The sequence below is a fragment of the Nocardia sp. BMG51109 genome, assembly GCF_000526215.1.
In the GTDB taxonomy this organism is placed as follows: Bacteria; Actinomycetota; Actinomycetes; order Mycobacteriales; family Mycobacteriaceae; genus Nocardia.
This window is the reverse complement of record NZ_JAFQ01000004.1, coordinates 6,141,558-6,256,900: the sequence shown is the minus strand read 5'-3', so window position 1 is coordinate 6,256,900 and position 115,343 is coordinate 6,141,558. Positions and strand designations below refer to the sequence as shown.

The window sequence follows — 115,343 nt, the reverse complement described above, 5'->3', positions numbered from 1 at the left end:
ATGCTCACCGCCTGCCAGCCGCGGGTGCGCTCGGTCGCCGCCAGCGCCAGCACCCGCACCCACGCCGCGATCCGGTGTTTCGGGGCCAGCCGCGAGAAGGTCGTGCGCACCACGGCGTCGTCGTGCACGTCGGCGACCGTCCCGCTGAGCAATCGGCCGTCACCCAGATCCACCGCGACATCCATGGTCCACGAGGGCACCTCGTGGATCGGGCGGGCCACTCGTACCAGCCGGTCGACGGTGTCCTCCACCTCGGTCAGCACCGCCGCGCCCAGACCGAACGCCGGCAGCGTGCCGCGCCGCCACTCCGCGGCCCGCAGCGCGGCCGGGTCGGCGCCGGTCAACCGTGCCGCCAGCATCCGCTCGCCCATATTCCACTTGGTGAGGCCGTCGAGTTCGATCGGCAGCCGCTCGTCGATCTCGTCCTCTTCCTCCGGCACCCGGATGCCCAGGCGCTGCCACAGGAACGCGCGCACCGGATGTTCGGCGAACGACACCAGTTCCGCCAGTGCGACATCCGTTCGCGCCGCGGCGGGCAGCGGTCCGGGCAGGAAGGCGGCCTGTTCGCGCGCCGGGCGTGCCGACGCCCGCGCGCCCGCCAGCGCCACCGCGTCGAAGCTGAACGGCCGCGCGGGTTCGAAGTTTCGACTGTCGAAGGCCTGCAACGGATGCCGGGTCACCACCGCGTCCAGCCCGCCCGCGTGCGCGCGCAGCACGTCCAGCAGTTCGGCGACCGGAATCGCCGGCGGCCGGTACGCGCCCGTCACCGGGTCGGCGCCGGTGTGCAGCACCACCAGCTTCTCCCCGGCCGCCATGATGGCGTCGAGCAGCAGCTGCCGGTCCTCGCTGCGCGCGTCCCGCTCGCCCACCCGGGGCTCGCGCGCCAGGACGTCGTCGCCGTCGACACCGCCCGGGCGCGGGAAGACGTCGTCGTCGAGGCCGAGCAGCACCACCACCCGATGCGGCACCGACCGCAGCGGCGACAGCGCGCAGACGGTCAGCTCGCCGGTGCGGAAGTTCACGCGCGTCGACCGGCCCGCGATCCGCGACTGCAACAGCGCGGCAATATCGCTGAGCCGCAACGAAATATCGCCGGCGTACTCGAGCGCCGAGGTCAGCTCGCGGCGCGCCTGCACCGCCTGCCAGGTCTGCGCGTAGGTGACGTCGGTGAGCAGATCCAGCGCACGGACCAGCACCTGGACCCACTCGTGCGCCGGGCGGCCCGAGCCCGCCGGCTCGGCCGGGGTCGGGCCGCGCAGGTCGCGCACGCACACCGCGAGCCGGTCGGTGAACTCCGCGAACCGCCCGGCCAGATCCACGTCGCCGGAGTCGACATCCTCCAGCGGCAGCACCAGATCCAGCCAGTCCTCGGAGGATTCGCCCGCGGCGACACCGAGCAGGATGCGATCGACCGCGGCGTTCAGCGTGTTCTGCGCGAAGTCGCCGAGCCCGAACGCCTGCCGCTGCCGCTGCCCGATCCCCCACCGCGCCCCGGTCTCGGCCGCCCATTCGCGTAGCCGCTCGATATCGTCGTCATCGAATCCGCACCGCAGCCGGACCGGTTCGGCCGCAGCGAGATCCAGCACCTCGGTGACGCTCACCCGGCCGTCGGCCAGCCCGAACAGATCCGCCAGCACCGCCAGCACCGGATTGGCCGTGCCGGACGTCCGGTCGGCCAGCCGCACCCGCAGACCGTGCGCCGGATGCGCCGCGCGCGTGCCGCTCTCGGCCTGCGGCTGCCCGAACGCCGCGCGCACCAGCGGCGCATAGCTCTCCACGTCGGGGCACAACACCACGACGTCGCGCGGTTCCAGCGTCGGATCGGCGGCGAATACGCCGAGCAGCACATCGCGCAGCACCTCGACCTGCCGCGCCGGTCCGTGGCAGGCGTGCACCCCCACGGTGCCGTCGGCGGGCCGCTCGCGCGGCGGCCAGAGATCGCCGCTGATTCCGGCTTGCAGATCGGAAAGCAGTGTGCCCGAGGAGAATTCATCGTCGGCGGGATGATGGGTATCGATCACCGGCCCCAGCGCCCGCAGCCGCTGCCGCAATTCACGGACATCCCGCCCGAGCGCCGCGAGCAGCGGATGCGCCACGGCCAGCGCGCTGTCGTCGAACACCCGCGGCGCCCCGGCCGCGACACCGGATTCCCCTGTCGCGCCGATAGATCCGCCCGCCCCCGCTCGCCCGGAGTTCCCGTCCGGGTCCGCACCGCGCCCGGAACTCCCGGGCAGATCCACACCGCGCCCAGAACTCCCGGGCAGATCCACACCGCGCCCGACACCCGGGCCGGACTCCTCCGGCACAGCCGCCCACATGCCCGGGCTCGGGTGCACCACCCACAGGTGCACGTCGCGCCCCGCGCCGAGCGCCGACAGCACCGCCAGCTGATCGGCGGTGAGCCTGGTCACCCCGAACAGCGAAAGCCGCTCCGGAAGATCGACCACCGACGGCTCCGAACGGATTCGCGCGCAAGCGGTCTCGAGCCGCTCCGCCGGACTCGGCGTGCCGAGTTCGGCGCGCAGCCGCCGCCACAACTCGGGCTGCCAGCGCAGATCCTCGGGCAGCGCGGCCCCGCACCCGTCGGTATCCGCGCCTGCGGCCCAGTCGAGGATCAGGCCGGGCCGCTGGGTCGCGTAACCCTCGAACAGTGCCGCGATCCGCGCCGCCGTGGCGAAACGGCGGCCCGACCGATGTGTCGGCCCGGCGCCGTCGGCGCCCAGATGGCGGGCCGGCACCGCGCACCACGGCTCGGCGACCGCCGCGTCCAGCACCCGCAACAGCGCCCACACCAGCCGGTCGGCCGCCCACGGATCGTCGTCGGCGGGCACCCCGGTCGCCTCCGCGAGCGCGGCCGCCACCAGGGCCGACGGCGTCGGATACGCGATGTTCGCCGAGATTCCGTCGCCCGACACCGCACCCAGCACACCGGCCAGTCGCTGATTCAGCCAGCGCTCGGCCCCCTTGGCCGACACCGCGACGATATCCGGCCGGAACGGGTCGTCCGGCGGCCCGGCCAGCACCGATGCCAGCGCGCCGGCGAGCGTCTCCGCCCGCTCGGCTCGGTGGATGTGCAGCGCCATCGGCCGCCTCTCTCCGCTCGCTGGTGCCGTCCCTAGCCCTGCCCGCCCGGATGCCCCGTGGTTGCCTGTCGTCGGCCGATCCTACAAACCCGCCGACCCGATCCCGGGCCGCGACTCGGACTTCTGGCGACATACCGATCGGTTCCGTACTCGCTACACAGTACGAAAGCCTCTGACCACCACGTTGCCCGTAATGCCGGATAGACACCAAATTTCCAGCAACACAATCGAATCCGGTCGTCCCGACAACCACGGCGCGACCGCCGCGATTCCCGTCCGCGTGTCACACCGGAAGCCGCGGCCCGATGTGCCACAGTGCTCGGCGGGGAGGTAACGGAAGAGCAGTATCGAAAGGCTGGTTCATGTCCGCGACGGTGATTCCCCTGTTGCCCAGATCCGGCTTCACGGTCCGCCGGGTCGGCGACCGCTGGGAGCTGGTCAACTCGCGTCACTACGGCCGCACCGTCGTCCTCCACTCCTGGCCCCGCGATCAGCATGCCGAGGCATTCTCGCACTGCTACCGGCTCAACGGCCGCAGCGTCGAGGAACTGCTGGCCGCCTTCCGCTGAAAAACCCTGTGCCGCAAAGTCCATCCGCTACGGCGCGCGCCCGGGGGTTCTAGCACAACCGATGGCCGAACCTCAAGACGTGCGAGACGTGCACCACGATGGTTATCCTCGTTCACCGTGCGTTATCCCCGGGCCGCCTCGAGCGCCACACGACCCACCCGCATGGCCGCCGGCGCCTGCGCCGTCGCCGCCGTCCTGATCGCGGGTGCCCCCGCCCTGCAATCCGCCCCCGCCGCGGCACTACCGGCCCAGCAGAGCTGCGCCGGTGACTGCAACCTGGCCGGCCGGATCGCCACCGTCGACTCCTACCTGGCCGGCCGCCCCGGCAGCACGGGTTACGTTGTGCGCGACCGGGTCACCGGCAAGGTCTACAGCAACGACCAGTCCGAGACCCCGTTCTGGACCGCGTCGACGATCAAGCTGGCGATCGCCGAGGACGTGCTCAACCGCGCCCGCGCCGGCGCGCTCCTGCTGACCCCGATCGATCGCGGCCAGCTGGAGTCCATGCTGGCCACCTCCAACGACGCCGGCGCCGACTTCCTGTGGAACAAGTACGCGGGCCCGGACCGGATGGCGTTCGTCAACGCCTTCCGCGCCAACGGCATGTCCGGCCTGGCCCCGCAGCCGACCGGCGGCCACCCGTTCCCCGACTGGGGCTTCCTGCAGTGCACCCCGGCCGATCTGGACCGGCTGATGAGCAACGTGCTCGACACCATGCACCCCGACGACCGCTCCTACCTGCTCGACCGCATGCGCAATGTGGACACCAACCAGCACTGGGGCATGTGGGGCGCGGGCGCCGACATGCAGCCGGGCCTGAAGAACGGCTGGTCCGACGAGCAGGACGGCTGGGTGGTCAACTCGGTCGGTTTCGCCGGTCCGGACGAGCGCTACACGCTGGCGATCATGAACCACATCGGCAAGGACCAGGGCGGCTACACCGACGGCGAGCAGACCACCACCCACGTGGCGGAGCTGCTGTTCGGCTAGATCCGCCGGCGCAGCAGCATCGGCGCGCCGTCGCGCGGGAACGGAATGGTGGTGAATCCCCACGGCATCAGGTAGTCGTCGGGGATCCGCCATTCGTAGTCGCGCACCATCGCGGCGATGATCACCTTCACCTCGAACACCCCGAAGTGCATGCCGACGCACTTGTGCGCGCCCGCGCCGAACGGCATCCAGGCCAGCCGGTGCGATTTGTCCTCGCGCCGTTGCGCGCCGAATCGCTCCGGATCGAAACGCGCCGGACGCGACCACAACTCGGGCGACAGGTGGTTGACCACGTAGGCGACGTCGATGTGCGTACCGGCCGGGATGTAACGCCCGGCCACCTCGGTGTCGCGCACCGCGCGCCGCACCAGGCCCGGCACCGGCGGCACCAGCCGCAGGCTCTCCCGGATCACCAGGTCCAGATCGTGCAGGGTGTCCAGATCCGCGATGGTCGGCGGGGCGCCGCCGGTCCGCTCCCGCAGCGCCAGCGCCTCGGCCCGCACCCGCTGCTGCCATTCCGGATGCCGGCCCAGGTAGTAGGCGACCGCGGTGGCGGTGGTGGTCGTGGTGTCGTGCGCGGCCATGATCAGGAAGATCATGTGGTTCACCACGTCCGCGTCGGAGAACGTCTCGCCGTCCTCGGTGCGGGCGTGGCACAGCGCGCTGAAGAAATCGCCGCCCGAGAAATCGCCGCCCGAGAAATCGCCGCCCGAGACATCACCACCCGCCGCCCGCCGCTTGTCCGGCAGCATCCGGGTGAAGTACTCCTCCAACACCTTTCGGCCGCGCAGCCCGGCCCGCCACGCGCCGCCCGGCACCCGGTGCCGCACGATCGACAGCGGCGCGTGTGTGCAGTCCAGGAACGCCTGTCCCAGCCGCGCGCGCTCCGGTCCGGTGCGCACCCCCATGAACGTCTCGGCCGCGACGTCGAGGGTCATATCCTTCACCGTCGGATACAACCGCAGCCGCCGCGAACCCGCGTGCGCCCACCGGCCGATGGCGGCGTCCACCGCCGGCGCCACCCCGGCCAGATGCGCCTCCAGCCGCTCCCGGGTGAACGCCTGCTGCATGATCCGCCGGTGGAACATGTGCTCGGAGAACTCCAGCAGCAGCAGGCCGCGCCGGAAGAACGAGCCGATCAGATAGTCCCAGCCCTGTCCGAAGTCGTTGCGCCGCTTGCCCATCACCTCGTCGACCGCATCCGGTCCGGCCACCATGACCCGGTCCAAGCCCAGGGACGGGGCGTAGCTGACCGGACCGTAGCGCTGGTAGCGCTCCACCATCTCGGCCGGCCCCCAGCGCAGATAATGCAGCGAGCGACCGAAGTACGGCACCCCGATATCGCCCGTCACCGCGCGGTGCCCGCTCCCGGTGGGCGGATTGGCCAACGTCCGCTCGCGCGCCGGGATCCGGCGCAGCATCCGATCGATCGGGTGACTGTCCGGTGCCTCGAAGAAGCCGAGATTCTCCCGATCGGCATGCGTTGATTCGGCACGCTGTGCGCGTGCGTCGACGCTGACCATGACAAGCCTTCCCGTTAAAAGTACAACCTGTACATTACCGGTAGAATGCGCACTGTGACAAGGGACACATCGCGGCGACCGGGGCGTCCGCCCGGTCCGCCGCCCGATCCGGCCCGGCGCCGCGCGGAGATCCTCGACGCCGCCGAACGAGTGGTCGCGCGCGCGGGCACGCACATCACGATCGCCCAGGTGGCGGCTGAGGCCGGATATGCGCGCACCGCCGTGTACGCGGTGTTCCCGGACCTCCCCGCGCTGATCGACGCCCTCGCGCAGCGGCACATGGAGGGCGTCATCACCGCCGCCGACGCCGTGCTCGCCCAGCCCCTGCCCGCCCGCGAGCTGCTGCGCGCTATCGTGCGGCTGATGTCGGATGTCGTCGAGGCCGACCCGAACCTGCACCACGTGATGATGCAGCGGCTGGAGAGCGGCGACACCGAGCACCGCCCGTTCTTCACGCGTGTCTCCGATTGGGCCACCGCGGTTTTCGACATCATCCTGCGCCGCGTGGGCGCCGATCCGGAGCTTGCGCGGATCTGGGCGACGGCGACCGTCGGCGCCATCCTGATGTCGGCGGAGGCCTGGTCACAGGATCCGGCCCGGTCCCGCGAGGACTTCGTCGACCAGCTCACGGCCTTCCTGTGGCCCACCGTCGAGAGCGTCGGGGGCGACCGGCTGGTCGGGCCGATCTCGGTCGACGAGCTGGCCGCCCTTCGAGGACGCGCCGACGGCACGAGTTCATCGTGACTGCTACCGGGTAGCCGACTACGGTAAGGCTGTCGAAAACCGTACGTCCGGCGAGGAGCGAGATGACAACCGAGACTGTCGAGAACCGGCGCCACCGCGTGGTGGTGATCGGATCCGGCTTCGGCGGCTTGTTCGCGTGCAAGCATCTCAGGCATGCCGATGTCGACGTCGTGCTGATTTCGAAGACCTCCACCCACCTGTTCCAGCCGCTGCTCTACCAGGTGGCCACCGGCATCCTGTCCACCGGCGAGATCGCGCCCGCCACCCGGCTGGTGTTGCGCAAGTACAACAACGTCCAGGTGATCCTCGGCGAGGTGCACGACATCGACCTGGTGAACCGCACCGTCACCTCCGAACTGCTGAACGAGGACACCGTCACCTCGTTCGACAGCCTGATCGTGGCGACCGGCGCCCAGCAGTCCTATTTCGGCAACGACCAGTTCGCCACCTACGCCCCCGGCATGAAGACCATCGACGACGCCCTCGAGCTCCGCGCCCGCATCCTGGGCTCGTTCGAGGAGGCCGAGCTCGCCAAGACGCAGGAGGCGCGCGACCGGTTCCTCACCTTCGTGGTGGTCGGCGCCGGGCCCACCGGCGTCGAGCTGGCCGGGCAGATCGCCGAACTCTCCGATCGCACGCTCGAGGGCACCTTCCGCAACATCGATCCGCGCGACGCCCGGGTGGTCCTGCTCGAGGGCGCCGGGGCCGTACTCGCGCCGATGGGCCCGAAGCTGGGCGGCAAGGCACATCGCCGGCTGGAGAAGATGGGCGTGGAGGTCCAGCTGAACGCCATGGTGACGGGCGTCGACGCCCGCGGCGTGACGGTCAAGGACAAGGACGGCAGCGAGCGGCGGATCGAGGCCGCGTGCAAGGTGTGGTCGGCCGGCGTCCAGGCCAGCGGGCTGGGCAAGATCCTCGCCGAGCAGTCCGAGGGCACCGAGACCGACCGCGCCGGGCGCGTCGTGGTCGAACCGGATCTGACCATCAAGGGGTACCCGAACGTCTTCGTGGTCGGCGACCTGATGTCGGTGCCGAACGTGCCCGGGCAGGCGCAGGGCGCGATCCAGGGCGCCACCTACGCCGCCAAGCAGATCAAGGCCGAGCTGGCCGGCAAGCAGACGCCGCAGCAGCGCAAGGCGTTCCACTACCTGAACAAGGGCAGCATGGCGACCGTGTCGCGGTACAACGCGGTCTGCCAGATCGGCAAGCTCGAGTTCGGCGGGTTCTTCGCCTGGCTGGCCTGGCTGGTGCTGCACCTGTACTACCTGATCGGCTACCGCAGCCGGTTCATCACCGTGTTCCAGTGGTTCTTCGCCTTCCTCGGGCGCAACCGCGGTCAGATGGCCGCCACCGAGCAGTGGGTGTTCGCGCGGCTGGCGCTGGAGGCGATGAACGGCAACGAGGAGAACGGGCGCGAGACGCGTGCCGAACTCCGCGGTAAGGACCCCGTCACCGACCGCCCCGGCGGTGGAACCCGTTCGGGCGGCGACACATCGGCGGCCGGCAAGTCCGCCGCCACCCCTACCGAGCACAAGGCCGGATAGGTTCGCCGGTCCGGTCGAATCCTCCGCCGTAGCGATTTTTGTCGGCGTGTCGCGGATATTTCTCCCATCCGCGCACGCCCCGGGTCCGAATGTCGAACGTCGGTATTCCCCGGAAGAAAGGTCGCTATGGCCGCAGGCAAACACAGAGCGCCCAATCCGCATCGCCATCGAGTGGGTAACGCCGTTGCGGCGGGCGCCATCCCACTAGTCTTGGCGGTCGTCGGAACCGGGACCGCCAACGCCGCACCGTCCGAGCCGAGCCAGGCCACCACGCAGGACCACGGGGCGCAGGAGGAGCATGCGGCGCCCCAGTGGCCGGCCGGTGACGCGCCCAACGCCCGTCCCTACGAGGGCCTGCACATCCCCGGCGACACGCTCAGCTCGCTGCAAACCGCACGGACCCTGCCGGACAAGAGCTACCTGGCCCCGGTCGGCACGCTGCACCCGCCGGTGCCGGTCGCGCCGGTGCCGCCGATCGCGCCGCCACCCGGCAAGTTCCGGTTCGGCGACGTTCAGGTCGACGCGCCGCCCTGGCTGGACCGCGAGCAGGCCATCCAGATCAACGACAACGCCGCCCAGACCGAGGCCAACCTGGCGACCTTCCTGGACTCGGTCGGCATGGAACGCAGCCGATCCGACCGCATCGCCGGGCAGACCGTCGGTTCCGCCGCGGTGGGCGCGGTCGCGGGAGCCGCCTCCGCGGCCCCGTTCGCGCTCACCTCCGGTGTGGTCGGCGGTGTGGTCGGCCTGGTCGTGGGCCTGCCGTTCGTGCCGGTCGGCGTCGTCGCGGGCCCGGCGATGGGCGCGGCGTTCGGCGCCGGCGTCATCACCGTCCCCGCCGCCGCCATCGGCGCCGCCGCCGGCGCCGCCGTAGGCGCGGTCAACTCGTTCAACGCCCCACCCCGCGTCGTCGGCGACTGACCGGCGGCCCCCGGGCGGGGAGCGGCCGACGCCGCCCGCTCCCCGCCCGTCCGCGTAGTGGCGCGCGCCGCCTCGTCCGCGGGTCGCTGCCGTATGTTCGGTGGGGTCATGCTGATCTTCCTCTCGGCGCTCGCGGGCTTCGCTCTCCTCGACTCGCTCGATCTCCTGATCGTCGGGGTGACGACGGCGGTGATCTACGACAGCCGCCTCAGCCGCCGATCTCCCGTGCCCGGTGCGATGAGTTTCATCGCCGGAGTCTTCGCCGTCACAACGACTTTCGGGCTCTGCACCGTGCTCGGGCTGCGCTTCCTCACCGATCTGATCGACGTCGAGATCACCCCCACGGTCCGAGGCTGGGGTGAACTCCTTGTCGGTTTCACACTGCTGCTCCTCGGCAGCGTCCGCCTGCGCGGCCGGGCGGTCGCGCCACCCGTCTGGGCGACGGAGGCGCGGCGGCAGCCCTGGCTGCTGGGACTCGTCGGCCTCGGCATCGGGCTCGGGCAGGCGCCGACCGCGGTGCCCTATCTTGCGGCGCTGGCGATGATCTCGGCGCGAGACCCGCGGCCGCCGTTCTGGCCGCTGATCGTGGTGGTCTACTGTGCCATCGCCCTCCTGCCGCCGGCACTCGTCCTGTTCACGTCGACGCGGCGGTCGGTCCGGGCACGCCGGTTCAACCGTTGGCTGGTGCATGTGCTCAAACGGTTTGGGCCGCCGTCGGTTCGGATCTTGTTTCTCGTCTTCGGGCTCGCGCTGATCATCGATGCGGTGCGGGCGTACGAATCGTTGTGGTAGCTCGGATGCTGGACGAGGCGATTGCCTATTCCTCGTGGTCGGTGTGCGGACGGGTTGTTTCGGCCAACGAGATCCGGCCGGTCCGGGTGAACAGGACCTTGGGCGGCTGAAACGCTATGCCATGTAGCCGGCGTCCGGGCGGGGCGATTCGGCGGACAGGGTCCCACCGGTCCAGGTGTGCAGGGAGCCACCGGACGCCAGGGATAGGTGGGCAGAATCCAGCCCTACTGTCCGCGGCGGGCTTTCGTCGGGGTAACGCAGCAGGCTGGACAGTGCGCGGGGGGCCGAGAGGTGGTCGTCGGTGGGTACCCCCGCGCCAAGTTCCAGGCGGTGGCGCAGCAGCGGGACGTCGGCGAGGTCGGCCGACAGGTCCCCGCGCCAGTGGCCGATGTTCTCGCCCGTGCGGCCGATCTGGACTCGTTCGCGCAGGTGCAGCGTCGAATCGGTGGCCAGGGCGATCGTCGTGCGGGTCTCGTGGTCGGCGCCGCCGGCGATCACGGTCGGTTCCGGGTCGAAGTCCAGTTCGCCGCGCTCGGCCACCTCGAAGTGCCAGCGGGCCAGCGACTTTCGGGTCGAGCGGCCGGGCAGGGCGATGGTGGCCGCCACCGAGCGGACCGTCAGGCGGGCGTGCGGTTCCACGACGACCGTGATGTCGAGTTCGTCGCCACCCAGCGGCGTGGCCGCCGTGCCGATCAGGTGCACGGTGTCCGGGCCCGTCTGCCGGGCGGCCAGCCCGCCGGTGGCGCGGATCCGGGGCAGTTCCCCGGCCCGCGCCCGGATCAGCAGTTGGGTGCGCAATCGCGGTACCCGCGTCCGTACTCGATCGCCGCACCCGCGTCAGCACTGGATCGCCGCACCCGCGTCGTACTCGATCGCCGCACCCGCGTCGTACTGAATCGCCGCATCCGCGTCAGTGCGCGGTCGCGGGGCTCGCGCCGTGGCCCCGGGCGATCACACCGGACCCACCGACGCCGTCGGCGGCTCCGGCGTCCTGTTCGGCGGTCGCCCGCAGCTGCGCGCGCACCCAGTTCAGCACCGCCGTGGCCGCCGGATCGTCGGTCAGCGAGGTGAACACGAACGGGCGCCCGTCGCGCACCGCGGCCGAATCCCGTTCCATCACACCGAGATCCGCGCCGACCATCGGGGCCAGATCGGTCTTGTTGATCACCAGCAGATCCGAGAACGTCACGCCCGGACCGCCCTTGCGCGGCACCTTGTCGCCGCCCGCCACGTCGACCACGAAGATCTGCGCATCGATCAGCCCGGAGGAGAAGGTCGCGGTCAGGTTGTCACCGCCGGACTCGACCAGGATCAGGTCCAGCGCCGGGTTCGCCTCGACGAGATCGTCGATGGCGTCCAGGTTGGCGGTGATGTCGTCGCGGATGGCGGTGTGCGGGCAGCCGCCCGTCTGCACGGCCGTGATCCGCTCGTCGGGCAGCACGGCGTGCCGGCGCAGGAAGTCGGCGTCCTCGGTGGTGTAGATGTCGTTGGTCAGGACCGCCAGCGACAGCTCCTCGCGCAGTTCCCGGCACAGCGCCGCCACCAGCGCGGTCTTACCCGATCCGACCGGACCGCCGATCCCGATCCGCAGCGGCTCGCCCGGGGTGCGCTCCCGTTTCGGGCGATCGTGGGCGTGGTCGTGCGGTTCACCGTCGATCAGATGTGGGGGCATGCTCACTCCTTTCCGCCTCATCCTCGCCGACCTGTGTAAACCGAGTGTTACCGGGTGCCGCCGGGGTCAGGACGCGAACAGCGGCATCGCCCGCTCGACATGCCGTTCGGCGAGCACGTCCTGGAGCGGATCCGACAGCGCGGCAAGCCCTTTCACCGCCTCGGCGGCGGTCCGGTCGCAGTCCGCGGCGAGCCGCACCGTGCACGCGGCCACCGCGGCGGGATCCAGTGCCAATAACCGCTGCGCGGCCGTCGCCGACCCGGTCATCGTGGTGTAGACGACGACACCCGCGATCTCCTCCGGCGTGGCCCCGGCCACCGACCCCACCACACCGAACGCCGTCGACAGATGCGGTCGCGCACCCAGCCCGGACCAGTCCTGCCCCGGCCAGACCTGCTTGGCGAGCCGGAGCAGCCCGCGTCCCTGCGCTCGCGACGCGGCCCGGGCCGCGGGCGCCGGCATCCGCGCGTCCGCCTCCGCCTCGGCCCGTCCCGCGGCCAGCCCACCGCCACAGACCGCCGCCGCCAGCGACGCCGCCACCAGCCCCGAGGTCCGAATCCGCCGCCGCAGATACAGCTCGACCGACGCCACGTCCCGCACCACCCCGGAGGCCACCGCCTCCTCCACTCCCCCGGAATGCACGTGCCCCCCGATCGGCAGCCGCGAGTCCCCCAGCGACAACAACATCGCCAAACTCATACCCACTCCCGTCACCGGCACGCCCCGATCCTAGGCACCCGGCCCGAGAGAAACGCCACGGACCAGCCGGCCGGCCGGATGGGAGACGCACTGCGGGCCGGGCGCCGGAATGCCGCCGCCGGCCGCTCTCGCGCCGAATGCCCTCCACAGTCCGGGAACTCGACGAGAACCGATGCGGCCCACCGGTCTCCGCCTCGCCCGACCGCTCGGTGCGGCGTACTCGCCGACTGCCGAGTCGACGATCCGCTCAGCACCGGAATCCGCCGCGCGGCCGATGCCGCCCACTCGGTCGGCCGGCACCGAAGCGCCCCGGTCTCCGCTCCACGTATGCCGGAAAGGCCACCAACTGCCTGCCCCATGCGCGGCGCTGGACGTTGCCCTCCGCACGACGCTCCGGCCTGGGAACGACACTTGACCTGAAGCTATGTAGAGGTTCCAGGATGGTCCCATGCATGCGATTCGCCTTCACACCTTCGGGCCCGCCGAGAACCTGCGCTACGAGACCGTCGACGATCCGGTGCCGGGGCCCGGACAGGTGCGGATCGCTGTGGCGGCCGCCGGGGTCCACGTCGTCGACACCTCGATGCGCCGTGGCCTGCCCGGACCGTTTCCACTGCCGGAGCTGCCCTTCGTGCCGGGGCGGGAGGTCGCCGGAACGGTGCACCGCCTCGGACCCGGTGTCGACGAGAAATGGCTCGGCACAACGGTTGTCACGCACCTCGGACAGACCGAGGGCGGATATGCCGAACTGGCCGTCGCCGCGGCCGACCGGCTGCACGAGGTTCCGGGCGGGCTCGATCCGGCCGCGGCGGTCGCGATGATCGGGACCGGCCGCACCACGCTCGGTATCCTCCAGTTCGCCGCGCTCGAACCGGGCGGCATCGCCGTCGTCACGGCCGCCGCGGGCGGCATCGGCACCCTGCTCGTGCAGTATCTGAAGAATGCCGGACTCACGGTGATCGGCCTGGCGGGCGGGCCGGAGAAGGCCGATCTGGTCGCCGCCGACGGCGCCGACCTCGCCCTCGACTACCGGCGCCCCGGCTGGGCCGACCGGATCCGCGACCGGTTCGGCGACCGGCCCGCCACGTGGCTGTTCGACGGCGTCGGCGGCGAGACGGCCCGCACGGCGGTCGAACTGCTCGGCAAGGGCGGCACCCGGCTGGTGTACGGATGGAGCGGCGGCGCTCCGCTGGAACTCGGCGAGGACTATCTCACCGACCGCGGCATCGCCTCCGAATACGTGCTCGGCCCGAAGATGCTCGACCGCGCGGGCGGCATCCGCAACCTGGAGACGACCGCGCTCGCCGAGGCCGCCGCCGGGCGCCTGCGACCGGCCGTCCAGCGCTTCCCGCTCGCCGAGGCCGCCGCGGCACATCGAGCGCTGGAGACCCGGGCGACCGTCGGCAAGGTGGTTCTCATGCCGTGAGCCACGGCGGGTCACCGCGGCAGCAGAGCGGTCACCACCCGCAGCAGCAGAGCCCGAGCGGCACAGCGCTCACCGCCGGTAGCTGCGGGTCATCAGCCGATGCGCCGGGCCGCGGGTGAGATCGGACCACGCCTGTAGCGGGCCGGTCCACCACGGGGTGATCTCCACCGGCCTGGCGACGACGGCGTGGCACACGACATCGGCGGCCTCGTCGCACGTCAGGCCCGGGGTGGGACCGAAATCGGACGGGGCGCTCATGCGGGTGTGCACCAACGGCATGTATACCGACGTGACGGTGACGCCGTCGACGGCGATCTCGGTCGCCACCGTGCGCAGCCAGGTATCGAAGGCCGCCTTCGACGCACCGTAGGCCGCCCACTGCGGCCCCGGCGGCATGCGCAGGGTCCAGGTGGACAGGTTCACGATGTGCCCCTGCCTGCGTTCGCGCATGCTCGGCAGCAATGTCAGCAGCAGCCGCACCGGCCCGAGATAGTTCACGTCGATGGTGCGGGTGAAGTCGTGGAACCGGTCGTAGGATTCGTCGATCGGCCGCCGGATCGACCTGCCCGCGTTGCTGATCACGACGTCGACGTGGCCGTGCTCGGCGAGGATGTCGCGGGCCAGCCGCTCGGTGGCCGCCATATCGGAAAGATCCGCCTGAAACACCCGCGCGGTGCCGCCCTCCGCACGGATCTCGTCCGCCACCTGCTCCAGGTCCTCGCGGGACCGGGCCACCAGCAGCACCACCGCACCGGCGGCCGCCAGCTTGCGCACGGTGGCCTTCCCGATGCCGTGCGAGGCGCCGGTCACCAGCACCACTCTTGCCGAAACCGCCGCGCGGAGCGCCTTGCCCCGCGGCCGCGAGGTCGGGTACAGCAGCCGCGTCGCCACCCGCTCGGCCAGCGGACGACCGTTGGACGTGCCTTCGCTCACATCTCGACTCTAGGCCCACCCGGTGCGCATCGCCCCGAATCCGGCCGGAAGGCACGGAGTCCGCCTCCGTCCCGGAGCGGTCCCTCGCCGACCGAGGCCGCTCGGCGCGCAGCGGCACGGTCCGGCTCACCGACTCCCCGGCACGCCCCGTGGAGCACGGCGAGGAGCGCCGGGCCGATCCGCGGACAAACGCCGTGCCGATCACGCGCACCCACGGCACTGCCGGCCGGACCGCGCACGACGCCGCTCGAGGCCCACCGAGACGACCGATCACGCACACGCGACGCAGCGCGCCCGCTCACCCACGACAACGCCGTGCTCGGCCCGCCCGGCACCGGCCGCCCGCGCGCACCGGGCCCGAGCGCGCCCGACCGCCTACGACAACACCGCTCACGACCCGCCCACGCCGCACTTCGCCGCCGAGGTCTCCGAGTCGCCGCCGGGCGCGGCCTGCCGGAACCGTGCGGCCAGCACCGCCACCACCGCCATGACCAGCAACAGCACGGCGCCCACCGCGATCCCGGCATGCATGCCGGAGACGAACGACTCGCGGGCCGCATGCACCAGCGTCTCGTCCTCCCCCGCTTCCGCGATCGTCTCGCCGAGCGTCGCCGCGAAGTCGCCACCCGACCGGAACACCAGCGCGGCAAGCGATCCCAGTAGTGACAGCCCCAGTGCGTTGCCCAGTTCGAAACTCGTCTCCGAGATACCCACGGCGGAACCGGCCCGTTCGGGCGGCGCCGACGCCACCGCCACCTCCGACACCAGCGTGAACACGATGCCGTAGCCGATGCCCGCGATCGTGGATCCGGCGACGTACCAACCGATTCCGCCGTCGACGCCGATGCCGAGCAGCATCAGGTTGCCGCCCGCGGCGGCGGTCAGGGCCAGGACGAACGCCGGCCGGGTGCCCAGCCACCGCGCCACCCGGGCACCACTCATCGACATCACGAACACCACCGCCGCGGCCGGAATACCCAGCAGCGCCGCCCCCAGCGCGTCGCGGCCGGCGACCGATTGCAGATAGACGCTGGTCAGATAGCTCATCCCCGCCAGCGACATCATCCCGACCGTGCTGGAGCCGACGGCGACGGCGAACGATCCGCGGCCGAACAGCCGCAGATCCAGCAGCGGCTCGGCCAGCTGCCGCTGCCGCCGCACGAACACCACCAGCACGACCACACCCAGCACGCCCGGAATCAGCACCTCGGCATCGATCCCCTCGGCGGCGGCCTGCTTCACCGCGTACACGACGGGCAGAATGCCGCCGATGGACAGCGCGACGCTCAGCAGATCCAGCGGCCCGCGCCCGGCCACGCGCTGCTCCGGCAGCACGAACGGCCCGGCGATCAGCAGCACCAGCAGCACCGGCGTGTTGATCAGGAACACCGCGCCCCACCAGAAGGTGTGCAGCAGCACGCCGCCGATGACCGGCCCGACCGCCGAACCACCGGCGAAGAACGCGGTCCACACGCCGATCGCGGTGCCGCGGCTGCGCGGATCCGGGAACAGCCCGGAGATCAGCGCCAGGCTGGAGGGCAGCAGCGTGGCGCCGCCGATGCCCATCAGCGCCCGCGCCGCGATCAGCACACCCGCACTGGGCGCGAACGCCGCGAGCACGGAGGCGATACCGAATACGGCCGCCCCGGCGAGCAGGATCCTGCGCCGCCCGATCCGGTCGCCCAGGTTGCCCATCGTGATCAGCAATCCGGCGATCAGGAAGCCGTAGATGTCGAGGATCCAGAGCTGCTGGGAGGCGGAGGGATCCAGCTGCGCGGTGAGCGTCGGCATCGCCAGATACAGGACCGACATGTCCATCGACACGAGCAGCACCGGCAGGATCAGCACGGCCAATCCCAGCCAGGCGCGCCGAGACGGGGCGGTCGTACGGGTGTCTGTGCCGGTCATCACCTATCCTTCGAATCGTGCGTACGACGTACGCCCATGGTCGGGTACAGCGTACGCACCCGGCGGGTAAAAACGAAAGCGAGTTTCTCTGTGACCGAGCGCAGCGAGGGCACCCTCGACACACCCCAACCGGGCAGGTCGGAGCCGGTCGTGAGCGAGGTGGCGCCGTGGCGGACCCCAAGCTGACCCGTACCGCGATCGTCGACACGGCGCTCGGCCTGGCCGACGAGTCCGGCCTGGACGCGCTGTCCATGCGGCGCATCGCCGACCGCCTGGGTGTCGGCGCGATGTCGCTGTACCGGCACGTCCCGAACAAGGACGCACTGCTGGCGGAGCTGACCGACGAGGTGGCCCGCCGCAACCCCTATCCGCCCGCGGATCCGGGCTGGACGTGGCGCGATCGCGTGCGCATCGCGGCCGAGATCGATTGGCGGCTGTACCAGGAACATCCGTGGGTTCTGTTCACCTTCGCGGTGCCCCGCTACAACTTCGGGCCGCACAGCCTGGTGTGCCTGGACTGGCTGGTGGAGGGTTTCGCCGAGCTGACCGACGACCGGCGCGAGGCGACCCGGATGGCGCTGTCGGTGTGGAGTTATATCGCCGGCATCGCGCTGCAGCAGGTCAGTGCGGCGATGCTGGCCAAGCGCGACGCCGGGCAGGAGGAGGTGTCCGGGCTGACGGCGCTGCTCGAGGGAACGCCGCGCTGGCCCACACCGCCCGCGCTGGCACCGCTCGAGGGCACCGGCAGCGGTGACCTCCTGGATCCGGAGCGGCTGCTGCGGTCCGGGCTCGCGGCCCTCTGCGACGGTTTCGCCGCGGGCCGCTGAATCGGACGTCTGAATCCGGCCCGTTACGGCCGACGACGGTTTCGCCGGGCGGAGCGATGAATTCGCCCCGCCCGTCTCGTCGGTACAGGCGTCACCCGTGGTCTTCGCGTCCAGGCGGAGACCTACTGACCACCTCGAGGAGCCGATCGATGACCTCCGGATTCGCCCCGGGCGCACCCTGCTGGTTCGATGTCACCCAGCCCGATATCGCGGCCGCCGCCGATTTCTACACCGGCCTGTTCGGCTGGACCGCGCAGGACACCGGCGCGGAGATGGGCCATTACACGCTGCTGCACCAGGACGGCGCCCAGGTGGCCGGCATCGCGTCGGCCCGCACACCGGACGACGAGGTCAAGCCCGCGCTGTGGCTGCCGTACTTCGCGGCGGCCGATGTGCGCGGCGCGGTGCGGGCCGCGACCGCCACCGGTGGCACCGCCTTCGGCGAGTTCACCGAGGTCCCCGGGCAGTTGGAGTTCGCGACCCTCACCGACCCCGACGGCGCGGCGTACGGCGTCGCCCACCTGACCGGCAATCCCGGCACCGAACGCTGGGCGCAGCCGAACAACCCGTGCTGGGTGCAGTACACCGCCACCGGCGCTCCGGCCGACGCGATGGCCCACTACGCGTCGGTGCTCGGCTGGACCTACCGCAACGCCGCCTGGGAGACCGCCACCGACAAGCCGTATCAGGCGCTGACCACCGGCGCGGGCGGGGGCGAGTTCGGCGGCGCGGCGACGGCCGCACCCGGCGAGCCCGCACCGTTCTGGGGGATGACGATCCACGTCCCGGACTGCGACGCCACCGCCGCCCGCGCCACCGCACTCGGCGGCAAGGTCGTGAGCGAACCGGTGGATCTGCCCGGCCCGTCCCGCGTCGCCGTCATCGCCGACCCGGCCGGAGCGACCTTGGCTCTCATGGCATTCGGGGGCCGCTGACCGCCGCGCCTCAGCGACCCGGGTAGAAGCTTCTGGCGGTGCCGCACGCGCAGCTGTATCGCGTCCCGGTGCGGTTCACCGAGCAGGGCCTGCTGCGTGAGGCGGCCGAGGACCTGTACCGCACACTCCAGGACGAGATCGACCCGGACGACAGCATCCGGGCCGAATCCCGTTCGCGCATCCTGGAACTCGCCGCCGAGCACGAGCAGGCGTACGTGGATTTCTGGGCGGAGCCGGCGCGCGACCCGCACCGCACGCCGAAGAAGTAACGTCAGCCGGTGACGAGCGCGTAGGCGAAACCGTCCCAGCCCTTCTCGCCGACGGTCTGCACCGCCGACGCATCCAGCCGGGGTTCCGCGGCGAGGAGTTCGAGCACGTCGCGGCTGGCCCGCGCCGACGCCTCGGAGGGGTCCGGATCGACGATGGCGCCGTGCCGGACCACGTTGTCGATGATGAGCACCGAGCCCGGGCGGGTCAGCCGCAGCGCCCACTGCACATAGTTCGAGTTGTTCACCTTGTCGGCGTCGATGAAGACCAGGTCGAACGGTTCGGGTTGCTCCTCGGCCAGCGCCGGCAGGTTGTCCAGCGCCGCACCGACCCGGATGTCGACCCGCTCGCCGACTCCCTTGCGGTCGAGGTTCTTCCGGGCCACCTCGGCGTGCCGCGGCTCGTACTCGAACGTCACGACGCGCCCCTCGGGCCCGACCGCGCGGGCCAGCCACAGCGTGCTGTACCCGCCGAGCGTCCCGAACTCCAGCGCCCGCCGCGCCCCGATCGACCGCGCGATCAGATGCAGGAACTTGCCCTGCGCCGGCGAGACGTCGATGGCAGGCAGCCCGGCGGCCGAATTCTCCTGAAATACCTCCGAATCCGCATCCCCGACCAGCGTGTCGACGAGATAGCGATCGACCTCACCCCATTCGGCATTCGTCATACCGAGCAGTCTGCCACCGCGATCGCGGCCGCGGCCCGCCCCGCCGGTGTGATCATGTCCCCTCGACCGCGAGCTTGACACCCAGCCCGATCAGCACGGTGGCGGTCACCCGGTCCAGCCACCGCCGCACCGCGTCGCGGGTCAGCAGCCGACGCGCCCGGGCCGCCACCCACACCAGGCCGCCGAGCCACACCAGGCCGCAGGCAACGTGAATCGCCACCAGCAACGCACCCCGGACCGGCGCGCCGGCCGGCAGGAACTGCGGCAGCAGACTCATATAGAACACGCCGACCTTGAGGTTGAGCAGATTGGTCAGCATGCCCGCGCGGAACGCCGTCCAGCGGCTCGGCGACGCCGCCACCTCCGCGTCCTCCCGCGTCCCGGACCGGTTGCGCCGCAGGCTCTTCCACAGCGCCGAACCGCCGAGCCAGAGCAGATACGCGGCACCCAGGATCCGCACCACCTGATAGGCCAGATGCGACGCGGTCAGCATGGCCGTCAGACCCGCCACGCTCGCCGTGCCCCAGACCAGGCAGCCGCACGTGACCCCCAGCAGGGCCGCGATGCCTCGGCCCCGGCCGCCGAGCACCGCATTGCGCAGCACCAGCATGGTGTCCAGGCCCGGCGTCATCACGCCGAGCAGAGCGATCACCGCGAATCCGACGACGGCGCCGAGTGTCATGCGCGCCATGACAACACAGTCACCACCGCGGCGCCACGGGATTTATGACCTCTCCATCGCCGACGGTCGCACCGGGCAGGGGCTCAGAACAGGAAATACCGTTGTGCCATGGGCAGTTCGGTGGCCGGGTCCTCGGCCCACACCTCGCCGTCGACGCGCACGGTGAAGGTGTCCGGATCGACCTCGATGCGCGGCATCGCGTCGTTGTGCGGCAGATCGGATTTACCGCGCTTGCGCACATCGGCCACCGGCACCAGCTTCCGGTTCACCCGCAACCGCTCGGCCAGGCCCGCCTCCACCGCCTGCTCCGAGACGAAGTGCAGCGAGGTGCCCGCGGTCACCGCCGGCGCGGCACCGAACATCGGCCGCGGCAGCACCGGCTGCGGGGTCGGGATCGAGGCGTTGGCGTCGCCCATCGCCGCCCACGCGATCGTGCCGCCCTTGAGCACCGCATGCGGCCGCACCCCGAAGAAGGCGGGTTCCCACAGCACCAGATCGGCCAGCTTGCCGACCTCCACCGAGCCGATCTCGTGGTCGAGACCGTGCGTCACGGCCGGGCAGATGGTGTACTTCGCGACGTAGCGGCGCACCCGCAGATTGTCGGCGGCACCGTCGCCCGGCAGCGCGCCGCGGCGGCGCTTCATCATGTGCGCGGTCTGCCAGGTGCGCATCACCACCTCCCCGATCCGCCCCATCGCCTGTGAATCGCTGCCGATCATCGAGATCGCGCCCAGGTCGTGCAGCAGATCCTCGGCGGCGATGGTGGACGGCCGGATCCGGCTCTCGGCGAACGCCAGATCCTCCGGAATCGCCGGGTTCAGGTGATGGCACACCATGAGCATGTCCAGATGCTCGTCGAGGGTGTTCACGGTGTGCGGCCGGGTCGGGTTGGTGGAGCTCGGCATCACGTTGGGGTGGGCCGCGACCGTGATGATGTCCGGCGCGTGGCCGCCACCGGCCCCCTCGGTGTGATACGAGTGGATGGCCCGGCCGGCGATCGCGGCGAGGGTGTCCTCCACGAAGCCGGCCTCGTTCAGCGTGTCCGAGTGCAGCGCCACCTGCACCCCCGCCGCGTCGGCGACGGTGAGCGCGGCATCGATGGCCGCCGGGGTGGTGCCCCAGTCCTCGTGCAGCTTGAAACCGCCCGCGCCGCCGCGCAACTGCTCCCACAGCGATTCGTGCCGCACGGTATTGCCCTTGCCCAGCAGCAGGATGTTCACCGGCCAGCCGTCGGTGGCCTCCAGCATCCGGCCCAGATGCCAGGAGCCCGGCGAGACGGTGGTGGCCTTGCTGCCCTCGGCGGGTCCGGTGCCGCCGCCGACCATGGTGGTGATGCCGGCGCCGAGCGCCTCCTCGAGCAGCTGCGGGCAGATGAAGTGCACGTGGCAGTCGATGGCGCCGGCGGTGACGATGCGCCCGTTGCCCGCGATGATCTCCGTCGACGCGCCCACCACCAGGTCCGGGTGCACGCCGTCCATGATGTCCGGATTACCGGCCTTGCCGATGCCGCAGATGCGGCCGTCCCGGATACCGATGTCGGCCTTGATGATTCCCCAGTGGTCGACGATCACCACGCCGGTGATGACGGTGTCGGGAGTGCCCTCCGCGCGGGTGGCCCGCGACTGGCCCATGGACTCGCGCAGCACCTTGCCGCCGCCGAAGACGGCCTCGTCGCCCGCCGAACCCGGTCCGCCGCTGCGGTCCTCGGTGATCTCGATCAGCAGGCCGGTGTCCGCCAGGCGGATCCGGTCGCCGGTGGTCGGCCCGAACAGTTCCGCGTACCGGGCACGGGTCAGCTCGCTCATAGATTTCCGTCCAGGATTGCGCGTTCGGTCGATTCGGAGAACGCGTCCAGCTGCCCCGGAGCGTTCAGGCTGATGCCGTGCACCTCCCGGGCGCCGCCCAGCGGAACCAGCGAGACCCGCTGTCCCAAGCCCGGTTCGAAGCGCACGGCGGTGCCGGCGGGGATGTCGAGGCGATGGCCGTGCGCGGCCTCGCGATCGAATTCCAGCGCCGCGTTGGCCTGCGGAAAGTGCACGTGGCTGCCGACCTGGACCGGACGGTCGCCGGTGTTGACCACGTCGAGTTCGATGCGCTCGGCACCCGCGTTGATCTCGACGGGCACGTCGTGGTGCAGGATCTCGCCCGGCACCACTCCCGCGGTGTCCTGCTCTGTCATGGGTCGCCCCACCTCCGTCATGATCACCTCAGCCGATCGGGTGGTGCACGGTCACGAGCTTGGTGCCGTCCGGGAAGGTGGCCTCCACCTGGACGTCGTGGATCATCTCCGGCACGCCGTCCATGACGTCGTCGCGCGCGAGCACCGCGCGGCCCGATGCCATCAGCTCGGCCACGGTGCGGCCGTCGCGGGCGCCCTCGAGCACGTGGTCGGTGATGATCGCCACCGCCTCGGGGTGGTTGAGCTTCAGCCCGCGGTCCCGGCGGCGGCGGGCCAGCTCGGCCGCGTAGCTGAGCATCAGCCGTTCCTGCTCATGCGGCGACAATCGCATTCGTGCTCCTCGGCGAATCGGCGGGTGGTGCGCCCCGGGCGACCGGTTACTCGGCCCGGACGATCCCGGCGACCTCCTCGTCGTCCGGGTGATCCGTACGCCGCCCGGACAACGATCCGGACCGCGGGTGCGGTGCGCGACATTCTGACACGGGCACGCCGGACGTGCCGCGCGACGTATCCGGATACCCGGTCGACCGGATCCGGCCGACCCGGCGGAGTCAGTCCTGGACAGACTGCAGGTTGTGCAACCGCACCTGCCCGCGCGCGACCATCCGGTCCTGCTCGTCGGTGATCACCACCTGCCACAGCTGCTGCGTCCGGCCGCGGTGGATCGGGGTCGCCACGCCCCGCAGCGTGCCCGCGCGCACCGGCCGCAGGAAGTCGGTGTTGTTGTTGACCCCGACGACCGTGCCGCGTTCGCCGAACCAGACGCTGCCGCCCACGCTGGCCAGCGTCTCGATCACGGTGCAGTGCACGCCGCCGTTGACGATGCCGGCGGGCTGGTGCTGCTGCGGCGACACCACCCACTCCCCGGCCACCCGGTCGGGCCCGAGTTCGGTGTACTTCAGGCCGATCAGGTCGGTGAAGTGCCCTTCGCTGAGCCGAGTCATGAGCTCGGGTGTCATATTCGCCATCGAGAGTGACTGGTCGCGCTGGGTCATAGGAAAACATTTACACAGGGCGGACACCACTCCGTTCGCGGGTATCCCGGCCTGGTTCCCCGGACGACCGGCGGTGACGAAAAGCGGCGGGCCCCACGTGGTTTCGTGGGGCCCGCCGCGGGCACAGGATCGGGGGTCGACCGCAGCCCTCGGGACTCTCGCCGATCCGAACGCCGATTTTCAGTGTAGGGCAGGCTTACCTAACTAAGCAAGCGCGACGGACCGGCATGCCGCGTTCCTCCATCGCGGCCAGCAGCGCCTGCCCGCGCTCGGCGCCGACGGTCGAGGACGCGCGCGCCAGATCCGGCACATAGGTCGCCGCGCCGGTGATCGACTCGGCCACCAGCACCCAGAACCGCCGCGCACTCAGACCCGAACACCGGGACATGCTGCGCTGCACCAGCATCAGCGCCGCCTCGCAACGGTGCGCCAGCCACACCGACATCGCGCGCTCGCACGGCAGCGCCACCACGCCGGGCCGCCCCGCCAGCCGGTCGCCGTCGATCACCCGGATCGTGGTGTCGGACAGGCCCGCCCAGTCCACGCCGCCGTCGTTGTCGCTGTGCACCCACAGGTTCTCCAGACCCGGATCCCAGGCCCGGCCCTCCGCCACGAACAGCGCCACCACCCGGCCGACGACGGCGTGAATCAGCGCCGTGGCCACCACCTCCGCGGCGATCTCGGCGCTACTCATCTCCGCCGCGTGCCGCCGGTACATCACCTCCACCCGCCCCTCGCGCACACCGTCGACCAGTCGCCACCACCGACGCCGGGTCTGGTCCGCCATCGCTGCCACGGCGTACACCCGCGGATGTTCCGGCTGCAGGGCGCGCAACCGGGCACAGGCATATCCGAACGCCTCGTCGGATCGGCGCGCCGCACTGGCGGTCATCGGTTCGGACATCGAACCTCCTAGTCGGTCGGGCAAACTTCCTCGTCGGTCGAGCCATTCCGCATCGACCCGGCAACACGGAGCCTGAATGAAAGATAGGTTAGGCTTACCAGACTTACGGAGCAATGGATCCCGTCACGTCAGGAGTTATTCGTCGCCGTGCCCGCCGCAGTCACCCTCACTCGGCATCGCGTCGCAGGTTTGCTGATCCTGACGATGCTGCTGCTGGTCGCCGTCGCGGCCGGGATCGCCGTGGGCGCCAGGTCACTGTCGCTCGATACCGTCTACCACGCGCTCACCTGTCCGGGCGGATGGCCGCTGAGCTGCCCGGCGGTGACCCCCGAAGACCAGATCGTGCGCGAGCTGCGGCTGCCCCGGACGGGTCTCGCGCTGATCACCGGGCTGGCGCTCGGCATCGCCGGCGCGCTCATCCAGGGTTACACCCGCAACCCGCTCGCCGACGCCGGACTGCTCGGCCTCAATGCCGGGGCGGCGTTCCTGGCCGCGCTGTCCATTCATCTGTTCGCGCTGACCCGGCCCGAGCAGTACATCTGGTTCGCGTTCGCGGGCGCCCTGATCGCCGGGGTGGTGGTGTTCGCCGCGTCCTCGGCCGGCGGCGGCACGGCGAGCCCGCTGGGCCTGGTGCTGGCCGGCGCCGCGGTCACCGCGCTGCTGCAGGCCCTGACGAACGCCGTCGTGCTGCTGGATCCGGCGGCGCTGGACACCTATCGATACTGGGTGGTCGGCACCGTCGCCGGGCACGACGCGAACGTGCTGGTGCAGGTGCTGCCGTTCCTCGCGCTCGGCACGGTGCTCGCGCTGCTGGCCGCGCCCGGGCTCAACGCGCTCGGCCTCGGCGAGGACGTGGCGCGCGGGCTCGGGGTGAACGTGGGCCGCAACCGGGCGCTCGGACTGGCCGCGGTCGTCCTGCTCACCGGCGCGGCCACCGCAGCGGTCGGCCCGATCTCGTTCCTCGGACTGGTCGTCCCGCATCTGGCGCGATTGTTCACCGGCCCGGATCACCGCTGGCTGCTGCCCTATTCGGGCCTGCTGGGCGCGCTGCTGCTCCTGCTGGCCGACATCGTCGGCCGCCTCGTCGCCCGCCCCGGCGAACTGCAGACCGGTATCGTGCTCGCGGCGGTCGGGGCGCCCTGCTTCATCTGGTTCGTCCGGCGCCGGAAGGCGGTGGGGCTGTGAGCATTCCGACACTGTCGCGGGTGCGGCCCGCGGTGCGCCTCGGCCCGTTCTCGTCCGTGCTGCGAATCTCGGTGCTGCTCACCGTGATCGGACTCGCGATCGCCACGTTCGGCCTGTTCGCGCTCGATATCGCCATCGGGGAGTACCGGATTCCGCTCGGGCGGGTGCTGGACGTGCTCACCGGCGGCGGCACGCGGGCGCAGCGGTTCATCGTCCTGGAGTCGCGGTTGCCGCGCGCGGTGACCGCCGTGATCGCCGGCGCGGCACTGGGACTGGCGGGCGCGGTCACCCAGTCGATCCTGCACAATCCGCTGGCCAGTCCGGACCTGCTCGGCATCACCTCCGGCGCGAGCTTCGCCGCCGTCGCCACGGTCACGAGCACCGGGGCGGCCACCGGCGCCGGCGCGGCCCTCGGCCTCGGCGTGCCGCTCGCCGCGCTGTGCGGCGGGCTGCTCACCGCGGTGGCGATCTATCTGCTCGCCTGGAAGCGCACCCGCGACGGGGCGTCGGGCCCGACCGGAATGCGGTTGGTACTCATCGGGATCGGCGTCAACGGATTGTTGCTGTCGGGGGTGAGCTGGCTGCTGACCCGGGCCACCCTGACCGACGCCACCCGCTCGCAGCTGTGGCTGACGGGTTCGCTCGACGGCGCCGACGGCACCCGCGCCGTCACCGCGGGGATCGGCCTCGTCCTGGTACTCGCCGTCACCGTCGGCTCGACGCGCACCCTCGCCGCCCTGCGCTTCGGCAGCGACACCAGCCGGGCGCTGGGCGTGCGCCTGCAGGCGCAGCAGGCCCTGCTGCTCGGCGCCGCCGTCGTCGCCGCCGCGCTGGCCACCGCGGCCGTCGGCCCGGTCGCCTTCGTCGGGCTGCTGGCGCCCCAGATCGCGCGGCGGCTGCTGCGCGCGCCCGGCGAGCCGGTGTTCGGATCGGCGCTGGTCGGCGCGCTCATCGTGGTCGGCGCCGACGTGATCGCGCGTACCGTGGTGCCCGTCGACCTGCCGGTCGGCATCGTCACCGCCGCCCTCGGCGGTCCGTTCCTGCTGTTGTTGCTCGTGCGCACGAACCGGAAGGCGACCCTCTCATGACCGCCACCCCGCACCGCCTCCTCGCCGACGATCTCAGCCTCGGCTACGGCGGGCGCGCCGTCATCGACGGCCTGTCGCTGGACATCGAGACCGGGGTGGTCACCACCGTCATCGGACCCAACGGCTGCGGCAAGTCCACGCTGCTGCGCGCGCTGGGCCGGCTGCTGCGCCCGCGGGCGGGGCGGGTCCTGTTGGACGGCAAGGCGATCGCCACCCTCAAGTCCCGCGACGTGGCACGGATCGTCGGCATGCTGCCGCAGTCCCCCGTCGCGCCGGAGGGCCTGACCGTCGCCGATCTCGTCGCGCGCGGCCGGCACCCGCATCAGTCCTGGCTGCGCCAGTGGTCGGCCGACGACGAGACCGAGGTGGCCGAGGCGCTGGCCCAGACCGGCATCGCCGACCTGGCCGACCGCACCCTCGACGAGCTGTCCGGCGGTCAGCGCCAGCGCGCCTGGATCTCCATGGCGCTCGCACAGGGCACCGACATCCTGCTGCTCGACGAGCCGACCACCTTCCTCGATCTGGCCCATTCGCTCGAGGTGCTGGACCTGGTCGACCGGCTGCATCACGATCTGGGCCGCACCGTCGTCATGGTGCTGCACGACCTGAATCTCGCCATCCGCTACAGCGACCGGCTCGTCGTCATGAGCAACGGGCGGATCGTCGCGCAGGGTGCGCCCGCCGACATCATCGATGCCGAACTGTTGCTCGAGGTGTTCGGGCTGTCGGCAACCGTGCTCGACGACCCGGTGTCCGGGCGCCCGATGATCGTGCCGATCGGCACCCGCCACGTCGTGGGCACCGTCGGCGGTCCCGACCAGGACACTTCGACGCTATGAAAAATCCCACACGGCTACCGGCCGGTTACGACGAGATGTAGTACGCATTTGTGTCGTTGCCTCCGTAAACTTGTGGGATGGCAGGTCTTGGTGAACTCGAGAAAGCGGTCATGGACCAGTTGTGGTCGGCCGATGAACCACAGACGGTCCGGCAGGTCCACGAGGCCCTCGCGGCGCACCGCGAACTCGCGTACACCACGGTGATGACCGTGCTGCAGCGGCTGGCCAAGAAGGACCTGGTCGTGCAGCAGCGCGACGACCGGGCCCATCGGTATGCCCCCGTACACACCCGCGACGAGCTCGTCGCCAGCCTGATGGTCGACGCCCTGCAGCAGGCCGACGAGGTCGGCAGCCGCCGCGCCGCCCTCGTGCACTTCGTCGAACAGGTCGGAAAGGATGAGGCTGCCGCTCTCCGGGATGCACTCGCTAAGCTCGAGGTAACCGAGACCGCGCGCGATGCGTCCGACGACAAGGGAGTCGCCCCGCCGCAGTAGTTCCTGCGGCGCTCCGGTCGCCGGATGTCGGCTGTGCGCCGCGCTCTCGGGCCCTGGCCCCACAACGCAGTGAGCTGAGCATGAACGCAACCGCGCCGGTCTTCGCCGGTCTCGCTCTGCTTCTCGCGGGCCCGGTTCCGGCCCTGCTCAGTCGAGCCACCTGGCCGTTCCGGACGCCGCGGGCGGCGCTCGTCCTGTGGCAGGCCGTCGCCCTCGCCGCCGTTCTCAGCGCCTTCGGATCCGGCCTCGCGATAGCGAGCCTGCTGCTGGTGCCCGGCTCCGACGGACGCCCGACCACCTCCCCCACCCGCGAGATCGATGCGCTGGGCCTGCCGCTCTGGCTGGCCTACGTCGTGGTCTTCGCCCTGACCCTGCTGGTGGGCGCGCGCCTGATCTACGCATCGATCCGGGTCGGCGTGCACACCCGCCGCCGCCGCGCCCGGCACCGGATGCTGGTCGACCTGCTCGACCAGGGCCGGGAGTACCGGCACAGCGCCCGCCGCGCCGCCGACATCCGGGTGCTGGCCGCCGCCGAACCGATCGCCTACTGTCTGCCGGGCCTGCGCCGCCGCGTGGTGCTCAGCCAGGGCACCTTCGCCAATCTGTCGGAGTCGGAGCTGAAGGCGATCGTCAGCCACGAGCGCTCCCACCTGCGGGCCCGGCACGATCTCGTACTGGAGGCGTTCACCGCGGCGCACGAGGCGTTCCCGCGCTGGGTGCGCAGCAAGTCGGCCCTCGATTCGGTGAAGCTGCTGATCGAACTGCTCGCCGACGACACCGCGGTCAAGATCACCGGCCGCACGCCGCTCGCCCGCGCCCTGGTGACCTGCTCGAATTCCGCCGCGCCGCAAGGCGCCATGGCCGCCGGCGGGCCCACCACGCTGATCCGGATCCAGCGGCTGGCCGGGCCGCTGGGCGATCCGCGCATCGCCGCCGCCGCCTACCTGGCCGCCGCGGCGATCCTGGTCGTGCCGACGCTGGCCGTGGCGATTCCCTGGCTGGTCGAGCTGAGCCGGTTGTTCCGTGCCGCCTGACCTCCCCGGCGCGCCGCGATTCGCCGAACTCGGGCTGCCCGTGGCGCTGGTGCAGGCGCTGCGCCGGGCGGGCCTGGAGACCGCGTTCCCGATCCAGGCGGCCGTCACGCCCGACATCCTCGCCGGGCGTGACGTACTCGGCCGGGCCGCAACGGGTTCCGGTAAGACGCTGGCCTTCGGCCTGCCGTTGCTGGTGCGGGTGATGCGCGGGGCCGCCGCGCCGCGCCGCCCGCGCGCGCTCATCCTGTCGCCGACCCGCGAGCTGGCCCTGCAGATCGAGCGGGCCCTCGACGAACCGGCCGTCGCGCTGGGGCTGCGCCTCGGATCCGCGGTGGGCGGCGTGCCGATCAGGCGGCAGGCCGAGCGGCTCGCGCGCGGCGTCGACGTTCTCGTGGCGACGCCCGGCCGGCTCGCCGATCTCCTCGCCCGCGACGCCGTCACCCTGGACGCGGTGCGCGTGGTCGCCGTCGACGAGGCCGACCACATGGCCGGACTCGGATTCCTCGAGCAGATCACCGACGTCCTGGACCGGGTCCCGGACGACGCCCAGCATCTGCTGTTCTCCGCCACCCTCGACGAGGCCGTGGACACGCTCGTGCGGCGGTATCTGCGCGCGCCCCGGACCCATTCCGTGGCCGCCACCGACACGGCCGGGCGACCCGAACCCGGTGCGGCGGTGGCGAATCCGGCCATCTCGCACTATCTCCTGGCCGTGCGCAAGGCCGACAAGTACGAGGTCGTGACCGAGATCGCCGCCCGCGCCGGCCGGACGCTGCTGTTCGTGCGCACCCAGTATGGCGCGGACAAGCTGGCCCGCCGCCTCCGCTCGGCCGGCGTGGCCGCCGTCGATCTGCACGGCGGCCGCTCGCAACACCAGCGCGCCCGCGCCCTGGCGGCCTACTCCGACGGCTCGGCTCCGGTCCTGGTGGCCACCGACGTCGCGGCCCGCGGACTGCACGTCGACGACATCTCCCTGGTCGTACAGGTCGACCCGCCCGCGGACCCCAAGGACTACCTGCACCGATCCGGCCGCACCGCCCGCGCGGGCGCCGCCGGCGCGGTCGTCACCCTGGTCACCGAGGACGACCGCGCCGAATTCGACCGCCTCCTGGACGAACTCGACGCCACCCCCACCACCGTCCGCGTCCGCCCCGGCACCCCCGAACTGACCGCGATCACCGGAGCCCGCCCGCCGTCGGGCCGCCCCCTCCCCGACCCCGCCGCACCCGTCGAACCACCTCGGCCGCGCGACACGCCCGGAAACCGCGGTCCTCGCCGCCCGCCCCGCCCTCGTAACCCCCGCCGTCGCAACCGCTCCGCACACTGACCGCACAGGCGTACGTACCACCCGTAGCGGTTCTGCGGCCGAGAGTCGACTCGCCCGCCGCGGACCCCGCACCGGTACACCGGTCCCGCCGCAGTCCGTCCGCGGGTCCACCCCAACTCGGCTGGCGGGCAACCCGATACAATGGCGGGTGCAGACCGTCGACTATCGAAGGGGATAGCGATGACCGAGCGTAAACCCGCGGGCATGACCCACGAGTCCTGGGTGGACAAGCAGATTCGTGAGGCCACCGAGCGCGGAGAATTCGACGACCTGCCGGGGGCCGGTAAGCCGATCCCGGGAGCCGGGCAGCCGGTGGACGAGAACTCGTGGCTGCGGGACTACCTGCGCCGCGAGGGCGTGACCGGCGACGGCGTGCTCCCGCCGTCGCTGCTGCTGCGGCGCGACCTGGAACACCTGCCGGAGCGGGTACGGCAACTGCGTTTCGAACGCGACGTCCGCGAACTGGCCGAGGAACTCAACGCCCGCATCATCGACTGGCAGCGCATGCCCACCGGCCCGCACGTCCAGGTCGCCCCGGTCGACGTCGATGAGGTCGTCGACCAGTGGCGCAGCGAGCGCAAGCGCCCGGCCACCGATTCCCCCGCAGCCACCGCGACGACAACACGAACTCCCAGGAAGTCTTGGCCGCGTAGACTTTTCGGCCGCAGCTGACCGAACCGGCCGGCTGCTTCGACGCCGCACCGGCACGCCCCCCGACACCACGGCCGTACCAGCCGCCGGTTCATCGGCCACCGGCCATCTCGCCGGAACCCGGACCCGACGCCGCCGACACTCGCGCCGGTCCGGCCGCCGGCACACCGGCGACGGCGACGCATACCACCAGCGACCCGGTTACCGCTCCGTGACCAGGCGCGTATCGCCGCGCCCGTACGCTCCGCACACCGCGGGCACTGCCCTACAATGGCGACAGTGCAGTTTCTCCCCGGGCATACACCGCCGTACGACCTGACCTACGACGACATCTTCCTCGTCCCGAACCGGACCGATGTGGCGTCGCGCTTCGATGTCGATCTGTCGACCACCGACGGTACCGGCACGACGATCCCCATCGTGGTCGCCAACATGACCGCCGTCGCCGGCAGGCGCATGGCCGAGACGGTCGCCCGCCGCGGCGGCATCACGGTCCTCCCGCAGGACCTGCCCGACAGCGCGGCCGCCAAGACCATCGCGTACGTCAAGAGCCGTTCCCTGACCGCCGAGACCCCGGTGACACTGGGCCCCGACCATTCGGTGTCGGAAGCCCTGGCACTGGTGCACAAGCGTTCGCACCACGCCGTGGTCGTCGTCGACGAGGGCAGGCCGGTCGGCGTGGTCACCGAGGAGTCCTGCGCCGACGTCGACCGCTTCGCGCGCCTGCACACCGTCGCCGCCACCGATTTCGTCACCGCACCGGCCGACGCCTCGCCCCGGAAGATCTTCGAGCTGCTGGAGGCCGAGCACGCGCAGCTGGCCGTGCTGGTGCAGGCCGACGGCACCCTCGCCGGCGTGCTCACCCGCACGGGCGCCGTGCGCACCGGGATCTATTCCCCCGCCGTCGATTCCGACAACAAGCTGCGCGTCGCCGCCGCCGTCGGCATCAACGGCGACGTCCCGGCCAAGGCCCGCGCGCTGGTCGAGGCCGGCGCCGACGTCCTGGTCATCGACACCGCGCACGGCCACCAGGTGAAGATGCTGGAGACCTTGCGCGCGATCGCCGACCTGAAACTCGGCGTCCCGCTGGCCGCGGGCAACGTGGTCTCCGCCCGGGGCACCCGCGACCTGGCCGAGGCCGGCGCCGACATCGTCAAGGTGGGCGTCGGGCCGGGCGCCATGTGCACCACCCGGATGATGACCGGCGTGGGCCGCCCGCAGTTCTCCGCGGTCGCCGAATGCGCGACCGCCGCCCGCGACCTGGGCGTGCACATCTGGGCCGACGGCGGCGTGCGGCACCCGCGCGACGTGGCGCTGGCCCTCGCCGCGGGCGCATCGAACGTGATGATCGGATCCTGGTTCGCCGGCACCTACGAATCGCCCGGCGACCTGCGCACCGACCGCGACGGCAATTCCTACAAGGAGAGCTTCGGCATGGCGTCCAAGCGCGCCGTCGCCGCCCGCACCGCCACCGACAGCGGCTTCGACCGGGCCCGCAAGGCGCTGTTCGAGGAGGGCATCTCCTCGTCGCGGATGCGCCTGGACCCCGAACGTCCCGGCGTCGAGGACCTGATCGACCACATCTGCTCGGGTGTGCGCAGCGCCTGCACCTACGCCGGCGCCCGCACGCTGGCCGAACTGCACGATCGGGCCGTGCTCGGAGTGCAGTCGGCCGCCGGTTTCGCCGAGGGCCGCCCGCTGCCGTCCGGCTGGTGAACTCGTCCGCCCGGCACCGTAGCGGGTGGCGAGGCTGCCTGCCCTCGTGAATGCCGGGCCGTGGGTGCTCGAACGCGCTTGCGGCGGCGAGGCATCGGCCGCATAGCGCCTCCGAGCGGCGGCGACTGTAGCTCCGCCGCCGACGCATCATGCCTCCGAGCCACGACCGGGCATCTCTCCGAGCAACAACCAGGCTCCGCCGCCGACGCATCATGCCTCCGGGTCACGACCGGGCATCTTTCCGAGCGGTGCCCGGGCGTCGCCGACGCAGCGGATCGGCCCAGGCTCGGCGACCCACGCTGCGTTGCCCCTCCGCGCAGCGACGCGAAACCGCGGCAGCCTCCCGGTGGGGGCGGCCGCAACTGGGGACGCCGCGCGGGACCGCGTGCCCGTGCCGGGAAACCGGACGAACCCGGTGTGCCACCGTGGGGGGCAGTCGTAGCGACCCGGTAGCATGGGATTCGCCGGGCTGCGGTACGAAGCCGTTTCCGTGGCCGGGGTCACAGCACGTTATGACACTTCCGCTTGCCGAAAGGAACCAGTTGTCACCCGCGTCCGAGGGCGCCACACGGGAGGGCTCCTCTCTCGAGCCGGGTGACGAACCCGGCGCCCCCATCACACCGGTCCCTCTCTTATCCGGGCGGTGCTGACGATGTCGGCCGTGTTCACCGTGCTCAGCCTGGTGGGTTTCGTCGCGCTGACGGTCGGCACCGCGCTGTTCGTCGCCGCCGAGTTCTCCCTCACCGCGCTCGAGCGCAGCACCGTCGAGGCCCATGCCCGAGGCGGCGACCTGCGATCCCGGCAGGTGCGCCACGCGCATCGCACGCTGTCGTTCCAGCTGTCCGGCGCGCAGCTGGGCATCACCATCACCACCCTGGTCACCGGCTATATCGCCGAACCCGTACTGGCCCGGCTGTTTCAGCCGCTGTTCGACGCCATGGGCATGAGTTCCGGTGCCGCGGACGGAGTTTCGCTCGCCGTCGCGCTGGTGCTGGCCACCTCGCTGTCGATGACCTACGGCGAGCTGGTGCCCAAGAACATGGCCATCGCCAACCCGCTGGCCGCCGCGCGCCTCACCGCCGGCCCGATGATCGCCTTCTCCGTGCTCTTCCGATGGCTGATCAACCTGCTCAACGGCACCGCCAACTGGGTGCTGCGGCGGTTCGGCATCGAGCCCGCCGAGGAGCTGCGCTCGGCCCGGTCGCCGGAGGAGCTGGGGTCGCTGGTGCGCACCTCGGCCCAGCGGGGCGCGCTGGACCTGCGCACGGCCCTGGTGGTCGACCGATCGCTGGCCTTCGGCGACCGCAGCGCCGAGGAGCTGATGACGCCGCGGGTGAAGATCGAATCGCTGCACCAGGACGACACCCTGTCCGACCTCATCGCCGCCGCCGGCCGGACCGGATTCTCCCGGTTCCCCGTGACCGACGGCGACCTGGACAACACGCTCGGCGTCGTGCACATCAAACAGGCGTTCCTGCACCCGGTCCGGGAGCGTCACACCATCACGCTGCGCTCGATCGCCCACGCGGTGCCGATCGTCCCGGCCAGCCTGGCCGGCGACGCCGTCCTGGAGCGGGTGCGCGCCGACGGTATGCAGGTCGCGCTCGTGGTCGACGAGTACGGCGGCACCGCGGGCATAGTCACCATGGAGGACATCATCGAGGAGATCCTCGGCGACGTCCGCGACGAGCACGACGTGGAGGAACTCGACGTCCGCCGCGCCGTGGCCGGCTGGAACTGCTCGGGCCTGCTGCGCATCGACGAGGTGGCCCGCGCCACCGGCTACGAGGCGCCCGAGGGCGAGTACGAGACGCTCGGCGGCCTGGTACTCACCGAGCTGGGCCGGATCCCCGAAGCCGGGGACGAGGTGCTGCTGCCGCAACCCGCCAACGGACACCAGCTCGAACCGCAGACCCACGGCGGCTGGCTGGCCCGGGTGGAACGGATGGACGGCCGGCGCATCGACCGGGTGCTGCTGCGTCCGATAGATCCGGACACGCTGGCGGCCTGGGAGCACGACCATGGGTGATCTGTACGGGGTGCTGCTGACGGTGGTGCTGCTCGGTGCCAACGCCTTCTTCGTGGGCGCCGAGTTCGCCGTGATCACCGCCCGGCGCGACCGCCTGGAAACCCTTGCCGCGCAGGGTAAACGCGGCGCCGAGACGGTGATCAGGGCCGGTGAGCACCTGTCGATGATGCTGGCGGCCGCGCAGCTGGGCGTCACCATCTGCTCGCTGCTGCTGGGCCGGGTCGGCGAACCGGCGGTGGCGCATCTGCTGGAGCGCCCGTTCCACGCGGCCGGGGTGCCCGGCGAACTGCTGCATCCGATCTCGTTCGCCCTGGCGCTGGGCCTGGTGGTGGTGCTGCACATGCTGCTCGGCGAGATGATCCCGAAGAACATCGCCCTGGCCGGTCCGGAACGCGTTGCGCTGCTGCTGGTTCCGATGCTGATGTGGTTCCTGCGGCTGGCCCGGCCGCTGATCACGCTGTACAACCTGGCCGCGAACCTGACGCTGCGCGCGCTGCGCATCGAGCCCAAGGACGAACTCGACGCCACCGTCTCCTCGGTGGAGCTGGCCGAGATGATCGGCGAGTCGCGGTCGGAGGGCCTGCTCGAGGAGGGCGAGCACCGCCGGCTCACCCAGGCGCTGGGTACCACCGACCGGATCGTGGCCGACGTCATGGTGCCGCTGGCCAAGACCCGCTGCGTGCCGCTGCGTGGCGACGGAACCACGCTGGGCGATATCGAGTCCGCGGTCGCCGAGACGGGTTTCTCCCGCTACCCGATCCGCACCGACGACGGGTCGCTGGTCGGCTACCTGCACGTGAAGGATGTGCTGGACAAGGTCGCCGACGATACGGCGGGGCCCTCCACGCCGATCCCGCGCACCGACATCCGGCCGCTGCCGGCCCTCAGCATGGGCACCACGCTGTACGAGGCGCTGTCGCGGCTGCGCCGCACCAACAGCCACCTCGGCCGGGTCGTCGACAGCCGCGGCACCACCGTCGGCATCGTCGCCCTCGAGGATCTGATGGAGGAATTCGTCGGCACGGTCCGCGACGCCACCCACCGGATCGCGGAATGAGCGGTGCGGTGACGACCACGGCGGCAAGGGAGATTCGCGTCCTGCCCGAGCGGGAATGGCGGGCTCGGGCGGCGGCGCATCGAGCGCGGGCGGACGACCTGATCCGGCCGTATCTCGAGCACCGCGCCGCCGGCACCCGGCACCCGGTGATCGACTTCCTGTTCACCTACTACGGCCACAAGCCCGCACAGCTCCGGCGCTGGCATCCGGGGTTCGGGATCGCCCTGGAGAATGCGGCGGAGTACGCGAACTTCCGCGGCTACCACGCTGTTTCGGTGCCCGGGAATGCGGCCGTTCGGGTGCACGGGGATGCCGGCCAGACACACGCCGGAACCACGGAAGCGGACGCCCGGACCACCGGGACAACGGAAGTGGGCGCCCGGGCCGCCGGGAGGACGGCGGCCGATACCCGGGCCACCGGGATGACAGGCGCGGGCGCCGGCATGATCGGTGTTCCGGAAACGGATGCTGCGCCCGGAAGCACCGCGGACCGGACGAGGGAATCGCCCGCCGCGACGATGCGAGACGCCGCGACCGCCTCCGTTCCGGCGTGCACCGCCGACCCCGATTTCCTGCTGCGGCGCCTCGACACCGTCGAGTACGTCGCGAAGCTGTTGCGCGCCACGGCTTCCCGGTCCGCGCAACTCTCCTGTTTCGGGCTGCACGAGTGGGCGATGGTGTATCGCAGTGACGAGGTGCGCCATCGGCAGGTGCCGATGCGGCTCGGACGGGCCGGGACCGATGCGGTGGTGGAGTCGATGTCGCTGCGCTGCACCCACTTCGACGCGTTCCGGTTCTTCACCCCGGACGCGGTCCCCCGCAACGCCGAACGTCTGACCCGCGAGGACCAGCCGCTGCGCGAACAGCCCGGCTGCCTGCACGCCAACATGGATCTGTACAAGTGGGGCTACAAGCTGGCACCGCTGATCGATTCCGAACTCCTGCTGGACTGCTTCGAGTTGGCCTGTGACGCACGGGAACTCGATATGCGCGCCAGCCCCTACGATCTGTCCGGCTACGGCTACACTCCGGTGCCCATCGAAACCCCTTCCGGCCGCGCCGAGTACGTCCGGTGCCAGGCACAGCTGGCCGAGCGGGCGGCCCCGCTGCGGAGGCGACTGCTCGAAGCCGCGGAACGCCTCGTGCGCGTGGCGCCCCGCTGACCGGGACGGCGGCCACCGCCGCTGTCGGGTGCGGCGCGAATTCTGCCGGCCCGGCACCGATCCGATCCCTCGGCGCATCCTCGTCTCGGTTCGGCAACCGCCGCACCGAAATCGCCCCGACTGAGACAGTTTCGCGCTACCGTTCCAAATATCGGCGTGACCGTGGGTAACGCTTACCCGGTCTCGCGGCGGATGAGGTACGGAAGGCGGGGACGCGATGCGGCGATTCCTGGGGGTTCGGCGGTCCAGGCCGATGGTGCTGTTCGCGGCGGCACTGTTGTGCGCATCGATGCTGCCGGTCGGCGGCGCGTCGGCGGATCCGCATTCCGATATCGCCGATCAGGTGCGGCAGTTCCTCGATATCGGGCGGACCGCCGTCGCCCGGGCCGACTGTGGTCCGGGTTCTCGACCGGAACCCGGTCTGCAGGGCGATGTTCCGGCCGCCGACCGCGACAGCGGACGCAGCACCCAGGGCTACGACTGCAACATATCCTTCGTCGGCGGCTACACCGGGCACGGCGCCGGCATCACCTCGACCACCTACGACCACTGTTCCTACACGGGCTCGTTCTTCCCCGGCGATCTACTCGGCCCGGCGCAGGGCGTACAGGTCGTCGACGCGGCCGATCCCGCGCACCCGGTCCTGACCGCGACGCTCACCGAACCGGCGATGCTGGCCGGCACGTGGGAGAGCCTGAAGGTCAACACCGAACGGAAACTCCTGGTGGGAACGGGAGTTCCGGTGGGCACCGGCGTCGGCTACCTGTCGGTCTACGACATCTCCGACTGTGCGCACCCGCGCCTGCTCAATCCCGGCCCGGGCTCGAATCTGGCCATGCCGCTGCCGATCACGACCCACGAGGGCGGCTTCTCCCCCGACGGCCGCACCTACTGGGCCTCCGGTATCGCGCCCGGATTCGTCAGCGCCGTGGACCTCACCGACCCGGCGAACCCGCACGTGGTCTGGCAGGGCCTCACCGGAATCGAGGCGCACGGCTTCGGAATCAGCCCCGACGGCAACCGCCTGTACCTCTCGGCGCTCGGCGGATTCACCACCCTCGACGTCGGCGCGGTCCAGCGCCGCGACCCGAATCCGCAGGTGGCGCATCTGGGCCGGGTGTTCTGGACCGACGGCTGGGCCACCCAGCACAGCATCCCGGTCAGCTACGACGGGAAGCCGTACCTGTTCACCGCCGACGAGGGCGGTTCGGGCGGAGTGAAAATCATCGATATCTCCGACGACACCCGCCCCGAGGTGGTCAACAAGATCAAGCTGGAGATCGAGCTGCCCGAACATCAGGACAGCATGACCTCCTCGGCCATGGGCGGTTCGGTGTTCGCCTACGACCCGCACTACTGCGCCGCCGACCGCCCGAACGACCCGACGGCGCTGGCCTGCGGCTGGCAGTCGTCGGGCGTCCGGGTGTTCGATGTCCGCGATCCGTTCCACGTGCGCGAGCTCGCCTACTTCAATCCGCCCGCCCGCACCGGCCAGAACCTGGACCTGTGGAATTCGCCGCACGCGCTGGGCTCGCTGCTCGGACCGCCCGCGATGGAGGGCTTCTCGGTCGCGCGCGCGATCCTGGAGGGGAAGTTCGATCCGGCCCAGGCGCTCTCGCCGCGGTCGGGCATGCTCGCCTTCGGCGACGTCTCCACCGACTGGTGTTTCGCCCCGCCCGAATGGCACGGCAACCAGCTGTGGACCAGCTGCAACGACAACGGCTTCATGGTGCTGCAACTCGACGACGACGTGTATACGCCACCGCCGGACCAGCGTTCGATCGTGGGGTCGTGATGACGCGCGCGTTCCGTATCGCCTCGCTCGCCTGCGGCGCGCTGATCCTGCTCATCGCGGGGGCGGCGCTCCGGCCGCTGGTGCTGCCCGAAACCCACGATCCGCCCCGCGTACTGAACGATACCGAGATCGGATTCGCCCAGGATATGACCGCTCACCACCAGCAGGCCGTCCAGATGGTGCAGCGCCTGGACCCGGGCGCCGATCCGGCGGTGCTGCGGTTGGCGGATCAGATCGAGCGGACCCAGCAGGTCGAAATCGGCACGATGCTCGGCTGGCTGCGGCTGGCCGGCGCGGCCCCGATGCCGCGGCATCCGATGGCGTGGATGAGTCGTACCGCGGATACCGGTGCCGCACACGGTCATTCGTCGGCACCGATGCCGATGCCGGGGATGGCCACCCAGGCGGACCTGAATTCCCTGTCCGCCGCCCGCGGCCGCGACGCCGAAATCCTGTTCCTGCAACTGATGTACCGTCACCATCTGGGCGGGGTCACCATGGCGCAGGCCGCCGACCGGCAACTCCCCTCCGGCCCGGTGAAGGAGACCGCGCGCGGCATGATCGTCGCCCAGGGCCAGGAATGCGGCCTGATGGCGCTCATGCTGAACCAGCGAGGGGCCCAGCCGCTGCCGTGATGCACGGGCTGGGAGCCACATCGCTCCCGCCTGCACGGGATCCCTGCCATGAGCCGGGCCCGACCCCGCCGAGAGCGACTGCCGCGTGGACGCACCACGATCCGCGGACAACCGCCATGCATGCCGGTGACCGCGCTCGACCGGCCGCAGGCGGCGTCACCCGGCCGGATGGTCCCCGTCCTCCGCGGCGAGCGTGATCTCCAGCCCGGCTGCCTTCCCGCCGTGCGGCCGCAGCCGGCCGAGCAGGGTGACGAGCACGAACACCCGGAACTCGTTGCCGTACTTCGCCGTCAACGCCCGCTTGGCGGCGCGCAGCTCCCGTCCTCGCAGCACCCGAGCCGTTCCGGAACGCCACGGCCCGCGCGGATCACCGTCGAAGGTGGACGGCGCCACCGCCACCCGCGGATCGCGCCGAATCCGCCGCACCTTCCAGGACCGCACGGGCGTGTAGCCGTACCAGCGGCCGTTCGCCGGAGCCAGCCAGACCGGCACCGATACCGCCGACCCGTCGGCACGATGGGTGCGCAGCGCGAAGAACCGATCGCCGTCCGGATCGTCTCGAAAAGCCATGCGCCCAGTAAGCCATACGGACACCGCCCGGGGCGGACGGCGTGCCGCGTCCGCCGCCCGGCGACATCGGGGACGTCGTGCGTCTCCTCGTTTCCGGCCACCCGAGTCTCCGACCGCCTGAGCGGCCCGCGAATCGACGCCAACGGCGACGGGCCGCCGACCTGCGGTAGTACCGGAATCCCGGACCCGGCAACAGTTCTCGAGGCCGGACAACAAGCGTCCACTGATGTTGTCCGACCTCGACATCCGTTGCCCGGACCCACCGCAACCACGGCGACTCCGCGGCGTCACCTCACAGCGGCGGGAAACCGGCCGAGCCGGTGGAGGCCCAGTTCCAGAAGGCCGTGGCATGGGCCACGAGCACGTTGACGACATCGATAGCGGTACTACCCATCGAGCTTCCTCACATCGGGTGACTTGCACTTGCGTCGCCCAGGGTAGTGGAATCGGACGCCGCCGAAAGGGGCTGGCGCGTGTGCGCCAACCCCCCTGGCCGACGGGGACCGGACCGACCGGTCCCTGGTATCACCGAATGTCTCAGATATTGCCGACGGTGTGCTCCAGCCGCCGCGCCACCAGTTCGCGGGCCTGTTCGCGCAGCGCCGGGCGATATCCGCTGGGATACACCGGATCCGCGGGCGCGTACTGCTTGAGCACCTCCTTGGCGAGGGTGATCTTGTGCACCTCGGTCGGCCCGTCGGCGATGGCCATCACCTCGGCGTAGTTCATCATGTCGACGAACGGCAGATCCTCGCTCACGCCGAGCGCACCGTGCAGGTGCAGGGCCCGGCGGGCCACGTCGTGCATCACCTTCGGCATCGCCACCTTGATCGCGGCGATGTCCTTGCGCACGGCGCGGTAGTCCTGCGCCCGATCGATCCGCCAGGCCGTGCGCAGCACCAGCAGCCGGAACTGCTCCATCTCGATCCAGCTGTCGGCGATCTGCTCCTGGGCCATCTGCTTGCCGCCGAGCACGCCCTTGCCCATCGGCCGCGACACCGCCCGCTCGCACAGCATGTCGAAGGCCTTGCGCACCATGGCCACCGTGCGCATCGCATGGTGCACGCGGCCGCCGCCGAGCCGGGTCTGGGCGACGACGAAGCCCATGCCCTCCGCGCCCAGCAGGTGATCGGCCGGCACCCGGACATCGGTGAACCGCAGATGCCCCTCGTGGTTGCTGAACCCGTGTACCTCGAAGTTCTTCACGACCTCCAGGCCGGGCGCCCCGCCCGGCACGATGAACATCGACAGCCGCTGATGCGGCGGCGCCTCGGGATCGGTCACTACCATCACGATGTGGAAGGCGGCGAGCTCGGCGGCGGTGTTGAACCACTTCTCGCCGTTGATGACCCAGTCGTCGCCGTCGCGCACGGCACGCGCCCGGAAGGTGGTCGGATCCGAACCACCGGTCGGCTCCGTCATCACATAGCAGGACCCGATCTCACCGTCGAGCAGCGGCTGGAGATACCGCTGCTGCTGTTCCGGCGTGCCGAAGTGGGCGAGGATCTCGGCGTTGCCGGAATCCGGTGCCTGGCAACCGAAGACGAGCGGCGCCCACATCGACGTGCCGAGCACCTCGTTCAGCAGCGCCAGTTTCAGCTGCCCGTAGCCGGGCCCGCCGAGTTCCGGGCCGAGGTGGCAGGCCCACAGCCCGCGCTCCTTCACCTGCTCCTGCAGTGGCCGCAGCAGCGCCCGCACCTGCGGGTCGGCGCGGTTGTAGGGGTTCAGGTCGGGCAGCAGGTCCAGCGGTTCCACCTCGGCCCGGACGAACTCCGCGACCCAGTCGAGCCGTTCCTGATAGTCGGGGTCGGTCTCGAAATCCCAAGCCATGATCAGCCTTTCGTCTATTTCCGGTCGGTGCCGGGGTCGGGTGCGGGATGACATGCGCAGGCCAGGCCGTCGAGGACCGTGGCGGCGAGAATGTCCGAGATCTCCTCCGGCCCGTGCGTGCCGTGTTCGCGATACCAGAAGGTCGCCGAATTCAGCATGCCGAGAATGCCGTTGGTGACCACGTGGTCGGCGGTGCGCAGCGCCCCGGCCTCCTGCCCGGCGTCGATCACCCGCTGCCAGCAGTGCTGCACACGGTCGCGCAGTGCCTGCAGATCGGCGGCGCGCGCACCGGTCAGCGCCGAGACGTCGCGCAGCTGGATCGCCACCTCCCGGCGGTGCGCCACGATGAGCCGGACGTGACTGCGAATCAGCTTGCGCAGCTTGGTCACCGGATCGCCGGGGCCGTCGGCGATCTCGCGGGCCTCCGCGTACATCAGGCCGATGTAGTCGTACAGGATCCGGAACAGCAGTTCCTCCTTGGAACCGATGTGGTAGTAGAGCGCGCCGCGCCGCACGTCGGCCCGCTCGCCGATCTCCGCGACGCCGGTTCCGTGAAATCCCTTCTCGGCGAACAGCTCCACCGCGGCCCGCACGATGCGCTCGCGCGTCCGCGCCGCCGCCGCGGCCGGTGGGCGGCCACGCCTGCGCACCGGCGCCGTCGTCACCGCGGCCACCGATCGCCCGGGACCTCCGCGCGGCCGCAGCGCGCTCGGCCGAGCCCGTCGGCCACGACGGCGGCCCCACCTTCCCGTGCGCGCATCGCGAATACCACCCATCCACCGGGCCCCGAACGTCCGTACCCGGCGGCCCCGGCTCGTCGCCTCGGCAAAATGTTCCACTCAGTACATTAATTGCGCCGGACGTTACGATCAAGGCCGACGCCCGAGGTGGTGGGCTACCACGGCCGATCTACCGGCGAGTAACATGACACCCGTACTTTTTCCATCCGGCTATCTCGAAATGAGGCAGTAGATGACAGAGCGGATTCAGATCGGCGGGCTTCAGATCGCGAGGGTTCTCCACGAGTTCGTCGAGAACGAGGCGCTCCCCGGCACCGGCGTCGATTCCGCCGCGTTCTGGTCCGGTGCGGAGTCGATCGTCGACGACCTCGCCCCGCGTAACCGCACCCTGCTGGCCGAGCGCGACGAGATCCAGGGCAAGCTCGACGCCTGGCACGCCGAGAACCCCGGCGCCGGATACGACCGGGGCACCTACAAGAAGTACCTCACCGAGATCGGCTACCTGCGCCCCGAGCCGGCCGATTTCACCATCGGCACGCAGAACGTCGACGACGAGATCGCCGGTACCGCCGGCCCGCAGCTGGTGGTCCCGGTGACGAACGCGCGTTTCGCGATCAACGCCGCCAACGCCCGCTGGGGCTCGCTGTACGACGCGCTCTACGGCACCGACGCCATCCCCGAGGAGAACGGCGCGGAAAAGGCCGGCCCGGCCGACAACCCCGGTTACAACCGGGTCCGCGGCGACAAGGTCATCGAGTGGGCCCGCAACTTCCTCGACGACGCCGTCCCGCTGATCACCGGCTCGCACGTCGGGTCGCGGGCGTACAAGATCGTCGACGGCGAGCTCGAGGTCACCCTCGAGGACGGCACCGATATCGGCCTGGCCGACGCCTCGGCGCTGGCCGGCTACCTCGGCGAGCCGACGGCGCCGACCTCGGTCCTGTTGCGGCACAACGGTTTGCACATCGATATCCGGATCGACCCGGACTCGCCGATCGGCAGCACCGACTCGGCCGGCGTCGAGGACGTGGTGCTGGAGTCCGCCGTCACCACCATCATGGACTTCGAGGATTCGGTGGCCGCGGTGGACGCCGAGGACAAGGTGCTCGGCTACCACAACTGGCTGGGCCTGATGAAGGGCGACCTGTCCGAAGAGGTCAGCAAGGGCGGCAAGTCCTTCACCCGCACCATGAATCCGGACCGGGTGTACACCGCCCCGGACGGCTCCGAGCTGACGGTGCACGGCCGCTCGCTGTTGTTCGTGCGCAACGTGGGCCACCTCATGACCAGCGATGCCATCCTGGACAAGAACGGCGACGAGGTGCCCGAGGGCATCCTGGACGGCCTGTTCACCTCGCTGATCGCGATGCACAGCCTCAACGGCACGGCCCGGGTGTCGAATTCGCGCACCCGTTCGGTCTATATCGTGAAACCGAAGATGCACGGCCCGGACGAGGTGGCGTTCACCGCCGAGCTGTTCGGCCGCGTCGAGGACGTGCTGGGCCTGCCCCGCGACACCCTCAAGGTCGGCATCATGGACGAGGAGCGCCGCACCACCGTCAACCTGAAGGCCTGCATCGCGGCCGCGCGCGACCGCGTGGTCTTCATCAACACCGGCTTCCTCGACCGCACCGGCGACGAGATCCACACCTCCATGGAGGCCGGGCCGATGGTCCGCAAGGCCGATATGAAGTCCCAGCAGTGGATCCTGTCCTACGAGGATTGGAACGTCGACACGGGCCTCGCGACCGGCCTGCGGCACAAGGCGCAGATCGGCAAGGGCATGTGGGCGATGCCCGACCTGATGCGTGACATGCTGGCGCAGAAGATCGGCCACCCGCGCGCCGGCGCGACCACCGCCTGGGTGCCCTCGCCCACCGCGGCCACCCTGCACGCCACGCACTACCACCTGGTCGACGTGTTCAAGCGGCAGGACGAGATCGCCCGCGGCGGTGCCCGCGCCACCGTCGACCAGATCCTGGAGATCCCGCTGGCCGCCGAACCGGACTGGTCGGCCGAGGAGATCCGCAACGAGCTGGACAACAACTCGCAGTCCATTCTCGGCTACGTGGTGCGCTGGATCGATCAGGGCGTCGGCTGCTCCAAGGTGCCCGACATCAACGATGTCGCGCTGATGGAAGACCGTGCGACCCTGCGCATCTCGAGCCAGCTGATGGCGAACTGGCTGCGGCACGGCATCGTCACCACGGAGCAGATCGTCGAGAGCCTCGAGCGGATGGCCCCGGTGGTGGACCGCCAGAACGCCGGCGATCCGGGATACAAGCCGATGGCTCCCGACTTCCACGGCAGCGTCGCCTTCCAGGCCGCCAAGGACCTCATCCTGGAGGGCACCCGCCAGCCCAACGGGTACACCGAGCCGATCCTGCACCGCCGCCGCCGCGAGGCCAAGGCGCTCGCCGCCAAGAACTGAGTACGGGCTCGCGGAATCCCCGGAAGACTTCGTCTTCCGGGGATTCCGCGTCAACGGCGCCTTCCTCCCGCGCCACACGTTCGTTTGCCGGCCGAATGGCCGGGTAGGTCCGCCGGTGTAGCAATCCTTACCGGTTCGTCCGTGCCGTGGCGTGCCGGCACGGCCACATCCCGAGGAGGTGCCGATGCAGATCGGATACAAGCTGGCGGCGGAGGCGTTCGGCCCCGCCGAACTGATTCGCCAGGCCGTACTCGCCGAGCGGGCCGGTTTCGACTTCGTCGAGATCAGCGACCACTACCATCCCTGGCTGGACAATCAGGGCCATTCGCCGTTCGCGTGGACCGTGCTCGGCGCGATCGCCGCCCGCACGGACACCATCGGGCTGGCGACGGGCGTCACCTGCCCGACCGTCCGCTATCACCCCGCCATCGTCGCGCAGGCCGCCGCCACCCTCGCGCTGACCTCGGACGGCCGGTTCACCCTCGGCATCGGCTCCGGCGAACGGCTGAACGAACACGTGGTCGGCACCGGGTTCCCGGAAACGGTGGACGTGCGGCACCGGATACTGCGCGAGGCGCTCGAGATCATCCGGCTGCTGTGGCGCGGCGGCTATCGGTCCTACCACGGTCACTACCTGCGGCTGGCGGACGCGCGGGTATTCGATCTGCCCGACGAGCCGCCGGTGATCGCCGTGGCCGCGGGTGGCCGGGCGGCCGCGCGCCTCGCCGCCGAACTCGGCGACGGGCTGTTCGCCACCGAACCGAAGTCCGCCCTCGTGGAGCAGTACCACGAATCGGGCGGAGCGGGACCTCGGTATGCGGAGGTGCCGGTCGCCTGGGCCACCGACGAGCACACCGCGGCGCGAGCCGCGCTCGACACCTCGCGCTGGGCGCGGCTTCTATCGCGACGAACTCGATCACCGACTGCGGGAAATGGCCGGTACTCCCGCGATTCGTTGATCTTCCTCACAGCCGGGACGGTCCATGCCGCGGCCGTTCGGAGAGCCGAATCCAACTGCGTCACAATCGAATACGCCGACCACCCCGGCACGTCGCGACCTGCCGCCGATTTCGGCGGCTTGCGCGGGGGCTGCCCCGGCATGCGATGCTCGACGTTCGACATGGACCGGGACGTCAGTGAGGAAGATCCACCATGCCCCAAGAGGGGACGATGCTCTGCGACAACGAGGGCGATTCGGCGAGCCGGTTCGGGCTCGCCTCCGGCGATCTCTGCATTCCCTATCGGCGCCACGACGGCGGGTGGGGTTATGTGTTCGGCGACGTGTTCAGCGGGCGGGGAGCCTCGGGTGACCACATCGGCTCGCCGGTCCTGCTGTACCAGGACAAGTTCGACAGCTCCGGCGAGACCCCGATCGAATTCACCGGCAGCCAGCCGAATCCGAAGTGCGCCCAGCTGTTCGACTATCAGAAGGGCGCCGACAACGGCCTCGGCGTCACCGAGGTCACCCGAATCCCCAACGACGCCATCGCCCTGACGGTGGACGGTCACGAGCGGCTGTTCATCCAGTACACCTCGGTGCACCAGTGGGTCGCGCCGGACAGCCCCACCGACGGCTCGGCCTTCGCCGGCATCGCCTACTCCGACGATCACGGCGCGAGCTGGAAGGACTTCGAGCACCACTGGAACGGTGACGCGCTCGGCGAAAACGGATCGCCGTACATGATGTGGAGTTTCGCCGGCGTGGATCCGGACGGTCGGCTCTACTGCTACTCCAAGGCGTGGAACGGCAGCCACCACTTCGCCGACGGCGGGCAGGTCCTGCTGTTCCGGTTCGATCCGCACGACTTCTTCCACGGCGAGTTCGGCCGCCAGGAGAACTGGGTCTTCAGCGACGACAGCTGGCTGTGGACGCGCGAGGCCGCCCCGACCACGATCTTCGACCCCGGCAACAACATGGGCGAGTTCAGCGTCAAGAACATCGGCGGCATGTACTGCATGTCCTATTTCGACACCAGCGACTACAGCATCCGCACCCGCACCTCGCCGCGCCCCGACGGCATCTGGTCGGAGCCGAAGACCCAGGTGGTCGGCAAGAACGGCTGGCCGATGGGGCACTGGGGCAAACCGAACCTGCCCAATCTCTACGGCGGCTACATCCATCCCGGCAGCCCCTCCCCCGACGCGCTGACCCTGATCCTCAGCGCCTGGGACGGCGAGCCGGGGCATCAGCCGTACACCGTCACCCAGTGGGACGGCATCGCCACGTAATCGCCGCGGGCGCATCACCGTTCGGTCGGCTGCGCCCGGCGAGCGGGTCGATCGACAGCGGCCTACCCGTGTCCCCGGCGAGGAACGTTCGCCGGGGACGCTGCGGCAGCGGCCCGCCGCCACGCGAATCCGGACAATTCGTCACATCGGAATATTTCGATATGTATGCCGGTTGGCAGCGGATATGAACATCCTGATCGTGTATGCGCATCCGAAACCGGACTCCCTGACCGGCGCGCTGAAGGACGTTGCGGTGCAACAGCTCCGGTCCGACGGGCACGAGGTCGTCGTGAGCGACCTGTACGCGATGGACTGGAAGGCGCAGGCCGACACCGACGATGTCGGCGAGGTCGAGGAGGCCAATTTCATGCTCGCCACGGGCGAGGCCTACCGGACCGGGTCGCTCGGCGCCGATATCCGTGCCGAGCAGGAGAAACTGCTGTGGGCCGACGCCGTGCTCCTGCACTTCCCGCTGTGGTGGTTCGCCATGCCCGCGATCATGAAGGGCTGGGTGGACCGCGTGCTCACCAACGGCTTCGCCTACGGCGCCAGCGGCCACGCCCTCCCCCGCTACGGCGACGGCGTGCTGCGCGGCAAGCGGGCCATGGTGGTCGTCTCGATCGGCGGCCGCGAGCCCGCCTACTCCGACCGCGGCATCAACGGCCGCCTCGACGATGTGCTGTATCCCATCAACCACGGCATTCTGTACTACCCCGGCATGGATGTGCTGCCGGCGTTCCCGGTGTACGGCGCGATCCGGGTGAGCGATCGGCGCTTCGCGGAGGTCGCGGACGCACTGCGGCAACGTCTTTCACAGCTCGACGAGATCGAGCCGATCGCCTATCGCCCCCAGTCCGGCGGCGACTACGATCGCAGCCTGCGGCTGGAGCCGGGCCGGGAACGCAACGGCGCCACAGGCTTCGACCTGCACATCGCATCCTGAGCGGCGAGCGCCGGAGTGCCCCCGCCTACCGGCGGGGGCGCACTCCCCCGAAACACGATGCGCCGGAGCCGTTCCCGTCACCCGTGCACGAAGTACAGAACCGTCATGAGCCGCAACTGGCGGCGGGCAATATCCCGGCCCGGCAGTGGGAGTGGACCGACGACACCGAGATGGCCTGCTCCGTGGTCGACGAACCGTGCGGTCACGGGGCGATCGACCAGGATCGGCTCGCGTCCGCCTTCGCGAAACGGTGTCAGCCACACCGTGACTACGGTTTCTCGACACTCGGCGGACTCATCGGATGCGGGACGGCGCGCCTTGGCGGGAGGTGTCCGCGGCCGCGTTCGGCCATCGGGGCTCCTGCGGCAACGGCGCCGCCGTGCGGGTGGCCCCGCTCGGCGCCTTCTACGCCGACGATCCGGAAAGGATTGCCGCCGAGGCGGTCCGATCGGCGCAGGTGACGCATCTGCATCCGGAGGGCGTCGCCGGAGCGGTCGCGGTGGCGCTCACCGCCGGTCCGGCCGCACCTGCCCGCCTGACCCGGATCCCGGCCCGCACCAGCGGAATTCATGACCGCGATCCTCGGCCGCCTCGGCAACGGCGAGACCGGCCGCGGCGGCCCGAGAAGCCCGGCCTCGTCCGACGGTGGTTGTCCGGGTCGGCGTGAGCGCGCCCACCGCGCCGACGGGCCGCTTTCGCCGGACCGACGTGCGGCCGGCGCGCGCCCCGCGCAGGATGCCGGGCCGAGCCGCGGCGCTCCGGCGAATCAGCCGGCGGCGCCGAACCACCGGGGTAGGTGTTCGACGAGATCCTGCTGATCGTCGCCGGTCCAGGCCACGTGGCCGTCCGGCCGCAGCAGCGCGGCGGGTATGTCCAGTTCCGCGCTGACGTCGACGACGTGATCGACCCGATCCGCCCAGCCGGCCACCGAGAGCCGGCCGGTCCGGTCGAGCAGCAGCCCGCGGCCGGTGCGCATCTGCTCGTAGAGGCGGCCGCGCTCCAGTCTCACGTCCCGCATCCGGCGGCCGAGCAGGGGGTTCCCCTCGCCGAAGTCGTAGCGGACGCCGATCGCGGTGATCTTCTCGATCAGGTGGCGATGCACGACCTCGAAGTCCATCAGTTCCGACACCAGCCGTCGCACCGCCTGCGCGCCCGGCTCCGTCGACAGCAGTTCCATCTGCGCGCGGGTGTTGTCCAGGACGTCGCCGGCCACCGGTCGCCGTTCGGACTCGTAGGTGTCCAGCAGTCCCTCCGGGGCCCAGCCCCCGACCGCTGCCGCCAGTTTCCAGCCGAGGTTGAACGCGTCCTGGACGCCGAGGTTCAGGCCCTGACCGCCGACCGGCGGATGGATGTGCACCGCATCGCCGGCCAGCAGCACCCGGCCGATCCGGTAGCGGTCGGCCAGCCGGGTGGCATCACCGAAACGGGACAGCCACCGCGGCGAGTGCGCCCCGAAGTCGGTACCGGCGACCGCCTGCAACCGACGCCGGAATTCGTCGAAAGTCGGTGGCGCCGTTCGGTCTTCGGCGACCCCCTCGGCGGGCACGATGACCCGGTACGCCCCGTCCCCGAGGGGCCCGGCGCCGAAGCGCTTCTCCGTCTCGCGGATTCGGGTCGTGCGGGCGGCCACCTCGTCCGCCGGCATCGCCAGCTCCATCTCGCCCAGCAGCGTCTCGACCCTGCTGGGCTCGCCGGGGAACCCGATGCCGAGCAGCTTGCGCACCGTGCTGCGGCCGCCGTCGCAGCCCACCAGGTAGCGCGAACGCAGCCGCGTGCCGTCCGCCAGTTCGGCGGTCACCCCGTCCTCGTCCCGGCTCAGCCCGACCAGCTCGCCTCCGCGCCGGATCTCGGCCCCGAGCTCGGCGGCATGCTCGGTCAGCAGCCGATCGGTGACGGGCTGCGGTATGCCGAGGACGTATTCGTGCGCCGTGTCCAGATGGCTCCGCCACGGCTTGCTGATGGCGGCGTAGAAACCCCCGACCTCGTGCTGTTTCCCGTGCGCGAGAAAACGTTTCAGCAGCCCGCGCTGGTCCATGATTTCGATGCTGCGCACATGCAGCCCGAGTGACCGGACAACCCTGGTCGGCTCCGGATCCTTCTCCAGCACGAGTACGCGCACACCGTGCAGCCGCAACTCGGCGGCCAGCATCATTCCGGTCGGTCCACCGCCGGCAATGATCACGTCGAACATGAACCGTCCCAATTCATCGAGGTCGTCATCGACGACCAGGTCAGGCGGGATTCGAGTAGATGCGGCGGGGCGTGACGAGAACCGCGGTCCCACGCTTGTCCCGCATCACCTGGTCGTATCTGCTCCAGTCCTGAGTAACACCGGCCGCGGCGAAGATCTCGCGGATCAGGACCCGCTGCCGCTCGTCGTCCACGCCGGGGTGCGGGTCGTCCGGACCGATCAGCTGCGCCGACCCTTCGACGGTGGTCCACCGCCGGCCGTCGCGCACGGTGAGGGCGATGGTCGGGTCCACCCGCAGATTGCCGAGTTTCGCTGTGGCACTCGGAGATACGAAGCCGGCGGTGTCGTCTCCGGTCACCGGATGCGGCAGCACTCCGGCGTTCACCACGGTGGCCTGCGGCGTGCCATCGGCACGCAAGGTCACGGCCACGCACAGGCCGTAGTCGAGCGGCACCAGGTCGGCGAACGACTTCAGGTCGGTCACGGAGAACTCCTCTTCATCGGCCGACGATTCTGCGCCACCACCCCGGTCTTGCCGCAAGCCCCCCGGTGCGCTATATGGTGAAAGGGGACGAGGACAACGGCGGCGGGCCGGAGTTCGTCCGGCCGAACCGGTTCAGGCGCCGGGCTTCTTCAGAATGACGGCTATCTCGATGGCCTGGCCCGAACCGAAGCTCGGGGCGAGGGTGCTCAGCGCTTCCCAGCCGTCGCGGCCGAGGTCGTTGAGGTCCTGCTCCATCCGGGCGTAGTCGAAGCCCTTCATCTTCAGCTTGTAGGTCAGCACCTTGTATTCCCACTGCGCGGCCATAGCGTTCTCCCTTCGGCGGTTCCGCGTATCCGGTCGCTCCGGCACGAGCTCACCGGCGCACACGACAGTCCAAACCATGCCGCTACGGCACAGTCAAGCCGACAGCCGCACTCCGGCACGGACGCCGCGCCGATACCGCCCCGGAGGGCGATCGCGGGGCCGCGCTACCGGCCGCCACCGCTGCCGGTATCCGGATCGCCGAAAGCCCAGGGCCGCATATGTTCCCGAGACCACTCCGCGAAACCGGTGAGCGGGACGCCGAACTCTTGCGCATACTGCGGGCGAGCGGGCTGTCCGGCCACGTTCAGCCACTCGTGCGCGGCGCCCATCGGCGGCATTCCGGCGGCCGTGGCCTGCTGTTCGGTCATATCCGGCGCGGACAGCGGGGTACCCAGGGCGTGCGAAAGGATGTCGGCGATCTCCGTCATCGAGAGGTAGTCGCTCGCGAACTCCAACTCCACCCCGTCGAACCGCTCCGGCGCCGTGAGCGCCGCCGCGGCGGCCCGGCCGATATCGTCCACCGCGGCCACCGACAGCCGGGTCCCGGGGTTCAGCACACTCACCAGCCCGCCCTCGATACCGCGCGGGAACAGGAAGGCCATGGACGGCAGGAAGTTCTCCATGAAGAAACCGGGCTTCAGAATCGTCCACCGCGGAAAACCGGCGGCGCGGACCCGGTCCTGAATCGCGACCTTGGCGCCGAAGGACGTCTCCACCGACCAGCGGCCCGGCACCCAACCGGGTTCCTCGGCGTGCTGACCCGCGCCGCTGACGGAGGTGTGCACGAACTGCGGCACCCCGGCGGCCCTCGCTCCCTCGATGAGCGTGGCACCCTGCACCACCTCGTCGTCGAAGTCGACACCCGCCGCCGTCACGGCCGGCATCTGCACGGAGAAGACGGCGCGGGCACCCTCGGCGGCGCGGACCACCGAATCGCGATCGCGGAGATCACCGGTGACCAGTTCGACGCCGAGCGCCTCGACGGCCTTCGCCCGGTCGGTGCCCGGATCGCGCACCAGGGCGCGCACGGGAACGCCGGCCGCGCGCAGCGCTCGGGCGGTGGCCCCGCCCTGCCTACCGGTGGCGCCGGTGACCAGAACGGGCGCGGAATCTCCGGACATTGCTACTCCTCAGACACTCGAAGCTAAATGGCGGGGTCCGCCATTTACCTTCGGGTACGATACGGCGGGGCCCGCCACTTAGCAACCTCGGAGATGACATGCCCGACCACCAGCGCGCCGACGCCCGGCGCAACTACTCGCGCATCCTCGCCGTGGCCGAGGAGGAGGTCGCGGCGCACGGCGCCGACGCCTCGCTGGAACAGATCGCGCGGACCGCGGGCGTGGGTTCGGCGACGGTGCGCCGGCACTTCCCCACCCGCTACGCGCTGCTGGAGGCGGTGTCCCGGAAACGGATCGAGGCGCTGTGCGCCCGCGCCCGCGACCTGACCGGCGAGGGCGACAGCCGCGACGCACTCCTGACATGGCTGAGCGAGGTCGTCACCTACTGCGTCACCGCCCGCGGACTCGCGGCCGCGCTGACCTATGCCGCCGAATCCGATCCGGCGCACGACAACGCCTGCTCGGCGGCGCTGGAACAGGCCGGGGAACCGCTGCTGCACCGCGCCGCACAGGACGGGGCGATCGCCGCGAATATCACTGTCGCGGAACTGATCACGCTCATCGTCGGTATCACCCTGGCCACCGAGCACCACGCCGACTCCGCGTCCGCGGCGGACCGGCTGTTCCGGCTGACCGTGGCGGGACTGAGCCGTTCACCGGACGCGTAGCTCTGTTCCGTGACCTGCTGAATTACTTCAGCAGGGTTGACCTGTGACCGAGGCCGTTGGTCTGCGCGTGGCAGTGCTCACAACCCCACGCGCTGACCGCGGCCACCTGGTCCCTTGCGGGCGCGCGGATCCGGTCGACGCTGCGCCGACGTCACGTCGGTGACTCGTGGCTACGGCCGGGCGGAGATCGGCGGTGTCTACCAGTAGCGACAGGGTGCGTAACGCCGCGGGTGCGGGCCGCGAAGTCCGAATGTCTCCGGATGCAACCGCATCACACCACGACCGCACCCGCCAGCAGACGGCGTTCACCGCATCGGCGCGGCCGGACGCATCGATCCGATTCCGTCCGCAAGCTCACACGTGGGGAAGCTCCGATGAATCATCGGGAACGACATCTGCACCCGGTTTCACCCGATCCGGCGTCCGCCCGCATCCGGGAACTCACCGCCCGCGCGGCCCGGGCGGGCTATCGCCTGGTGCGCAGTCCCGTCGCGCCGTACGAGTGGCGGCTCGTCGACGCCGCCGACGGGGACGGCATTTACTCCGCCACCCAGCTCGACGACATCGAACACTGGCTCGCCACCTGAGGGTTTCCGAGTAGCCGAAACACCGCCGGCACCTGGGGCATCCGCATCTTCACCCACGCGCCGAACGCCCGTTCGCGCGCGGAAATCGTGGCGCGGAACACGTCGGCGCATTCTTCGCCTCCCGGAACAAACCCGCGCACTCCCACGTTGAAATCCCCGACAGCAAGTCCCCACTCGTCGCGCACCGGCCGTCGTTGCCGAAAATTGACCCGACAGCGGCGGTAACGCTGTGTCACCATGAAGACGATGATCAATCGGCTCCCTCTGGGGCCGAGGCCTTTCGACGAATCACGACACCAGGAAGGAGGAGGTGGCCCGATGTACCCCGAGACGATCGGCGCGGCGGCGAACAGCATTGCCGGGCAGCGGCTTTCGAAGCTCATGCGGCGAATGCCGAGCGCCCTGACGGACGACGGCCGTACAACCGGCCACCTCCCGGGCGAGCTCTGATCCTGCTCCCGCTCCCCCGATCCGCCCTCTCCCTCCCGAAACCTGGTGACACCCATGCAGTTCCGCCGCGCTGCCGACGCAGCCCCCACACCCGACAACTGGATACACACCGGCGTGCTGGTGCTCAACGCCTCCTACGAGGCGCTCACCGACATCGGCGCCGACCGCGCGGTGGTGCTGCTCATCACCGGCACCGCCGAGACGGTCGCCGCGCGGGAGCCGCACTTCCCGATTCGCTCCAAGCATCTGGAAATCGCTCTGCCGCAGACGATTCGGCTGCTGCGCTACGTCTACCTCGAGCATCGGGTGCTGGTGCACGACGACAGCCGCGCCACGCTCGCCGGCGTGCTGCGGCGTGACAACCACCGGTGCGGGTACTGCGCGCGGTGGGCGAACACCGTCGACCACATCCGGCCGCGCAGCCGGGGCGGGCCGAACACGTGGAGCAACCTGATCGCCGCGTGCGGCCCGTGCAACACGCGCAAGGCGGATCGCACACCGGCCGAGGCCGGGCTGCGGCTGCTGTGGGAGCCCAAGGCCCCCAACGACATCGAGAAGACACAACGGCGGATCTGGAAGGACCTGGCCGCCACCTGAGACCCCGAGGAAGGAGGGATCCGATATGACGATCGCAGTGCAGGAGGAGCTGACCCTGGTGGATCTGCTCCCGCTCTCGGACTCGCAGAGCTGGGAGGGGGCCGCCTGCAAGGGTGACCCGAACCACGACGCGTGGTTCCCGTACCCGTCGCAGGACTTCGCGTACGCGCGCGGTGTCTGCGCGGGCTGCCCGATCCGCCGCCAGTGCGGCGAGTTCGCCGGCACCACCGGTCAGTCCGGCGTGTGGGGCGGCCACGAGTACGACCGCGGCCGCATGATCCGCGAGTGATCTCCGCTGATCCACTGGTGATCTCGGCCACCCCGGCACCGCCCCGGCGTCACCCGACGCCGGGGCGGTGATGTTTCGGCGGGTCATCGCCACGCACCGTCGCCGACCACATTTCCCGCCGCCCGCCTCGGTGACTTCTCCTGATCGGGTGCCCAGGGGGCAAACTCCGCGTCACCATAGACTGTTGCCTCGTGGGTACACATCGCAGCGCCAGCAGTTCGCGGGGCGTCAGTAAGGGCCTCGTCGCCTCCGTGGTGGCGGGGCTGCTCCTGGTCGCCGCGGTGGGCGGCTGGTTCTGGTTGAGCGGGCACTCCGCCTCGTCGGATCGCAGCGCGGCCGGCGAATGCGTCGAGGGTGAGACGACGCTGGCGGTGACCGTCGACCCCGAGATCGCCACACCGGTGCGGACCGCCGCCGAGCGCTACAACGCCACCGAGCCGAACGTGCGCGACCACTGTGTATCGGTGGCCGTCGCCGTGCAGCCGTCCGCGGCCGTGATGGGCGCGTTCGCCTCCGGCAAGTGGGATCCGAGGCTGGGACCGCAGCCGGCGCTGTGGATCGCCGACTCGTCGCGTTCGGTCGAGCAGATGCGGGTGCCGGGACTGGTCGAGGGGGCTCCCGCGTCCATCGCCTCCAGTCCGATCGTGCTCGCGGTGCCGGAGCAGCTGCGCAAGTCGCTGGAGCAGGCCAAGATCGGCTGGTCGGATCTGCCCAGGCTGCAGCAGGGTTCGCTGGACGAGATCGGGCTCGACGGCTGGGGCGGGCTGCGCATGGCGGTGCCCGCCGGCGACAACACCCTCGCCGCCCTGCTGGCGGTCGGCTCGAACGTCTCGGGCGCCGATCCGCTCGACGACGAGGGCGCCCACTCCGGTCAGGTGGTCTCGGCGATCTCCCGGCTGACCGCCGGCGCACCCCGCTCCGACGACAATTCGGGCGCGCCGGCGAGCCTCGTCGGCGCACCGGGCGGCGCCTCCGACGCGATCCACGCCACGCCGGTTACCGAGCAGCAACTGAAGGCGTCGGGCGGTGCGACCGCGTTCCGGCCGGACGGCGCGAAGCTACCGGTGGCCGACTATCCCGCCGCCGTGCTGACCGGTTCCTGGGTCGACCGGACGCAGAACCTGATCGCCGGAATCTTCGCCGAGTACCTGCGCGCACCCGAACAGCAGAAGCTGTTCACCGACAACGGCTTCGAGGGCGCGCTGCCCACCCCCGCCCCCGTCCCGCCCAGGTCGGCGCTGGACCAGGTGAAATCGGTGCTGGCCAATCCCGTACTGGGCGTGCAGTCGACGGTCCTCCTGGACACGTCGGCCGCCATGGGCGCCACCGACGGTTCGCTCAGCCGCCTGAACAACGCCCTCGGCGCGCTGCAGTCGACGATGGACACCATGCCCCCGAACTTCGGGCTCGGCGTGTGGACCTACGCCGGCGGCCAGGGCGGCGGCAACCCGTACCAGGTCCTCTCCGAGACCGCGCCGCTGGATCAGCAGCACCGCACCGAGCTGCTCGAGTCGCTGGGCAATGTCACCGCCACGTCCAGCAGCACCGACCGCACGTACCCGGCGCTGGAGGCGGCCTACCGCAGCGCGGTCACCGGCCACGCCCAGGACCGGAGCAACAAGCTGCTGCTGATCACGGGCGGGCCGAACGACGATTCGTCCATCTCCGGCGACAAGCTGATCTCCGACATCACCGCCGCCACCGACCCCGCCCATCCGGTCCGCATCGATGTGATCGTCGTCGGCGGCCAGGGCACCCCGACCCTGCAGACCCTGGCCCAGCAGACCGGCGGCAGCTACACCCGCCTGGCCACCTCCAACGACCTCACCTTCGGCACCGCCATCAACCAGGCCCTCACCACCCCGTGACCCTGGCCACACCCTGACCCTCACCACCGCACAACCGGTCGCAGCCCGCCGCAGAACGGCCCCGCCCTGTCGTGCCCCACTGCCGACCTCCGGCAGTAGCCCGGCCTACCCGAGCCCCGCCGCCGGAATCCGCAGGGGCAGAGCCGCATACCGCAATGGTGCGCACCACCGCGCCGACGATCATCCGCGGCGGGTGCAGGCGAACGTGCTGCCGCAGTCGGCCGGGACACGGTGAATTTCCGTATCCTGCGCGGTGATTCGAGAGCAGCACGGCACAGCGCGCACCGGGCGTACCAGTGTCCTTGCGAACATGCCCCAGGCAGGCGTGCCGGTGGCCGCCGTCGATCCGCAAACCTCGTGGCATACCAGCGGTCCCGGTGCACCGCATGCCCGGAGCCGTACCGGTGGTCCCGTCGTGCCGCCGCGCCGTTTTCGGTTATACGGCAACAACATTCCCCGGCCGAAGGCACTCGGAACGACGACGTCGAGTCACGCCCGGTGACAGCGCCGACCCGCGGACAGCGCCGGCTCACTCCGTCACCGGGGCCGCGAATGCACGCCGCGATGACGGAGGAGCCCGCCTTCGGTCACTCCGCGTATGCCTCCAGGGGTGGGCAGGAGCAGACCAGGTTGCGGTCGCCGAAGGCGCCGTCGATGCGGCGGACGGCGGGCCATACCTTGGGGCGCGGGTGGGTGAGACCCTGTGGGTAGACGGCGGTTTCGCGGGAGTAGGCGTGCGGCCAGTCGCCGACGAGGGAGGCCGGGGTGTGCGGGGCGCCGCGCAGCGGGCTGTCCTCGACGGTCCAGGTGCCCGCGGCGACCTGATCGATTTCACCCTTGATCGCGATCATCGCATCGATGAAGGCGTCGAGCTCCTCCAGGTTCTCGCTCTCGGTCGGCTCGACCATGAGCGTGCCGGCGACCGGGAAACTCATGGTGGGCGCGTGGAACCCGTAGTCCGCCAGGCGCTTCGCCACATCGTCGACGGTGACGCCGGTACGCTTGGTGATCTCGCGCAGGTCCAGGATGCACTCGTGCGCGACCATCGTGTTCTCGCCCGTGTACAGCACCGGATAATGCGAATCCAGCCGCCGCGCAATGTAATTGGCCGAGGCGATGGCGGTGAGCGTGGCCCGGCGCAGCCCGTCGGCGCCCATCGCCCGCACGTAGGCCCAGGTGATCGGCAGGATCGAGGCCGAACCGTACATCGCCGCCGACACCGCGTGCGAATCGGTGCGCAGCGGATCGCCCGGCAGGTACGGCGCCAGATGGTCGCGCACCGCCAGCGGGCCGACGCCCGGACCGCCGCCGCCGTGCGGGATGCAGAATGTCTTGTGCAGGTTCAGATGTGACACGTCGCCGCCGAACCGGCCGGGGCGGGCGAGGCCCACCAGCGCGTTCAGGTTCGCGCCGTCGACGTACACCTGGCCGCCGGCGTCGTGCACCAGCGCGCACAGCTCGGCGATCTCGTGCTCGTACACGCCGTGCGTGGACGGGTAGGTGATCATGATGCAGGCCAGCCGGTCGGCCCGATCGGCGATCCTGGCGCGCAGGTCGTCGAGGTCGACGTCGCCGTTGGCGCGGCAGCGGACCACCTCCACCCGCAGCCCGGCCATGGCCGCCGACGCGGCGTTGGTGCCGTGCGCGCTGGACGGGATCAGGCACGTATCCCGGTGTGTGTCACCGCGATCCACGTGGTAGCGGCGGATCGCCAGCAGGCCCGCGTACTCACCCTGGCTGCCGGCATTGGGCTGCAGGCTCACCCGGTCGTATCCGGTGACGGCCGCCAGCCAGGACTCCAGGTCCTCGATCACGCGCAGCAGGCCGGGGGCGTCCTCGACCGGCGCGTAGGGATGGACACGGGAGAATCCGGGCCAGGTGATCGGCTCCATCTCCACGGTGGCGTTCAGCTTCATCGTGCACGATCCGAGCGGAATCATGCTGCGGTCCAACGCGATGTCCTTGTCCGACAGCTGCCGCAGATACCGCAGCATGGCGGTCTCGGTGTGGTACCGGGTGAACGCCGGATGGGTCAGGTACTCCGAGGTGCGGTTCTCGATCGGCGGCAGCGCCGGCTCCCCGCTCGCCGCGCCGGCCGGCCGCTCCCCCGGCACCGTCTCGCCCGCGACACCGTCGGCCCCGAAGGAATCCAGCACGATCGCCACGTGGGCCTCGGTGGTCGCCTCGTCGCATGCGACCGCCACGTGGTCGGCGTCCACCAGCCGCAGGTTCACCCCGCGGCCCTTCGCCTTGGCCACCACGGGTCCCGCGCCGCCGGGAACGTGCACCAGCACGGTGTCGAAGAACCGGTCGTGCACCACGGCCTCGCCGAGCCCGGCCGCCAGCCGCTCGGCGTGCCGGTGCACCCGGCGGGCGATCGCGCGCAGCCCGTCGGCGCCGTGGTAGCTCGCATACATCGCCGCCACCACGGCCAGCAGCACCTGGGCCGTGCAGATGTTGGAGGTCGCCTTCTCCCGCCGGATGTGCTGCTCGCGGGTCTGCAACGCGAGGCGGTAGGCGACGTGCCCGTCGGCGTCCTTCGACACGCCGACCAGTCGCCCCGGCAGCTGGCGCGCGTGCGCGGAACGCACCGCGAGATATCCGGCATGCGGGCCACCGAATCCCAACGGCACCCCGAAACGCTGTGTGGTACCGAAACATACGTCCACGCCCTGCTCGCCCGGCGGCGTGATCAAGGTCATCGCCAGCAGGTCGGCGCCCGCGCCCACCAGCGCGCCGCGCTCGTGCGCCGCCGCGGTCAGCTCGGTCCAGTCGACGATGCGGCCGCTCGCGCCCGGCACCTGCACCAGCACGCCGAAGAAGTCGCCGTCGGGCAGCACACCCGCGCTCAGGTCGGCCTCGACGATCTCGATGCCCAGCGGTTCGGCGCGGGTGAACAGCACCGTCCGCGTCTGCGGGAACAGGTCGGCGTCGATCACCAGCCGGTTCGACTTCGCGCCGCGGTTGGCGCGATGCAGCAGGGTCATCGCCTCGGCGGCGGCGGTGGCCTCGTCGAGCATCGAGGCATTGGCCACCTCCATGCCGGTCAGATCCGACACCATCGTCTGGAAATTCAGCAGCGCCTCCAGCCTGCCCTGGCTGATCTCCGGCTGATACGGCGTGTAGGACGTGTACCAGGCCGGATTCTCGAGCAGATTGCGCACCAGCACCGGCGGAGTGAGGGTGTCGTAGTAGCCGAGCCCGATCATGGACGTGGCGACGGTATTGGACTTCGCCAGGGCCGCTAGTTCGTCGAGCACCTCGTGCTCGGACGCCGCCGGCGGCAGTACGCACAGCCCGTTGCCCGCGGCGGCATCCAGAATGCTCGCGGGCACCGCGCGCTCGGCCAGCTCGTCCAGCGAGCCGACGCCGACGGTGTCGAGAATCCGATCGATGGCACCGGGGTCGGGTCCGATATGGCGATCGGCGAAGGAATGGGTCACGAGAGCTCCCAGGGGGGTTCGGGCGGGGTCGGCGACGAGCGAACCCCGCACGGCGTCGACGGCTTCGGGCCCTCCCCCTCTGTCGTGGCGCCTGAGAGATTCAGGTCCCGCCGCAGCCGCGACAGAGCGCGGCTCCGGCCGATCCCTTTCCCCATGGGCGGGCGGCCTGCCTGGCGGCAGCCACCACTTTCCAGAGGCGCCGATAGTCCGTGCGGTCCTTGCTGCCTGAGAGATTGACGGGGAGGTGCTGCTCCTTCGGCGTCCGGAAACCCGGAACTCTCCCGCACGGCGGCGACGCACCGCCTAGTTTATGCCGAATCCGGTGTCCGCCGTGTTACCGGGCCGGGATCGCACTGTCACATCCGGCCGGCGTGGCGATTCGTACGCGCCGCTAGCCCGTCTTGCGGTTCATCCGGGCCTTGCGGCGGAAGGCCAGCTCGTCCTCGGGGCGGTCGCTCGCGGTGGACATCTCCGCGCGCTCGGCCGGGAAATTGGCGATGGCGCCCGTCAGCTCGCGCATGGCGCCGCTGACGGCGATGCCGAAGACGCCCTGCCCGCCCTGCAGTAAATCGACGACCTCTTCTGGGGAGGTGCACTCGTAGACGGTGGTGCCGTCGGAGAACAGCGTGATGCCGGCCAGATCCTCGACGCCGCGGCTGCGCAGATGGTCGACCGCGATGCGGATGTTCTGCAGCGATATCCCCGCGTCCAGCAGCCGCTTGACGATCTTGAGGACCAGGATGTCCTTGAAGGAATAGAGCCGCTGACTGCCCGATCCGGTGGCGCTGCGGATGGACGGGACGACGAGGCCCGTGCGGGCCCAGTAATCGAGCTGGCGGTAGGTGATGCCGGCCACCTGGCATGCGCTGGGAACCCGGTAGCCTACCAAGTCGTCGGGCACCGTATCGTCGGGGAACAGTCCAGGCTGTACCACCGCGGCGGGCCGCGCATCGGATCCAACGGCGGGCCGCGCATCGGATCCCGCGACGGGCCGCGCATCAGATCCGGTCTGGTGCGGTTTGTCTCCCACTGACTACTCCCTCACTGCTCACCGATGCCGGGCAACGGCCTAACTGTCGAGGCTACTCCCCTCGATTGTCCCGGCAGTGACGACACCGGACCAAGCTTCGCGGGCGGCGTGTTTCTAGACCTCTACGTAAGGTTTACACCCGGTCGGGGCGTCTTTTTCGGCCCGGACCCCGATCGGCGGACCCAGGCCGGCGACACGCCGGAACGACGCGCGGGACTCAGCTGTCGGTGGCCTTGAAATCATCGGGAGACACCGATTCCAGGAATTCCTTGAACTTCTCCACCTCGTCCTCGCGCTCGTCGGGCATCACCAGCCCGGCCTCCTCGAGCACCGGCTCCTCGGCGTAGATCGGGCAACCGACGCGCAGCGCGATCGCCACCGAATCCGACGGCCGCGCCGAGATGTGCAGATCGTTCTCGAACACCAGGTCCGCGTAGAACGTGCCCTCCTGCAGATCCACGATCCGGACCTCCTTCAGGGTGTGCCCGAGTTCGCTGATCAGGATCTTGATCAGGTCGTGTGTCAGCGGGCGGACGGGCGTGACGCCCTCCTGCTCCAGGACTATTGCCGTCGCCTCCGCCTGCCCGATCCAGATCGGTAGATACCGGTCGCCGTCCACCTCGCGGAGCAACAGCACGGGCTGGTTCTGGGGCTGCTCGACACGGATGCCGATCACACGCATTTCACTCATCGCACTGCCTCCCATGCTCGCCGACCTACCCACGGGCACGATGGGGTCGGCCGTATCACCGAGTCTAGGCGAAGATTTCAGCTACCGAGTACGCCGCGCACCGCTGTCTTGACGAGGCTGGTGTGCAAGGTCAATGACAGCGCCGCGAGCTCACGCACCGTCTCCTCGGCGCGGGCGCGCGCGTCGGCGTCGCGGCTCTTCGCGATCGGGGCCGCGATCTGCGCGACCATCGCCGCCTCCCGGTCGGCGGCCAGCTTGAACGCGCGCAGATGACGCGCCTCCAAACCGAATTCGCTCAGCGCCTGGGCGGTACGGGCCAGCCGCACCGCCTCGGCGTCGAAGAATCCGGCCGCGCCGGGGGTGATCAGGTTGGCGCGGATCAGTTCGGAGAGGAACTTCTCATCGATGCCGGCCTGCTCCAGCAGATCGGCTCGGGTGATGCGGATTTCGTGGTCGAACCGCAGCTCTTCGGGCGACACCTCACCGGGAACCACACCTAGCCTCCGGGGCGGAGTCGGACCGTCGGATGGGGGCGGCGCGTCGGGCGCACGCCCCGACCCCTCCGCACCGATGCCGTCGGCCGCCCGGGCGCGCGCCTCGCGCACCCCGAGCGTCGCGACGCCGCTGTCGATCGCCTCCAACTGCTCCTTGATCACCTTCAGCGGCAGGTACTGATCGCGCTGGGCGGTCAGGACGAACCGCAGCCGCTCGACGTCGGCGACCGAGAACCTCCGATACCCCGAGGGCGTGCGCTCCGGGCTGATCAGCCCCTCGGATTCGAGGAAGCGGATCTTCGAGATGGTGATGTCGGGGAAATCCGGGCGCAGCAGGTCCAACACGGAGCCGATCGACATTCCTCCGCGGGTCCACTGCTGCGCTGCGCCTGTCATCGCTTCGTACCGACCCGCTTTACAGAGCGCCCGCGGAATCGTTCTGGGCGGGACGCGGACCGGTCAGGAACACCAGGCGGAACTTGCCGATCTGGACCTCGTCGCCGTTCTGCAGCTCGGAGGAGTCCACCGGCTCCCGGTTGACGTAGGTGCCGTTCAGGCTGCCGACATCGACCACCTGGAAGGTGTCGTCGTCCTGGCGGAACTCCGCGTGGCGACGGGAGACGGTGACATCGTCGAGAAAAATGTCGCTGTCGGGGTGGCGGCCCGCCGAGGTGGTGGGCTGGTCCAGCAGGAATCGCGAGCCCGCGTTCGGGCCACGCTTGACCACCAGCAGGGCAGCGCCCGGAGGCAGGCCCTCGACCCCTTGGACCGGCTGTTCGCCGGTCGGCTCCCCGGTGCGCGACGCGTCGACCTCGTTGAGGAAGTCAGCGCGGAACACCGAAGTGGTTTCGGCCGCGCTCTCCCCGTAACCCGGGTCTTTGTTCTCGCTCACCCTTGCTCTCCTCCTCGAACCGATTATCCGTACAGGCATCCCGGACGCCGTGACCACCATTACCCAACGCGACCGGCTGTCGCGTCTGGAAGAAACCTGGCAGATTCCCGGCACCGGCCGCCGGCACATCTGTTGGCATTGACCGTACCCTGCCGGGCCGACCCCGTGCAGGTAGAACCGTGAAGGCCGCTTCAGCCCCCGATAACTCCTTGATAACCTGCGACATCGAGTAATTCGGCGAGGATCGAGTCGAGCTTCGCGGCATCGTCGACCTCGAGCTCGAACAGCCACCCCGCCCCGTACGGATCGCTGTTCAGCGTCTCCGGCGCGGAGTCGAGATCCTCGTTCACCGCAACGACTTTCGCGCTCAGCGGCGAGTAGATGTCGGACACGCTCTTGGTCGATTCCACCTCCGCGACGCCTTCGCCCGCCGGAGCCTCGCTGTCGACCGCGGGCAGCTGCACGAACACGACGTCACCGAGCTGTGACTGGGCGTAATCGGTGATCCCCACCCGCACCCGGGTGGGACCGACCCGGCGCACCCACTCGTGCTCCTCGGTGTAGCGCAGATCCTCGGGAAGGTCACTCACAGATACGGTCCTTTCACGGGTGGCGTCTTCTCAGGCGTCGTGATCACTGTATCGGCTCCCGGGTTTCGTGCGGCACCGCCGGTATCGAGCGGGCCACCGCCACGGCCTTGCCGAGGTAGAGGACGCCGGTCCAGAGGTAGACCGCCGTGCCCCAGATCAGCAGCGCCCAGCCGAAGGCCCGGCCGAAACCCGCGAGCGGCCAGTCCATCCAGCCGGCCAGCAGCCACGGAAACGCGGACATCAGCGCGAACGTGGCGGCCTTGCCCAGATAGATCACCTCCGGCGGGGGCAGCCCGCGCCGGCGATAGACGGGCAGGACCGCGGCCAGCACCAGATCGCGGGCGACCAGCACGAGCACGATCGGCCACGGCAGGATGCCCCGCACCAGGAAGCCGACCACCGTCGCCACCAGGTACAGCCGGTCCACGAACGGATCCAGCAGCGCACCCAGCCGCGACGACTGGTCCAGCAGCCGGGCCAGCTTGCCGTCCAGGAAATCGGTCACGCCGCTGGCGATCAGCAGTGCGAACGCCCAGCCGTCGGCGCGCACGACCAGCAGCAGCCACAGGAACACCGGAACACCGATCAACCGCAGCACGCTCAGCGCGTTCGGCACGGTGAGGATGCGGTCCGCCCCGCCGTCCGCCGGTCCGGTGGGTTCGCTCATCACAGCTGTTGCTTACCCCAATCGGCACGACAGCGCCATACGGGCACGCCGGAACTGTCGTGGGGGCACGATATGTTCGGGCGGCTTCGGGGAGCGCGGTCCAGGTGAAAGAATGAGTTGGCAATCATTTCATTGCAGTACGGCCGGAACGAGAGGAAGACCATGCCCGACTTCGACTACGACGTGGTGGTGATCGGCTCCGGGTTCGGCGGGAGCGTGAGCGCCCTGCGGCTGACCGAGAAGGGCTATCGCGTGGCCGTACTCGAATCCGGCCGCCGCTGGCCCGCCGAGTCCATTCCGAAGACCAACTGGAATGTGCGCAAGTCGATCTGGGCGCCGCGGCTGGGCCTGACCGGGCCGCAGCGGATCAGCCTGCTCGGCAAGTGCGCCGTGTTCTCCGCCTCCGGCGTCGGCGGCGGCTCGCTGATCTACGGCAATACCCTCTACGAGCCGCTGCCCGCCTTCTACCGCGACCCGCAATGGGCGCACATCACCGATTGGCGCTCCGAACTGGCGCCCTACTACGACCAGGCCACCCGCATGCTCGGCGTGGCGCCGAACCCCAGGGTGACGCCCGCCGACGAGGTGATCCGCTCGATCGCCGACGACATGGGCGTCGGCGACACCTACCACCCGACCAACGTCGGCGTGTTCTTCAACGAGGACGATCCGGGAACCGAGGTCGACGATCCGTACTTCGGCGGCGTCGGCCCGCGCCGCAGCGGCTGCATCCACTGCGCGCGCTGCTTCACCGGCTGCCCGCACAACGCCAAGAACACCACCCCGACCAACTATCTGTATCTGGCCGAGCAGGGCGGGGCGAAGGTGTTCGAGCTGACCACCGTGACCCGGGTCCGCCCGATGACCGGCGGCGGCTACGCCGTCGAGACGCGGCGGTCGGACCGCTGGGTCCGCAAGGGCCGCAAGACCTTCACCGCCGAGCAGGTGGTGTTCGCCGCGGCCGCGCTGGGCACCCAGAAGCTGCTGCACAAGATGCGCGACGACCAGGTGCTGCCGAATCTGTCGCCGCGGCTGGGCGAGCTGACCCGCAGTAACTCCGAGGCCATCCTCAACGTGGTGAGCCGGGAGCGCAGCGATTTCGCCGAGGGCATCGCCATCACCTCCTCGATCCACCCCGAACCCGACACCCACGTCGAGGTGTGCCACTACGGCGCCGGGCAGAACGCGCTGTTCCCGATGTCGGTGCCGATCGTGGACGGCGGCGCGTTCCGGTTCCTGCGGTTCCTGCTGGCGATCGTGCTGCATCCGATGGTGTTCCTGCGCAGCCTCAATGCCCTGCACGCGTCGGAGCGGTCGGTGATCCTGCTGGTCATGCAGTCGCTGGACAACTCGCTGACCTCGTTCCGGCGCTGGGGGCAGCTGAAGACGAAACAGGGGACGGGACAACCGAATCCGACCTGGATCCCGCTGGCGCACGACGTCGGACGGCGATTCGGCGAGAAGGTGAACGGCGATGTGCACGGGCTGGTCATGGACGTGTTCGACATCCCGGCGACCGCGCACTACATCGGCGGCTGCGTGATCGGCGAGGGGCCCGAGAGCGGCGTGGTGGACCCGTACCAGCGGGTGTTCGGCCATCCGGGCCTGCACATCGCCGACGGTTCGGCGGTGACGGCCAACCTGGGCGTGAACCCGTCGCTGACCATCACCGCGCAGGCCGAGCGCGCGATGGCGTTCTGGCCCAACAAGGGTCAGGCCGATCCGCGTCCCGGGCTGGGCCGTCCGTACCGGCGGCTCGCACCCGTCGCGCCCGGCCGGCCCGCGGTTCCGGCCGCGGCACCCGGTGCGCTGCGGCTGCCCATCGCGCCGGCGGATCCGGCGGTGCCGACCAGCTGATCCGGTACGCCCGGCGGGGTTTCGCCGGCGTGCTTGCGGCCGGGCCGTCCGGTGGGATCAAGGTCGAGAACACGGCGAAACGACGAGGGCAGGCATGCCCGGACGAGGGTTGCGGGCGCGGCCGATTCGCCGGCGCCGGGCGCCGGAACGCCTACACGCGGGCCCGCGTCCCCACCCGATCCGGCGCGGGCACTTATGCTTTCGGTACCGAGTCGCTACAGCAGGAGGGCTGGTCGCCAATGCTCGTTCGAGTGCAGAATGCCGCCGGCACCCTGGCCGAGCGGGCGCTGATCGATTGGCTGCGCACCTGGAAGAACCCGGGTGATCCGCACGGCGTGGCCACCGTGAACTGCAGCCTGTTCCACAACGATCGGCTGCATCAGTTCGATGCGGTGATCTGGACACCGACCAGTTGCGTGGTGGTCGAGGCCGAGGCGCTGGCGGCGAAGGCCTCCGGCGAACTGGAGGTGCCGCTGAGCGGCCCCTGGCGGGTCGGCAACCAGGCTGTGGCGCTGGAGGGCGGCGACCGCCGCACGCCGGTGGACAAGTCGCACGAGCACACCTACGCGCTGCAGAGCTGGCTGTCCGAGCGCGGACTGGGCCAGCGGGTGGTGCACGGGGCGGTGCTGGTGGTGCCGCCGCACGGTTCGGATCTGCGGATCCGGCAGCTGTGGAACGATCCCAGCTTCGAGGTGGTGCTCGGCGACGATCCGCGCCGCTTCGCCGACTACCTGAAGACGCTGGCCTCGCAGGGCCGCGCGCAGTGGACGACGACCGATATCGCGATGACCTTCCGCGGCCTGGGCATCCTGCCGTATCTGCCGGCGCCGCAGGACCTCGAGCGCGAGGGCTTCGGCGGGCCGGTGGACATCACGCTGTGGTACGGCGGCCCGCAGCAGGCCCAGGCCGAGACCTATCTGGAGGAGAAGGCGCAGGCCGAGCAGGAGTACGCCGGGCCGCTGCCGATAACGATGCCCTGGTACAGCCCGTGGAAGCTGTATCCCAAGGAGGCCGAGCGGGTCGACATGGGCCGGGCGCTGCTGCGCATCGCCCTCGCGATGGGCATGGTGATCGCGGTCGCGTGGGTGATTTGGTTCGTGTTCCAGCTTCTCACTTACTCGCCCGGCTGAGTAGCACCCGGCCGAACCGGCCCGGCACGGGATACATCGCCGTCACCAGGGCGATCGCCGCCGCCGTCCCGCCGACGACGTCGGTCGCATGGTGGTAGCCCAGCCCCACCATGCCGATCGCCACCCCGGTCAACAGCACCGCGGCGACCGCACCCGCCGCGACCCGCACCCGCCGGTCCGGACAGACCAGCACGAAAGCCGTTGCGAGGGCGACGAAGTGCACGGCGTGCCCGCTCGGGTAGGCCAGATAGTCGTCCAGGTGCCTGCCCCACAACGGTTTCAGCACCCAGGTGTTGACCGCGACCGCCAGCTCCGGCGCCACGACGAGAAAACCGGTGCTCCACCACTCCCGCCGCACGGCGTACCGGACCGCCCCGATCGCGAGCAGCGGCAGCAGCACGGCGGCGTTGCTGGGAATCACCAGCACCTCGAAGACACCGGGATGCGCACCCAGCACCTCACCCACCCACTCCCCCACAACACGATCGAACCCCGTCGGCCCACCCCCACCCGGAAATGTCAGCGGCAGCAGCACGGTCACCAGCACACCGAGCGCCACGGCCGCCGGAAGCGCGGCCTGCCGCGGTGAGACAACGAGCGATCGATCCACCGCACGACGATAACCAGCCGCTCCCGCCACCTCAGCCGTGCGGTAACAAGCCGTCATGGTGTGCACCACGATGCGCCGCACAAGACAGTGCGTCCCACGAGTTCCGAGATCTCCGCGACTGCGGTGAGCCACCAGTCGGTAGCGCCCGGCTCACGCAACCAGGCAGCCGCGCCCGTACCTGCGAGTCGGTCCCGCGGCGCGAACGCGGTGTCGCCGCCGACCAGTTGTGTCGCGTGGCGTACAGGCCGGCCGGGCAGCGATCCCCGCCACGTCACCGGCGCAGCCGCCGACGAGGAAGGCATCGTCCTGAGCGGGCGTGCACCCGCTGTTCGGCAGTCGATGCACAGTTGCGGTGGTGGACGAGTTCGGTTGGGCGCGTGCGGGTCTACTCGCCCTGGTGGACGCTCGCGTCGTCGAGCATGGCCGCGTGCAGCATGTCCCGCGGGACGCCGAGGGCGTCGACCAGGGTGGTGGCGTGCGGGCGGAGGCGGTCGACCAGTTCGTTGACGCCGCGGCGGACGGCCTTGGCGCGCTCGACGGACATGAAGCGGTGCATGATGTACCACGCCTGGTGCTGCTCGATCGAGGAGAAGACGAACAGGTCGCAGACGGTGTCGGCGAGTTCGCGCGCGTCCGGGTCGTCGATCTCGGCGATGCCCTCGATGAACGCCTCGAGGACCAGGCGGTCGATATGCGCCTCGCCGGCCGTCAGGATGTGGTCCTGGGCGTTGTTGAACGCCTCGAACGGACCGGTCTCGCCGGCGCGGGCGCGCAGCCGGTGCGCGGCGGTCCGCACGAGATAGTCCTCGCGGTCGGCGAACAGTTGCAGCTGCACCGAGCGGCGGGCCAGGTCGCCGTCGTCCACGCCCTCGTCGGAGCGGTCGCGCAGGCGCTGGATGAGCTGGCGCACGCCGGTGCCCTGGCGCACCACGTCGCGGCCCATCGTCGCGGCGAAGCGCACCCAGCCCAGCGCGTCCAGATCGCGCACCTCGTCGGAGTAGGCGGTGAGCAACTCCTTGGCGACCAGCTGGGTGAGCACCACGTTGTCGCCCTCGAAGGTGGTGAACACGTCGGTGTCGGCCTTCAGGGTCACCAGCCGGTTCTCGGTGAGATAGCCCGCGCCGCCGCAACATTCGCGGCACTCCTGGATGGCCCGGGTGGCGTGCCGGGTCTGCGCGGCCTTGAGTCCGGCCGCCCGCTTCTCCAGCGCCCGCTGCGCGCCCGGATCGAGGTCCTGTCCGGTCTGCACCGTGTGCATCCGCCGCACCAGGTCGTTCTGCGCGAACGACAGCGCGAACGCCCGGGCGACGTGCGGCAGCAGCCGGCGCTGATGGCTGCGGTAGTCCAGCAGCAGGGTCTCCTCGCCGCTGTCCGGGTCGGCGAACTGGCGGCGCCGCTCGGCGTAGCGCAGCGCGATGCTCAGTGCCACCCGCGCGCCGGCGGCGGCCGCCCCGCCGACGCTGATCCGCCCGCGCACCAGCGTGCCGAGCGTGGTGAAGAAGCGGCGGCCCGGCGTATCGATGCTGGAGGAGTACGTCCCGTCCGGCTCCACGTCGGCGTAGCGGTTGAGCAGGTTCTCCCGCGGGATCCGCACCCGGTCGAACAGGATCCGCCCGTTGTCGACGCCGGGCAGACCGCCCTTGAGACCGCAGTCGGAGGTGGTCACGCCGGGCAGATCGCGGCCCTGCTCGTCGCGGATCGGCACCAGGAAGCAGTGCACGCCCTGGTTCTCGCCCTGCGTGATCAGCTGCGCGAATACCGCGGCCATCCGGGCGTGTTCGGCGGCGCCGCCGATGTAGTCCTTGCGCGCGGAGGCGGTGGGGCTGTGCACGACGAATTCGCGCGTCGCCGGATCGTAGGTGGCGGTGGTCTCCAGGTTCGCCACATCGCTGCCGTGCCCGGACTCGGTCATCGCGAAGCAGCCCAGCAGGTCCAGCGGCAGCAGGCGCTTGACGACGTCGCTGTGGCGTTCGGTGCCGAGGTTCTCCACCGCGCCGCCGAACAGGCCCCACTGCACGCCGGACTTCACCCACAGCGACAGATCGGCGTAGGCGAGCATCTCCAGGCCGGTCACCGCGCCGCCGGGATCGCCGGTGCCGCCGTTCTCCAGCCGGAAACCCTTTTCGGCATAACCCAATTCGGCGACCAGGCGCATCTGCTCGAGGGTCCGCGCGCGGGCGGCCCGGTAGTCCAAGTGCGGGTCGCCGAACAGCCGGTCGTCGCAGAGTTGCCGGCGCGCCTGCTCGCGGACGTCTCGCCAGGGGCCGTCCAGGGCCGCTCGCAGGTGGTCCGCGGTCGAGTTCTCGGTGGCCATGCCACGACGATAGCGCCCGAAGCCGCCGAGTTGCCGATCCGTAACCGAGGACACCGGGCGGTGTCGCCGGGCCGTTGCATAGCCCGTCACATCGATATCGGCAAGGGTATGTAATACCGAATCCACCATGACCGATGGCCCGGTGTGCGATCCGAACCCCTTCTCAACCGGCCCCACCTGGGCTCTACACATCCCCGAGACCAATCCGACACTGTGACCATGACCACCGCCCGCACCTCACGGCTGACGGAATCGCAACCAGCATCTACCTTGCAAGATGTGAGCGATGACGTGGAGACGGTGGTGATCCGTTACGCACCGGCTCCTGCGAAGGAGTCGCGCGTGCGGCGCGTCGTGACCAAGATCGTCGACCTGATCGTCGCCGACCGGCGCGCCACCGTCGACACGGTGGTCGAGGCGCCGACGCCGCTGCAGCCGATCGATCTGACCGACGACGCCCGGGTCACCGAGGTGCTGGAACTCGCCGAACGCGTGGGCGAGGTGGTGCTGGCCTCCGGCACCGCGGTCACCGACACCAAGACGCAGGTCGAATTCATCGCCGCCACATACGGTTTGTCGCAGTGCGATATCGACGTCACCTACAACGCGATCCGTATCTCGGCCGACCGCGGGCCGACGCTGCCGCCGGCGACCACCATGCGGGTGGTCAACTACCGCTCGCTGGACTTCACCCGGCTGGCCGCCGTCGACCGGCTCACCCGCCGCATCCGCCGCGAGCTGGTCCCGCCGGACGAGGCGCATGCCGCGCTCGATGCCATCACCAAGGCGCCGCACCCCTACAACCGCTGGGTGGCCACGTTCGGGTGGTCGCTGATGGCCGCCGCCATCTCGCTGTTACTCGGCGGTGGCGCACTGGTCGCCGCGGTGAGTTTCCTCACCACGGCCTCGATCGACCGGGTCAACCGCTCGCTCAACCGCCGCGGGCTGCTGTTCTTCTTCCAGCATCTGGTCGGCGGCGCGATCGCCACCGCGCCCGCGATCCTGCTCGCCACCTTCGGCAGCCACATCGAGGCCAATGCGTCGCTGATCGTCGCGGCCGGAATCACCGTGCTGCTCAGTGGTCTCAGCCTGGTGGGCGCGGTCGAGGACGCGATCACCGGCGCGCCGATCACCGGGGCCGCGCGACTGCTCGAACTGATGGTCATGACCGGCGGCATCATCGCCGGCGTGGTGCTCGCGTTGCGTGCGGCCACGATGCTGAACGCCGAGTCGCCGTACATCGACATCTATTCGGCCGCACTCGACATCGACAGTCTCGCGCTCAAGATCGCCGCCGGTGCGATCGCCTCGCTGGCCTTCGCGCTGGCCTGCTACGCGGAGAAGCGGGCCCTGGCCGCCGCGGCGATCAGCGGTGCCGCGGCCACGGTCTGCTACCTGTTCGCGCAGTACGCCGGCTTCGGGCCGGTGCTGTCCTCGGCGGTGGCCGCGACCGTCGTCGGCCTGGCGGGTGGTCTGATGGCACGCCGCGCGCTCACCCCGCCGCTGGTCGTCGCGGTCGCCGGCATCACGCCCCTGCTCCCCGGTCTGGGTGTGTACCGAGGACTGTCGGCGTTGCTCAACAACCAGCAGCTGCTCGGCCTGAACCAGCTGCTGTCGGCCGTCGGCATCAGCTGCGCCCTGGCCGCCGGCGTCACGCTCGGCGAATGGTGCGCCCGGTTCCTACGCCAGCCGCGAATCCTGCGGCGGTTCCAGGGAATTCGGCGGCCGTCGATCGGCCCCGGACAGTAGGGATTCGATCCCGGCCCGCGCCATCGGCTCGGTGAGCACCGGTACCGCGGGCCGGCTCAGTCTCCGTCCGAGGCCGCAGGCCGATTCGGTCCCTCCGAGACCACAGACCGACCCAGCCCCTCCGAAACCACAGACCGACTCGGTCTCCTTGGAAGCCGCAGGCCGGCTCAGTCTCCTTCGAGGCCGATCGTGCGAGCCAGGTCGGCCAGTGTCGCGTCGAACAGCGCATCCGAATCCCGCACGGGGATGGGGTAATTGCCGAACACCTCGAGCGTCACGTGACCGTACAGCCGGGCCCAGAAGGTGATCATGAGATACGTCACGCCGAGATCCAGCTTCTCGGCGGGGAACTTCTGCCCGGATTCGGCGAGCACCGCGAGCAACTCGCTCTGGAAGCCGACCAGATCATCGCGCAGCGCACCGGGAATCGCCTCGGCCGACGGGGTCGCGATGTCGTAGGTGGTGAGCAACCGCCCGGCCGCCTGCAGAAAGATCCGGCCGAACGGCTCGTCGAATTGCCGCATGGCACTGCCGGTTTCGCCGGTCGGCGAGGCGAACACCAGCGTGAACTCGCGCGCGTGCGCCAGCGCCCAGTGCCGGAATCCCTTGCAGATGGCGAACAACTGGACCACGCCGTCGTCGGGCAGCTCCGCCACCTGGGTGGCCAGTTCGGCGGCGAGATCGGCGCAGATATCCCGCCGCAGCGCCGCCACCAGCTCCTCGTGCGAACCGTAGTAGCGGTACAGCGCCGGGGCGGTGATGCCCAGCTCGCGGGCGATGGCCCGGAGCGTCACCGCCTCCGGGCCCTGATCCACCAGCAGCGCCCTCGCCACCCGCCGGATGTCCGCGTCGGTCACCGCGGGCATCCGGCCCCGGCGTGCGGGCTGACTCATGTTGTGCCCCTTATTCGCACGAGCGGAACCCGGCACGGCGTCGCGGGCCATCGCCTCCCTGCCTCCGCTCATACCGTATCCGTCGTGGCACGAGCGGGGGCCTCCGCGGTGACGCTCCGCCACCGCCTGCGGCCCCGACCGCTCATGCCCTGTTCGTCGTGGCATGAGCGAGAGCCTCCGCGGTGACGCTCCACTCCCGCCCCTCGGCCCCGACCGCTCATGCCCTGCCCATCTTGGCATGAGCGGGGGCCTCCGTGGTGACGCTCCGCTGCCGTCTCCGGCCCTGACCGCTCATGCCGTGCCCATCTTGGCATGAGCGGGGGCCTCCGTGGTGACGCTCCGCTGCCGTCTCCGGCCCTGACCGCTCATGCCGTGCCTCATTCGTATGCGACCTGCCAGCTCTTGATTCCGTTCAACCAGCCCGAGCGTAGCCGCACCGGCGCGGAAATCTCACGCAAGTTCGGCATCACGTCGGCGATGGCGTTGAAGATCAGGTCCAGCTGTAGCCGCGCCAGGTTGGCGCCGACACAGTAGTGGATGCCGGTACCGCCGAATCCGACGTGCGGGTTGGGGTTTCGCTGCACGTTGAACTCGAAGGGGTTGTCGAACCGGTCCTCGTCGTAGTTCGCCGAGGCGTAGAACAGGCCGACCCGCTGACCCTTCTTGATCGGCTGGCCGCCGATCTCGGTGTCCTGCAGGGCCGTTCGCTGGAAGGCGATGACCGGCGTCGCCCAGCGGACGATCTCGTCCGGTGCGGTGCCCGGCCGTTCGGCCTTGTACAGCTCCCACTGCTCGGGGAAGTCGACGAACGCCTTCATGCCGTGCGTGGTGGCGTTGCGGGTGGTCTCGTTGCCGGCCACGGCCAGCAGGATGACGAGCCAGGCGAATTCCTCGGAACCGAGGGCCTCGCCGTCGATGTCGGCGCTGAGCAGCTGGGTGACGATGTCGTCGGCGGGCGACTTGCGGCGCTCCTCGGCCAGATTCCAGGCGTAGCCCATGACCTCGGCGTTGGCCATCCGGTAGCTGTCCTTGTACTGCGGGTCGTCGTAGCCCATCATCTGGTTGGACCACTCGAACAGCTTGCCGCGGTCGGCCTGGGGCACGCCGATGAGTTCGGCGATGGCCTGCAGCGGCAGCTCACAGGCCACCTGCTCGACGAAGTCGCCGCCGCCGGTCTTCTTGGCCTCGTGCACGATTCGCTCGGCGCGCTCGCGCAGCGCGTCGCGCAGGCTGTTCACCGCGCGCGGGGTGAAGCCGCGGGAAATGATGCGGCGCAGCTTGTCGTGCGCCGGCGGATCGGTGTTCACCAGCATCGCGCGCTGGATGTCGATCTCGTCGCGGGTGATCTCGCCGTTGAACCGGATGACCGCGGTGTTGGCGTTGGTGGAGTAGATCTCGCCGCTCTTCGAGATCTCCTTGATGTGGTCGAGCTTGCTGACGACCCAGTACCCCCCGTCGTCGAAGCCACTGACTCCGTCGGGCTGGTCGACCCACCAGACCGGCGCGGTGCGGCGCAGCTCCGCCCACTCCTCGATGGGCAGGCGGGTGGAGAGCAGGTCGGGGTCGGTGAAGTCGAAGTCGTGCGAGATGGTCGGGGCTGACACGGCGGACACGGTACCTCCTTTGGAACACGTTTCACTGGGAGTGAACCACACCACACCTCGCCTTGTGAACACCTTTTACTAAATGATGTTCACTTTTTTGTCTCGCCCCCTCGACGAGCCCGGATCCGCTCAGGCGGCGGGGACGGCCGAGCGCACGGCCGCGGCCAGCCGCTCCAGCAGCGGCGCCATGCCCGCATAGGAATACCGGAAGACCGGGCTCCACTCGGTGATCGACCCGGTGCGCACCGCGGGCAGCGTACGCCACAGCGGCTTTCCGGTCAGCGCGTCCGGCTGCAGGGTGCTGGTCCGGTTGTCGAGCAGGATCAGGTCGGCCGGGTACTTGTCGGCATTCTCCCAGCTCAGGGACTGGAAGTAGTTGCCGCTGTCCACCCGCTCCGGGATGATCAGCGGCACGCCCAGTTCGTCGCGGAAGTAGCGCAGGTCCGCCGAGACCCGCGGATCGGAGACGTAGAAGGTGTCCGGGGCCGCCGACGCGGCCAGCACGCGCAAGCCGGGTTTCGCCGCCGCGGCCTCCCGCACGGCCCGCGCCGCGGCGTCGAATCTCGCTCGCGCCTGCGTCACCGCCGCGGCGGCCGGGTCGGCGCCGAGCGCCACCGCCAACTGTTCGTAGCGGCCGATGCTCTCCAGCAGCGAGTGCTCGGTCACCTCGATCACCGCGACGTTCGGGTTGATCGACTCGATCTTCGAGCGGCTCTCGTCGGGGACATACCAGAGCCGGTCGGGCACGTACATATCGGTCAGCAGCAGGTCGGGTTCCAGGGCGGCGTACTTCTCCATATCGAACTCGCCCCAGGTGTCGCCCACGACGGTGACGCCGCCGATGTCGAGATCGCCGGCCAGTTCGGACTTGGCGCCGTTCGACCTCGTCACGTCGCCGAAGATGCCGGCCAGGCGATCCTGCAGACCGTAGTCGGCCAGGGTCGCCGCCGATCCGGTGAAGGCGACCACGCGGGACGGCGTTCCGTCGGCGCGCACCACGGTCCCGCGGTCGTCGGTGAACGACCAGGAGCCCGCGCCGGCCGGATCGTCGTCCGGGGTGCGGCCGCAGGCCGCCAGGATCGCCACACCCGCCGCGCCGGCCGCCGCCAGCAGTCCGCGCCGAGTCAGGCGGTTGTCGTCGATCGCCAGGGCACCATTCATATTAGGTAAGCCTACGCACAACTTCTGGTGGCGTTTCCCGGCCGGTGCCGCCCGGCACAACCCTCAGTAGGCGCCGTCGCCCCGCGAGACGGCGCCGATCGTCCGGGCGATCAGCAGCAGGTCCAGCACCATCGACCAGTTCTCCACGTAGGACAGGTCCAACCGCATGGCGTCCTCGACCGACAGGTCGGATCGGCCGCTGACCTGCCACAGCCCGGTCAGCCCGGGCTTCACCAGCAGCCGGCGGCGCATCATGCCGTCGTAGCTGTCGACCTCGCGCCGCACCTGCGGGCGCGGGCCGACCACGCTCATCTCGCCGCGCAGCACGTTGAAGAACTGCGGCAGCTCGTCCAGCGAGTAGCGGCGGATGATCCGGCCCACCGGCGTGACCCGCGGATCCTTGCGCATCTTGAAGAACAGCGGGTTGCCGCCGCTCGCCTCGATCAGCGCGGTGGCGTGCGCCTCCGCGTCCACGTACATGCTCCGGAACTTGATCATCCGGAACGGCCGGCCGTCGCGCCCGATCCGCTCGGATCGGTAGAACACCGGGCCCGCGCTGGTGAGCTTCACCGCGACCGCGATAGCGAGCAGCACCGGCGCGACGGCCAGCATCGCACTCGCGGCGAAGCAGAAATCGAATAGCGTCTTGCCGATCGAGCCGGCGCGGTCGTACTGCGGCTTCTCCACGTGCACCATCGGCATGCCGGCCACCAGCTTGTGGGTGACCCGGGTGCCGGCGATGTCGACCAGGCCCGGCGCGACGATCAGTTCGACGCCCGGCCGGTCCAGCTCCCACGCCAGGTGCCGGAAGTCCGCCGGGCCGAGATTGTCGGTGGCCGTCACCGCCACCGTGTCGGCGCCGGTGGCCAGCACGGCCTCGAGCACCGAACGATCGTCTCCCACAACGGGTATCGTGCGGCCGTCGATCTCCAGACCGGGGGTGTTCCCGTCGGGCGTGCAGACGCCGACGACGCGATGGCCCGACTCCGGGTTGCGGGAGAACGCCGTGACCACCGCCGCCGCGGCGCCGCGCCCGCCGACCACCAGCACCCTGGTCTCGCACCGCCCGGCCAGGCGGTGCACGGTCACCCAGCGCCGCCACAGCCGCCGCTGCACGATCAGCCCCACCAGCCCGAGCGGCAGGGCTATCGCCAGGTAGCCGCGGGCGACGGCGAAACCGAAGATCAGCGACAGGATGGCGATCAGGCCGAACAGCAGCAGCGTGGCGTCCACCAGCCGGCGGTATTCCTCTGTGCCACTGCCGATCACGCGCGGCGACCGGGTGCCCGCGCCGGCCAGGAAGGCCGCCCACATCAGGCCCAGCAACACCGACACCGCGGTGTAGCGCACCTCCAGCGGCAGCGTGGTGGCCAGCGGCGGATCACCGGGGCCGCCGAAGCGGATCACCTGGGCCACCGCGATCGCCGCGGCAACCACCAGCAGATCGCCGGCCCACAGCCGCCGGGTGTACTGTGCCTGCCACCGTTCGCGATCCGACCGCGGCATACCCGTCACACGCACGACCGCGTCGGCGCTAGGTCCGAAACTCATGGATGAATACCTCCCCCACAGGAGAAACTCGGTTCCGATCTCCGATGACCGATTTCCCCTCGGGCGTCAACATCATCACCACCGTTGGGTGCCATGATGTTTCGCCGACCCGGATGCGAATGTTACTGGGTCACCCCGTTTCGCGCATCTACCAAATTTGCACAGCGCACCGTTCCAAATTCTTTTTGTACCGATATCTCGGCAGTAACAGAAAACAAACCATCCGGATTTCTTTGGGACCTAAGTCCTCTCGATGAATGACGAAATCCATTGTTGCACTGGGTGAACAGGCCGAGTTTCTCGGAGCGAGCATTTTCTGTGCACGATTCACCCGATAGCTGCCAGGAACGTCCGGGAAGCGCGGGGGCGAAACCAACCGAATGCCGCTTCCGCGCCCGGAGAAACCCGGCGAAGAACCCGTGAATCATGTTGTAACGTAAGAATCGTCGACGCCGACCTCATGGTCGTCACGGCATCTTCGCCGGTGGCCCGGCGAAAGGGAGAATTCTCGTGCGTTGCCGCCTCTGTGGTTCCGGCCGATTGGTCAGCGTGCTCGATCTCGGTGCGACGCCGCCTTGTGAAAAGTTCCTCACGGTCGCGGAATTGGATCTGCCCGAACCGGCCTATCCCCTGCACCTGCGCCTGTGCGAGGACTGCCTGCTGCTGCAGATTCCCGCGCTGATCACACCGGCCGAGACGTTCACCGAGTACGCCTACTTCTCGTCCTACTCCGACAGCTGGGTGCACCATGCGAAACGCTTTGTCACCCAGGCGATCTCCGACCTCGGACTGGGCCCGGACGCGCTGATCGTGGAGGTCGCCAGCAACGACGGCTACCTGCTGCGGCACGCGGTCGAGGCGGGCGTGGGCTGCCTGGGCATCGAGCCGTCCGTCAACGTCGGCGCCGCCGCCCGGCAGCGGGGCGTGCCCACCGTGACGGCCTTCCTGGACGAGGAGCTGGCGGCGAAGATCCGCGCCGAATACGGCCCGGCGAATCTGGTGGTGGCCAACAACGTCTACGCCCACGTGCCGGATCTGCTCGGCTTCACCCGCTCGCTGCGGGAACTGCTCGCCGACGACGGCTGGCTGTCGATCGAGGTGCACCACGCGCTGAATCTGGTGCGGCTCGGTCAGTTCGACACCGTGTACCACGAGCACTTCCAGTACTACACGCTGCTGTCGGCGCAGCGCGCGCTGGCCACCGCCGGACTCGCGGTGGCCGACGTGGAACTGCTGCCCACGCACGGCGGTTCGCTGCGGCTGTGGGCCCGGCCCGCGGCCGTCACGTCCCCCAGCGGCCGGGTGGCCGACCTGTTGAAGGTCGAGAAGGACGCCGGATTACACGGTGCCGCAGGCTATTCCGGTCTCCAGTCCCGCGCCGAGCGGGTCCGGCACGACCTGCTGCGGTTCCTGCTGGACCGTCGCGCGGCCGGCCGCCGGGTCGCCGGGTACGGCGCCCCGGGCAAGGGCAATACGCTGCTGAACTACTGCGGCATCCGCCCGGACCTGGTGGCCTACACCGTCGATCGCAACCCGTACAAGCACGGCCGCTACACCCCGGGCACCCGGATCCCGATCCATCCGCCCGAACACCTCGACGCCGACCGGCCCGATGTGGTGGTGGCGCTGCCGTGGAATCTGGAGGCCGAGATCACCGCGCAGCTGCGGACTCTCGGCGACCGGGGCGCGGAGCTCGTGTATCCGCTGCCCGTCCTGCATCACGCCGATTTTTCCGGGGGCCGGAGATGAAAGTCGTTCTGTTCTGTGGCGGTTACGGTATGCGCATGCGCGGCGGCTCCGGCGATCCGGTGCCCAAGCCCATGCAGATGGTCGGGCCGCGGCCGCTGATCTGGCACGTCATGCGCTACTACGCGCACTTCGGGCACCGGGACTTCATCCTGTGCCTGGGATACGGTGCGTCCCATATCAAGAACTACTTCCTCACCTACGAGGAGGCGGCCTCCAACGACTTCGTCATCCGGTCCGGGCAGGTCGAACTGCTCGCCTCCGATATCAGCGACTGGACCATCACCTTCGTGGACACGGGCCTCGAGTCCGCGATCGGCGAGCGGCTGCGCCGGGTCCGCGGACATCTGGCCGGCGAGCAGTACTTCCTGGCCAACTACGCCGATGTGCTCACCGACGCACCGCTGAACGAGATGATCGACAAGTGCGTCGCCGCCGGCGCCGCCGCCTCGATGATGATCGTCCCGCCGCAATCGTCGTTCCACTGCGTCGATGTGACCGAGAGCGGCGAGGTCGAGAACATCACGCCGGTATCGCACCTGCCGATCTGGGAGAACGGCGGCTATTTCGTACTCACCCAGGAGGTCCTCGACCTGCTGCCCCCGGGCGGCGACCTGGTGGCGGACGCCTGCGGTGCGCTCGCCGCCCGCGGCCGCCTGCTCGGCTACCAGCATCGCGGATTCTGGAAACCGGCCGACACCTTCAAGGAGCGGGCCGAGCTGGACGCCGCCTACCACGGCGGCGATCGGCCGTGGATGGTGTGGGAGCAGCAGGTCACACCATGTTGAGGATGACCGCGCGGGTGCGCGAGATCGCGCTGTTGGCCGCGCACTGCGACGATCTGGCCATCGGTCTCGGCGGGACGCTGCTCACCCTCGCCGAAAGCATTGCCGGGCTGCGGGTCCGGGCGCTCGTCCTGTGTGGCGGCGGCGGGCCGCGGGCAGCCGAGGAGCAGGCCGCGCTCGGCGCCTTCTGTCCCGGCGCCGATCTGGAGGTCACCGTGCTGGACCTGCCCGACGGAGGCACGCCGGCGCACTGGGGCGCCGCGAAGGAGGCCGTCGCGCGGCTGCGCCGGCACAGCAGCCCCGACCTGGTGTTCGCGCCGCAACCCGGCGATGCCCACCAGGACCATCGCCTGGTTGCCGAGCTGACGCCCACCGAGTTCCGCGATCACCTGACGCTGGGGTACGAGATCCCGAAGTGGGAGACCGATACGCCGCGGCCGACGCTGTTCGTGCCGCTGTCGGCCGAGACCGCCCGGCGCAAGGCCGAGCTGCTCGCCAAGTACTACCCCTCGCAACGGGATCGGGACTGGTTCGACGAGCAGGCGTTTCTCGGGTTGTCCCGGCTGCGCGGGGTGCAGTGCCGCGCCGCGCACGCCGAGGGGTTCGTCGTCGACAAGGCCGCGGTCGTATTCGGAGGTGTGTGAGATGCGTGTGCTCGTCACCGGGCATCAGGGATATCTGGGCACGGTCATGGTGCCGGTGCTGCGGGAGGCCGGGCACGAGGTCGCCGGCCTGGACATCGGCTATTACGCCGACTGCGTGCTCGGCCCGCCCCCGGACGATCCGCCCGGTATCGAGACCGACCTGCGCGAGGTGACCGCCGACCGGCTGGCCGGCTTCGACGCGGTGATCCATCTCGCCGCGCTGTCCAACGATCCGCTGGGCGCGCTGGCGCCGCACATCACCTATGACATCAACCTGCACGCGTCCGTGCGGCTGGCGCGGCTCGCCAAGGCCGCCGGGGTGCGCCGGTTCCTCTACGCGTCCACGTGCTCGGTGTACGGCGCCGCGGGCGAGGACCTGGTCGGTGAGCAGGCGCCGCTGCGCCCGCTCACCCCGTATGCCGAGAGCAAGGTGCGGGTGGAGGCCGCCGTCGCCGCGCTGGCCGATGCCGGGTTCTGCCCGGTATTCCTCCGCAACGCAACGGCTTTCGGATTCTCGCCGCGACTGCGGGCCGATATCGTGCTGAACAACCTGGTCGGCTACGCGGTGCTCACCGGCGAGGTGCGGGTGCTCTCCGACGGCACGCCGTGGCGGCCGCTGGTGCACGCCGCCGATATCGCGCGGGCGTTCGAGTCCTGCCTGACCGCTCCCGCCGAGCGAATCTCCGCCCGCGCCTACAACATCGGCGACGAGGCCGACAACCTCACCGTCGCCGAGATCGCCGGGGCGGTGGTCGACGCGGTGCCCGGATCGAAGCTGGTGATCACCGGGGAGACCGGCGCCGATCCGCGCTCCTATCGGGTCGACTTCACCAGGGCGCGCACGGAGCTGGGCTTCGCCGCGCAGTGGCGGGTGGCCGACGGCGCGGTCGAGCTGGCCCGCGAATACCTCGATCGCGGCCTCACCGCCGAGGATTTCACCACCCGGTTCACCCGGCTGGCCCGCCTGCGGGCACTGCGCGACGCCGGCCTGCTGGACGAGAGCCTGCGCCGCGTCCGGATCGGTGCGTGAGACGTGCGCATCGAGCAGGCCGAGCTGGCCGACGTGCTGGTCCTGGTCCCGGACCCGGTCCGCGACCACCGCGGCCTGTTCACCCGCACCTTCGACGCCGGTGAATTCGACGCCCGGCTCGGGATGCCCGGCGCGGCAGCGGCATTCGTGCAGGACTCGCAGTCCCGCTCGGCCCGCGGCGTCGTCCGGGGACTGCACGGGCGGTCCGGGCGCGGCGAGGCCAAGCTGGTGCGCTGCGCGCACGGTGCGGTGCACGACGTGCTCGTCGATATCCGGCCCGCCTCGCCCACCTTCGGGCGGCGGCAGGAATTCCTGCTCGACGACGCCGATTTCCGTCATCTCTACGTTCCGCCCGGATTCCTGCACGGCTTCCAGGCGCTCACCGGTTCCGCCGATGTCTGCTATCGCATCGACCGCCCGCACGACCCGGCCGAGGACCTCGCCGTCGCCTACGACGATCCCGACCTGGCCATCGCGTGGCCGACGACGGTGACGGCCGTCTCCGCCCGTGACCGCGGCGCGGGCAGCTGGGCGGCCCTGCGGGCCGCCCTCGGGAGCGCCGGATCATGACCGGGCGCAGCTGCCGCTCGTGCCGCGGCGCCGAACTCACCCGGGTGCTGGATCTCGGGAAAACGCCGGCGGCCGACCACTTTCCGTCGATCTCCGTGCCGGTATCGGCCGATCCCCGGCACGCACTGGCGATGGACCTGTGCCGGCGCTGCGGGCTCGCCCAGCTCGCCGAGGACGACACCCGGGTCGCCGAGCCGAGCGGCATCGAGCCGCAGGCGCTGCGCGATCAGGCCGCCGCCGCCGTCGACCTGGTCGGCGGCGCCGGGTGGTTGCGCGGCCGCACGGCCCGCGAATTCGGCAGCCCGCACGGCGGCACCTGGCTGCCGCTGCTCGCGGCGCGCGGTTTCACCGAAATCCATTCCCGGCCCGCTCATGTGGTGCTGGACACCTTCGGCCTGATGCACGAACCCGACCAGCGCGCCGCCGTCGCCGACCGGGCGGCCGCCACCCGCCGCGACGGCGTACTGCTGCTGCAGTTCCATTCGCTGGCCACGATCGTGGCGCAACGCCAGTGGAATGCCCTGCGGCACGGGCATTTCGCCTACTACTCGCTGACCGCGCTGCGGCGGCTGCTCGGCGGCACCGGGCTGTGGCCCGCGACCGCCTGGGAGTTCGATCTCTACGGCGGTTCGGTCATGATCGCGGCCGTGCCCCGCCGGGTCGAACCCGATGCCTCGGTGCGGCGCATCCTCACCATCGAGAGCCGGCTCACCGATCCGGCCGCGCTCGGGCCGCTGCAGGAGGCCGCCGACCGGCAGGCGCACGATCTGGTGGCGTGGCTGGAACAGGAAGCGGCGCAGGGGAACCGGATCTACGCGTACGGTGCCGCGTCGCGCGCCGTCGCGCTGTTCGCGCGCGCCGGGCTCACGCGGGCGCTGCTGGCGGGCGTCGCCGACGCGGCGCCCGCCAAACAGGGCCGCCGCATGCCCGGCACCGACATTCCGATCATCACACCGGACGAACTGCTCGCCGCCCGGCCGGACCGCGTCCTGCTCACCGTCCCGGACCTGCTGCCGGAGGTGCGCCGGCAGCTGCCCGCGCTGGACGACGCGTGGATCCCGCGGATCCCCGTGACGCCGGGCAGCGGCCAGGTGCCGAGCCGAGCGGGAAAACACTTGCGCCCGTAACGGTTACGGGGCAGTTCCCGATGAGGGAGGCAGGGGAATATGAATACGAACGCCATCCGCCGCGCCGCCGGTCGCGGTAGCGTCGTCGCCGCCGCGCTCGCCGTCGGCGTGGCCGTCGCGCTCGGTCCCGCGACCGCCGGTGTCGACAGCGCGAGCAGCATCGTCGACCGCGGCAACCGCACCGTGGAGGCCGTGCAGTCCGATACCCGGATCGACTTCGTCCCGCCGCTGGACGGCAATCCGCTCACCCGGGAATGGTTCCACCAGGGGCGGGCCGGCTTCCGGATCTCCGGGCCCGGCGCCGAGGACTGGCGCGGGCACGTCACGATCGGCTACATGGTCGGCTATCCCGCCACGCTCAACGGCAAGATCACGTTCCGATACCAGACCCCGGGGCTCGGCGCGGAACTCGGCACGGAGCCGAAACTGCAAGTGTTCGACCTCATTCCGCAGATCGGAGTGGAGATCGAGGCGGGATTCGGGCCGGGCATCGAGAGCATCGACTGTGCCGGCGGGGACGTCTCCGGCAGCGACGGCTACCTGCGGATGTCGGGGTTCCACGGCACCGTGACCGGGGTCCTCGGGCAGACCACGATCCGCCCGTTCGTGCGGCTGGTCGGCGCCGACGGCGATACGGTGGTCACCTACGGCCCGCTCTGGACGATCTGACTCGGCGCGATCCGATTCAGCGCAGCAGGTCGGGGCGGCGGCGCACGGTCGCCACCGCCCGGACCCGCACCCGCTCCAGCGCCTGCCCGGCCACCCGCAGATCACCGGCCAGCACATCGGCACCGTGGATCGCGTCCGGATACTCCCGGCCGAGCCGATGCTGGAACCGCACCAGTTCGGCGAGCTTGGACACCGTGGACGTGCGGCTGCACAGGTTGAACGACGAATTGCGCCAGGCCGCAAGGACTTCCGGCATGCCGTAGAACGCCCCGAACTCGCAGACCCGGGCGAACAGGTCGACATCCATCGGGAACACCAGATCGCCGCGGAATCCGCCGGCCCGTTCGAAATCGGCGCGCCGGAACATCGCCGCCGCGGTGGGGCCGAAGTCGGCCGGGCCGCGGCGCACGATCGTGCGCATCAGCGTCGTCATCGACTGCCGGCCGCGCAGGCCGGGCAGGCCCAGATCGGTCTCCTCGACCGCGCCCGCCTCGTCGATCACCTCGAACTTCGCCGAGCAGAGGGCGATCCCGCCGGCGCCCATCAGCTCCAGCTGCGACTTCAGCGCGCCCGGCAGCAGGATGTCGTCGGCGCACACCACCTTCACCAGGTCACCGGACGAGACCGAGACCGCCTTGTTCCAGTTGTCGCCGATCGGCAGCACGGTGTCGTTGCGGTGCAACCGGATCCGGGGGTCGTCGACGGAGCGTGCGATCGCGGCGGTGTCGTCGGTGCTGGCGTTGTCGAGCACCGACAGCTCGAAATCGGCGTCCTGGTCGAGAATCGAGCGCAGGGTGGTGGCGAGCGTGCGCGCGGCGTTGTAGGCCGGCACACAGACCGACAGGGTGCTCATCGTTCCTCCCGCGCCGGAATCGGCTTGCGCTCACCATCGACCAGCCCGAACGCCCGCCGCATTCCGGCGCGGGAGGCGTCGATCTGCTCGACGGCGCGGTGCTGCAACGGATCACGCAGTTCGGGCGCGGACTCCCACAGCTCCCGCACGGCGGTGCTCAGCGTCGGCCCGAGGTGCGGATCGCGGACGTCGACCACCCGCAGCCCGTTTCCGAACATGGCGGCCAGCCCGTGGAACTTGTCGTCGTAGTAGCGGGAGGCCGTGATGCCGACGGCCGGAATCCCCTGCGACAGTGCGAAAACGGCCAGATGGTAGGCGCTGGTGACGACGACCCGGCAGCGCGACACCTGACGCGCCACGTCCTCCGCCGTACCGGCCCGGCCGACCGGGCGGCGCGTGCGCACGGCACCCGCCAGCAACCGCCGCGTGCAGTCGCGGTCCTCGGCCTCGTATTCGGAGATGATCAGCGGTCGCAGCGCGGCATCGAACTCGGCTGCCCGGGAACGGATCACCTCACCGAGGATGTCCTGGGCGGCGGCACCGACCCGGGCGTAGTAGGTGATGCGCAGGCACACCCCCAGGTCACCGCCGATCTCGGCGCGCCGCAGGCCGTAGGCCAGTTCGACCGCGTCGTCGCCGGTCACCACGATCCGCTCCGGGGCCACGCCGAGATCGGCCAGCAGCTTCGGCCCGCATCTGCCCTCGCGCAGCGCGATGAGACCGACGCCGGGCAGGACCCGCGCGGCGCGTTCCAGCAGTCGCGGATCGTCGAGGGGGCCGAGGCCCTGACCGATCATGGCGGTCGGAATGCCCAGCGACTGCGCGTGTTCCAGCAGATCGAGGGCGCGGCCCGCCTGGTAGCGGTCGACGTCGGTCAGATAGCCGCCGCCCTGGGCCAGCACCAGGTCGGCCCGCGACACGGCCTCCGGCAGCGGCGGTGCGGGCGGATCGGACGGTTCGGCGTTGCCGCGCAACGCCTTCCGGAATGCGCGCACCCGGGACTTCGGCCCGTCGGTGGCGGCGCGCCAGCGCAGCGCGGCCTCGTCGCCCAGTCGATGCGGGCGCGGCGCATGCTCCCACCGCCCGCGCGGCGCGTGCTCCCACTGCCCGCGCGGATCCTGCTCCCACCGCCCACCCGCCGCCACGTCGATCGGCTCGGCGTCGGGCAGCAGTGCGCGCAGGACCCGGGGCTGCTCGGTGAGCATGCCGATCCGCGCGGACGGCCACTGCGCCCGCAGCCGCCGCACGGTGACGGCCATCATGGCGATGTCGCCGCGATTACGCAGCCAGTATTCACCGTTCTCGATGAGCACCCGGACGTCACCGGCATCCGCCCCCGCGCCGAACTTCCCCACTGTCGTAGTCCTTCCGCAAGCCGGGCACGCCCCGGAACATGGGTTCGGAGAAGCAGGCAGCACTGCCGCTGGCGAATCTATCGCACGGCGTGGGCATTTCGCTACGGCGTAGGCATTTCGCTACGGCGTGCGCACCGGAATCGGCGACGGTCAGCCGTGAAACGGATCGGTGCCGGTGCCCGGGCACCACGACCTGCCGGGCCGCGTCCAGTCCCGCTGCTTGATCATCTTGCGCGCCGCGCGGGAGTTTCGGCCGATCAGACGGGACAGGTACAACCTCCCGGCCAGGTGGTCGGTCTCGTGCTGCAGGCAGCGCGCGAGATAGCCGTTGCCCGCCACCGCAACCGGCCGGCCCTCGGCGTCGACTCCGGTCACCTCGGCCCGGTCCGCGCGGCCGGTCGGGAACCATTCGCCCGGCACCGACAGGCAGCCCTCACCGTCCAGGTCGGGATCCGGCATCGTCTCCGGCAGTTCCGACGTCACCAGGACGGGATTCACGACGTAGCCCCGGTGCCGGACGCCCGCGTCGATCAGGTCGTAGACGAAAACGGCACGGGGATCGCCGATCTGGTTGGCCGCCAGGCCCGCACCATTGGCCGCGGTGTTGGTCTCGAACAGCGTCTCCACCAGGGCCGCCAGCTCGGCGCCGAACTCCGTGACGGGAACGGCCGGGGTGGTCAGCAGGGGGTCTCCGGCGATGAGGATCGGTCGCACAGCCATACCGCCCAGAGTACTCAAATACGAGTACTCATGTCAGACTGGATGGGTGAACGAAACCCGCCTGTTCGTCCTCGCCGCGCTCGCCCGGCGCGGGCCCACGCACGGCCATCAGCTGCGCCGCGATGCCCGCCTGGACCGCGCCGACCTGTGGTCGAGGGTGAAGCCGGGTTCGCTGTACGGCGCGCTGCACCGGATGAGTGGCGAGGGCCTGATCCGGCCGCTGCGCACCGAACAGCCGGGCGCACAGCCGGCCCGGACGGTCTACGAGATCACCGACGAGGGCCTGCGCGAACTGCGGGCGCTGCGTGACGAGGCACTGTCCGAGGTCGCGATCCGCCCGGACCCGGTCGATCTCGCGCTCGCGGTCAGCACCGACCTGGATCCCGAGCTGCTGCGCGGCTATCTCACCGACCGGATCGCCGCGCTGCGGGCGCACGCCGCGCGGATCGACCATCAGCCGGATCGCCGCCGACCGGATCGGCGCACCGCCGACGATCTCGTCGTCGAGCACGCCCGGATGCGCATTCGGGCCGAGATCGAGTGGCACGACAAGGTCCTCGCCGATATCGACACGCTGAACGCCGACGAGTGATGCTGTAACGCCCGAGCCCCCGCGGCCGACGTCACTCGCGACGACAGCTGTGCGCTCGACCGGGCGAAACGCCCGGAACGGTGCAAACTTTCGTTTCGGGGATGCTGCGATCGCGCCCGCGATCGTCGACGACACTGAATCGTTGGGGCCGCGCCGTGCGTCCGTTACGGATACATATGACCGGTTCCGAGTGGTTTTCGGCGGCACCGGGCGGGTTGAACCGATACTTCACCGATCTGTATTCGGCCCTCGCCGGGCATGCGGAAACAGCGGTCACCGCAACGGCTTTCGGCACTCCGCCCGACGGCGCCCGATCCTGGGGTCCCGCCGGGGGCGGCACCCTTCGCCGCGCCCGCAGGGCATTTCTGGACAGGCCGGAACGGAATCCGGCCGCCGTGCTCGACAGGCATTTCTGCCTCTACGGTCCCGCCACCGCGGGGCCGCTGGTCGTGCATTTCCACGGCCCCTGGGCCCGGGAGAGCCGCGCGGCCGGGGAGAACGGCCGCGCGGTACTCGCCAAATATCTGCTCGAACGCGTGCGTTATGCCCGGGCCGACCGATTCGTCGTGCTGTCGAATCATTTCCGGGACGTCCTGGTGACCGACTACCGGGTGCCGGCCGACCGGATCGCCGTCATTGCGCCCGGCGTGGCTCTCGACCGGTTCGCGGCGACCGAACCGCCCGAGGGCGATCCGATGGTGCTGTGCGTGCGGCGGCTGGAGCGCCGCATGGGCATCGACACGCTCATCGAGTGCTGGCCGGCGGTCCTGGACCGGCATCCGGCCGCCCGGCTGCTGATCGTCGGAACCGGCACGGCCGCGGCCGATCTGCGCTCCGCCGCGGCCGCACACCCCGGCATCGAATTCACCGGCGGCGTCACCGACGAGCGCCTGGCCGGGCTCTACACGCGGGCGCGGTGCACGGTGGTGCCGTCGCACGCGCTGGAGGGCTTCGGGTTGATCGCACTGGAATCCCTGGCGGCGGGCCGGCCCCCGGTCGTCTCCGACTGCGGTGGGCTGCCCGATTCGGTGCGAGGGCTGGATCCCTCGCTGGTCGTGCCGCCCGGCGACCCGGAGGCGCTCGCACACCGCCTCGCGACGGCGCTCGACGGCGCGGCCCCCACCGCGAAACAGTGTCGCGCGCACGCCGAATCGTTCTCCTGGGAGCTGGCCGCCCGCAGGCATATCGCCCTGTACCGCGAGCTGGCGCCCGCGTGAAGGCCGTCTTCGTCGCGCACACCGCGATACCGTCCGGCGCCGAACTGGCCACCATGCGGCTGGTCTCGGCGCTGCGCGACCATCTCGGCACGTCGGTGGTCTACACCGCCGACGGCCCGATGGTCGAGCGGATGCGCGACCGCGATATCGAGACCCACGTGCTGCGCACCGATTTCGACAGCCGCGCCATGACCATCCGCACCGCGACCACGCGCCGCCTGCTCACCGGCGCCGCCGCCCTCGTGCGGGCGGGCTGGGCGCTGGGCGGCACCGCGCGGCGCCTCGAGGCGTCGGTGCTGGTCGCGGGGAGCACGAAGGCACTGCTGATGGGTGCCGTCGCCGCCCGGCGCGCCCGAATCCCGCTGATCTGGCAGGTACACGACCGGATCACACCGGACTACTTCGGCCGCCGCCTGGCCCCGCTCATCCGCCTGCTCGGCCGCCTCGTCGCCGACGGCTACCTCGCCAACAGCCGCGCCACCCTGGATTCCCTGAGCACCGGGCGGAAACCGGCCGCCGTTGCCTATCCGGGGCTCGAATCCCGGCCGCCCGCCGTCCGCGAGATGCCCCGGCCGCCCACGGAGACCGTGATCGCCGTCGTCGGCCGGCTCGCCCCGTGGAAGGGCCAGGACGTATTCCTGCGCGCCGTGGCGCGGACCCGCGTCCGCCCGGCCCGCATCCTGCTGATCGGCGGCGCGTTCTTCGGCGAGGAGCCCTACCGCGACGACCTCGAACGTCTCGCGTCCGAGCTGGCGCTGCCGGTCACCTTCACCGGACACGTCGATGATCCGGAAAGCCTACTGGCACAGGCGGATATCCTCGTACACTGTTCCGTGCTGCCGGAGCCGTTCGGCCAGGTCGTCGTCGAGGGGATGCGGGCCGGCTGCGCCGTGATCGCCACCCGGCCCGGCGGTCCCGCCGAAATCGTCCAGCCCGGGCGGAACGGGCTGCTCGTCACCGCCGGCGACCAGCGCGAACTGACCGCCGCGCTGGACCGGCTCATCGACGACCCGCAACTGCGCCGCGCCCTCGGCGACGCCGCCCGAATCCGCGCGCAGCAGTTCGACATCACCGGCACCGCCCGCACCGTCGCGGCACTGCTGGAATCCGTGCGACGACCAGCGAGGCGACGTGACTGATCCCGAGATCTCCCCCGCGCCCGAACGATCCGGCGGCTCGGGTCCGCGCCGGAAACCGGTGAAACACGGTCCGGCCGCCGTCCTGCGCGATATCGGCCTGGTCAGTTTCGGCAAATACGGGCAATACGTCATCACGGTGGTCACGCTGCCGCTCATCTCGCGGCTGCTCGGCCCGCACGGCGTCGGCCTGCTCGCCATCGGCATGTCGGCGTACTTCATCGGCTCGCTCGCCGTCGACCTCGGCATCACCTCGTTCCTGGCCGCCAAGGTGCACGACATACCCGCCGAGGCGATGTACATCAACCAGCTGCGGGGCGCCTACCTCGCCATCCGCACCGGCACGCTCGGCGCGCTGGGGCTGGCCTTGCTGGCCGGTCTGGTCGCGGATGTGCCGCCGCAGCTGCACATGATCCTGCTCGGACTGTTCACGGGCGGTCTCTGGTCGATCTCCGAGGACTGGCTGCTGATCGGGCAGGGGCGGTTCGGCTCGTCGACGCTGTATCAGGGCGCCGGCCGGGTGGCCTATCTGGTGCTGCTGATCGTGCTGCTCCCCCGCCTGCCCAACGCCTCCGTCGCCATGCTGTGCCTGCTGGTGTCCTCGCTCCTCACGATCGCGCTGACCTGGGGGGATTCGTTGCGCACCTTCGGAGTTCCGGCGCGGCCCCGGCACGTCCGGCAGATCCTGCGGATGGGCGCGCCGGTGCTGACCTCGCGGGCGCTGGTGACGAGCTACGGTCAGGGCTCGGCGGCGGTGTACGCGGCGGTGCTCGATGCGGTCTCGCTCGGCCTGTACTCCGCCGGTGACCGGCTGGTCCGCGCCATCCAGTCGCTGCTGGATCCGATCGGTTTCGCCCTGCTGCCGCGGATGGCACGGCGCAGCGGCGAGAAGGTGTTCTGGCACAACGCGGTCCGATCGCTGGTGGCCTGCCTGACGGCGGCCGTGCTGGCGGTGCTCTGCGTCTGGGCGCTCGCGCCGGTGCTGATCCATGTCATGTTCGGCAGCGCCTTCGCCGCCGCGGTGCCCCTGCTGCGGATCGAGGTGCTGATCCTGCCCGCCACCACGATCACCTCGTTCGTCACCACCGCCGTGCTGCCCGTGCGGGAGGACACCGCCGGGGTGCTGATCGGCGCCGTCGCCGGTACCTGCATCGCCGCCGGTGCGCTGGCGATCGCCGTGCACACCCGGTCGGTGTGGACGCTCGTGTACGGCACCGTGCTCGCCGAGGTCACGGTCGCGCTCTGGTACGTGATCCGGATGCGATGGCTGGTCCTGCGCGAGCGCGCCGCGGCCCGGCTCGCGCCGCCCGCCGCGGAACAGTCGGCGGGAGAACGGCTGTGAGGATCCTCTACGTGGGCGACGACTGGGTGGGCAGCAATGCCCGCTCGCTGGCCGACGGTTTCCGCGCGGCCGGACACGACGTGCTGGTGGCCGACACCACCGCGATCACCCTGCCGCGCAGGCTGTCACCGCCGTGGGTCTACGCCAAGTTCGCCGGCCGGCGCGCGCCGCGGACCGTCGCCGCGATGCACGACGAGATCGACTCCCTCGCGGCCGATTTCGCCCCCGACATGCTGTTCGGGTTCAAATCCGTCCATCTGGACCAGCGGCGGCTGCTGTCGGTCCCGGCCGCCCTGCGCGTGCACTACAGCCCCGACGACGTCGCCAATCCGGAGAACGTCACCGCCGATTATCTCGCACACGAGGCGGAGTGGGATCTGGTCGTCACCACCAAGCGGCACAACGTGCCCGAGCTGAGTGCGCGCGGAGCCCGGGCGGTCACCTTCGTGTCCAGCGCCTACGACCCGGCCTGGCATCGGCCGTGCGCGCGGCGCGGCGGCGACCGGTTCACGGCCGGGTTCATCGGCGCCCGCCGGCCCGACCGGACCGGCCTGCTGACCGCGCTGGGCCGCGATTACGGTGCCGCCCTGGCGGTCTACGGGCCCGGGTGGTGGCGCGAGCCCGCGCTGCGGCGCACCGGAACGGCCGTGCGCGGGCCGGTCTACGGCGAGGACTTCTCCGTCGCCGTGGCCGGGATGCTCGCCAACCTGGTTCTGCTCAACTCCGCCAACCGCGACACCCACACCTGCCGCAGTTTCGAAATTCCGGCCGCCGGTGGGCTTTTCGTCGGCGAGCGCACCGACGAGCACGCGCGGCTGCTGGACGACGAGGAGGAATGTTTCCTGTTCTCCTCGGCGGAGGAGTTGCGCGCGATCCTGGATCGCTGTGCCCACCGCCCGGATCGGGCGGCCGAGGTCGCCGAGGCCGGGCATCGCCGAATTACGGCGGGCGCCAACAGTTACGCCGATCGTGCCCGCGAAATCATCGCCGCGATCGGGTAACGGCGAGTGTGCGCAGGCGACATACGGGTGACGGAACGACGCCGGACGAGGGAGGCCGCAGGGTGACGGATGTCGCGCAACCCGAGGTCTTCCTCGTCGCGGGAGCCTTGGCGAGCATCATGGTCGCCGCGATGTGGCTGTCCGGGCCGATCCGGGTCTTCCTGATCGCGCAGGCGGCGCATTGGGCGCTGTCCTACGTGGCGCGGCCGGTGGTGCTGCTGTGGGTGCGGCCCGAGCCGCACTACGGCGACAACATTCCCGATCCCCGGCTCGCCGTGCTGGGCTACGACCGCGGCATCGCGGAGGTGCTGCATCCGGTGATCTTCGGGCTGTGGCTGTACGCGGGTCTGGTTGTGGCCTATGCGATCTGGGCCCGAGGACGCGAGAGCGGCCGGTTCGGCGCCGCACCCGGCCGTACCCACCGGGAGCATGCCCGCCCGGTCGCGCGGTTCGCCGGTGACCCCGTCCTGCTCCGCACCCTGGCGGTGCTCTACGCGGCCGGCACGCTCGGCCGCCTGGCCGCCGTGGCGACCGGGAACAACGGTCGCGCAGGCGAATTGGAGAGCCCCAGCCCGATCATCAATCTGGTCACCATCCTCGCCACCCTCGGCGCCGTCGGGCTCATCGTCTATGCCCGCCCCGGCAGCCCGCGCACAACGATACTGCTGATCGGCGCGCTGACCTTCGGCGAACTGCTGTGGACGGCCGCGGTGCAGTCCAAGACGCCCGTTCTCGGTGCGGCACTGGCCATCGCCGTGCGCTGCGCCATGACCGGCTGGACCCGGCTGAAGGTGGCGACGGTACTGGTCATCACCGTGCTGGGGATCGGCGCGTTCGGCTGGTTGCAGTCGCTGAAAGCCGACGAGCTGTCGAAAGCCGAAGCGGCAGTGACCGATTCCGAATATCCGGCGCCGCTGCGGCCGCTGCTGAGCGTGCTGCGCCGCTTCGACGGGCTGGAGGCCGCCACCGACGCCTACTATGCCGGGCCGCATTCCTGGCTGTCGCCGGGCGAGGCGGTCCGGCACGCGCTGGAGAGCCTCGTTCCCGCGCAGCTGCTGGGCACCGAGAAGTTCCGGTCCGGCGCCGCCTGGGCCGACCAGGTGCGGGGCCAGTCGGTGGATATGACCCGGGTCGGGGTGTCGCTCGCCGAGGGCAATATCAACGAGGGGTATGTCCTCGGCGGCTACCCCGGTGTGGCCCTGGGGGTCTCGATCACGTTCGTCCTGCTGCTGGTCTGGGCGCGCTCGCTCTACAGCCGCCACGTCCCGCTGCCGGTCTTCGGGCTGGCGCTGATCGAGGTGCCCGTACTGTTCGAACGCGGCATGCTCGGCACCGCCGAGACGCTCGGCAAGTACCTGCAGGCGACGGTGCTGGTCTGGGTCACCTACGTACTGATCACCGAATATCGGCTGCGCACGGCGGGGCCGCCGACTACGACCGGGCCACCCGCGGCCGGGAAAACGAGGGCAGCGCAATGGGTTTGACCGATATCCGCCGGATCATCCGGCGCCGCTGGCCGATCCTGCTGGCCGCACTGCTGCTCGGTGTGGTGGGGTCCTACGGTTATCTGCGAACGCTGCCGGTCGACTATGTGGCCTCCAGCACCTGCTATGTGTCGATGGCGACCGGGACCTCGGTCAACGACTCGTACCAGGGCGGGCTCGCCGCCCAGCAGCGCGTCCGCTCCTACCTCGAACTGGTCGGCAGCGAGACCGTGGCGCAGCGGGTGAAGGACCAGCTGGGGCTGACCGTGTCGACGGGCGAGCTGCGCGGCCGGATCAGTGCCGCGTCCCCGCCGGCGACCATGCTCATCGTGGTCTCGGCGCGCGACGGCACCGCCGAGGGCGCCCGCGTGCTCACCGACGAGGTGGTGTCGCAGTTCCGGCGCATGGTCGCGCAATTGGAGTCCATCGAGCGCGACGCCGCACCCGCCGCCCGCGTCGCCGTGGTCGATCAGGCGAAACTGCCGTCCGCGCCGATCGGGCCGCAGGGCAGCCGGATCCTGACGCTGGGTGTCCTCGCGGGCCTGATCGCCGGCTTCGCGGGTGCCTACCTCCGGGAACGCACCGATCGCCGGCTGCGCGGGTCCACCGACGTCGAGGCGATCGTGCCGGTGCCCGTCCTGGGCATCATCGACGACGGGCGCCCGGGCGCCGCAGGCGAGTTCCGCCGGTTGCGGACTCGGCTCGGCGACGGCGTCGCCAGCGTCCTGCTCACCTCGCTGGCGGGCGGCTCGCGGCCGGCGGTGGCGGACGGGCTGGCCCGCGCCTTCGCCGCCACCGGCGACCGCGTGGTGCTGATCGACGCCGACACCACCGGACAGGGCAGCTCCGGCCGGATGCCGGAGCCGTCCGGGACGGGGCTGGCCGAGCTGCTGCGCCACGCCTCGCCACTCGACGACGCGGTGACCTCGTGGCCGGAGGCGGGCATCTGGGTGCTGCCGCTCGGCGAGACCGATTCCCGCACACCGGATCTGCTCGCCTCGGAGGCGTTCGCCGAGATCCTGGCCAAGCTGCGCGGCGAGTTCGACCGGATCGTGGTGGAGGGCGCACCGGTCGCCGCGGCCGCCGACGCGGTCGCGCTGGCCCAGCGGTGCGACGTCACGCTCGGCGTGGTACCGCTCGGATCCGCCACGGCGCCCGAGGTCCGCGGCGCACTGGCCACCCTGGGCACCGACGACAGCCGGCTCGCCGGTGTGGTCGCCTACACCGCCCCCGCGCGTCCCTCGTCGAATATCCTGAGCCGCTGGGGAATACGATCATGACCCCGGACGCCGTCGAGCGTGGCGGGATAGACGAGGCGCGCGGCGGATTCGTCGGGCGCCGCCGGATGCTCGCCGTCACCCTCGGCGCCGCGGCCGCCGGATCCCTGGCCGCCTGCGCCTCCGACACCGCTCCCACGGCCGAATTCCGTTCGCCGCACGTGACCGACACCCCGGCGGCCCGCAACGTCCGCGACTTCGGCGCCGTCGGGGACGGCCGCGCCGACGATACGGCCGCCCTCGCCGCGGCCGCCGCGGTCGGCGACCAGCCGCTGGTGATGTACCTGCCCGCCGGGCACTACCGGGTGACCGCGTGGCCCGAACTTCCCGACTACGCCACGATTCTCGGCGACGGCGCCGATCTCACCACGATCGTCCACGAGGACGACGGGACGCTGATCACGCTGCGCGGCCGGCAGCGAGTGCGTTTCGTGCGGCTGGGTTTCTACCTCTCCGGCGCAACGGGCACGGCGGCGCAGCTGACCGGATGCTTTCGCTGCACCTTCGAATCGGTGGTGCTGCGCGGCAATCACCTCGCCGAGAACTTCCCGCGCTACGCCCGCCAGCGCGGCGTGGTGCTGGACGGCAATACCGGCGGCACCGCGTTCATCGATTGCGATATCAACAACTTCGGCTACGGCCTGGTCACCTCCTGCATCCAGAACTACGTCACCTCCTCCAAGTTCACCAGCAACCGGATCTCGGTGCTGGGCACCGGAAACGACAACAATGCCGGACTGGCGCTGGCCAACGTCGAATTCGTCTCCGACAAGGATCCCCGCACCACCGACCGGCACGTCGTGGTGGACGGCGCCGCCAACGACTGGTGGTTCACCAACGTGTGGTTCGAGGGCGCCGAGACCGCGCTGTCGATCGGCACCGACCGGGGCGGGCCCGCCCAGTTCGGCATGGTGAACTGCAAGGTGGCCGCCCGCTCCACCTGCCTGGCCCTCACCCGCTGCCGGCAGCCGTATCTGGCCAATGTGCTGTTCGACCCGGACCTCGACACGCCGCCGACCGAACTGCGCATCGACCCCGACGGCTGCCCGGAGGGCACGGCGATCAACCTGGTCTCCGGATCGCACGACGACATCGGCCCGCACACCTTTCCCGACGGCTGGCACGTCCTCGGCCGCGGCGGCAGATACGGCGCGCACTTCGCCGGAACCGTTGTCGCGCAGGCGGTCCGGTCCGACGCCGATGTCTTGCAGGTGCGCGATCACGACGGCATGGTCACGGCGGCGGCGCTGCCCGGCGGCACCTGGCTGTCCGACCGGGCCGACGGCGGCGTGGTGCTGCGGGATTCCACCGGTGCGTACTGGCGGCTGACGGTCGGCACCGACGGCGCCGTGCGCACCTCGTCGCTGGGTGGCCAGCGGCCGCGCTCATGATCCGCGGGCCGACACCGGACCGGCTGGGACCGGTGTCGCTGCACGGCAGCAGCGTCGTGATCCGCCCGCCGCGGCCCGGCGACCACCCGCACTGGCGGCGGCTCCGGATGCGCGACCGCGCCCTGATCGAACCGTTCTGGTACAGCTCGCCGCTGGAGTGGGCCGCCCGGCACACCGAGCGGCAGTGGATCCGCGAATATCTCGTCGGCCGGGCCGAGGCGCGCGCCGGGCGGCGGCTGCCGGGCGTGATCGAGATCGACGGCCGATTCGCCGGGCAGTGCGAGCTGTGCTCGTTCGACTCCCGGCGCGGGACAGCCGAAATGAGTATCTGGATCGATTCCCGGGTCGCGCGGCACGGCTTCGCGGGCCTGGCGGCGGGGCTCGTGCTCGATCACGGATTCGGCATGCTGGGGCTGAACCGGGTGATCGCGCCCATCTCGCCCGGCAATGTCGCCGCCGCGCACGGTGCCGCGGAGCTCGGGTTCGTGCGGGAGGCGTTGCTGACGCGGTACTTCGACGCGGGCGGAGCGCGGCGCGACCACGAGCTGTGGGCGCTGACCCGCGAGGACGTCCCGCCCGGGGGATTCGCCGCCGCGTGGCTCCGGCGCGTCGAGGGTGCCCGCACAGAAGGGACTTCGGGCCCTAGCGCCGGCCCGCCGCGGTACCCGACGATGGTGCGGGGTTCGGCCGAGACGGTCGACGTCTCGGCCGAACGGCAGGGGGTTGCGGGTGGGCGACTGGCCACCGCGACGTTGCTCGCCGGCATCTCGGCGCGGCTGGCCGCCGGGTGGCTGCGGCGACGCCGGCGAGTACTGCGCGGCGGCCGTCCGGTCCGGCTGGAACTGGCCGACTACCCCGGCGCGGTGCTGCGCACCCGGCGTCCGTCGGATCGGCCGGGCTGGGTCGCGGCGCGGCGGCGCAACCCGGAGTACTTCGCCGGCGCCCGGACGACCTGGCGGCGGGAACTCGCCCGCGGCCGCGGCGGCCTGCACGCACCGGCCGGGCTGGTGCTGGTGCTCGACGTCGACGGCAGCTACGCCGGCGAGGCGCGGCTGTTCGACGTGGACATGTTCGACCGCAACGCCAGGATGCTGGTCTGGGCCGATACGGCGCACGCCGACGGCGGCCTGCGCGCCGCGGCCACCCGGACGCTGCTGGCGCACGCCTTCGGCACGCTCGGATTGTTCCGGGTGGCCACCGAATTCGAGTGCGCCGACACCGAATCCGCCGCCGTCGCCGCCCGGGCGGGACTGCTGAAGGAGGGAATCATGCGCAACTACCCCGGCCGCACCGGCCGGCGCGCCGATCACGCACTGTGGGCGCTGACCGTCGCCCCGCCGAACGAGGAGCGACCATGAGGCGACACTTCGCCCGCAGCACCGAGATACAGGGCCGCCTGCACGAGCTGGTGCCCGGCGGCGCGCACACCTACTCCCGCGGGGCCGACCAGTACCCGGAGGGTATGGCGCCGATCCTGGTGCGCGGCAACGGCTGCCACGTCTGGGACTGCGACGGCAACGACTACGTCGAATACGGGATGGGCCTGCGGTCGGTGACGCTCGGCCACGGGTACCGGCCGGTGGTGGAGGCGGCGGCGCGGGCCGTCGCCGACGGACTGAGCTTCTCCCGGCCGACCGAGCTGGAACTGCGTGCCGCCGAGGACTTCCTGGACCTGGTGCCGGGCGCCGACATGGTGAAGTTCGCCAAGAACGGCTCCGATGCCACCACGGCCGCCGTGCGCCTGGCCCGCGCCGTCACGGGCCGGGAATCGGTGGCGATCTGCGATCAGCCCTTCTTCTCCGTGGACGACTGGTTCATCGGCACCACCGAGATGAACGCCGGTATCCCGCCGGCACTCTCGACCACGCGGTTCCGGTACAACGATCTCGATTCCCTGGCGGCCGTGCTCGGCTCGGGCGATATCGCCTGCGTCGTGATGGAGGCCGCGACCGCGCTGGCCGAGCCCGAACCCGGCTACCTCGAGGGCGTGCGGGCGCTCTGCGACCGGTACGGCAGCCTGCTGGTGTTCGACGAGATGATCACCGGATTCCGGTGGTCTTCCGGTGGCGCGCAACGGGTTTACGGCGTGACGCCGGACCTGTCGTGCTGGGGTAAGGCGATGGGGAACGGGTTCCCCCTCTCGGCGCTGGCCGGTAGGCGCGAGTACATGGAGCTGGGCGGCCTGCGCACCGAGCGCGACCGGGTCTTCCTGCTGTCCACCACGCACGGGCCGGAGACCGGCTCGCTGGCCGCGTTCCGCGCCGTGGTGCGCGCGTACGCCGACACCGATCCGATCGCCCGGATGGAGCGGGCCGGGCGGCGGCTGGCCGACGGGGTGAACAAGATCGCCGCGGATCTCGGGATCGCCGAACACCTGCAGGTCGCCGGCCGCCCGTCGTGCCTGATCTTCACCACCCGCGATGCCGGCGGGCGCCCGTCACAGGCGTTCCGCACGCTGTTCCTGCAGGAGCTGCTCGACCGGGGCGTCCTGGGCCAGTCGTTCGTCACCTCGGCCGCGCACACCGACGCCGATATCGATCACACCGTCGACGCCTGCGCCGAGGCCGCCGACGTCTACCGGAGCGCGGTGGACCGGGGCGGCGTCGCGGGGCTGCTGCGGGGCAGGCCGGTAGCCCCCGCGCTCCGTCGCACGGCCGCGCCCCGCTCCCTCGATCCCGCTCGGCAGGGGTGAGCGGCGGATGAACGACCCACGCATCGCGGTCGTGCACGAGCGCTTCACCGAGTACGGCGGGTCCGAGGCCGTCGTCGCCGAGTTCATGAAGATCTGGCCCGGCGCACCGGTGTTCGCCCCGATCCTCACCCCCGGCTGTCGTGCGGCCGTGCGGGCGGCCGCACGGGACGAGTCGCCGGATCCCATTGCGCCGCAGGATGACCCGTTCCACACCACCTGGCTGACCCGTGCCCACGCGCTGACCGGCGGACGGTCGCACGCACCGCTGCTGCCGTTCGTTCCCCGCGCACTGCGCCGGCTGCCGTTGGACGGACGGTACGACGCGGTGGTCGTCAGCCACCACGCGTTCGCCACCCAGGCCGCCTTGGCGACGAACGCACCGGTCGTGGCCTACGTGCACAGCCCGGCCCGCTGGGCCTGGGATCCGGCGTTCCGCGCCCGCGAAGCCGGCGGGCGCGCAGGGCAATTCGCACTCGGCGCGCTCGGCCGCGCGGCCCGCCGCGGCGAACTGCGCGCCGCACCGCGCCTGGCGCACGTGATCGCCAACTCCCGGGCGGTGTCCGAGCGCGTGCGCGACTGGTGGGGTCTCGACTCGACCGTGGTGCATCCACCGGTCCGCGTCGGCCGCTTCACCCCCGGCCCGGTTCCGGATCGCGACGACTTCTTTCTGTTCGCGGGCCGCCTCGTCCCCTACAAGCGGCCCGATCTGGCGATCCGCGCCGCCCGGCAGGCCGGCGCCCGACTGGTGGTGCTCGGTGACGGCCGGTTCCGCACCCATCTGGAATCCCTTGCGGGCCCGGAGACCACCTTCCTCGGCGCCGCACCCGACCCGGTGCTGATCGATATGTACCGCCGCTGCCGCGCGCTGCTCATGCCGGGCGTCGAGGATTTCGGCATCGTCCCCGTGGAGGCGATGGCCTGCGGCGCGCCGGTGCTGGCGGTCGGCGCCGGCGGCGCGCTGGACACCGTGCGCCCCGGCCTCTCCGGCGAACACCTCGAGTCCGGCGACGACTCCGCGGTCGTCTCCCGCTTCGCCACGGCCATGCGCGCATTCGATCCCCTCGCCTACGACCCCGCGGCCGTCCGGGGGCACGCACTGACCTTCTCCCCCGCCGCCTTCCGGACACGCATCGCCGCGGTGGTCGCGACCGTGCTCACCTGAGGCGGCCGCCCACCCGATCCGTCCGGCGGCCGACCACGCGACGACGGCGCCCGGCAGAACTGTTCCGACGCCGACCGCCTACCCGTCGACGGAGTTCGCGCCGGCCATCGGCGCGGCGCCGGACACGATCTCCAGGTTCCGTCCGAGGAAGGCCAGCAGCCGGCGATGTCCCGGTGCGCCCGCCGGAGCCGGACGTTCGGGGTCGAACATTCCCCGTAGCCGGAACGCCTCGAAGTCCGTGCCGCGCAGTGTGTTCAGCAGCTGCTCGCACTGCGCGTCGTCGATGCGGTGATCCTGCCCGGTGGCGACGGCGAGGTCGGCGGCGTGCACCACGACCTCGGTCAGATGGATCTGCGCCGCCCTCGGGCCCGGCACCGCGCCGAAGGACAGCCGCACGGTGGTGTCCAGCGCGTCGAGCCGATGCCAGGCCGCGCGATCGAGTTCGGCCGCGACGGCGAAGGCGCCCTGATGATCGGTGCCCAGCCAATCCGAATCGTGTTCGCCGCCCGCCTCGATCCCGGCCAGTTCGGCGGCGAAGATCCGCATCCCGCCCACCAGATGGTTCAGCTCCGCGCCGATATCCCAGCCGGAGCACAGCGAGGGGGCGGCCAGCCGGTCGGCTGCGGTGTTGTCGACGATGGCCGTCGCCATGTCGAGGGCTGCATCGATACGGTCGATCACGGTGGTCATAGCGTTCCCGGGGTACATCAGGCGACAGGGCTGGAGCCGGCGCGTCCCCACCGAACCGGCCGACTGCCCACCCCACCTTAAGGCCACCGCCGCCGCCGCGCGCGAGATCGCCATCGCCACAGGAAGATCGGACGGGTTCGATACCGCCGCCGGCCGCCGCGGGCCGTGCGGGAACAGCGCCACCCGGCCCACCCCGGGTGCCCGAGCACTCGTTTTCGTCCGAAAGTTCGATTCCGGGGGTTTCGCGACCCGGTATCGTCCAGGGAGAAGTTAGGTAACCCATAGTTACGGAAGCAGGGCCATGCCGGACACCCCCACCTCGCCGGAGACCGTGCCGTTCTCCACGCAGATCCGCACCGCGACCGAGCGGCAGCACGCGGACGCCGAGAACTCCGTATTCATGGGCGACATGCTCGGCGGTGCGCTCGGCGTGGCTGCCTTCTACCGCTACACCGGCCAGCTGTGGCACGTGTATCGCGCGCTCGAGGTGCCCGGCGCCGCCCTCGCCGACGATCCGGTCGCCGGCCCGTTCGTCCGGCCCGAACTGGCCCGGCTCGCCCACCTGGAGGCCGACCTGGCCCATCTCGGCGGCGACGGCTGGCGCGACGACCTCGCCCCGCTGCCCGCCACGGCCGGCTACGCCGCCCGGATCGAGGAGTGCGCGCGGACCTGGCCGGCCGGCTACATCGCCCACCACTACACCCGCTACCTCGGCGACCTGTCCGGCGGGCAGGTCATCCGCGGCACCGCCGAGAAGCTGTGGCAGCTGCCCAAGCGCGGCGACGGGGTGCGCTTCTACGTCTTCGACCAAATCCCGAATCCGGCGGCCTTCAAGCGCGAATACCGCACGCTGCTGGACGGTCTGGCGGTCGACGATCTCGAGAAGCAGCGCGTCCTCGGCGAATGCCAGCGCGCCTTCGCGTTCAACACCGCCCTGTTCCGCGAGCTGGCCGACGAGTTCCCGGTGCGGCGGCAGGGCTGACTTCCCGCCGCCCGGTATTTGCCGACCGGTTACCAGTCACATCCGACGGTTACACCAAAACCGTTGACACACATACCGTGCAGTGCCTCCCCCGGCGCGGCAGCGGAGTGCGGTCCGGTTGCGAGGCCGCGGGAGCGCCGCTAGAGTGACCTACCGGTAGCGCCGCTGCAGTGGCCTGCCAGTCAGGCACGAAGGTGTTCCTGCTTCGGCCCGACTTCTGTTCCGTGGCCGAATCTTCCACGTCCGCATCCGCCGACGCATGTCGGACGAACAGTGTTGCGTCCGACTGCCAGGAGGAGCGATGGCCACCTATCTCATGACGGGCGGTACCGGATTTCTGGGACGCCGAGTGCTGCGGGGCCTGCTCGACCTCGATCGCGACGCGGTGATCCACGTGCTGGTGCGGCAGACCGCCGCCGCCCGGCTCGCCGAACTGGCCGCGAGCTGGGGCGCGAGCGACCGGATCCGTCCGCTGATCGGCGACCCGGCCGCGAAGGATCTTGGGCTGCAAGACGATCCGCCCCGCGCCGACCACATCGTGCACCTGGGCACGGTCTCCGATGTGACCACCGACGAGGAGACCGCCTACGCCGTCGACGTCGCGGGGACGCGCGCGGTGATCGCGCTGGCGGCCGGGTGCGGCGCGATGCTGCACCACCTGTCGTCGGTCGCCGTGGCCGGCGATCATCGCGGCGAATTCTTCGAGGACGATTTCGACCTCGGCCAGAATCTGCCGTCGCCGTACCAGCGCACCAAGTTCGCGGCCGAGAAACTGGTGCGGGAGACGCCGGGCCTGCGCTGGCGGATCTACCGGCCGGCGATCATCGCCGGCGATTCGAGCACCGGCGAGATGAACCCGGCCGACGCCCCGCACCATGTCTTCCCGGCCGTCGCCCGGCTGGCCGGGCTGCCCGTACCGTTCCCGGACCTGGGCGCCACCAATATCGTCCCGGTCGACTATGTGGCCGCGGCGATGGTGCGGCTGATCGGCCGGCGGGGACTGAACAAACGCACCTTTCACCTGGTCGCCCCGGACCCGCAGCCGATCGGCGACGTCTGGTCCGCACTGGCCCGCGCCGCCGGGGCGGCGTCCGGTCCGGGCGCGATTCCCGGCAGCCACGCGGCGCTGCGGACGCTCGCCCGGCTCCCCGGCGCCGCCACCGTGCGCGATCTGCTGGTGCGGCAGCTCGGAATTCCCGCCGAGGCGGCCCGGAACCTGTCGTTCGAGGCCGTCTTCGTCGCCGACTCCACGCGCGCGCGGCTGCGGGGCCTGCGGGTGCCGCCGTTCGAGTCCTACGCCGGAAAGCTGTGGACGTACTGGCGCACCCACCTGGATCCCGACCGGGCCCGGCGCGGCGCGGACGACGACCGGTTGCGGGACCGCACCGTGCTGATCACGGGCGCCTCCTCGGGCATCGGCCTGGCCACCGCGCACGCGGTAGCCCGCCGCGGCGCCACGGTCCTGATGGTCGCCCGCGACCCCGACGAACTGGAGGCCGCGGCGGCCGCGGTGCGCGCCGGAGGCGGTGCGGCACAGGCGTATCCATGCGACATCACCGACGAGAAGGCGGTCGAACTGCTGGTCAAGCAGGCGCTGGCCGATCACGGGCAGGTCGACTACGCGGTCAACAACGCCGCGCGTTCGGTGCACCGCTCGGTGCTCGACTCCACCGACCGGATGTACGAGTTCGAGCAGACCATGGCGCTCAACTACTTCGGCGCCGTCCGGCTGGTGCTCGCGCTGCTGCCCGCGATGCGCGAACGCCGGTTCGGGCATATCGTGAACATCTCCTCGATCGCCGTGCAGGCCAAGGTGCCCCAGCTCGCCGCGTATGTGGCGAGCAAATCGGCGCTCGACGCGTTCGGCGAGATCGCGGCCGCCGAGAACGCCGGCGCCGGAATCACCTTCACCTCGGTCCGGATGCCGCTGGTGCGCACGCCGTCGCTCGCGGCCGTCGCTCGGTACCGCTCGCTTCCGGCGCACACCCCCGACCAGGCGGCCGACCTCGTGGTCCGCGCGCTGACCGAGCGCCCGGCCCGCATCGATACCGCACTCGGCACGATCGCGCAGGTCGTCGACGCCGTCGTGCCGTCGCTGGGCAAAGCGGTGCTGCGCCAGGGTCTTCGGCTGCTGGGCAGGACCCAGAATTAACCTGCCGGTCGCGAACCGGCCAGCGGACTCTGCGAAAGTCGTTCTCCATGAAGGCTCGTCATCGCACAGGTGGGGTGTTGGCGGCCGCGCTGCTGGCCGTGACGGCCGGTTGCGGCGGATCCGGCAACGAGGCGAGGCCACCGGGGGGCGGACCCGGCGCGGTACCGCTGATCTCGACGAACGACCTGCCCGCGGCGCGGCCCGGTGAGGTCCACCTGTTCGGCATCAACGACCTGCACGGCAACCTGCAGCCGCCCGACGGCGGCAGCGGGCGGGTCGGCGCGTATCAGGCCGGCGGGGCGGCCTATCTCGCGGCGCATCTGGCGCGCCTGAAGGCCGCCTATCCCGGCAGCGCCGTCCTCGCCGCCGGCGACAATGTCGGCGCCAGCCCGCTGGTGTCGGCGCTGTTCCACGACGAGCCGACCGTCGGCGTCCTCAATGCGATGGGCACCGCGGCCTCCGCGGTCGGCAACCACGAGCTGGACGACGGCATACCGGAACTGCTGCGCCTGCAGCACGGCGGCTGCGCCTGGGAAGGCTGCGCGCCGGGGCAGCCGTTCACCGGAGCGGAGTTCCCGTATCTGGCCGCCAACGTCACCGACGACTTCGGGCAGCTCCCACCGGGCCTGCGGCCGTGGACGATGGTCGAGGCCGGTGGGCACCGGATCGGCGTCATCGGCACCGTCACCCCCGAGACCCCGACGATCGTGATGCCGGAGGGCATTCGCGGCTACACCTTCGGCGACGAGGTCGACGCGATCAACAAGTATGTGCCGCAGATGCGGGCCGCCGGGGCGGAGACCGTCGTGGCGCTCGTGCACGACGGCGGCGCGCAGCGGACCCACGGCGCGCCCGCCGACTACAACGGGTGCGCCGACATCACCCCCGACGTCGCCGAGCTTGCCGAGCGCACCGATCCGGCGGTGCGCGTCCTGCTCACCGCGCACAGCCATCAGGCCTACAACTGCACCATCGCCGGCAAGGTCGTCACCCAGGCCGCCTCCTACGGGCGCCTGATCACCGATATCACCCTGCGATTCCACGACGGCACCGTCGACGCCGGCGCCGTCAACCGCGTCGTCACCCGGGATGTCGCGCCCGATCCGGCCGTCGCCGGCCTCGTCGATTTCTTTGCCGCCCAGGCCCGGCCGCGCGCCGACCGCGTCATCGGCAATGCCACCGCGCCGCTGCCCAACGAACCGGATGCGGCCGGCGACTCGCCGCTCGGGAACCTCATCGCCGACGCCATGCTCGCCGCCATGGGGCCCGACCAGGCCGTCGCCGCGTTCATGAATCCCGGTGGGGTCCGGGCCGACCTGTCCGGCGGCGCCATCACCTACGAGCAGGCCTATACCGTGCAGCCGTTCGGCAATCAGGTCGTCACGGTGCTGCTCACCGGCCGGCAGATCCTGACCCTGCTGGAACAGCAGTGGGACAATCCGAACAAGCCCGGGGTGTTGTCGGTCGCCGGCATCACCTACGCCTACTCCGAATCCGCACCCGCCGGGCACAAGGTCGTCTCCGACAGCGTCCGCATCGGTGGCGCCCCGCTGAATCCGGTGGCCGCCTACCCGGTCTCGACCAACAACTTCCTCGCCTCGGGCGGCGACGGATTCAGCGTTTTCACCCAGGGCGGCCGGGCAGCGGTCGGCCCGACGGATCTCGACGCACTCGAGTCCTATCTGCGGACTCGCGGTGCGGTCGAGCCTCCGACGGGCCGAATCGAGCGCCGCTGAGGCGGTTTCACCGGCTCACATGCGCTCCACCGCGAAATCGGCTGCCGCGCCGACGAAGGTGTCGTACGTGGTGTGCGCGCCGAAATCGATACCCGCGCCGCAGATGGGATCGCCCGCGGCACAGTAGTTCGCGGTTCGTCCCAGGTACGGGTCGGGAACGTTCCAGCCGATCAGCCGCATCGGATCTCCGAACAGCAGCACCGACGACACGCGCCCACCGAGATCGCCGTCCATCCGGACCGCGCCCGGGATGCCCTGGGTGATTCCGGTGCCCAGCGCCGTGTGCACCACCGCCGCGCCCTGCGAGTACCCCGCCAGGACGAACCGCTGATCCGGACACGCCGCGGCCTGATTCGCCAGGTGCGCAACGAGATCCGCACTTCCCTTACCCACCGAGAACACATCGGTGAGGTCGGCCGGATAGTTCACCGGATAGCCACTCAGGCCGACCGGCGAACGGTCCAGCAGCGCGCCGAAGAGGGGATCGCCCACTTCGGTGCCCAGGTATCCCGGTTCTCCCGTTCCCCGAGCGACCACCACGTCCACCTCGGCGCACCATTGCGCCTGTGCCGGTGCGGCCGGGTACAGCACGCCGATCACCATCAGCAGGGCTGCGAATACCCAAGCGGTCCGCCATTTCCCGGACAGCAACACATTCCTGTTGCCCATTGTTCTCACCTACTCACGCCGTTGTGAGAGGCCAAATGACTATTGTCATAGACTATTGTCTTGGCCACATAGGAGCCACAGTAAGCGGACGCATCGGGCGGCGGCAACGAAGTCTGCCGGAGAGATACCCAATCGCCGCCCGAAAGACCGTGCCCGCGAGATTCGTTATCCAGCAGCGACTTTCCCGCAACGAACGAGACCGGGCGGAAACTGCCTTCCGGATGCGGTGGGAAGATCTCGTTTCCGGCAACCGATGTCGTCGTCGGTGTGACCGAAGTTGCTGTCGCTCAACCCTTTACACGCAGGATGCTACGTCGCCGCCGACCCGGCCGTACCGGGGATCACGAGCACGAGGCCGGGGGCGGTGTCGTTACCGGGGCGGTCGCCGTGGCGGCGGGCGCCGGAGCGAGTTCGGGGAAGCGATACATCCCGACCCCGGTGCGCCGCACCGCACCCGGGCTGACCGTGATGCCCGGTATGTCCACCCGGTGGCCCTCGGTGTCGGTCACCGAGGCGGTGAACGGGCCGGGGCCGGCGCCGGAGACGGACCAGTAGTTGTCCGGGCCGCGGGTCAGGGCGCGGCCCGCGCCGCCCGCATCGGGCCGGATCTCCACGCGGCTCACCGGATTTCCGGTATCAGCGAACAGCAGGCCCAGCCAGTGGGCCGACGAACCGTCCTTCACGCGGTAGAGCACCTCGGGGATCGGGACGGGGTTGGATATCCGGCGCAGCCTGATGTGCGCGACGCCGTCGTGCTGGTCGGCGATCCGCGCGAAGGCGGCGGTGCTCAGGTCGTACTGGCCCGGAGCGCATCCCGGGCAGCGGTCGACGATATGCGCGCGCACGGTGCCGAGCGGGCCGCCGAGTTCGACGACGGCGCCGCAGACCGAACTTCCGGCGTATTCGCTCGTCGGCACGCCGACGTAGAACCCGTCCAGCGGCAGGTCCGGAATCGAGCACGCGACGCCCGGCCCGAAGGCGTAGTAGCGGGCCTCGCCCGGCACCGGCGGGTCGAGCCGCTCCAGCGGCGGAACCGGGTCGGGTGCGGCCGGGCTCGGCGCGATCACCGTCCGCGTCAGCACCGGGGAATCGGCCGCGGGCTCACTGTGGCAGGCGGCGGGATCGGGTCGGACCACCCACACCGCGGCCGCCCCCACGACGGCCACGGCCAGCGCCGTCCACAGCCACGGCCGTGCGGTACGGACGGATTGCCGCCCCGTTACCCGATGCATCGCTCACGCCTCCGGTTCCTTTCGCCACTTATCTCCCAGCAAAGCAGCAGAACCCCGGAGAGTGGGCACGAATCGCGAACCAGGAGTAGAAAACTCGGCGTGTCTGCGGCGTGTCAGGGGATCAGGACCGCCGCACCGGCAAACTTTCCGTGCGCCAGATCGGTCAGCGCCCGCGCCGCGCCGTCCAGCGGATACGGGTGCACGGTGACGTCGAGACGGTGTTCCGCGGCGAAAGCCAGGAATTCGCGGGCATCCGCGCGGGTGTTGGCGGTGACCGAGCGAATCTCGCGTTCCTGGAACAGATGCCGCTGGTAGTTCAGCGCGGGAATATCACTGAGGTGGATGCCCGCGACGGCCAGCACGCCGCCGCGGCCGAGCGCCGCCATGGCGGGCAGCACCAGATCGCCGACCGGCGCGAACAGGATCGCCGCGTCCAGCGCGACCGGCGGTTCGTCGTCGGCCCCCTGGGCCGAGGCCGCCCCCAGCTCCAGCGCCAGCTCGCGCGCCTTCGCGTCGCGGGTCATCACGTGCACCTCGTCGCCGCGGGCCAAGGCGACCTGCGCGGCCAGATGCGCGCTGCCCCCGAAACCGTAGATGCCCAGCCGGCCGCCCGGCGGCAGCGCGGCCCGCCGCAGCGCCCGGTAGCCGATGATGCCGGCGCACAGCAGCGGCGCGAGTTCGGCGGCGGCGTAGCCCGGCGGCAGGGGGTGCGCGTAATCGGCTGGGACCGTGGCGAATTCGGCGTAGCCGCCGTCGGCGTCCCAGCCGGTGTAGCGGGAGTTCGGGCAGAGGTTCTCCGCCCCGCGGCGGCAGTACGCGCACTCCCCGCAGGTGTGCCGCAGCCAGGCGATGCCGACCCGGTCGCCGATCGAGAACCACCCGTTTCCCGCCGCCGCGCCGAGGGCCACCACCTCGCCGACCACCTCGTGCCCCGGGACCACCCCGGTGCGGTGCACCGGCAGATCTCCCTCGGCCACATGCAGATCCGTGCGGCACACCCCGCACGCCAGCACCCGCACCAGCAGCTCGCCCCGGCCCGGCTCACGCACCGGCGTCTGCACCAGATCCATCGGACGCCCGTCGATCGGGCCCGGGCGCAGCACCCGCCACGCCGTCATCGCACCGTCGGCACCACTCACCGGCCACCCCTCTCGCTGCGTCGTACCTCCGAGGTTAGTTGCACCGGCCGCCGGCGCCGGCACGATAGGCGGATGCCGAATGCGACGAGATATCTCGGGCGGATACGGCGCACCACATTGTGACTCGAACATATTTTCGAATCTCGAGCTATTCTCGTCCGCATGGTCAGCTCCCGCCACGAGGCGATGCACCGCATCTTCCGGCACGATCCGGGCGTTTTCGCCCGCGCGTTCCGTGCCCTGGACCTGCCGTTCCCCGAACCCCGCGCGGTCGACCTCCTCCCCACCGATCTCACCGAGATCGTGCCCCTCGAGCACCGCGTCGACAGCCTGCTGCGTATCGACACCGGCGAGGGCGCGTACCTCCTGCTCGTCGAGGCGCAGAGCCAGGACGATCCCGACAAGCCCGCGGCCTGGGCGTATTACGTGGCCCACGCCCACAGCAAGTACCGACTGCCCGTCGTACTCCTCGTCGTCTGCCACGACAAGGTCACCGCTCTGTGGGCGGCCCGGCCCGCCCCGCTGGGCCTGCCGCTGTGGCCCAGCCTCACCGTGCAGCCGATGGTGCTCGGTCCGCACAACGTACCCGTCGTCACCGACAGCGACTCGGCCGCCGAGGACATCCCGCTGGCCACCCTCTCGGCCGTCGCCCATGCCAAGGATCCCCGCATCGGTGACGTACTGAAGGCGCTGGCCACCGCGCTACGAGACGTCGACGACGAGGAAGACCGCACCATCCTCGCCGAACTCACCGAACTCGGCCTCGGCACCACCGCGGCCGCCACGACCTGGAGGCAGTTGATGACAGTGGACCTTTCGTTCTTCCGCTCCGAAACCTCACAGCGCCTGCGCGCTCAGGGCGTTGCGAGCAGCATTCTGCGCATTCTCGAACGCCGCGGGATCACGGTTCCCGAAGCAGCGCGCGACCGCATCACCGCATGCGCCGACCCGGCAATGCTCGATACATGGCTCGACCGAGCCGTCGACGCCGCCACGATCGACGACGTGTTCGGCACCGAGTCCTGACACCGAACCGCCCTCGGCTCCACAGCCCTCGAACACGTAGGGGCCGACAGCATCTCGGGCGGCAGACCGGAACCGCACCCATCCCCACCGAACTCGGCCCGGGCAGCGCCCCGGCCGCCATGATCCGGAGCCAATTGATGCCAGTCGATCTTTCGTTCTTCTGCTCCGAAACCTCGCGGCGTCTGCGGGAAGAAGGGCGGGCCGAAGGGGTCGCGAGCGCCATTGTCCATCTCCTCGAACGCCGCCAGGTCACCATTCCCGCCGACGCCCGGGACCGCATCACCTCGTGTACCGACCGAGCGATCCTCGACACCTGGCTCCGCCGAACCGTCGACGCCACCACGATCGGCGAGCTGTTCGGCACGGGGCCCGGCAGCAACCCGGCCACCGATACCCCGCTTGTCGTCGAGTAGGCCCGGCAGCACCGGAGTCTCGGAGCGGAGGCGTACTGTGGCGCGGTTCGGAGGCGGCGGCATCCGCATTGCTACGGTCGGTGGGTGACCTCGGACGATGCCGGATACACCCTGCCCATTCAGCGGGTGCGGGCCATCGTCGAGTTGGCGCAGGCTCGGGGGTGGGATGTGGCCGGGATGCTCGGCGAGGCGGGGATATCGCCGGAGTTGCTCGCGGAGGGCCGATCCCGGGTCACCGTCGAGCAGGCGGCGCGGATGGTGCAGCGGCTGTGGCGTATCACCGATGACGAATTGTTCGGTCTCGGACTGCATCCCATGCCGCGCGGCACCTTCCGGCTGGTGTGTTTCGCGCTGCTCGGGGCCCCCGATGTGGGCGCGGCGATCCGGCGGTTCATCGGCTTCCGGACGTCGCTGCCCGGGTTTCCGCCCCTGACGCTGACCGTCACCGGCGACGAGGCCCGGCTGGTGTACGACATCACCGCCGTGCACAGGCCGGTCGGGCTGATCATCGACACCATGCTGACCGTCACGCACCGCTTCCTCGACTGGGCGGCCGGCGGCCGGATCCTGCTGCTGCGCGTCGAAGTTTCCTATCCGCCTTCGGATCTCGATGACTACGAGCTGATCTTCGGTGCGCCCGTGGTCTTTTCGGCGCCCGCACCCGCGCTGGTGCTCGACGCCTCGGTATTGGCGGCTCCGCTGGTGCGCGACGAGGCCGACCTGCTGGCCTTCCTGAGCAACGCGCCCTCGGCGGTGATCGGCCGCCGGAACCGCTCGGTGTCGCTCAGCGCGCGGGTGCGCCGCCACCTCGAGCGCGGCCTCCTGGGCCGCTGGCCGCGCATCGACGAGATCGCCGCCGATCTCGCGATGAGCCCGCAGACGCTGCGCCGCAAGCTGCGCGAGGAGCACACCTCGCCGAGCGAGATCCGCGAGCAGATCCTGCGCGACGCGGCCGTCGCGAGCCTCGTGCGCGGCGAGGAGACGGTGACCGCACTGTCGCGGCGGCTCGGTTTCTCCGAACCCAGCGCGTTCTCCCGGGCCTTCCGGCGCTGGACCGGCAGCCCGCCCGGGTCCTATCAGCACTGAGCCACCGGCTCACAGAGAACACTGAGCCACCGGCTCACATCGAACACCGAGCCACCGGCTCACAGAGAACACCAGCTACCGGCTCCGGACCGGCGCCTCGAGCGGTCCGGTCAACGACGCGAGCGCTGCGGTCATTGGCACCGCCGGTCCCGGCGACGAGCATCGGAGGCAAGTATTCGACCCGAGGAGTTCTGTCGTGGCATTGCACCGTTCACCGTGGATGGACGAGGATCTGGACGCCCTGGCCGACCTGGCACGCCGATTCTTCGAGAAGGAGTGCGCACCCAACGAGGACCGGTGGGGCCGCCAGCACCACGTGGACCGCGAGACCTGGAACAAGGCCGGCGAGGTCGGCCTGCTGTGCCTGAGCATTCCGGAGGAATACGGCGGCGGCGGAGGCACTTTCGCGCACGAGGCGGTGGTCGCCGTCGAGCAGACCCGGGCCATGTCGCCGAGCCTGGGCAACCCGGTGCACTCGACCATCGTCGCGCACTACCTCAATTCCTACGGCACCGAGGAGCAGAAACGGGCCTGGCTGCCGAAGATGGCGAGCGGCGAGATCGTCGGCGCGATCGCGATGACCGAACCCGGCACCGGTTCCGACTTGCAGAACATCCGCACCCGGGCGGTCGCCGACGGCGACGACTACGTCCTCAACGGCGCCAAGACCTTCATCTCCAACGGCCTGCTCTGCGATCTGGTGATCGTCGCCGCCAAGACGTCGGAGGGCGGCGACCCGAAAGGCCGTGGCGCCGAGAACGTGTCGCTCATCGCCGTCGAGACCACCCGCGACGGCTTCCGGCGCGGCCGCAACCTGGAAAAGGTCGGCCAGCACGGGCAGGACACCTGCGAGCTGTTCTTCGACGACGTGCGGGTGCCGCGGTCGAATCTGCTCGGCACCGCCGAGGGCCAGGGTTTCGTCCAGCTCATGCAGCAGCTGCCGCAGGAGCGGCTGATCCTCGCGGTCGCGGCGGCCGCAGCCATCGAATCGACCGTGGCGATGACGATCGACTACACCAAGGAGCGCGAGGCGTTCGGCAAGCCGATCTTCAAGTTCCAGAACACCCAGTTCGTGCTCGCCGAATGCGATACCACCAAGACCGTGGCCTGGGCGTTCACCGACGACTGCATCGCGAAACACCTGCGCGGCGAGCTGGACGTGGCGACCGCCGCCAAGGCGAAGTGGTGGCTGACCGAGCAGCAGTGCCGCGTCGCCGACGAGTGCCTGCAACTGTTCGGCGGCTACGGCTACATGGCCGAATACCCGATCTCCCGCGCCTTCACCGACTCCCGCATCCAGAAGATCTACGGCGGCACCAACGAGATCATGAAAATGATCATCGGCCGCAGCCTGTGATCCGCCCGGCAGCAGGGGGCCGGGGATCCGACATGACGCCGCCCAGGAACTGAGGGATTTCGCCTCTCGCGCAACTCCACCCAGACTTCCCGGTAGTCAGCCGTCGTCGGGGAGGGAGACCTTGGTGAGCTCTTCGGAGAGTTGCCAGATGCGTTGGGCGTCATCGGGGTTGCGCAGTCGGGAGTAGAGCTTCTGCTCCGCGGGAGGTCCGCCGAGGTGACCGGGGCCGCTCGGTCCGTACAGTCGCCCGCCTCGGGCGTCGGCGGACGTCGCGGCATACAGGGCGGGGAGTTTCGCGGTCTCGACGGTGCCGACGATGATGCCGCGGGCGGACAGGAATCGGATGAGCCGCACGCGCGGGGTGTCCTGGGCGCGGCCCACCTCGGGGCGCGCGGCGAGCAGGTTCGTCGGTGCGACCCCGGGGTGGGACAGGTTGCTGCTGATCCCCCATCCGTCGGCCCGACTGCGGCGGTCGAGTTCGAGGCCGAAGAGCCCGACGGCGATCTTCGACTGGCTGTAAGCGCCCTCGCCGTGGTAGGAGCGTTCCCAGTTCGGGTCGTCCCAGTTGATGGCGCGCTGATCGGCCGCGACACTGACCTGGGAGGTCACGCGTGCGTGACCGGCACGCAGCAGCGGCAGCAGGTGGGCCACCAGGGCGAAGTGGCCGAGATGGTTGGTGCCGAACTGGAGCTCGAATCCGTCGGCGGTCGTCTGCCGGTCGGGTGGGGTCATGACGCCGGCGTTGTTGAGGAGGAGGTGGATCGGGCGGCCGTCCTGTCGCAGGCTCTCGGCGAGGACGGCGACGGAGTCGAGCGACGACAGGTCGAGGGCGTGCAGCGACACGGCCGCGTTCGGTATCGCCTGGCGGATCGTGGTGATCGCAGCCTCACCCTTGCGTTGATTCCGAACGGGCAGTAGCACCTCCGCCCCGGCCGCGGCGAGCCTCGTGGCGATTCCGAGGCCGATGCCGTCGCTTGCTCCGGTGACGACGGCGCGCTTCCCGGAAAGATCCGGAACGGTGATGTCGATCGGTGTGCGTGGCATGTGTTCGCTCCTGTCGGGTGTGGGGGCCGGTACGCCGCTATCCCGGGAGTCCGCCGCTGATGACCAGATTCTGGCCGCTCACCCACTGGGACAGGGGGCCGGCGAAGTACTCCGCCGCGTCCGCGACATCCTCTACCCTGCCGAGCCGGCCCCCGAGGGGACGCATGGCCAGGTTCTGGGCGCGGGTCGGAGAGTCTTCGGGAAGGTGGGTGAAGACTCCGGCACCCTCGATCTGCGTGGGAATGATGGTGTTGACGGTGACGCCACGGTTGCCGACCTCCTGAGCGAGCACCTCGACGGTGTACCGGTTGGCCATCTTGCTGGCGCCGTACAGGCCGACGCCCGGGATGGCCAGGCAGGTGGTGCTGGAGCCGATGTAGATGATCCTGCCGTTGTCCTCGACGTGCTCGGCGGCCTTCTGCAGCGTGAAGAACCCGCCCTTGGTGTTGATGGAGAACAGGCGGTCGAACTGTTCTTCCGTCACCTCGGCGATGGGCTGATCGATGATTTCGACACCGGCGTTGGCGACTACGATATCGATCTTTCCGAACGCGTCGACCGACTCCTCGTAAAGCCGCTCGAGGGCCCGCAGATCGGAGACGTCGGCCCGGATCGCGACCGCCTCCGATCCGAGGTCTCGGATGTCCTGCACGGTCTGTCGCGCGCCGGCTTCGTTGCCGGCGTAGTTGATCACCACACGGGCGCCGAGCGAGGCATACCGCAGGGCGATGGCCCTGCCGACCCCGCGGGCGGATCCGGTGACGAGAGCGACCTTGTCCTGCAGATCCGTCATGCCGATCTCCCCTCTCTGTGGACAGCTCCGGTTCCCGGGTGCAATGTGCCGGGTGCACACCACTACAATATCAGGCAGCTGTCTGATATTTGAGTATGGGCAGGTCAAGGAGGGACAGATGGTGCGCCGGGGGCCGGGCAGGCCGAAACGCGACGTTCGGACACCCGATCACGCAGAACTCATGCGCAACGGCTTGCGGGCCTTCGCCGAGCTGGGCTACGAAGCGGTTTCGGTCCGCGAGCTCAACGAGCGCCTCGGGATGGGGCACACGTTCGTCCACGACAGGTACGGGTCCAAGGAAGCCTTCTGGCAGGCGGTCGTCGCTCACGAGTTCCGGACCCTGGCCGCCGAACTGGCGCCCGCCCTGACATCGGAGCCGGACGACGACCTGGACTGGCTGGTGCGGGCAGTTCGGGTCTTCCACCGGGTCAGCGCGCATCACCCCGCTCTGAACAGGGTGATCGACTACGAGGCCGCCCGGGAATCCGGTCGGCTGGACTACTTGTTCACGTTGACCGAACCGCTGAATCAGGCCATCAGGCCCGTCTTCGAACGGCTGGTCGCCGCCGGGCGCGTCCGCGACATTCCCTGGCATGCCTTCCATTTCGCCGTCGTCAAACCCGCGTTGCTGTACGGGCAGGAGCCCTGGGCCCGCAGGTTCGGCCGGCCCGACGACGCCGATGACAGCGGCACGATCGCCGAGATCATCCTCCACGGGCTACTTACCTGAAACACCGCCGCAGACGGGCCCGGGCAGTCGCGGTAGCTCGCCGCTCTTCGCGGCGCAGCCGCGGCCGCGGGGTTGTGTGGCCAGGGGTTTCGACCGCCGGGCGGCCGGTCAGGCGTTCACCAGACCGGCGGACGGCGACTGTCGCGCCCGGCCCCGCGCCATGCCGCTGTGCAGCGCCCACACGCCGCCGATCGTGATCAGTTGCAGCACAATGTAATAGGCCGCGACCG

General features: G+C 70.6%; 106 protein-coding genes, 1 pseudogene and 1 riboswitch (2 of these 108 cut by a window edge). Of the genes and pseudogenes, 63 read left to right on the top strand and 44 right to left on the bottom strand.

Going from position 1 to position 115,343, the window contains the following annotated elements; translation table 11 throughout:
* Positions 1–3,083, bottom strand: partial view of an exodeoxyribonuclease V subunit gamma gene (recC, locus tag D892_RS0129770; protein WP_024804740.1) — the 5' portion only. The gene continues 421 nt to the left of window position 1, outside the view; the window shows 3,083 of its 3,504 coding nt (coding positions 1–3,083); the start codon lies at positions 3,081–3,083; its stop codon lies off the left edge, out of view.
* Between the two features lie 362 nt (positions 3,084–3,445).
* Here recC and D892_RS0129765 point away from each other — a divergent pair, with 362 nt between their 5' ends.
* Entirely contained in the window at positions 3,446–3,652 is a 207-nt protein-coding gene (locus D892_RS0129765) for a hypothetical protein (RefSeq protein ID WP_024804739.1), read from the top strand.
* Between the two features lie 117 nt (positions 3,653–3,769).
* Positions 3,770–4,642, top strand: coding sequence for a hypothetical protein (locus D892_RS0129760; RefSeq protein ID WP_036567560.1), 873 nt, complete (start codon positions 3,770–3,772; stop codon positions 4,640–4,642).
* Here the strand turns inward: D892_RS0129760 and D892_RS0129755 are convergent.
* Positions 4,639–6,165 (bottom strand): cytochrome P450, encoded by a 1,527-nt coding sequence (locus D892_RS0129755; RefSeq protein ID WP_024804737.1) that lies wholly within the window; start codon positions 6,163–6,165, stop codon positions 4,639–4,641. The two genes, D892_RS0129760 and D892_RS0129755, sit on opposite strands and share 4 nt — an antisense overlap.
* A gap of 54 nt (positions 6,166–6,219) precedes the next feature.
* Here D892_RS0129755 and D892_RS44060 point away from each other — a divergent pair, with 54 nt between their 5' ends.
* From D892_RS44060 to D892_RS0129735, 4 genes are all read left to right on the top strand, one after another.
* On the top strand, positions 6,220–6,909 hold the full coding sequence (locus D892_RS44060) for a TetR/AcrR family transcriptional regulator (protein ID WP_024804736.1): 690 nt from the start codon (positions 6,220–6,222) through the stop codon (positions 6,907–6,909).
* Positions 6,910–6,971: 62 nt separating this feature from the next.
* Positions 6,972–8,453 carry an NAD(P)/FAD-dependent oxidoreductase gene (locus D892_RS0129745; RefSeq protein ID WP_024804735.1) on the top strand — a complete coding sequence of 494 codons (1,482 nt, stop codon included), beginning with the start codon at positions 6,972–6,974 and terminating at the stop codon, positions 8,451–8,453.
* A gap of 210 nt (positions 8,454–8,663) precedes the next feature.
* Complete coding sequence (locus tag D892_RS0129740) at positions 8,664–9,374, top strand: hypothetical protein (protein ID WP_024804734.1); 711 nt, start codon at positions 8,664–8,666, stop codon at positions 9,372–9,374.
* A gap of 108 nt (positions 9,375–9,482) precedes the next feature.
* Positions 9,483–10,166 carry a GAP family protein gene (locus D892_RS0129735; RefSeq protein ID WP_024804733.1) on the top strand — a complete coding sequence of 228 codons (684 nt, stop codon included), beginning with the start codon at positions 9,483–9,485 and terminating at the stop codon, positions 10,164–10,166.
* A gap of 114 nt (positions 10,167–10,280) precedes the next feature.
* Here D892_RS0129735 and D892_RS0129725 read toward each other — a convergent pair whose 3' ends face one another.
* From D892_RS0129725 to D892_RS0129715, 3 genes are all read right to left on the bottom strand, one after another.
* Positions 10,281–10,964 (bottom strand): urease accessory protein UreD, encoded by a 684-nt coding sequence (locus tag D892_RS0129725; protein WP_024804732.1) that lies wholly within the window; start codon positions 10,962–10,964, stop codon positions 10,281–10,283.
* A 112-nt stretch (positions 10,965–11,076) separates the two neighbouring features.
* Positions 11,077–11,838 carry an urease accessory protein UreG gene (gene ureG, locus D892_RS0129720; RefSeq protein ID WP_024804731.1) on the bottom strand — a complete coding sequence of 254 codons (762 nt, stop codon included), beginning with the start codon at positions 11,836–11,838 and terminating at the stop codon, positions 11,077–11,079.
* A gap of 66 nt (positions 11,839–11,904) precedes the next feature.
* Positions 11,905–12,537, bottom strand: a complete 633-nt coding sequence (locus D892_RS0129715; RefSeq protein ID WP_024804730.1) for an urease accessory protein UreF — start codon at positions 12,535–12,537, stop codon at positions 11,905–11,907.
* A gap of 448 nt (positions 12,538–12,985) precedes the next feature.
* Here D892_RS0129715 and D892_RS0129710 point away from each other — a divergent pair, with 448 nt between their 5' ends.
* Positions 12,986–13,963 (top strand): zinc-binding dehydrogenase, encoded by a 978-nt coding sequence (locus D892_RS0129710; protein ID WP_024804729.1) that lies wholly within the window; start codon positions 12,986–12,988, stop codon positions 13,961–13,963.
* A gap of 69 nt (positions 13,964–14,032) precedes the next feature.
* Here D892_RS0129710 and D892_RS0129705 read toward each other — a convergent pair whose 3' ends face one another.
* Together D892_RS0129705 and D892_RS0129700 are read right to left on the bottom strand one after the other, a co-directional pair.
* Positions 14,033–14,896: an SDR family NAD(P)-dependent oxidoreductase gene (locus tag D892_RS0129705; RefSeq protein WP_024804728.1), complete on the bottom strand. Its 864-nt coding sequence runs from the start codon at positions 14,894–14,896 to the stop codon at positions 14,033–14,035.
* Between the two features lie 390 nt (positions 14,897–15,286).
* Positions 15,287–16,804: an MFS transporter gene (locus D892_RS0129700; RefSeq protein ID WP_024804727.1), complete on the bottom strand. Its 1,518-nt coding sequence runs from the start codon at positions 16,802–16,804 to the stop codon at positions 15,287–15,289.
* Positions 16,805–16,971: 167 nt separating this feature from the next.
* Between D892_RS0129700 and D892_RS0129695 the strand changes: the two genes are divergently transcribed.
* The 3 genes from D892_RS0129695 (at position 16,972) to D892_RS0129685 (ending at position 18,835) form a co-directional block, all read left to right on the top strand.
* Positions 16,972–17,631 (top strand): TetR/AcrR family transcriptional regulator, encoded by a 660-nt coding sequence (locus tag D892_RS0129695; RefSeq protein ID WP_024804726.1) that lies wholly within the window; start codon positions 16,972–16,974, stop codon positions 17,629–17,631.
* A 149-nt stretch (positions 17,632–17,780) separates the two neighbouring features.
* Positions 17,781–18,566, top strand: a complete 786-nt coding sequence (locus D892_RS0129690) for a VOC family protein (protein ID WP_024804725.1) — start codon at positions 17,781–17,783, stop codon at positions 18,564–18,566.
* Positions 18,567–18,604: 38 nt separating this feature from the next.
* A complete protein-coding gene (locus tag D892_RS0129685; RefSeq protein ID WP_024804724.1) occupies positions 18,605–18,835 on the top strand; it encodes a hypothetical protein in 231 nt (76 codons plus the stop codon).
* Positions 18,836–18,837: 2 nt separating this feature from the next.
* On the opposite strand, the gene D892_RS0129680 is transcribed toward D892_RS0129685, so the two are convergent.
* The 7 genes from D892_RS0129680 to D892_RS0129650 all read right to left on the bottom strand — a co-directional run bounded on the left by D892_RS0129680 (position 18,838) and on the right by D892_RS0129650 (position 24,260).
* A complete protein-coding gene (locus D892_RS0129680) occupies positions 18,838–19,500 on the bottom strand; it encodes an O-methyltransferase (protein ID WP_024804723.1) in 663 nt (220 codons plus the stop codon).
* A gap of 52 nt (positions 19,501–19,552) precedes the next feature.
* Entirely contained in the window at positions 19,553–20,191 is a 639-nt protein-coding gene (locus D892_RS0129675; protein ID WP_198037012.1) for a LysE family translocator, read from the bottom strand.
* A gap of 74 nt (positions 20,192–20,265) precedes the next feature.
* The gene (locus tag D892_RS0129670; RefSeq protein ID WP_024804721.1) at positions 20,266–21,987 is read right to left on the bottom strand and encodes an urease subunit alpha; all 1,722 of its coding nucleotides are present in this window, start codon (positions 21,985–21,987) and stop codon (positions 20,266–20,268) included.
* A complete protein-coding gene (locus D892_RS0129665; RefSeq protein WP_024804720.1) occupies positions 21,984–22,337 on the bottom strand; it encodes an urease subunit beta in 354 nt (117 codons plus the stop codon). Before D892_RS0129665 ends, D892_RS0129670 begins: the two co-directional genes overlap by 4 nt.
* A 52-nt stretch (positions 22,338–22,389) precedes the next feature.
* Positions 22,390–22,692: an urease subunit gamma gene (locus D892_RS0129660; RefSeq protein WP_024804719.1), complete on the bottom strand. Its 303-nt coding sequence runs from the start codon at positions 22,690–22,692 to the stop codon at positions 22,390–22,392.
* A 220-nt stretch (positions 22,693–22,912) separates the two neighbouring features.
* Positions 22,913–23,356: a PaaI family thioesterase gene (locus D892_RS0129655; protein WP_024804718.1), complete on the bottom strand. Its 444-nt coding sequence runs from the start codon at positions 23,354–23,356 to the stop codon at positions 22,913–22,915.
* 196 nt (positions 23,357–23,552) lie between these two features.
* Entirely contained in the window at positions 23,553–24,260 is a 708-nt protein-coding gene (locus D892_RS0129650; RefSeq protein ID WP_024804717.1) for a hypothetical protein, read from the bottom strand.
* A gap of 147 nt (positions 24,261–24,407) precedes the next feature.
* Here D892_RS0129650 and D892_RS0129645 point away from each other — a divergent pair, with 147 nt between their 5' ends.
* From D892_RS0129645 to D892_RS0129585, 13 genes are all read left to right on the top strand, one after another.
* The gene (locus D892_RS0129645; RefSeq protein WP_024804716.1) at positions 24,408–25,445 is read left to right on the top strand and encodes an iron ABC transporter permease; all 1,038 of its coding nucleotides are present in this window, start codon (positions 24,408–24,410) and stop codon (positions 25,443–25,445) included.
* Positions 25,442–26,533 carry an iron chelate uptake ABC transporter family permease subunit gene (locus D892_RS0129640; protein WP_024804715.1) on the top strand — a complete coding sequence of 364 codons (1,092 nt, stop codon included), beginning with the start codon at positions 25,442–25,444 and terminating at the stop codon, positions 26,531–26,533. The genes D892_RS0129645 and D892_RS0129640 overlap by 4 nt, the downstream gene beginning before the upstream one ends.
* Positions 26,530–27,372, top strand: a complete 843-nt coding sequence (locus D892_RS0129635; protein WP_024804714.1) for an ABC transporter ATP-binding protein — start codon at positions 26,530–26,532, stop codon at positions 27,370–27,372. The genes D892_RS0129640 and D892_RS0129635 overlap by 4 nt, the downstream gene beginning before the upstream one ends.
* 77 nt (positions 27,373–27,449) lie before the next feature.
* On the top strand, positions 27,450–27,866 hold the full coding sequence (locus D892_RS0129630) for a BlaI/MecI/CopY family transcriptional regulator (RefSeq protein ID WP_024804713.1): 417 nt from the start codon (positions 27,450–27,452) through the stop codon (positions 27,864–27,866).
* An 80-nt stretch (positions 27,867–27,946) separates the two neighbouring features.
* Entirely contained in the window at positions 27,947–28,900 is a 954-nt protein-coding gene (locus D892_RS0129625; RefSeq protein WP_024804712.1) for a M56 family metallopeptidase, read from the top strand.
* Positions 28,890–30,227 carry a DEAD/DEAH box helicase gene (locus tag D892_RS0129620; RefSeq protein ID WP_024804711.1) on the top strand — a complete coding sequence of 446 codons (1,338 nt, stop codon included), beginning with the start codon at positions 28,890–28,892 and terminating at the stop codon, positions 30,225–30,227. Before D892_RS0129625 ends, D892_RS0129620 begins: the two co-directional genes overlap by 11 nt.
* A gap of 180 nt (positions 30,228–30,407) precedes the next feature.
* The gene (locus D892_RS0129615) at positions 30,408–30,899 is read left to right on the top strand and encodes a DUF1992 domain-containing protein (RefSeq protein WP_024804710.1); all 492 of its coding nucleotides are present in this window, start codon (positions 30,408–30,410) and stop codon (positions 30,897–30,899) included.
* A 258-nt stretch (positions 30,900–31,157) separates the two neighbouring features.
* A complete protein-coding gene (locus D892_RS0129610; protein WP_024804709.1) occupies positions 31,158–32,594 on the top strand; it encodes a GuaB1 family IMP dehydrogenase-related protein in 1,437 nt (478 codons plus the stop codon).
* 652 nt (positions 32,595–33,246) lie between these two features.
* Complete coding sequence (locus D892_RS0129605; RefSeq protein WP_024804708.1) at positions 33,247–34,623, top strand: hemolysin family protein; 1,377 nt, start codon at positions 33,247–33,249, stop codon at positions 34,621–34,623.
* Positions 34,616–35,680, top strand: coding sequence for a hemolysin family protein (locus D892_RS0129600; protein WP_024804707.1), 1,065 nt, complete (start codon positions 34,616–34,618; stop codon positions 35,678–35,680). The genes D892_RS0129605 and D892_RS0129600 overlap by 8 nt, the downstream gene beginning before the upstream one ends.
* Before the next feature lie 8 nt (positions 35,681–35,688).
* Entirely contained in the window at positions 35,689–36,843 is a 1,155-nt protein-coding gene (locus D892_RS48835; protein WP_369801782.1) for a hypothetical protein, read from the top strand.
* Positions 36,844–37,060: 217 nt separating this feature from the next.
* Positions 37,061–38,638, top strand: a complete 1,578-nt coding sequence (locus tag D892_RS0129590; protein WP_024804705.1) for an LVIVD repeat-containing protein — start codon at positions 37,061–37,063, stop codon at positions 38,636–38,638.
* A complete protein-coding gene (locus tag D892_RS0129585) occupies positions 38,638–39,273 on the top strand; it encodes a DUF305 domain-containing protein (protein WP_024804704.1) in 636 nt (211 codons plus the stop codon). Before D892_RS0129590 ends, D892_RS0129585 begins: the two co-directional genes overlap by 1 nt.
* A gap of 156 nt (positions 39,274–39,429) precedes the next feature.
* Here the strand turns inward: D892_RS0129585 and D892_RS47975 are convergent, their stop codons facing one another.
* The 3 genes from D892_RS47975 to D892_RS0129565 form a co-directional block, all read right to left on the bottom strand.
* Positions 39,430–39,843 (bottom strand): PPOX class F420-dependent oxidoreductase, encoded by a 414-nt coding sequence (locus D892_RS47975; RefSeq protein ID WP_024804703.1) that lies wholly within the window; start codon positions 39,841–39,843, stop codon positions 39,430–39,432.
* A 537-nt stretch (positions 39,844–40,380) separates the two neighbouring features.
* The gene (locus D892_RS0129570) at positions 40,381–41,673 is read right to left on the bottom strand and encodes an acyl-CoA dehydrogenase family protein (protein ID WP_024804702.1); all 1,293 of its coding nucleotides are present in this window, start codon (positions 41,671–41,673) and stop codon (positions 40,381–40,383) included.
* A gap of 14 nt (positions 41,674–41,687) precedes the next feature.
* Positions 41,688–42,338 (bottom strand): TetR/AcrR family transcriptional regulator, encoded by a 651-nt coding sequence (locus D892_RS0129565; RefSeq protein WP_024804701.1) that lies wholly within the window; start codon positions 42,336–42,338, stop codon positions 41,688–41,690.
* 307 nt (positions 42,339–42,645) lie between these two features.
* Here D892_RS0129565 and D892_RS0129560 point away from each other — a divergent pair, with 307 nt between their 5' ends.
* From D892_RS0129560 to D892_RS48830, 5 genes and pseudogenes are all read left to right on the top strand, one after another.
* A complete protein-coding gene (locus D892_RS0129560) occupies positions 42,646–44,844 on the top strand; it encodes a malate synthase G (RefSeq protein ID WP_024804700.1) in 2,199 nt (732 codons plus the stop codon).
* Positions 44,845–45,028: 184 nt separating this feature from the next.
* A pseudogene (locus tag D892_RS45710) lies at positions 45,029–45,715 on the top strand (TIGR03557 family F420-dependent LLM class oxidoreductase); the annotation flags it as partial.
* Positions 45,716–45,996: 281 nt separating this feature from the next.
* The gene (locus tag D892_RS0129550) at positions 45,997–47,073 is read left to right on the top strand and encodes a DUF4185 domain-containing protein (protein ID WP_024804698.1); all 1,077 of its coding nucleotides are present in this window, start codon (positions 45,997–45,999) and stop codon (positions 47,071–47,073) included.
* A gap of 184 nt (positions 47,074–47,257) precedes the next feature.
* Complete coding sequence (locus tag D892_RS0129545) at positions 47,258–48,016, top strand: NAD(P)H-dependent oxidoreductase (protein WP_024804697.1); 759 nt, start codon at positions 47,258–47,260, stop codon at positions 48,014–48,016.
* Between the two features lie 301 nt (positions 48,017–48,317).
* Complete coding sequence (locus tag D892_RS48830) at positions 48,318–48,683, top strand: ADP-ribosylglycohydrolase family protein (RefSeq protein ID WP_232236199.1); 366 nt, start codon at positions 48,318–48,320, stop codon at positions 48,681–48,683.
* Between the two features lie 99 nt (positions 48,684–48,782).
* On the opposite strand, the gene rox is transcribed toward D892_RS48830, so the two are convergent.
* From rox to D892_RS0129515, 4 genes are all read right to left on the bottom strand, one after another.
* Positions 48,783–50,207, bottom strand: coding sequence for a rifampin monooxygenase (gene rox, locus D892_RS0129530; RefSeq protein ID WP_024804694.1), 1,425 nt, complete (start codon positions 50,205–50,207; stop codon positions 48,783–48,785).
* Between the two features lie 40 nt (positions 50,208–50,247).
* Positions 50,248–50,691, bottom strand: a complete 444-nt coding sequence (locus tag D892_RS0129525) for a TIGR03618 family F420-dependent PPOX class oxidoreductase (RefSeq protein WP_024804693.1) — start codon at positions 50,689–50,691, stop codon at positions 50,248–50,250.
* 132 nt (positions 50,692–50,823) lie between these two features.
* Positions 50,824–51,015: a DUF4177 domain-containing protein gene (locus D892_RS0129520; protein WP_024804692.1), complete on the bottom strand. Its 192-nt coding sequence runs from the start codon at positions 51,013–51,015 to the stop codon at positions 50,824–50,826.
* Between the two features lie 164 nt (positions 51,016–51,179).
* Positions 51,180–52,136, bottom strand: coding sequence for an NmrA/HSCARG family protein (locus D892_RS0129515; RefSeq protein WP_024804691.1), 957 nt, complete (start codon positions 52,134–52,136; stop codon positions 51,180–51,182).
* Between the two features lie 98 nt (positions 52,137–52,234).
* On the opposite strand from D892_RS0129515, the gene D892_RS0129510 reads away from it, so the two are divergent.
* From D892_RS0129510 to D892_RS0129485, 6 genes are all read left to right on the top strand, one after another.
* Positions 52,235–52,804, top strand: a complete 570-nt coding sequence (locus D892_RS0129510) for a TetR/AcrR family transcriptional regulator (protein ID WP_024804690.1) — start codon at positions 52,235–52,237, stop codon at positions 52,802–52,804.
* 374 nt (positions 52,805–53,178) lie between these two features.
* A complete protein-coding gene (locus D892_RS0129505; RefSeq protein ID WP_024804689.1) occupies positions 53,179–53,391 on the top strand; it encodes a hypothetical protein in 213 nt (70 codons plus the stop codon).
* A gap of 318 nt (positions 53,392–53,709) precedes the next feature.
* Positions 53,710–53,841, top strand: coding sequence for a hypothetical protein (locus D892_RS49255; protein WP_255360256.1), 132 nt, complete (start codon positions 53,710–53,712; stop codon positions 53,839–53,841).
* A gap of 54 nt (positions 53,842–53,895) precedes the next feature.
* Complete coding sequence (locus D892_RS0129495) at positions 53,896–54,438, top strand: HNH endonuclease (protein ID WP_024804688.1); 543 nt, start codon at positions 53,896–53,898, stop codon at positions 54,436–54,438.
* A gap of 25 nt (positions 54,439–54,463) precedes the next feature.
* Positions 54,464–54,727, top strand: a complete 264-nt coding sequence (locus D892_RS0129490; protein WP_024804687.1) for a WhiB family transcriptional regulator — start codon at positions 54,464–54,466, stop codon at positions 54,725–54,727.
* A gap of 191 nt (positions 54,728–54,918) precedes the next feature.
* Complete coding sequence (locus tag D892_RS0129485) at positions 54,919–56,595, top strand: substrate-binding domain-containing protein (protein WP_063629980.1); 1,677 nt, start codon at positions 54,919–54,921, stop codon at positions 56,593–56,595.
* 587 nt (positions 56,596–57,182) lie between these two features.
* Here the strand turns inward: D892_RS0129485 and gcvP are convergent.
* From gcvP to D892_RS0129450, 7 genes are all read right to left on the bottom strand, one after another.
* Positions 57,183–60,038 carry an aminomethyl-transferring glycine dehydrogenase gene (gene gcvP, locus D892_RS0129480; protein ID WP_024804685.1) on the bottom strand — a complete coding sequence of 952 codons (2,856 nt, stop codon included), beginning with the start codon at positions 60,036–60,038 and terminating at the stop codon, positions 57,183–57,185.
* Positions 60,039–60,240: 202 nt separating this feature from the next.
* A riboswitch (glycine riboswitch) is annotated at positions 60,241–60,332 on the bottom strand.
* 97 nt (positions 60,333–60,429) lie between these two features.
* Positions 60,430–61,068: a MerR family transcriptional regulator gene (locus D892_RS0129475; RefSeq protein ID WP_024804684.1), complete on the bottom strand. Its 639-nt coding sequence runs from the start codon at positions 61,066–61,068 to the stop codon at positions 60,430–60,432.
* Between the two features lie 217 nt (positions 61,069–61,285).
* On the bottom strand, positions 61,286–61,759 hold the full coding sequence (locus D892_RS0129470) for a bifunctional nuclease family protein (protein ID WP_024804683.1): 474 nt from the start codon (positions 61,757–61,759) through the stop codon (positions 61,286–61,288).
* Positions 61,760–61,836: 77 nt separating this feature from the next.
* The gene (locus D892_RS0129465) at positions 61,837–62,613 is read right to left on the bottom strand and encodes a MerR family transcriptional regulator (protein WP_198037181.1); all 777 of its coding nucleotides are present in this window, start codon (positions 62,611–62,613) and stop codon (positions 61,837–61,839) included.
* Between the two features lie 55 nt (positions 62,614–62,668).
* Positions 62,669–63,145 (bottom strand): FHA domain-containing protein, encoded by a 477-nt coding sequence (locus D892_RS0129460; protein ID WP_024804681.1) that lies wholly within the window; start codon positions 63,143–63,145, stop codon positions 62,669–62,671.
* A gap of 191 nt (positions 63,146–63,336) precedes the next feature.
* Positions 63,337–63,735, bottom strand: coding sequence for a glycine cleavage system protein GcvH (gcvH, locus tag D892_RS0129455; protein ID WP_024804680.1), 399 nt, complete (start codon positions 63,733–63,735; stop codon positions 63,337–63,339).
* 43 nt (positions 63,736–63,778) lie between these two features.
* Positions 63,779–64,402, bottom strand: coding sequence for a CDP-alcohol phosphatidyltransferase family protein (locus D892_RS0129450; protein WP_024804679.1), 624 nt, complete (start codon positions 64,400–64,402; stop codon positions 63,779–63,781).
* Between the two features lie 162 nt (positions 64,403–64,564).
* Here D892_RS0129450 and D892_RS0129445 point away from each other — a divergent pair, with 162 nt between their 5' ends.
* Entirely contained in the window at positions 64,565–66,259 is a 1,695-nt protein-coding gene (locus D892_RS0129445; RefSeq protein ID WP_024804678.1) for a GMC oxidoreductase, read from the top strand.
* Positions 66,260–66,498: 239 nt separating this feature from the next.
* A complete protein-coding gene (locus D892_RS0129440; RefSeq protein ID WP_024804677.1) occupies positions 66,499–67,389 on the top strand; it encodes a nuclease-related domain-containing protein in 891 nt (296 codons plus the stop codon).
* Here the strand turns inward: D892_RS0129440 and D892_RS0129435 are convergent.
* The gene (locus tag D892_RS0129435; protein ID WP_024804676.1) at positions 67,370–67,999 is read right to left on the bottom strand and encodes a phosphatase PAP2 family protein; all 630 of its coding nucleotides are present in this window, start codon (positions 67,997–67,999) and stop codon (positions 67,370–67,372) included. The two genes, D892_RS0129440 and D892_RS0129435, sit on opposite strands and share 20 nt — an antisense overlap.
* Before the next feature lie 385 nt (positions 68,000–68,384).
* A complete protein-coding gene (locus D892_RS0129430; protein ID WP_024804675.1) occupies positions 68,385–70,313 on the bottom strand; it encodes an acyl-CoA dehydrogenase in 1,929 nt (642 codons plus the stop codon).
* 342 nt (positions 70,314–70,655) lie between these two features.
* Between D892_RS0129430 and D892_RS0129425 the strand changes: the two genes are divergently transcribed.
* On the top strand, positions 70,656–72,062 hold the full coding sequence (locus D892_RS0129425) for a threonine/serine exporter ThrE family protein (RefSeq protein ID WP_024804674.1): 1,407 nt from the start codon (positions 70,656–70,658) through the stop codon (positions 72,060–72,062).
* 167 nt (positions 72,063–72,229) lie between these two features.
* Here D892_RS0129425 and D892_RS0129420 read toward each other — a convergent pair whose 3' ends face one another.
* The 4 genes from D892_RS0129420 to D892_RS0129405 form a co-directional block, all read right to left on the bottom strand.
* The gene (locus D892_RS0129420; RefSeq protein WP_024804673.1) at positions 72,230–72,955 is read right to left on the bottom strand and encodes a TetR/AcrR family transcriptional regulator; all 726 of its coding nucleotides are present in this window, start codon (positions 72,953–72,955) and stop codon (positions 72,230–72,232) included.
* A 377-nt stretch (positions 72,956–73,332) separates the two neighbouring features.
* Positions 73,333–74,559 (bottom strand): cytochrome P450, encoded by a 1,227-nt coding sequence (locus tag D892_RS0129415; protein WP_024804672.1) that lies wholly within the window; start codon positions 74,557–74,559, stop codon positions 73,333–73,335.
* Between the two features lie 129 nt (positions 74,560–74,688).
* Positions 74,689–75,720 (bottom strand): ABC transporter substrate-binding protein, encoded by a 1,032-nt coding sequence (locus tag D892_RS0129410; RefSeq protein ID WP_024804671.1) that lies wholly within the window; start codon positions 75,718–75,720, stop codon positions 74,689–74,691.
* 63 nt (positions 75,721–75,783) lie between these two features.
* Positions 75,784–77,271, bottom strand: coding sequence for a sugar transferase (locus tag D892_RS0129405; RefSeq protein ID WP_024804670.1), 1,488 nt, complete (start codon positions 77,269–77,271; stop codon positions 75,784–75,786).
* A 510-nt stretch (positions 77,272–77,781) separates the two neighbouring features.
* Here D892_RS0129405 and D892_RS0129400 point away from each other — a divergent pair.
* Genes D892_RS0129400 through D892_RS0129370 form a run of 7 tightly spaced genes read left to right on the top strand, consistent with a single transcriptional unit; the run spans position 77,782 to position 83,842 of the window.
* Positions 77,782–79,020 carry a class I SAM-dependent methyltransferase gene (locus D892_RS0129400; protein ID WP_024804669.1) on the top strand — a complete coding sequence of 413 codons (1,239 nt, stop codon included), beginning with the start codon at positions 77,782–77,784 and terminating at the stop codon, positions 79,018–79,020.
* Positions 79,017–79,805 carry a glucose-1-phosphate cytidylyltransferase gene (locus D892_RS0129395; protein WP_024804668.1) on the top strand — a complete coding sequence of 263 codons (789 nt, stop codon included), beginning with the start codon at positions 79,017–79,019 and terminating at the stop codon, positions 79,803–79,805. The genes D892_RS0129400 and D892_RS0129395 overlap by 4 nt, the downstream gene beginning before the upstream one ends.
* The gene (locus tag D892_RS0129390) at positions 79,799–80,446 is read left to right on the top strand and encodes a PIG-L deacetylase family protein (RefSeq protein WP_024804667.1); all 648 of its coding nucleotides are present in this window, start codon (positions 79,799–79,801) and stop codon (positions 80,444–80,446) included. Before D892_RS0129395 ends, D892_RS0129390 begins: the two co-directional genes overlap by 7 nt.
* A gap of 1 nt (position 80,447) precedes the next feature.
* Positions 80,448–81,476, top strand: coding sequence for an NAD(P)-dependent oxidoreductase (locus D892_RS0129385; protein WP_024804666.1), 1,029 nt, complete (start codon positions 80,448–80,450; stop codon positions 81,474–81,476).
* Positions 81,477–81,479: 3 nt separating this feature from the next.
* Entirely contained in the window at positions 81,480–82,046 is a 567-nt protein-coding gene (locus D892_RS0129380; RefSeq protein WP_024804665.1) for a dTDP-4-dehydrorhamnose 3,5-epimerase family protein, read from the top strand.
* On the top strand, positions 82,043–83,173 hold the full coding sequence (locus D892_RS0129375) for a transferase (protein ID WP_024804664.1): 1,131 nt from the start codon (positions 82,043–82,045) through the stop codon (positions 83,171–83,173). Before D892_RS0129380 ends, D892_RS0129375 begins: the two co-directional genes overlap by 4 nt.
* 39 nt (positions 83,174–83,212) lie before the next feature.
* Positions 83,213–83,842, top strand: a complete 630-nt coding sequence (locus tag D892_RS0129370; RefSeq protein WP_024804663.1) for an MspA family porin — start codon at positions 83,213–83,215, stop codon at positions 83,840–83,842.
* Positions 83,843–83,858: 16 nt separating this feature from the next.
* Here D892_RS0129370 and D892_RS0129365 read toward each other — a convergent pair whose 3' ends face one another.
* The 3 genes from D892_RS0129365 to D892_RS0129355 all read right to left on the bottom strand — a co-directional run bounded on the left by D892_RS0129365 (position 83,859) and on the right by D892_RS0129355 (position 86,770).
* On the bottom strand, positions 83,859–84,695 hold the full coding sequence (locus tag D892_RS0129365; RefSeq protein WP_024804662.1) for a glycosyltransferase: 837 nt from the start codon (positions 84,693–84,695) through the stop codon (positions 83,859–83,861).
* On the bottom strand, positions 84,692–86,050 hold the full coding sequence (locus D892_RS0129360) for a polysaccharide pyruvyl transferase family protein (RefSeq protein WP_024804661.1): 1,359 nt from the start codon (positions 86,048–86,050) through the stop codon (positions 84,692–84,694). Before D892_RS0129360 ends, D892_RS0129365 begins: the two co-directional genes overlap by 4 nt.
* Positions 86,051–86,200: 150 nt before the next feature.
* Positions 86,201–86,770, bottom strand: a complete 570-nt coding sequence (locus D892_RS0129355; protein ID WP_024804660.1) for a peptide deformylase — start codon at positions 86,768–86,770, stop codon at positions 86,201–86,203.
* A gap of 46 nt (positions 86,771–86,816) precedes the next feature.
* Here D892_RS0129355 and D892_RS0129350 point away from each other — a divergent pair, with 46 nt between their 5' ends.
* The 11 genes from D892_RS0129350 (at position 86,817) to D892_RS0129300 (ending at position 100,064) form a co-directional block, all read left to right on the top strand.
* Positions 86,817–87,362, top strand: a complete 546-nt coding sequence (locus D892_RS0129350; protein ID WP_024804659.1) for a PadR family transcriptional regulator — start codon at positions 86,817–86,819, stop codon at positions 87,360–87,362.
* Between the two features lie 176 nt (positions 87,363–87,538).
* Positions 87,539–88,579, top strand: coding sequence for a glycosyltransferase family 4 protein (locus D892_RS0129345; protein WP_024804658.1), 1,041 nt, complete (start codon positions 87,539–87,541; stop codon positions 88,577–88,579).
* Between the two features lie 53 nt (positions 88,580–88,632).
* Positions 88,633–89,718 (top strand): glycosyltransferase family 4 protein, encoded by a 1,086-nt coding sequence (locus D892_RS0129340; protein WP_051499938.1) that lies wholly within the window; start codon positions 88,633–88,635, stop codon positions 89,716–89,718.
* 58 nt (positions 89,719–89,776) lie between these two features.
* Positions 89,777–91,057 carry a lipopolysaccharide biosynthesis protein gene (locus D892_RS0129335; RefSeq protein ID WP_036570199.1) on the top strand — a complete coding sequence of 427 codons (1,281 nt, stop codon included), beginning with the start codon at positions 89,777–89,779 and terminating at the stop codon, positions 91,055–91,057.
* Complete coding sequence (locus tag D892_RS0129330) at positions 91,054–92,058, top strand: glycosyltransferase (protein ID WP_024804655.1); 1,005 nt, start codon at positions 91,054–91,056, stop codon at positions 92,056–92,058. Before D892_RS0129335 ends, D892_RS0129330 begins: the two co-directional genes overlap by 4 nt.
* Before the next feature lie 119 nt (positions 92,059–92,177).
* On the top strand, positions 92,178–93,542 hold the full coding sequence (locus D892_RS0129325) for a hypothetical protein (RefSeq protein WP_369801841.1): 1,365 nt from the start codon (positions 92,178–92,180) through the stop codon (positions 93,540–93,542).
* A complete protein-coding gene (locus D892_RS0129320) occupies positions 93,533–94,822 on the top strand; it encodes a protein tyrosine kinase (RefSeq protein ID WP_024804653.1) in 1,290 nt (429 codons plus the stop codon). The genes D892_RS0129325 and D892_RS0129320 overlap by 10 nt, the downstream gene beginning before the upstream one ends.
* A 65-nt stretch (positions 94,823–94,887) precedes the next feature.
* Entirely contained in the window at positions 94,888–96,210 is a 1,323-nt protein-coding gene (locus D892_RS0129315) for a glycosyl hydrolase family 28-related protein (RefSeq protein ID WP_024804652.1), read from the top strand.
* Positions 96,207–97,568, top strand: coding sequence for a GNAT family N-acetyltransferase (locus tag D892_RS44045; protein WP_024804651.1), 1,362 nt, complete (start codon positions 96,207–96,209; stop codon positions 97,566–97,568). Before D892_RS0129315 ends, D892_RS44045 begins: the two co-directional genes overlap by 4 nt.
* A complete protein-coding gene (locus D892_RS0129305) occupies positions 97,565–98,902 on the top strand; it encodes a glutamate-1-semialdehyde 2,1-aminomutase (RefSeq protein ID WP_024804650.1) in 1,338 nt (445 codons plus the stop codon). Before D892_RS44045 ends, D892_RS0129305 begins: the two co-directional genes overlap by 4 nt.
* 7 nt (positions 98,903–98,909) lie before the next feature.
* On the top strand, positions 98,910–100,064 hold the full coding sequence (locus D892_RS0129300; RefSeq protein ID WP_024804649.1) for a glycosyltransferase: 1,155 nt from the start codon (positions 98,910–98,912) through the stop codon (positions 100,062–100,064).
* Between the two features lie 78 nt (positions 100,065–100,142).
* Here D892_RS0129300 and D892_RS0129295 read toward each other — a convergent pair whose 3' ends face one another.
* Complete coding sequence (locus tag D892_RS0129295; protein WP_024804648.1) at positions 100,143–100,754, bottom strand: TIGR03086 family metal-binding protein; 612 nt, start codon at positions 100,752–100,754, stop codon at positions 100,143–100,145.
* Positions 100,755–101,055: 301 nt separating this feature from the next.
* Between D892_RS0129295 and D892_RS0129290 the strand changes: the two genes are divergently transcribed.
* The 3 genes from D892_RS0129290 to D892_RS0129280 all read left to right on the top strand — a co-directional run bounded on the left by D892_RS0129290 (position 101,056) and on the right by D892_RS0129280 (position 105,624).
* The gene (locus D892_RS0129290) at positions 101,056–101,736 is read left to right on the top strand and encodes a heme oxygenase (biliverdin-producing) (RefSeq protein WP_024804647.1); all 681 of its coding nucleotides are present in this window, start codon (positions 101,056–101,058) and stop codon (positions 101,734–101,736) included.
* A gap of 301 nt (positions 101,737–102,037) precedes the next feature.
* Positions 102,038–103,888 (top strand): SDR family oxidoreductase, encoded by a 1,851-nt coding sequence (locus D892_RS42415; RefSeq protein WP_051499202.1) that lies wholly within the window; start codon positions 102,038–102,040, stop codon positions 103,886–103,888.
* Positions 103,889–103,935: 47 nt separating this feature from the next.
* A complete protein-coding gene (locus tag D892_RS0129280) occupies positions 103,936–105,624 on the top strand; it encodes a bifunctional UDP-sugar hydrolase/5'-nucleotidase (protein ID WP_051499201.1) in 1,689 nt (562 codons plus the stop codon).
* A 15-nt stretch (positions 105,625–105,639) separates the two neighbouring features.
* Here D892_RS0129280 and D892_RS0129275 read toward each other — a convergent pair whose 3' ends face one another.
* The 3 genes from D892_RS0129275 to D892_RS0129265 form a co-directional block, all read right to left on the bottom strand.
* Positions 105,640–106,293, bottom strand: coding sequence for a cutinase family protein (locus D892_RS0129275; protein WP_024804645.1), 654 nt, complete (start codon positions 106,291–106,293; stop codon positions 105,640–105,642).
* 341 nt (positions 106,294–106,634) lie between these two features.
* On the bottom strand, positions 106,635–107,525 hold the full coding sequence (locus tag D892_RS44040) for an expansin EXLX1 family cellulose-binding protein (RefSeq protein ID WP_024804644.1): 891 nt from the start codon (positions 107,523–107,525) through the stop codon (positions 106,635–106,637).
* Positions 107,526–107,638: 113 nt separating this feature from the next.
* Positions 107,639–108,643 (bottom strand): zinc-binding alcohol dehydrogenase family protein, encoded by a 1,005-nt coding sequence (locus tag D892_RS0129265; protein WP_024804643.1) that lies wholly within the window; start codon positions 108,641–108,643, stop codon positions 107,639–107,641.
* Between the two features lie 183 nt (positions 108,644–108,826).
* Between D892_RS0129265 and D892_RS0129260 the strand changes: the two genes are divergently transcribed.
* From D892_RS0129260 to D892_RS0129245, 4 genes are all read left to right on the top strand, one after another.
* The gene (locus D892_RS0129260) at positions 108,827–109,690 is read left to right on the top strand and encodes a hypothetical protein (RefSeq protein WP_024804642.1); all 864 of its coding nucleotides are present in this window, start codon (positions 108,827–108,829) and stop codon (positions 109,688–109,690) included.
* Positions 109,691–109,827: 137 nt separating this feature from the next.
* Complete coding sequence (locus tag D892_RS0129255) at positions 109,828–110,103, top strand: hypothetical protein (protein WP_051499937.1); 276 nt, start codon at positions 109,828–109,830, stop codon at positions 110,101–110,103.
* A gap of 84 nt (positions 110,104–110,187) precedes the next feature.
* Entirely contained in the window at positions 110,188–111,189 is a 1,002-nt protein-coding gene (locus D892_RS0129250) for an AraC family transcriptional regulator (RefSeq protein ID WP_024804640.1), read from the top strand.
* 220 nt (positions 111,190–111,409) lie between these two features.
* Positions 111,410–112,546, top strand: a complete 1,137-nt coding sequence (locus D892_RS0129245; protein ID WP_051499200.1) for an acyl-CoA dehydrogenase family protein — start codon at positions 111,410–111,412, stop codon at positions 112,544–112,546.
* 96 nt (positions 112,547–112,642) lie between these two features.
* On the opposite strand, the gene D892_RS0129240 is transcribed toward D892_RS0129245, so the two are convergent.
* Positions 112,643–113,590, bottom strand: coding sequence for an SDR family oxidoreductase (locus tag D892_RS0129240; protein ID WP_024804638.1), 948 nt, complete (start codon positions 113,588–113,590; stop codon positions 112,643–112,645).
* A 37-nt stretch (positions 113,591–113,627) separates the two neighbouring features.
* Positions 113,628–114,383 carry an SDR family oxidoreductase gene (locus D892_RS0129235; RefSeq protein WP_024804637.1) on the bottom strand — a complete coding sequence of 252 codons (756 nt, stop codon included), beginning with the start codon at positions 114,381–114,383 and terminating at the stop codon, positions 113,628–113,630.
* A 118-nt stretch (positions 114,384–114,501) separates the two neighbouring features.
* On the opposite strand from D892_RS0129235, the gene D892_RS42405 reads away from it, so the two are divergent.
* The gene (locus D892_RS42405) at positions 114,502–115,113 is read left to right on the top strand and encodes a TetR/AcrR family transcriptional regulator (RefSeq protein WP_051499199.1); all 612 of its coding nucleotides are present in this window, start codon (positions 114,502–114,504) and stop codon (positions 115,111–115,113) included.
* Between the two features lie 108 nt (positions 115,114–115,221).
* Here D892_RS42405 and D892_RS0129225 read toward each other — a convergent pair whose 3' ends face one another.
* Positions 115,222–115,343 carry the 3' portion of an MFS transporter gene (locus D892_RS0129225; RefSeq protein ID WP_024804636.1) on the bottom strand. It continues 1,204 nt past the right edge of the window, so 122 of the gene's 1,326 nt are visible here — the last part of the coding sequence; its start codon lies off the right edge, out of view; the stop codon is at positions 115,222–115,224.

What these genes read in the sequence shown, in the direction of transcription:
- D892_RS0129560 (WP_024804700.1), top strand. Translation starts at nt 42,646, where the DNA reads ATGACAGAGCGGATTCAGATCGGCGGGCTTCAGATCGCGAGGGTTCTC.
- D892_RS0129275 (WP_024804645.1), bottom strand. Translation starts at nt 106,293, where the DNA reads ATGGGCAACAGGAATGTGTTGCTGTCCGGGAAATGGCGGACCGCTTGG.
- D892_RS0129245 (WP_051499200.1), top strand. Translation starts at nt 111,410, where the DNA reads ATGGACGAGGATCTGGACGCCCTGGCCGACCTGGCACGCCGATTCTTC.
- D892_RS0129520 (WP_024804692.1), bottom strand. Translation starts at nt 51,015, where the DNA reads ATGGCCGCGCAGTGGGAATACAAGGTGCTGACCTACAAGCTGAAGATG.
- D892_RS0129430 (WP_024804675.1), bottom strand. Translation starts at nt 70,313, where the DNA reads ATGGCCACCGAGAACTCGACCGCGGACCACCTGCGAGCGGCCCTGGAC.
- D892_RS44045 (WP_024804651.1), top strand. Translation starts at nt 96,207, where the DNA reads ATGATCCGCGGGCCGACACCGGACCGGCTGGGACCGGTGTCGCTGCAC.
- D892_RS0129300 (WP_024804649.1), top strand. Translation starts at nt 98,910, where the DNA reads ATGAACGACCCACGCATCGCGGTCGTGCACGAGCGCTTCACCGAGTAC.
- D892_RS48830 (WP_232236199.1), top strand. Translation starts at nt 48,318, where the DNA reads ATGCGGGACGGCGCGCCTTGGCGGGAGGTGTCCGCGGCCGCGTTCGGC.
- D892_RS0129395 (WP_024804668.1), top strand. Translation starts at nt 79,017, where the DNA reads ATGAAAGTCGTTCTGTTCTGTGGCGGTTACGGTATGCGCATGCGCGGC.
- D892_RS0129325 (WP_369801841.1), top strand. Translation starts at nt 92,178, where the DNA reads ATGGTCGCCGCGATGTGGCTGTCCGGGCCGATCCGGGTCTTCCTGATC.
- D892_RS0129545 (WP_024804697.1), top strand. Translation starts at nt 47,258, where the DNA reads ATGAACATCCTGATCGTGTATGCGCATCCGAAACCGGACTCCCTGACC.
- D892_RS0129290 (WP_024804647.1), top strand. Translation starts at nt 101,056, where the DNA reads ATGCCGGACACCCCCACCTCGCCGGAGACCGTGCCGTTCTCCACGCAG.
- D892_RS0129410 (WP_024804671.1), bottom strand. Translation starts at nt 75,720, where the DNA reads ATGAATGGTGCCCTGGCGATCGACGACAACCGCCTGACTCGGCGCGGA.
- D892_RS0129755 (WP_024804737.1), bottom strand. Translation starts at nt 6,165, where the DNA reads ATGGTCAGCGTCGACGCACGCGCACAGCGTGCCGAATCAACGCATGCC.
- D892_RS0129550 (WP_024804698.1), top strand. Translation starts at nt 45,997, where the DNA reads ATGCCCCAAGAGGGGACGATGCTCTGCGACAACGAGGGCGATTCGGCG.
- D892_RS49255 (WP_255360256.1), top strand. Translation starts at nt 53,710, where the DNA reads ATGTACCCCGAGACGATCGGCGCGGCGGCGAACAGCATTGCCGGGCAG.
- D892_RS0129660 (WP_024804719.1), bottom strand. Translation starts at nt 22,692, where the DNA reads ATGCGATTGTCGCCGCATGAGCAGGAACGGCTGATGCTCAGCTACGCG.
- D892_RS0129365 (WP_024804662.1), bottom strand. Translation starts at nt 84,695, where the DNA reads ATGAGCACCCTGTCGGTCTGTGTGCCGGCCTACAACGCCGCGCGCACG.
- D892_RS0129405 (WP_024804670.1), bottom strand. Translation starts at nt 77,271, where the DNA reads ATGAGTTTCGGACCTAGCGCCGACGCGGTCGTGCGTGTGACGGGTATG.
- D892_RS0129355 (WP_024804660.1), bottom strand. Translation starts at nt 86,770, where the DNA reads ATGGCTGTGCGACCGATCCTCATCGCCGGAGACCCCCTGCTGACCACC.
- D892_RS0129605 (WP_024804708.1), top strand. Translation starts at nt 33,247, where the DNA reads ATGTCGGCCGTGTTCACCGTGCTCAGCCTGGTGGGTTTCGTCGCGCTG.
- D892_RS0129450 (WP_024804679.1), bottom strand. Translation starts at nt 64,402, where the DNA reads ATGAGCGAACCCACCGGACCGGCGGACGGCGGGGCGGACCGCATCCTC.
- D892_RS0129625 (WP_024804712.1), top strand. Translation starts at nt 27,947, where the DNA reads ATGAACGCAACCGCGCCGGTCTTCGCCGGTCTCGCTCTGCTTCTCGCG.
- D892_RS0129700 (WP_024804727.1), bottom strand. Translation starts at nt 16,804, where the DNA reads ATGACCGGCACAGACACCCGTACGACCGCCCCGTCTCGGCGCGCCTGG.
- D892_RS0129345 (WP_024804658.1), top strand. Translation starts at nt 87,539, where the DNA reads ATGACCGGTTCCGAGTGGTTTTCGGCGGCACCGGGCGGGTTGAACCGA.
- D892_RS0129305 (WP_024804650.1), top strand. Translation starts at nt 97,565, where the DNA reads ATGAGGCGACACTTCGCCCGCAGCACCGAGATACAGGGCCGCCTGCAC.
- D892_RS0129280 (WP_051499201.1), top strand. Translation starts at nt 103,936, where the DNA reads ATGAAGGCTCGTCATCGCACAGGTGGGGTGTTGGCGGCCGCGCTGCTG.
- D892_RS44040 (WP_024804644.1), bottom strand. Translation starts at nt 107,525, where the DNA reads ATGCATCGGGTAACGGGGCGGCAATCCGTCCGTACCGCACGGCCGTGG.
- D892_RS0129510 (WP_024804690.1), top strand. Translation starts at nt 52,235, where the DNA reads ATGCCCGACCACCAGCGCGCCGACGCCCGGCGCAACTACTCGCGCATC.
- D892_RS42405 (WP_051499199.1), top strand. Translation starts at nt 114,502, where the DNA reads ATGGTGCGCCGGGGGCCGGGCAGGCCGAAACGCGACGTTCGGACACCC.
- D892_RS0129340 (WP_051499938.1), top strand. Translation starts at nt 88,633, where the DNA reads ATGCGGCTGGTCTCGGCGCTGCGCGACCATCTCGGCACGTCGGTGGTC.
- D892_RS0129370 (WP_024804663.1), top strand. Translation starts at nt 83,213, where the DNA reads ATGAATACGAACGCCATCCGCCGCGCCGCCGGTCGCGGTAGCGTCGTC.
- D892_RS0129390 (WP_024804667.1), top strand. Translation starts at nt 79,799, where the DNA reads ATGTTGAGGATGACCGCGCGGGTGCGCGAGATCGCGCTGTTGGCCGCG.
- D892_RS0129240 (WP_024804638.1), bottom strand. Translation starts at nt 113,590, where the DNA reads ATGCCACGCACACCGATCGACATCACCGTTCCGGATCTTTCCGGGAAG.
- D892_RS0129295 (WP_024804648.1), bottom strand. Translation starts at nt 100,754, where the DNA reads ATGACCACCGTGATCGACCGTATCGATGCAGCCCTCGACATGGCGACG.
- D892_RS0129615 (WP_024804710.1), top strand. Translation starts at nt 30,408, where the DNA reads ATGACCGAGCGTAAACCCGCGGGCATGACCCACGAGTCCTGGGTGGAC.
- D892_RS0129570 (WP_024804702.1), bottom strand. Translation starts at nt 41,673, where the DNA reads ATGGCTTGGGATTTCGAGACCGACCCCGACTATCAGGAACGGCTCGAC.
- D892_RS0129420 (WP_024804673.1), bottom strand. Translation starts at nt 72,955, where the DNA reads ATGAGTCAGCCCGCACGCCGGGGCCGGATGCCCGCGGTGACCGACGCG.
- D892_RS0129675 (WP_198037012.1), bottom strand. Translation starts at nt 20,191, where the DNA reads ATGGCGCGCATGACACTCGGCGCCGTCGTCGGATTCGCGGTGATCGCT.
- D892_RS0129470 (WP_024804683.1), bottom strand. Translation starts at nt 61,759, where the DNA reads ATGAGTGAAATGCGTGTGATCGGCATCCGTGTCGAGCAGCCCCAGAAC.
- D892_RS0129710 (WP_024804729.1), top strand. Translation starts at nt 12,986, where the DNA reads ATGCATGCGATTCGCCTTCACACCTTCGGGCCCGCCGAGAACCTGCGC.
- D892_RS0129465 (WP_198037181.1), bottom strand. Translation starts at nt 62,613, where the DNA reads ATGTCGATCGGCTCCGTGTTGGACCTGCTGCGCCCGGATTTCCCCGAC.
- D892_RS0129260 (WP_024804642.1), top strand. Translation starts at nt 108,827, where the DNA reads ATGGTCAGCTCCCGCCACGAGGCGATGCACCGCATCTTCCGGCACGAT.
- D892_RS0129635 (WP_024804714.1), top strand. Translation starts at nt 26,530, where the DNA reads ATGACCGCCACCCCGCACCGCCTCCTCGCCGACGATCTCAGCCTCGGC.
- D892_RS0129445 (WP_024804678.1), top strand. Translation starts at nt 64,565, where the DNA reads ATGCCCGACTTCGACTACGACGTGGTGGTGATCGGCTCCGGGTTCGGC.
- D892_RS0129375 (WP_024804664.1), top strand. Translation starts at nt 82,043, where the DNA reads ATGACCGGGCGCAGCTGCCGCTCGTGCCGCGGCGCCGAACTCACCCGG.
- rox (WP_024804694.1), bottom strand. Translation starts at nt 50,207, where the DNA reads ATGTTCGACGTGATCATTGCCGGCGGTGGACCGACCGGAATGATGCTG.
- D892_RS0129235 (WP_024804637.1), bottom strand. Translation starts at nt 114,383, where the DNA reads ATGACGGATCTGCAGGACAAGGTCGCTCTCGTCACCGGATCCGCCCGC.
- D892_RS42415 (WP_051499202.1), top strand. Translation starts at nt 102,038, where the DNA reads ATGGCCACCTATCTCATGACGGGCGGTACCGGATTTCTGGGACGCCGA.
- D892_RS0129670 (WP_024804721.1), bottom strand. Translation starts at nt 21,987, where the DNA reads ATGAGCGAGCTGACCCGTGCCCGGTACGCGGAACTGTTCGGGCCGACC.
- D892_RS0129765 (WP_024804739.1), top strand. Translation starts at nt 3,446, where the DNA reads ATGTCCGCGACGGTGATTCCCCTGTTGCCCAGATCCGGCTTCACGGTC.
- D892_RS0129320 (WP_024804653.1), top strand. Translation starts at nt 93,533, where the DNA reads ATGGGTTTGACCGATATCCGCCGGATCATCCGGCGCCGCTGGCCGATC.
- D892_RS0129715 (WP_024804730.1), bottom strand. Translation starts at nt 12,537, where the DNA reads ATGAGTTTGGCGATGTTGTTGTCGCTGGGGGACTCGCGGCTGCCGATC.
- D892_RS0129315 (WP_024804652.1), top strand. Translation starts at nt 94,888, where the DNA reads ATGCTCGCCGTCACCCTCGGCGCCGCGGCCGCCGGATCCCTGGCCGCC.
- D892_RS0129495 (WP_024804688.1), top strand. Translation starts at nt 53,896, where the DNA reads ATGCAGTTCCGCCGCGCTGCCGACGCAGCCCCCACACCCGACAACTGG.
- D892_RS0129590 (WP_024804705.1), top strand. Translation starts at nt 37,061, where the DNA reads ATGCGGCGATTCCTGGGGGTTCGGCGGTCCAGGCCGATGGTGCTGTTC.
- D892_RS0129255 (WP_051499937.1), top strand. Translation starts at nt 109,828, where the DNA reads ATGCCAGTCGATCTTTCGTTCTTCTGCTCCGAAACCTCGCGGCGTCTG.
- D892_RS0129515 (WP_024804691.1), bottom strand. Translation starts at nt 52,136, where the DNA reads ATGTCCGGAGATTCCGCGCCCGTTCTGGTCACCGGCGCCACCGGTAGG.
- D892_RS0129265 (WP_024804643.1), bottom strand. Translation starts at nt 108,643, where the DNA reads ATGACGGCGTGGCGGGTGCTGCGCCCGGGCCCGATCGACGGGCGTCCG.
- ureG (WP_024804731.1), bottom strand. Translation starts at nt 11,838, where the DNA reads ATGCCCCCACATCTGATCGACGGTGAACCGCACGACCACGCCCACGAT.
- D892_RS0129655 (WP_024804718.1), bottom strand. Translation starts at nt 23,356, where the DNA reads ATGACCCAGCGCGACCAGTCACTCTCGATGGCGAATATGACACCCGAG.
- D892_RS0129600 (WP_024804707.1), top strand. Translation starts at nt 34,616, where the DNA reads ATGGGTGATCTGTACGGGGTGCTGCTGACGGTGGTGCTGCTCGGTGCC.
- D892_RS0129440 (WP_024804677.1), top strand. Translation starts at nt 66,499, where the DNA reads ATGCTCGTTCGAGTGCAGAATGCCGCCGGCACCCTGGCCGAGCGGGCG.
- D892_RS0129680 (WP_024804723.1), bottom strand. Translation starts at nt 19,500, where the DNA reads ATGACGAATGCCGAATGGGGTGAGGTCGATCGCTATCTCGTCGACACG.
- D892_RS0129585 (WP_024804704.1), top strand. Translation starts at nt 38,638, where the DNA reads ATGACGCGCGCGTTCCGTATCGCCTCGCTCGCCTGCGGCGCGCTGATC.
- D892_RS0129630 (WP_024804713.1), top strand. Translation starts at nt 27,450, where the DNA reads ATGGCAGGTCTTGGTGAACTCGAGAAAGCGGTCATGGACCAGTTGTGG.
- D892_RS0129385 (WP_024804666.1), top strand. Translation starts at nt 80,448, where the DNA reads ATGCGTGTGCTCGTCACCGGGCATCAGGGATATCTGGGCACGGTCATG.
- D892_RS47975 (WP_024804703.1), bottom strand. Translation starts at nt 39,843, where the DNA reads ATGGCTTTTCGAGACGATCCGGACGGCGATCGGTTCTTCGCGCTGCGC.
- D892_RS0129690 (WP_024804725.1), top strand. Translation starts at nt 17,781, where the DNA reads ATGACCTCCGGATTCGCCCCGGGCGCACCCTGCTGGTTCGATGTCACC.
- D892_RS0129505 (WP_024804689.1), top strand. Translation starts at nt 53,179, where the DNA reads ATGAATCATCGGGAACGACATCTGCACCCGGTTTCACCCGATCCGGCG.
- D892_RS0129745 (WP_024804735.1), top strand. Translation starts at nt 6,972, where the DNA reads ATGACAACCGAGACTGTCGAGAACCGGCGCCACCGCGTGGTGGTGATC.
- D892_RS0129735 (WP_024804733.1), top strand. Translation starts at nt 9,483, where the DNA reads ATGCTGATCTTCCTCTCGGCGCTCGCGGGCTTCGCTCTCCTCGACTCG.
- D892_RS0129490 (WP_024804687.1), top strand. Translation starts at nt 54,464, where the DNA reads ATGACGATCGCAGTGCAGGAGGAGCTGACCCTGGTGGATCTGCTCCCG.
- D892_RS0129650 (WP_024804717.1), bottom strand. Translation starts at nt 24,260, where the DNA reads ATGTCCGAACCGATGACCGCCAGTGCGGCGCGCCGATCCGACGAGGCG.